Annotated in this window: 108 protein-coding genes; 25 read left to right on the top strand and 83 right to left on the bottom strand. The window is 68.3% G+C overall.

Going from position 1 to position 113,713, the window contains the following annotated elements; translation table 11 throughout:
- On the top strand, positions 1-284 hold a 284-nt coding region (locus AB4Y67_RS08770), incomplete at its 5' end, for a hypothetical protein (protein WP_441405395.1).
- On the opposite strand, the gene tyrS is transcribed toward AB4Y67_RS08770, so the two are convergent.
- The 5 genes from tyrS to AB4Y67_RS08795 form a co-directional block, all read right to left on the bottom strand.
- Positions 281-1,594: a tyrosine--tRNA ligase gene (gene tyrS, locus AB4Y67_RS08775; protein ID WP_441405396.1), complete on the bottom strand. Its 1,314-nt coding sequence runs from the start codon at positions 1,592-1,594 to the stop codon at positions 281-283. The genes AB4Y67_RS08770 and tyrS overlap by 4 nt on opposite strands.
- 159 nt (positions 1,595-1,753) lie before the next feature.
- A complete protein-coding gene (locus AB4Y67_RS08780; protein ID WP_441405397.1) occupies positions 1,754-3,982 on the bottom strand; it encodes a HelD family protein in 2,229 nt (742 codons plus the stop codon).
- A gap of 185 nt (positions 3,983-4,167) precedes the next feature.
- On the bottom strand, positions 4,168-4,740 hold the full coding sequence (locus tag AB4Y67_RS08785) for an adenine phosphoribosyltransferase (protein WP_441405398.1): 573 nt from the start codon (positions 4,738-4,740) through the stop codon (positions 4,168-4,170).
- Between the two features lie 30 nt (positions 4,741-4,770).
- A complete protein-coding gene (locus tag AB4Y67_RS08790) occupies positions 4,771-5,385 on the bottom strand; it encodes a hypothetical protein (RefSeq protein WP_441405399.1) in 615 nt (204 codons plus the stop codon).
- A gap of 59 nt (positions 5,386-5,444) precedes the next feature.
- A complete protein-coding gene (locus tag AB4Y67_RS08795; protein WP_441405400.1) occupies positions 5,445-6,086 on the bottom strand; it encodes a DNA-3-methyladenine glycosylase in 642 nt (213 codons plus the stop codon).
- Between the two features lie 90 nt (positions 6,087-6,176).
- Between AB4Y67_RS08795 and AB4Y67_RS08800 the strand changes: the two genes are divergently transcribed.
- A complete protein-coding gene (locus AB4Y67_RS08800) occupies positions 6,177-7,748 on the top strand; it encodes a DNA-3-methyladenine glycosylase 2 family protein (protein ID WP_441405401.1) in 1,572 nt (523 codons plus the stop codon).
- A complete protein-coding gene (locus AB4Y67_RS08805) occupies positions 7,745-8,266 on the top strand; it encodes a methylated-DNA--[protein]-cysteine S-methyltransferase (RefSeq protein WP_441405402.1) in 522 nt (173 codons plus the stop codon). Before AB4Y67_RS08800 ends, AB4Y67_RS08805 begins: the two co-directional genes overlap by 4 nt.
- Before the next feature lie 106 nt (positions 8,267-8,372).
- Here the strand turns inward: AB4Y67_RS08805 and AB4Y67_RS08810 are convergent, their stop codons facing one another.
- The 10 genes from AB4Y67_RS08810 to argC all read right to left on the bottom strand — a co-directional run bounded on the left by AB4Y67_RS08810 (position 8,373) and on the right by argC (position 18,557).
- The gene (locus AB4Y67_RS08810) at positions 8,373-9,113 is read right to left on the bottom strand and encodes a maleylpyruvate isomerase family mycothiol-dependent enzyme (RefSeq protein WP_441405403.1); all 741 of its coding nucleotides are present in this window, start codon (positions 9,111-9,113) and stop codon (positions 8,373-8,375) included.
- A 38-nt stretch (positions 9,114-9,151) separates the two neighbouring features.
- On the bottom strand, positions 9,152-9,682 hold the full coding sequence (locus AB4Y67_RS08815; RefSeq protein ID WP_441405404.1) for a pyridoxine/pyridoxamine 5'-phosphate oxidase: 531 nt from the start codon (positions 9,680-9,682) through the stop codon (positions 9,152-9,154).
- A 138-nt stretch (positions 9,683-9,820) separates the two neighbouring features.
- On the bottom strand, positions 9,821-11,248 hold the full coding sequence (gene argH / locus AB4Y67_RS08820; protein ID WP_441405405.1) for an argininosuccinate lyase: 1,428 nt from the start codon (positions 11,246-11,248) through the stop codon (positions 9,821-9,823).
- A gap of 5 nt (positions 11,249-11,253) precedes the next feature.
- Entirely contained in the window at positions 11,254-12,459 is a 1,206-nt protein-coding gene (locus AB4Y67_RS08825) for an argininosuccinate synthase (RefSeq protein WP_224049189.1), read from the bottom strand.
- 108 nt (positions 12,460-12,567) lie between these two features.
- Complete coding sequence (locus tag AB4Y67_RS08830) at positions 12,568-13,101, bottom strand: arginine repressor (protein WP_441405406.1); 534 nt, start codon at positions 13,099-13,101, stop codon at positions 12,568-12,570.
- Positions 13,101-14,078: an ornithine carbamoyltransferase gene (gene argF, locus AB4Y67_RS08835; RefSeq protein WP_441405407.1), complete on the bottom strand. Its 978-nt coding sequence runs from the start codon at positions 14,076-14,078 to the stop codon at positions 13,101-13,103. Before argF ends, AB4Y67_RS08830 begins: the two co-directional genes overlap by 1 nt.
- A gap of 20 nt (positions 14,079-14,098) precedes the next feature.
- Positions 14,099-15,385 (bottom strand): acetylornithine transaminase, encoded by a 1,287-nt coding sequence (locus AB4Y67_RS08840; protein ID WP_441405408.1) that lies wholly within the window; start codon positions 15,383-15,385, stop codon positions 14,099-14,101.
- Positions 15,382-16,338 (bottom strand): acetylglutamate kinase, encoded by a 957-nt coding sequence (gene argB / locus AB4Y67_RS08845; RefSeq protein WP_441405409.1) that lies wholly within the window; start codon positions 16,336-16,338, stop codon positions 15,382-15,384. Before argB ends, AB4Y67_RS08840 begins: the two co-directional genes overlap by 4 nt.
- A 24-nt stretch (positions 16,339-16,362) precedes the next feature.
- Complete coding sequence (gene argJ / locus AB4Y67_RS08850) at positions 16,363-17,529, bottom strand: bifunctional glutamate N-acetyltransferase/amino-acid acetyltransferase ArgJ (RefSeq protein WP_441405410.1); 1,167 nt, start codon at positions 17,527-17,529, stop codon at positions 16,363-16,365.
- Positions 17,526-18,557: an N-acetyl-gamma-glutamyl-phosphate reductase gene (gene argC, locus AB4Y67_RS08855; protein ID WP_441405411.1), complete on the bottom strand. Its 1,032-nt coding sequence runs from the start codon at positions 18,555-18,557 to the stop codon at positions 17,526-17,528. Before argC ends, argJ begins: the two co-directional genes overlap by 4 nt.
- 211 nt (positions 18,558-18,768) lie before the next feature.
- On the opposite strand from argC, the gene AB4Y67_RS08860 reads away from it, so the two are divergent.
- From AB4Y67_RS08860 to AB4Y67_RS08880, 5 genes are all read left to right on the top strand, one after another.
- Positions 18,769-19,872, top strand: coding sequence for a fatty acid desaturase family protein (locus tag AB4Y67_RS08860; protein WP_441405412.1), 1,104 nt, complete (start codon positions 18,769-18,771; stop codon positions 19,870-19,872).
- A gap of 216 nt (positions 19,873-20,088) precedes the next feature.
- Positions 20,089-21,054 (top strand): quinone oxidoreductase family protein, encoded by a 966-nt coding sequence (locus AB4Y67_RS08865; protein ID WP_441405413.1) that lies wholly within the window; start codon positions 20,089-20,091, stop codon positions 21,052-21,054.
- A 203-nt stretch (positions 21,055-21,257) separates the two neighbouring features.
- Positions 21,258-25,172 (top strand): Pls/PosA family non-ribosomal peptide synthetase, encoded by a 3,915-nt coding sequence (locus AB4Y67_RS08870; RefSeq protein ID WP_441405600.1) that lies wholly within the window; start codon positions 21,258-21,260, stop codon positions 25,170-25,172.
- A 42-nt stretch (positions 25,173-25,214) separates the two neighbouring features.
- Entirely contained in the window at positions 25,215-26,600 is a 1,386-nt protein-coding gene (locus tag AB4Y67_RS08875) for a M1 family metallopeptidase (protein WP_441405414.1), read from the top strand.
- A 122-nt stretch (positions 26,601-26,722) separates the two neighbouring features.
- Positions 26,723-27,160, top strand: a complete 438-nt coding sequence (locus tag AB4Y67_RS08880) for a VOC family protein (protein ID WP_441405415.1) — start codon at positions 26,723-26,725, stop codon at positions 27,158-27,160.
- Between the two features lie 78 nt (positions 27,161-27,238).
- On the opposite strand, the gene AB4Y67_RS08885 is transcribed toward AB4Y67_RS08880, so the two are convergent.
- The 4 genes from AB4Y67_RS08885 to pheS all read right to left on the bottom strand — a co-directional run bounded on the left by AB4Y67_RS08885 (position 27,239) and on the right by pheS (position 32,705).
- A complete protein-coding gene (locus AB4Y67_RS08885; RefSeq protein ID WP_441405416.1) occupies positions 27,239-28,312 on the bottom strand; it encodes a DNA polymerase IV in 1,074 nt (357 codons plus the stop codon).
- A gap of 93 nt (positions 28,313-28,405) precedes the next feature.
- On the bottom strand, positions 28,406-28,780 hold the full coding sequence (locus AB4Y67_RS08890; RefSeq protein WP_441405417.1) for a 4'-phosphopantetheinyl transferase family protein: 375 nt from the start codon (positions 28,778-28,780) through the stop codon (positions 28,406-28,408).
- A 317-nt stretch (positions 28,781-29,097) separates the two neighbouring features.
- Positions 29,098-31,641 (bottom strand): phenylalanine--tRNA ligase subunit beta, encoded by a 2,544-nt coding sequence (gene pheT / locus AB4Y67_RS08895; protein WP_441405418.1) that lies wholly within the window; start codon positions 31,639-31,641, stop codon positions 29,098-29,100.
- Positions 31,642-31,643: 2 nt separating this feature from the next.
- Positions 31,644-32,705 carry a phenylalanine--tRNA ligase subunit alpha gene (pheS, locus tag AB4Y67_RS08900; protein ID WP_441405419.1) on the bottom strand — a complete coding sequence of 354 codons (1,062 nt, stop codon included), beginning with the start codon at positions 32,703-32,705 and terminating at the stop codon, positions 31,644-31,646.
- Between the two features lie 300 nt (positions 32,706-33,005).
- Between pheS and AB4Y67_RS08905 the strand changes: the two genes are divergently transcribed.
- Both AB4Y67_RS08905 and AB4Y67_RS08910 read left to right on the top strand, forming a co-directional pair.
- Positions 33,006-33,461, top strand: a complete 456-nt coding sequence (locus AB4Y67_RS08905; protein WP_441405420.1) for a hypothetical protein — start codon at positions 33,006-33,008, stop codon at positions 33,459-33,461.
- On the top strand, positions 33,458-34,096 hold the full coding sequence (locus tag AB4Y67_RS08910) for an SIMPL domain-containing protein (protein ID WP_441405421.1): 639 nt from the start codon (positions 33,458-33,460) through the stop codon (positions 34,094-34,096). Before AB4Y67_RS08905 ends, AB4Y67_RS08910 begins: the two co-directional genes overlap by 4 nt.
- A gap of 16 nt (positions 34,097-34,112) precedes the next feature.
- On the opposite strand, the gene pcp is transcribed toward AB4Y67_RS08910, so the two are convergent.
- Positions 34,113-34,754, bottom strand: a complete 642-nt coding sequence (pcp, locus tag AB4Y67_RS08915) for a pyroglutamyl-peptidase I (RefSeq protein ID WP_441405422.1) — start codon at positions 34,752-34,754, stop codon at positions 34,113-34,115.
- 122 nt (positions 34,755-34,876) lie between these two features.
- Here pcp and AB4Y67_RS08920 point away from each other — a divergent pair, with 122 nt between their 5' ends.
- The gene (locus AB4Y67_RS08920) at positions 34,877-36,115 is read left to right on the top strand and encodes an Rv2578c family radical SAM protein (protein WP_441405423.1); all 1,239 of its coding nucleotides are present in this window, start codon (positions 34,877-34,879) and stop codon (positions 36,113-36,115) included.
- Between the two features lie 78 nt (positions 36,116-36,193).
- Here AB4Y67_RS08920 and AB4Y67_RS08925 read toward each other — a convergent pair whose 3' ends face one another.
- The 4 genes from AB4Y67_RS08925 to AB4Y67_RS08940 all read right to left on the bottom strand — a co-directional run bounded on the left by AB4Y67_RS08925 (position 36,194) and on the right by AB4Y67_RS08940 (position 39,573).
- Entirely contained in the window at positions 36,194-37,567 is a 1,374-nt protein-coding gene (locus tag AB4Y67_RS08925) for an NAD(P)(+) transhydrogenase (Re/Si-specific) subunit beta (RefSeq protein WP_441405424.1), read from the bottom strand.
- Positions 37,564-37,881, bottom strand: a complete 318-nt coding sequence (locus AB4Y67_RS08930) for an NAD(P) transhydrogenase subunit alpha (RefSeq protein WP_441405601.1) — start codon at positions 37,879-37,881, stop codon at positions 37,564-37,566. Before AB4Y67_RS08930 ends, AB4Y67_RS08925 begins: the two co-directional genes overlap by 4 nt.
- The gene (locus tag AB4Y67_RS08935; RefSeq protein ID WP_441405425.1) at positions 37,881-39,029 is read right to left on the bottom strand and encodes a Re/Si-specific NAD(P)(+) transhydrogenase subunit alpha; all 1,149 of its coding nucleotides are present in this window, start codon (positions 39,027-39,029) and stop codon (positions 37,881-37,883) included. The genes AB4Y67_RS08930 and AB4Y67_RS08935 overlap by 1 nt, the downstream gene beginning before the upstream one ends.
- A gap of 88 nt (positions 39,030-39,117) precedes the next feature.
- Positions 39,118-39,573, bottom strand: coding sequence for a (deoxy)nucleoside triphosphate pyrophosphohydrolase (locus AB4Y67_RS08940; protein WP_441405426.1), 456 nt, complete (start codon positions 39,571-39,573; stop codon positions 39,118-39,120).
- A 175-nt stretch (positions 39,574-39,748) separates the two neighbouring features.
- Here AB4Y67_RS08940 and AB4Y67_RS08945 point away from each other — a divergent pair, with 175 nt between their 5' ends.
- Positions 39,749-40,957 (top strand): MFS transporter, encoded by a 1,209-nt coding sequence (locus AB4Y67_RS08945; protein WP_441405427.1) that lies wholly within the window; start codon positions 39,749-39,751, stop codon positions 40,955-40,957.
- Positions 40,958-41,027: 70 nt separating this feature from the next.
- On the opposite strand, the gene AB4Y67_RS08950 is transcribed toward AB4Y67_RS08945, so the two are convergent.
- Positions 41,028-41,948 carry a cation diffusion facilitator family transporter gene (locus AB4Y67_RS08950; RefSeq protein ID WP_441405428.1) on the bottom strand — a complete coding sequence of 307 codons (921 nt, stop codon included), beginning with the start codon at positions 41,946-41,948 and terminating at the stop codon, positions 41,028-41,030.
- Between the two features lie 341 nt (positions 41,949-42,289).
- On the opposite strand from AB4Y67_RS08950, the gene AB4Y67_RS08955 reads away from it, so the two are divergent.
- Entirely contained in the window at positions 42,290-42,559 is a 270-nt protein-coding gene (locus AB4Y67_RS08955; protein ID WP_223985465.1) for a GlsB/YeaQ/YmgE family stress response membrane protein, read from the top strand.
- A gap of 170 nt (positions 42,560-42,729) precedes the next feature.
- Here AB4Y67_RS08955 and AB4Y67_RS08960 read toward each other — a convergent pair whose 3' ends face one another.
- The 4 genes from AB4Y67_RS08960 to infC all read right to left on the bottom strand — a co-directional run bounded on the left by AB4Y67_RS08960 (position 42,730) and on the right by infC (position 45,687).
- Positions 42,730-43,641 (bottom strand): TrmH family RNA methyltransferase, encoded by a 912-nt coding sequence (locus tag AB4Y67_RS08960; RefSeq protein WP_441405429.1) that lies wholly within the window; start codon positions 43,639-43,641, stop codon positions 42,730-42,732.
- A 54-nt stretch (positions 43,642-43,695) separates the two neighbouring features.
- Positions 43,696-44,175 carry a 50S ribosomal protein L20 gene (gene rplT, locus AB4Y67_RS08965; RefSeq protein WP_441405430.1) on the bottom strand — a complete coding sequence of 160 codons (480 nt, stop codon included), beginning with the start codon at positions 44,173-44,175 and terminating at the stop codon, positions 43,696-43,698.
- Between the two features lie 119 nt (positions 44,176-44,294).
- Positions 44,295-44,489 carry a 50S ribosomal protein L35 gene (gene rpmI / locus AB4Y67_RS08970; RefSeq protein ID WP_009358635.1) on the bottom strand — a complete coding sequence of 65 codons (195 nt, stop codon included), beginning with the start codon at positions 44,487-44,489 and terminating at the stop codon, positions 44,295-44,297.
- Between the two features lie 115 nt (positions 44,490-44,604).
- On the bottom strand, positions 44,605-45,687 hold the full coding sequence (gene infC / locus AB4Y67_RS08975) for a translation initiation factor IF-3 (protein WP_441405431.1): 1,083 nt from the start codon (positions 45,685-45,687) through the stop codon (positions 44,605-44,607).
- A 450-nt stretch (positions 45,688-46,137) separates the two neighbouring features.
- Here infC and AB4Y67_RS08980 point away from each other — a divergent pair, with 450 nt between their 5' ends.
- Positions 46,138-46,524 carry a DUF1844 domain-containing protein gene (locus AB4Y67_RS08980; protein ID WP_441405432.1) on the top strand — a complete coding sequence of 129 codons (387 nt, stop codon included), beginning with the start codon at positions 46,138-46,140 and terminating at the stop codon, positions 46,522-46,524.
- Between the two features lie 129 nt (positions 46,525-46,653).
- Here AB4Y67_RS08980 and AB4Y67_RS08985 read toward each other — a convergent pair whose 3' ends face one another.
- The 8 genes from AB4Y67_RS08985 to AB4Y67_RS09020 all read right to left on the bottom strand — a co-directional run bounded on the left by AB4Y67_RS08985 (position 46,654) and on the right by AB4Y67_RS09020 (position 53,146).
- Positions 46,654-48,000: an MFS transporter gene (locus tag AB4Y67_RS08985; RefSeq protein ID WP_441405433.1), complete on the bottom strand. Its 1,347-nt coding sequence runs from the start codon at positions 47,998-48,000 to the stop codon at positions 46,654-46,656.
- 62 nt (positions 48,001-48,062) lie between these two features.
- The gene (locus AB4Y67_RS08990; RefSeq protein ID WP_441405434.1) at positions 48,063-48,962 is read right to left on the bottom strand and encodes an SseB family protein; all 900 of its coding nucleotides are present in this window, start codon (positions 48,960-48,962) and stop codon (positions 48,063-48,065) included.
- A 13-nt stretch (positions 48,963-48,975) separates the two neighbouring features.
- Entirely contained in the window at positions 48,976-49,722 is a 747-nt protein-coding gene (gene priA / locus AB4Y67_RS08995; protein ID WP_441405435.1) for a bifunctional 1-(5-phosphoribosyl)-5-((5-phosphoribosylamino)methylideneamino)imidazole-4-carboxamide isomerase/phosphoribosylanthranilate isomerase PriA, read from the bottom strand.
- 52 nt (positions 49,723-49,774) lie between these two features.
- Positions 49,775-49,933 carry a hypothetical protein gene (locus AB4Y67_RS09000; RefSeq protein WP_186329225.1) on the bottom strand — a complete coding sequence of 53 codons (159 nt, stop codon included), beginning with the start codon at positions 49,931-49,933 and terminating at the stop codon, positions 49,775-49,777.
- Entirely contained in the window at positions 49,934-50,746 is an 813-nt protein-coding gene (gene hisH, locus AB4Y67_RS09005; protein ID WP_441405436.1) for an imidazole glycerol phosphate synthase subunit HisH, read from the bottom strand. It abuts the gene before it with no gap.
- Complete coding sequence (gene hisB / locus AB4Y67_RS09010) at positions 50,743-51,369, bottom strand: imidazoleglycerol-phosphate dehydratase HisB (protein WP_441405437.1); 627 nt, start codon at positions 51,367-51,369, stop codon at positions 50,743-50,745. The genes hisH and hisB overlap by 4 nt, the downstream gene beginning before the upstream one ends.
- Positions 51,370-51,434: 65 nt before the next feature.
- Complete coding sequence (locus AB4Y67_RS09015) at positions 51,435-52,553, bottom strand: histidinol-phosphate transaminase (RefSeq protein WP_441405438.1); 1,119 nt, start codon at positions 52,551-52,553, stop codon at positions 51,435-51,437.
- Positions 52,554-52,693: 140 nt separating this feature from the next.
- Positions 52,694-53,146, bottom strand: coding sequence for a LysM peptidoglycan-binding domain-containing protein (locus tag AB4Y67_RS09020; RefSeq protein ID WP_441405439.1), 453 nt, complete (start codon positions 53,144-53,146; stop codon positions 52,694-52,696).
- A gap of 341 nt (positions 53,147-53,487) precedes the next feature.
- Here AB4Y67_RS09020 and lexA point away from each other — a divergent pair, with 341 nt between their 5' ends.
- A complete protein-coding gene (gene lexA / locus AB4Y67_RS09025; RefSeq protein WP_441405440.1) occupies positions 53,488-54,237 on the top strand; it encodes a transcriptional repressor LexA in 750 nt (249 codons plus the stop codon).
- A 208-nt stretch (positions 54,238-54,445) separates the two neighbouring features.
- On the opposite strand, the gene AB4Y67_RS09030 is transcribed toward lexA, so the two are convergent.
- Both AB4Y67_RS09030 and hflX read right to left on the bottom strand, forming a co-directional pair.
- On the bottom strand, positions 54,446-56,617 hold the full coding sequence (locus AB4Y67_RS09030) for an ATP-dependent DNA helicase (protein WP_441405441.1): 2,172 nt from the start codon (positions 56,615-56,617) through the stop codon (positions 54,446-54,448).
- Positions 56,610-58,178: a GTPase HflX gene (hflX, locus tag AB4Y67_RS09035; RefSeq protein ID WP_441405442.1), complete on the bottom strand. Its 1,569-nt coding sequence runs from the start codon at positions 58,176-58,178 to the stop codon at positions 56,610-56,612. Before hflX ends, AB4Y67_RS09030 begins: the two co-directional genes overlap by 8 nt.
- A 475-nt stretch (positions 58,179-58,653) precedes the next feature.
- Between hflX and AB4Y67_RS09040 the strand changes: the two genes are divergently transcribed.
- On the top strand, positions 58,654-59,268 hold the full coding sequence (locus tag AB4Y67_RS09040) for a class I SAM-dependent methyltransferase (protein WP_441405443.1): 615 nt from the start codon (positions 58,654-58,656) through the stop codon (positions 59,266-59,268).
- Here AB4Y67_RS09040 and dapF read toward each other — a convergent pair.
- From dapF to AB4Y67_RS09070, 6 genes are all read right to left on the bottom strand, one after another.
- Complete coding sequence (dapF, locus tag AB4Y67_RS09045) at positions 59,249-60,205, bottom strand: diaminopimelate epimerase (protein ID WP_441405444.1); 957 nt, start codon at positions 60,203-60,205, stop codon at positions 59,249-59,251. The two genes, AB4Y67_RS09040 and dapF, sit on opposite strands and share 20 nt — an antisense overlap.
- A 99-nt stretch (positions 60,206-60,304) precedes the next feature.
- Positions 60,305-61,198 (bottom strand): tRNA (adenosine(37)-N6)-dimethylallyltransferase MiaA, encoded by an 894-nt coding sequence (gene miaA, locus AB4Y67_RS09050; protein ID WP_441405602.1) that lies wholly within the window; start codon positions 61,196-61,198, stop codon positions 60,305-60,307.
- Positions 61,199-61,390: 192 nt separating this feature from the next.
- Positions 61,391-62,965, bottom strand: a complete 1,575-nt coding sequence (miaB, locus tag AB4Y67_RS09055) for a tRNA (N6-isopentenyl adenosine(37)-C2)-methylthiotransferase MiaB (protein ID WP_441405445.1) — start codon at positions 62,963-62,965, stop codon at positions 61,391-61,393.
- A 38-nt stretch (positions 62,966-63,003) separates the two neighbouring features.
- Entirely contained in the window at positions 63,004-63,489 is a 486-nt protein-coding gene (locus AB4Y67_RS09060; RefSeq protein ID WP_441405603.1) for a regulatory protein RecX, read from the bottom strand.
- A gap of 148 nt (positions 63,490-63,637) precedes the next feature.
- Positions 63,638-64,690, bottom strand: a complete 1,053-nt coding sequence (gene recA / locus AB4Y67_RS09065; RefSeq protein ID WP_441405446.1) for a recombinase RecA — start codon at positions 64,688-64,690, stop codon at positions 63,638-63,640.
- A gap of 276 nt (positions 64,691-64,966) precedes the next feature.
- Positions 64,967-65,185 carry a DUF3046 domain-containing protein gene (locus tag AB4Y67_RS09070; RefSeq protein WP_160666697.1) on the bottom strand — a complete coding sequence of 73 codons (219 nt, stop codon included), beginning with the start codon at positions 65,183-65,185 and terminating at the stop codon, positions 64,967-64,969.
- A 44-nt stretch (positions 65,186-65,229) separates the two neighbouring features.
- Between AB4Y67_RS09070 and AB4Y67_RS09075 the strand changes: the two genes are divergently transcribed.
- Positions 65,230-65,739: a MarR family winged helix-turn-helix transcriptional regulator gene (locus tag AB4Y67_RS09075; RefSeq protein ID WP_441405447.1), complete on the top strand. Its 510-nt coding sequence runs from the start codon at positions 65,230-65,232 to the stop codon at positions 65,737-65,739.
- Positions 65,740-65,814: 75 nt separating this feature from the next.
- On the opposite strand, the gene AB4Y67_RS09080 is transcribed toward AB4Y67_RS09075, so the two are convergent.
- From AB4Y67_RS09080 to AB4Y67_RS09115, 8 genes are all read right to left on the bottom strand, one after another.
- Positions 65,815-66,267: a helix-turn-helix domain-containing protein gene (locus tag AB4Y67_RS09080; protein WP_056432397.1), complete on the bottom strand. Its 453-nt coding sequence runs from the start codon at positions 66,265-66,267 to the stop codon at positions 65,815-65,817.
- Between the two features lie 155 nt (positions 66,268-66,422).
- Entirely contained in the window at positions 66,423-66,920 is a 498-nt protein-coding gene (locus tag AB4Y67_RS09085) for a CinA family protein (RefSeq protein WP_441405448.1), read from the bottom strand.
- A complete protein-coding gene (pgsA, locus tag AB4Y67_RS09090) occupies positions 66,917-67,558 on the bottom strand; it encodes a CDP-diacylglycerol--glycerol-3-phosphate 3-phosphatidyltransferase (RefSeq protein ID WP_441405449.1) in 642 nt (213 codons plus the stop codon). Before pgsA ends, AB4Y67_RS09085 begins: the two co-directional genes overlap by 4 nt.
- A 25-nt stretch (positions 67,559-67,583) precedes the next feature.
- Positions 67,584-70,523, bottom strand: coding sequence for a DNA translocase FtsK (locus AB4Y67_RS09095; RefSeq protein WP_441405450.1), 2,940 nt, complete (start codon positions 70,521-70,523; stop codon positions 67,584-67,586).
- Between the two features lie 172 nt (positions 70,524-70,695).
- Complete coding sequence (locus tag AB4Y67_RS09100) at positions 70,696-72,387, bottom strand: ribonuclease J (RefSeq protein WP_441405451.1); 1,692 nt, start codon at positions 72,385-72,387, stop codon at positions 70,696-70,698.
- Between the two features lie 61 nt (positions 72,388-72,448).
- Positions 72,449-73,357 carry a 4-hydroxy-tetrahydrodipicolinate synthase gene (gene dapA, locus AB4Y67_RS09105; RefSeq protein WP_441405452.1) on the bottom strand — a complete coding sequence of 303 codons (909 nt, stop codon included), beginning with the start codon at positions 73,355-73,357 and terminating at the stop codon, positions 72,449-72,451.
- A gap of 78 nt (positions 73,358-73,435) precedes the next feature.
- Positions 73,436-74,236 carry a carbon-nitrogen hydrolase family protein gene (locus AB4Y67_RS09110; protein ID WP_441405453.1) on the bottom strand — a complete coding sequence of 267 codons (801 nt, stop codon included), beginning with the start codon at positions 74,234-74,236 and terminating at the stop codon, positions 73,436-73,438.
- A gap of 20 nt (positions 74,237-74,256) precedes the next feature.
- Positions 74,257-74,616: a hypothetical protein gene (locus AB4Y67_RS09115; protein ID WP_441405454.1), complete on the bottom strand. Its 360-nt coding sequence runs from the start codon at positions 74,614-74,616 to the stop codon at positions 74,257-74,259.
- A gap of 117 nt (positions 74,617-74,733) precedes the next feature.
- Here AB4Y67_RS09115 and AB4Y67_RS09120 point away from each other — a divergent pair, with 117 nt between their 5' ends.
- Positions 74,734-75,969 (top strand): heparan-alpha-glucosaminide N-acetyltransferase domain-containing protein, encoded by a 1,236-nt coding sequence (locus tag AB4Y67_RS09120; RefSeq protein WP_441405455.1) that lies wholly within the window; start codon positions 74,734-74,736, stop codon positions 75,967-75,969.
- Between the two features lie 125 nt (positions 75,970-76,094).
- Here AB4Y67_RS09120 and AB4Y67_RS09125 read toward each other — a convergent pair whose 3' ends face one another.
- The 7 genes from AB4Y67_RS09125 to AB4Y67_RS09155 form a co-directional block, all read right to left on the bottom strand.
- Positions 76,095-76,577, bottom strand: coding sequence for a hypothetical protein (locus tag AB4Y67_RS09125; protein ID WP_441405456.1), 483 nt, complete (start codon positions 76,575-76,577; stop codon positions 76,095-76,097).
- 5 nt (positions 76,578-76,582) lie between these two features.
- Positions 76,583-77,341: a 4-hydroxy-tetrahydrodipicolinate reductase gene (gene dapB / locus AB4Y67_RS09130; RefSeq protein WP_441405457.1), complete on the bottom strand. Its 759-nt coding sequence runs from the start codon at positions 77,339-77,341 to the stop codon at positions 76,583-76,585.
- Positions 77,342-77,461: 120 nt separating this feature from the next.
- A complete protein-coding gene (locus tag AB4Y67_RS09135) occupies positions 77,462-77,992 on the bottom strand; it encodes a molybdenum cofactor biosynthesis protein MoaE (protein ID WP_441405458.1) in 531 nt (176 codons plus the stop codon).
- On the bottom strand, positions 77,982-78,494 hold the full coding sequence (locus AB4Y67_RS09140) for a MogA/MoaB family molybdenum cofactor biosynthesis protein (protein ID WP_441405459.1): 513 nt from the start codon (positions 78,492-78,494) through the stop codon (positions 77,982-77,984). The genes AB4Y67_RS09135 and AB4Y67_RS09140 overlap by 11 nt, the downstream gene beginning before the upstream one ends.
- Complete coding sequence (gene moaC, locus AB4Y67_RS09145) at positions 78,491-79,003, bottom strand: cyclic pyranopterin monophosphate synthase MoaC (protein WP_441405460.1); 513 nt, start codon at positions 79,001-79,003, stop codon at positions 78,491-78,493. Before moaC ends, AB4Y67_RS09140 begins: the two co-directional genes overlap by 4 nt.
- Positions 78,991-80,214, bottom strand: a complete 1,224-nt coding sequence (locus AB4Y67_RS09150) for a molybdopterin molybdotransferase MoeA (protein ID WP_441405461.1) — start codon at positions 80,212-80,214, stop codon at positions 78,991-78,993. The genes moaC and AB4Y67_RS09150 overlap by 13 nt, the downstream gene beginning before the upstream one ends.
- 92 nt (positions 80,215-80,306) lie before the next feature.
- Positions 80,307-81,896, bottom strand: a complete 1,590-nt coding sequence (locus AB4Y67_RS09155; RefSeq protein WP_441405462.1) for a molybdopterin-dependent oxidoreductase — start codon at positions 81,894-81,896, stop codon at positions 80,307-80,309.
- A gap of 132 nt (positions 81,897-82,028) precedes the next feature.
- On the opposite strand from AB4Y67_RS09155, the gene moaA reads away from it, so the two are divergent.
- From moaA to AB4Y67_RS09170, 3 genes are all read left to right on the top strand, one after another.
- Positions 82,029-83,165, top strand: a complete 1,137-nt coding sequence (gene moaA / locus AB4Y67_RS09160; RefSeq protein WP_441405463.1) for a GTP 3',8-cyclase MoaA — start codon at positions 82,029-82,031, stop codon at positions 83,163-83,165.
- Between the two features lie 7 nt (positions 83,166-83,172).
- Complete coding sequence (locus AB4Y67_RS09165) at positions 83,173-83,439, top strand: MoaD/ThiS family protein (protein WP_441405464.1); 267 nt, start codon at positions 83,173-83,175, stop codon at positions 83,437-83,439.
- A 119-nt stretch (positions 83,440-83,558) separates the two neighbouring features.
- The gene (locus AB4Y67_RS09170; RefSeq protein ID WP_441405465.1) at positions 83,559-83,840 is read left to right on the top strand and encodes a hypothetical protein; all 282 of its coding nucleotides are present in this window, start codon (positions 83,559-83,561) and stop codon (positions 83,838-83,840) included.
- Positions 83,841-83,874: 34 nt separating this feature from the next.
- Here the strand turns inward: AB4Y67_RS09170 and AB4Y67_RS09175 are convergent, their stop codons facing one another.
- The 20 genes from AB4Y67_RS09175 to AB4Y67_RS09270 form a co-directional block, all read right to left on the bottom strand.
- Positions 83,875-84,795 (bottom strand): alpha/beta hydrolase, encoded by a 921-nt coding sequence (locus tag AB4Y67_RS09175; protein ID WP_441405466.1) that lies wholly within the window; start codon positions 84,793-84,795, stop codon positions 83,875-83,877.
- Positions 84,796-84,821: 26 nt separating this feature from the next.
- Positions 84,822-85,532, bottom strand: a complete 711-nt coding sequence (locus AB4Y67_RS09180) for a TetR/AcrR family transcriptional regulator (protein WP_441405467.1) — start codon at positions 85,530-85,532, stop codon at positions 84,822-84,824.
- Positions 85,529-87,220, bottom strand: a complete 1,692-nt coding sequence (locus AB4Y67_RS09185; protein ID WP_441405468.1) for a class I adenylate-forming enzyme family protein — start codon at positions 87,218-87,220, stop codon at positions 85,529-85,531. Before AB4Y67_RS09185 ends, AB4Y67_RS09180 begins: the two co-directional genes overlap by 4 nt.
- Positions 87,217-88,314, bottom strand: coding sequence for a branched-chain amino acid ABC transporter permease (locus AB4Y67_RS09190; protein ID WP_441405604.1), 1,098 nt, complete (start codon positions 88,312-88,314; stop codon positions 87,217-87,219). The genes AB4Y67_RS09185 and AB4Y67_RS09190 overlap by 4 nt, the downstream gene beginning before the upstream one ends.
- 182 nt (positions 88,315-88,496) lie before the next feature.
- The gene (locus AB4Y67_RS09195; protein ID WP_441405469.1) at positions 88,497-89,372 is read right to left on the bottom strand and encodes a branched-chain amino acid ABC transporter permease; all 876 of its coding nucleotides are present in this window, start codon (positions 89,370-89,372) and stop codon (positions 88,497-88,499) included.
- Positions 89,369-90,175, bottom strand: a complete 807-nt coding sequence (locus AB4Y67_RS09200; RefSeq protein ID WP_441405470.1) for an ABC transporter ATP-binding protein — start codon at positions 90,173-90,175, stop codon at positions 89,369-89,371. Before AB4Y67_RS09200 ends, AB4Y67_RS09195 begins: the two co-directional genes overlap by 4 nt.
- Complete coding sequence (locus AB4Y67_RS09205) at positions 90,172-90,936, bottom strand: ABC transporter ATP-binding protein (RefSeq protein WP_441405471.1); 765 nt, start codon at positions 90,934-90,936, stop codon at positions 90,172-90,174. Before AB4Y67_RS09205 ends, AB4Y67_RS09200 begins: the two co-directional genes overlap by 4 nt.
- Positions 90,937-91,078: 142 nt before the next feature.
- Positions 91,079-92,275: a substrate-binding domain-containing protein gene (locus AB4Y67_RS09210; RefSeq protein ID WP_441405472.1), complete on the bottom strand. Its 1,197-nt coding sequence runs from the start codon at positions 92,273-92,275 to the stop codon at positions 91,079-91,081.
- 345 nt (positions 92,276-92,620) lie between these two features.
- Positions 92,621-93,304 carry a response regulator gene (locus AB4Y67_RS09215; protein WP_441405473.1) on the bottom strand — a complete coding sequence of 228 codons (684 nt, stop codon included), beginning with the start codon at positions 93,302-93,304 and terminating at the stop codon, positions 92,621-92,623.
- Positions 93,297-94,571: a sensor histidine kinase gene (locus tag AB4Y67_RS09220; protein ID WP_441405474.1), complete on the bottom strand. Its 1,275-nt coding sequence runs from the start codon at positions 94,569-94,571 to the stop codon at positions 93,297-93,299. Before AB4Y67_RS09220 ends, AB4Y67_RS09215 begins: the two co-directional genes overlap by 8 nt.
- 366 nt (positions 94,572-94,937) lie before the next feature.
- Positions 94,938-97,172, bottom strand: coding sequence for an FtsX-like permease family protein (locus AB4Y67_RS09225; RefSeq protein WP_441405475.1), 2,235 nt, complete (start codon positions 97,170-97,172; stop codon positions 94,938-94,940).
- Positions 97,169-97,882 (bottom strand): ABC transporter ATP-binding protein, encoded by a 714-nt coding sequence (locus tag AB4Y67_RS09230; protein ID WP_441405476.1) that lies wholly within the window; start codon positions 97,880-97,882, stop codon positions 97,169-97,171. The genes AB4Y67_RS09225 and AB4Y67_RS09230 overlap by 4 nt, the downstream gene beginning before the upstream one ends.
- Positions 97,879-98,406: a PadR family transcriptional regulator gene (locus AB4Y67_RS09235; RefSeq protein ID WP_441405477.1), complete on the bottom strand. Its 528-nt coding sequence runs from the start codon at positions 98,404-98,406 to the stop codon at positions 97,879-97,881. Before AB4Y67_RS09235 ends, AB4Y67_RS09230 begins: the two co-directional genes overlap by 4 nt.
- 147 nt (positions 98,407-98,553) lie before the next feature.
- Positions 98,554-99,039, bottom strand: coding sequence for a DUF1579 domain-containing protein (locus AB4Y67_RS09240; protein WP_441405478.1), 486 nt, complete (start codon positions 99,037-99,039; stop codon positions 98,554-98,556).
- A gap of 262 nt (positions 99,040-99,301) precedes the next feature.
- Complete coding sequence (locus tag AB4Y67_RS09245; protein WP_441405479.1) at positions 99,302-100,645, bottom strand: M16 family metallopeptidase; 1,344 nt, start codon at positions 100,643-100,645, stop codon at positions 99,302-99,304.
- A gap of 121 nt (positions 100,646-100,766) precedes the next feature.
- Positions 100,767-103,016 carry a polyribonucleotide nucleotidyltransferase gene (locus tag AB4Y67_RS09250; RefSeq protein WP_441405480.1) on the bottom strand — a complete coding sequence of 750 codons (2,250 nt, stop codon included), beginning with the start codon at positions 103,014-103,016 and terminating at the stop codon, positions 100,767-100,769.
- A gap of 246 nt (positions 103,017-103,262) precedes the next feature.
- The gene (rpsO, locus tag AB4Y67_RS09255) at positions 103,263-103,532 is read right to left on the bottom strand and encodes a 30S ribosomal protein S15 (RefSeq protein ID WP_224049119.1); all 270 of its coding nucleotides are present in this window, start codon (positions 103,530-103,532) and stop codon (positions 103,263-103,265) included.
- Between the two features lie 182 nt (positions 103,533-103,714).
- Complete coding sequence (kynU, locus tag AB4Y67_RS09260) at positions 103,715-105,004, bottom strand: kynureninase (protein ID WP_441405605.1); 1,290 nt, start codon at positions 105,002-105,004, stop codon at positions 103,715-103,717.
- 5 nt (positions 105,005-105,009) lie between these two features.
- Positions 105,010-105,864, bottom strand: a complete 855-nt coding sequence (gene kynA / locus AB4Y67_RS09265) for a tryptophan 2,3-dioxygenase (protein ID WP_441405481.1) — start codon at positions 105,862-105,864, stop codon at positions 105,010-105,012.
- Between the two features lie 133 nt (positions 105,865-105,997).
- Positions 105,998-106,993 (bottom strand): bifunctional riboflavin kinase/FAD synthetase, encoded by a 996-nt coding sequence (locus tag AB4Y67_RS09270; RefSeq protein ID WP_441405606.1) that lies wholly within the window; start codon positions 106,991-106,993, stop codon positions 105,998-106,000.
- Between the two features lie 234 nt (positions 106,994-107,227).
- Between AB4Y67_RS09270 and AB4Y67_RS09275 the strand changes: the two genes are divergently transcribed.
- Both AB4Y67_RS09275 and AB4Y67_RS09280 read left to right on the top strand, forming a co-directional pair.
- Positions 107,228-107,920: a DUF937 domain-containing protein gene (locus AB4Y67_RS09275; protein WP_441405482.1), complete on the top strand. Its 693-nt coding sequence runs from the start codon at positions 107,228-107,230 to the stop codon at positions 107,918-107,920.
- Positions 107,921-108,274: 354 nt separating this feature from the next.
- Positions 108,275-108,709 carry a hypothetical protein gene (locus AB4Y67_RS09280; protein WP_441405483.1) on the top strand — a complete coding sequence of 145 codons (435 nt, stop codon included), beginning with the start codon at positions 108,275-108,277 and terminating at the stop codon, positions 108,707-108,709.
- Here the strand turns inward: AB4Y67_RS09280 and AB4Y67_RS09285 are convergent.
- Together AB4Y67_RS09285 and AB4Y67_RS09290 are read right to left on the bottom strand one after the other, a co-directional pair.
- Positions 108,706-109,161: a hypothetical protein gene (locus AB4Y67_RS09285; RefSeq protein ID WP_441405484.1), complete on the bottom strand. Its 456-nt coding sequence runs from the start codon at positions 109,159-109,161 to the stop codon at positions 108,706-108,708. The two genes, AB4Y67_RS09280 and AB4Y67_RS09285, sit on opposite strands and share 4 nt — an antisense overlap.
- A gap of 34 nt (positions 109,162-109,195) precedes the next feature.
- Positions 109,196-110,512: a GNAT family N-acetyltransferase gene (locus tag AB4Y67_RS09290; RefSeq protein WP_441405485.1), complete on the bottom strand. Its 1,317-nt coding sequence runs from the start codon at positions 110,510-110,512 to the stop codon at positions 109,196-109,198.
- A gap of 114 nt (positions 110,513-110,626) precedes the next feature.
- Between AB4Y67_RS09290 and AB4Y67_RS09295 the strand changes: the two genes are divergently transcribed.
- Together AB4Y67_RS09295 and AB4Y67_RS09300 are read left to right on the top strand one after the other, a co-directional pair.
- Positions 110,627-111,052, top strand: a complete 426-nt coding sequence (locus AB4Y67_RS09295; protein WP_441405486.1) for a GNAT family N-acetyltransferase — start codon at positions 110,627-110,629, stop codon at positions 111,050-111,052.
- Between the two features lie 119 nt (positions 111,053-111,171).
- Complete coding sequence (locus AB4Y67_RS09300; RefSeq protein ID WP_441405487.1) at positions 111,172-111,456, top strand: hypothetical protein; 285 nt, start codon at positions 111,172-111,174, stop codon at positions 111,454-111,456.
- Positions 111,457-111,640: 184 nt separating this feature from the next.
- On the opposite strand, the gene AB4Y67_RS09305 is transcribed toward AB4Y67_RS09300, so the two are convergent.
- Positions 111,641-113,350: a DUF222 domain-containing protein gene (locus tag AB4Y67_RS09305; protein WP_441405488.1), complete on the bottom strand. Its 1,710-nt coding sequence runs from the start codon at positions 113,348-113,350 to the stop codon at positions 111,641-111,643.
- Between the last annotated feature and the right edge of the window lie 363 nt (positions 113,351-113,713).

Raw genomic sequence — 113,713 nt, forward strand, 5'->3', positions numbered from 1 at the left:
GCGATATTTCAAGCTTATTTCATTCATATCCACTTTGCAAATCCGGATTTTCATCTGAATTTCACTCGGTGAAGCGAATCCGCCCAGCAGAATTGGAAGCAATTTTTCATGTTTGCACCGTATGCTCCAAGGGAGCCGAAAGCGCTAGAAGAATTGCTTCTCTATTTTTGTTGGGGTTGGCCACCACTCTTCGGTGGCGACTCAGAAAACAATACACGCTCCTCCCCGACCTTGCAACTGGATCGGGAAGGAGCGTGCAGATGACGCAGGGGGTGCAGGACTAGCCGGCTGTGACCTCAACAGTTGCCAGGTTTTTCTTGCCACGGCGCAGCAGCAGGTAGCGTCCGTGCAGCAGCTGCCCGGACTCTATGACCGTCTCCGGATCCGCCACCTTGGCGTTGTTTACGTAGGCTCCACCCTCCCCCACCGTGCGGCGGGCGGCGGACTTGCTCTCCGACAAACCCGTTGCCACCAGCAGTTCGATGATGCCCAGGCCGCCAGCGTCGACGGTGGCTGACGGCAGCTCGGAGGTCGCAGCCTTGAGCGTCGCCTCGTCGAGGACGCTCAAGTCACCATTGCCGAACAGCGCAGCGGAGGCGGCGATGACCTTCTCAGTGGCATCCACGCCGTGGACAAGGGAGGTCACCTCGTAAGCCAGCTTCCGCTGTCCTTCGCGGGCGAAGGGCCGCTCCGCAACCGCGGCCTCCAGAGCCTCGATCTCGGCACGGCTCAGGAACGTGAAAACCTTCAGGCGTGCCGCAACGTCGCTGTCCGCGGTGTTCAGCCAGAACTGGTAGAAGGCGTACGGGCTGCACATCTCCGGATCCAGCCAGATGGCGTTGCCCTCGCTCTTGCCGAACTTGGTGCCGTCGGAGTTGGTGATGAGGGGCGTACCGAGCGCATGGACGTGTTTGCCCTCGACCTTGCGGATAAGGTCGGTGCCGCTGGTGAGGTTGCCCCACTGGTCCGAACCGCCGGTCTGCAGAACACAGCCGTAGTCGCGGAAAAGCTGGAGGTAGTCCATCCCCTGCAGGATCTGGTAGCTGAACTCCGTGTAGCTGATCCCCTCATCGGAGTTCAGGCGGTTGGCAACAATGTCCTTTTTGATCATGGTGCCGACCCGGAAGTGCTTGCCGATACCGCGCAGGAAGTCGATGGCGCTCAGCGGCGCGGTCCAGTCCAGATTGTTGACCATCCGGGCTGCGTTGTCGCCGTCGAAGCTGAGGAAACGCTGCACCTGCTCCTGCAGTTTCCCGACCCATTCGGCGACGGTCTCGGGGGTGTTCAGCACGCGTTCGGCGGTCTGCCGGGGATCGCCGATCAGGCCGGTCGAGCCGCCCACCAGCCCGAGGGGTTTGTGGCCGGCCAGCTGGATCCGGCGCATCAGCAGCAACTGGACCAGGTTTCCCAGGTGCAGGCTCGGCGCAGTGGGATCGAAGCCGCAGTAATAGGTCACGGGATCGCCGGCAAGCAGCTTTTCAAGCTCCGCCTCATCCGTTGAGACGTGGACAAGGCCGCGCCATTTCAGCTCCTGCCAGACATTGGCGAAGCTGGGGTCATTCTGCTGGGAACGGAGATCATTTAGCTGGGACACGGAATCTAAGTTAGCAGGATCCGGGCGCCCTCAGCGCTTGTGACCGTCCTTGGACCCGGAGCCGGCAAAGGCACGACGGCGGGACTCCCGCCGCCGTCGTCCGCTGTCCGGTGCCGGGACGCCCAGACGCCGGCGTGCGCCGGCGCCTGGAGGCAGGACTCAGTCTTCGATGCCGGCCGGCACGCCGGCGGCGGCGATGAGCCGCAGCCGCTGCGTGGGCCGGGTCATGGCCACATACAGGTCACCGACGCGGCCGTGTTCGTGGTTCAGCATCGCCGACGGCTCCAGCACCACGACGCCGTCGAACTCCAGGCCCTTGGCCTCGCGGGGGCTGATCACCACGATGTCCTGTACGTAGCTGCCGGCATCCGTGCCGACGCGCCGGCCATAGACAGCGCGCAGCGCGGCGGTCGCCTCCGGGAGGAGTTCGCCGTCGGCAATGACGGCGAGCAGGCCGCCTTCCAGCGAATCGAGTTCCTCCGGCAGGACCTCCACGAGCTTGTTGATGATCTGGCCGGGCTCGACGCGGTCGATCACCGGAGCCCAGCGGCCCTCGCGGACAGCCTTCGGAGCGGAGACGACCAGTCCTGCCGCGTTGGCCATCCGGGCGGCCGCTTCCGCGATCTGCGAGGGCGTGCGGTAGTTGACGGTGAGTTCCTCAAGCTGCCAGCGGTCCCCAAACATGGGAGCCAGTGCCCCGTGCCAGGAATTGGCACCGGCGACCGAACTCGTCTGGGCAATGTCGCCCACGATCGTGAAGGACTTCAGCGGGCAGCGACGCACCAGCAGCCGCCACTGCATGGGCGAGAGTTCCTGGGCTTCGTCCACCACGATGTGCCCGAAGGCCCAGCTGCGGTCCGTCGTGGCGCGCTCGGCCGCAGTGAGCCGGGCTTCGCGTTCCTGATTCTGGTCCACGAGCTCTTCCGCGGTGACCAGGACGTCCACACCGGCGGTTTCCATGTTGACCAGCGTCTGCTTCGCGTTGGCCAGATCCCGGGCGCGGTCATGTTCCTGCTGGGCCAGTCCCCTGCCGGCGGCGGCGTCGAGTTCGCCGAGCAGTTCGGCGGCCTCGTCCAGCAGCGGAACGTCCGATTCGGTCCACGGGGAATCGGCAGGACGGAGCAGCAGTTCGCGCTCGTCCGGGCTGAGCCCCGGTGTGCAGGCATCCAGGATCGCGGGCCTGCTGAGGAGTTCACCGATGAGCTTCTCCGGAGTCATCGGCATCCAGCACAGGTTCAGGGCGATGCGGACATCCCTGGCAGAGCGTACGTCCTCGGCCAGGTAGGAGCGGTCGGCGTTGTTGCCGAGGCTGCCGGCTTCGACGAGTTCCGTCATCTGCTCGGTCAGTTCGCGCAGCAGCATCTTCACGAACGAGACGCGGGCCTCGTTGTGCGGCTTTCCGGTGGAGCGTGCCCTGTCCCGGGCGCGGCGGACCTGCCGGGGCGTCAGGACAAGTTTGCGCCCGTCCACTTCGAGGATGCGGTTGGCGGCCGGAATGCGCTGCCGGTTGGCCACGGCGTTCGCCACCACCTCGGCCATGTCCAGCCGGCCCTTGATGGCCGCGACGTCGGCTTCAGGCTCGGCAACGGCGTGGATGCCCGGCATCAGCCGGCCGACGCTCGCCATCACGACGCCGGTTTCGCCCAGCGACGGCAGGACGCGCTCGATGTACTTCATGAACGACGACGACGGGCCCACCAGCAGGACACCGGCGGTTTTGAGCCGGTCCCGGTGGGTGTAGAGCAGATAGGCGGCGCGGTGCAGCGCCACCGCGGTTTTTCCGGTGCCGGGACCCCCCTGGACCACGAGGGCGCCGGAGATCGAGGAGCGGATGATCCGGTCCTGTTCGGACTGGATGGTCCCGACGATGTCGGACATCCGTCCGGTCCGCTTGGAATTCAGGGCTGCCAGCAGGGCGCCCTCGCCTTGGAGCGAGTCATTGTCGGCGAGCAGGTCGGCGTCGAGGACGTCATCTTCGATGGCCTTGACTTCGCGGCCCTGCAGGATGAGGTGGCGGCGGCGGCGCACGCCCTGCCGGTCGAACGCTGTGGCCTGGTAGAAGTGGCCGGCTTCGGGGGCGCGCCAGTCCAGCATGAGTCGCTGAAGGTCGTCGGTGGTCAGGCCGATGCGGCCGATGTACTGCGCGTCCCCGGAGTCCAGGTCAAGGCGGCCGAATACGAGCCGGTCGTCGACGGCGTCGAGCTGCGCCAGGCGGTCCTCGTAGAGTGCCGCGAAGGCGTCCCGCTCGGAGACGTTCTGCATGGTGCCCACCGCACCGGCACGCCGGACCTGGGCCAGCTGGGCGCGCTTTTCCGCCCGCAGCTCATCCAGCCGGGCGTAAAGTCCGGCCACATAGTCGCGCTCATGGGCCAAATCAGCGTCGTGCATCGAACGTTCCCCTATCGAAAAAGACGGACCAACCATTCTACAACCATTTCGGTCTGCCCATCCGAACATGTCAGTTTTTTTGCAGGCATTCTACCGGGGCATGCGGCATCGTCCACTGTTTCGGCGCGACTTCCCCGCTGCCGGCACGGCCGGGACGTGCTCGCGGCGCAGAGGACGGGACGGAACTACAGGCGGAGCAGGGAGCTGACCCGGTGGCCGCCCAGGGCCGCCCGGCCACCGAGCTCGTCGAGTTCCAGAACCACACCCACGCCGGCAACCTCCACACCGCAGCGTTCGAACAGCCGCACGGCGGCCCCGAGCGTGCCGCCCGTGGCGAGCACGTCATCGAGGATCAGGACCCTGCTGCCGGGAGCGAGGTCCGTGGTGTGCAGCTCAAGGGTGGCGTTGCCGTATTCGAGGGCGTAGTCCTCGGACACCACCTCCCGCGGCAGCTTGCCGGCCTTGCGGACGGTGATGACGCCGGTGCCGGTCGCGTAGGCCGCGGCCGCAGCCAGCAGGAAGCCACGGGCCTCCACGCCGGCGACGGCGTCGAACTGGCCCTTAAACGGCCCAACCAGTGCGTTCACCACGGCCTTCAGTGCCGCGCCGTCGGCGAAGACGGGGGTCAGGTCCTTGAAGACGATGCCGGGTCTGGGGTAATCGGGGATGGTGGCGCACAGGCTGCTGATCAGCTCGTCCACCGGCGCCGTGGTCTCATTCGGGTGCAAAGTGGTCTGTCGGTGCTCGCTAGGATTCACCCATCTACCCTACTGGCTGGGCACCAAACCCTACGGATCGGGCCCTTCGGGTCCCGCACCGTCAACCGATGAAACCGGTGCGGCCGGTGAGCGCAGGAGGTCATGCGCGAGGCCGTAGCGGACGACGTCGAGCGCCTTTCCGAGCGCGTGCTCCGCGTCGAACCGGCGGGCCGCCGCCGCCCGGAGCCGGTTGTAGTCCTTCGCCCAGTCGGAGCGGTGGAACCGGTCGGCGTCGCCGTGCAGGAGCCGTCCGTAGAGAACGTCCTCGAAAGTGTCGCGCCCGTCATCCGGGGATGGTCCGGGTATGTCGTGCCGGCGGCCCTGCACCATCTCGGCCGTGAAGAGGGCTGTCACTGCATCCGCCCCCTCGGCGAGCCCGCGGTCTGCCGCGAAGTTACAGAGGCGCAGGGCCCGCACCACCAGTTTGAGCGAGACGTGTTCATCGCGGACGATGAACTTGCGCAGCAGGGCCGCCCGGAATAGCTCCACCCACTGCCTGCGCTCCCCCTCGACAGAGTCCGGCGGCACCGGCCCGCCCTCCGGCTGGAACAGCCCGGCCATCCGGAAGTATTCGGCGGCCAGCTGCTCAAAAATCTCGAGCCGTTCGAGCTCGTTGCGCGGCTTCCCGCGCTTGCCCTCACCCATAGGGCCTCATCATCCCCCGCCGATTAGTCGGAGTCACCAGGATCGCCGCGTCCGGACTGCTAGGCCAGGCGCACTTTCGCCGCCTTATAGCGTGAGACGGTCGGGTCGCCGCTCAGCCAGAAGCGCCAGGGGTAGTCGTGGCTGCCCCCGGCGCCCGAGACGCCGACGCGCGGCCCGGAGCTGACGTCCACGGCATGGACGGCCGGAAGTTCCAGCCGGAACGGGGACTGGAGGGCGTCGCGGCCGCTGTCCGCCGTCTTGATGCCGAGCGCCGTGGCGAGCCGCGCCGGGCCGCTTGCCAGGTCCTTGGGGGATTTCGACGTCGGCCGTCGGCTGAGTGCCAGTTCCTCCCCGGCCACAATCTCGCCGGCCCTCAGCAGGACCGCGGAGGCCAGGCCGTCCGGTCCGCACACGATGTTGGCGCAGTGGTGCATGCCGTAGGTGAAGTAGACATACAGGTGGCCGGCCGGGCCGAACATCACCGCGTTGCGGGCGGTGGCGCCGCGGAAGGTGTGCGAGCCGGGATCCGGGTGCAGGGAGTCCTGCGGTCCCAGGTAGGCCTCCACCTCGGTGATCCGCACAGACACCGGGCCGTCGCGCCCCTCATGCGTCAGGACCGCGCCGAGCAGCAGCGGCGCCACCTCGCGGGCGTCCCGGGACAGGAGCTCACGCAGTTCGCTGGCGGGCGGCGTCTGACTCATGCTCCGACTTTAACAAAGAGCCCGCCCCGCCTTCACGGCCGTGTCCGATTTCCGCTAGCGGCAGGTCCGGGCAGCTGGCAGGATGGACACATGGACTTCTGGCAGCGCTACCGGGCAATCGACGCCCGGGACACCCGGTTCGACGGGCAGTTCTACACGGCTGTCCGCACCACGGGCATTTATTGCCGCCCTTCCTGTCCGGCCCGGACCCCCAAAGCGGGGAATGTCACCTTCTACGAAACGTCCGCCGCCGCACACGACGCCGGCTACCGGGCCTGCAAGCGCTGCCTGCCCGAGGCGGTCCCCGGCACACCGGCCTGGAATCTGCGCTCGGACGTCGCGGGACGGGCGATGCGGCTCATCAACGACGGGGTGATCAACCGCGACGGCGTGGAAGGGCTCGCTGCCCGGCTGGGCTACTCCTCGCGGCAGCTCAACCGGATCCTGAGCCACGAACTCGGTGCGGGACCGCTGTCGCTGGCGAGGGCAAGCCGGGCCCAGACCGCGCGCACCCTGCTGGTCTCCACCACCATGAAAGTCGCCGACATCGCGTTCGCGGCCGGTTTCAGCAGCGTGCGCCAGTTCAACGAGACCATTGGCGAGGTCTTCGCGATGACGCCCTCGGCACTGCGGGGCACGGCCCGGCACCATAGGGCGCCGTCGTCGGCCGCCGTGACGTCAACGGCCCTGACGCTCAACCTTCCGTACCGTGAACCGTTCGACCCGGGGGTCTTCGATTTCCTCGCGGTCCGGGCCGTCCCCGGCATCGAGGAGGGCTCCTCCGGTTCTTACGCCCGGACGCTGCGGCTGGCCCACGGCGATGCGCGCTTCCGGGTGGACTACGACGCCGGGGCCCCCGGCCGGCCGCTGGTGCTGACCATCGGCGCCGTCGACCTGCGGGACCTGCCATCCCTGCTCAGCCGGGTCCGCCGGCTGCTGGACCTCGACGCCGATCCCGTCGCCATCGACGGCGCGCTGGGGTCCGATCCGCGGCTGGCCGCCAGCGTTGCTGCCACCCCGGGCATCCGGATGCCGGGCGCCGTCGACCCGCAGGAGCTGCTGGTCCGCGCGATGATCGGGCAGCAGATCACTGTCGCCGCGGCCCGGACCGCCCTTATCCAGCTGTCCGCGGCCGGGAGTGAGTGCCTGGTTCCGGCCGACGGGCTGCACCGGCTGTTCCCCACGGCGGCGCAGATCGCGGAGTCCGGTTTCGAATTCCTCCGCGGCCCGCAGCGCCGCATCGACTCGGTCCGGGGTGCTGCCGCGGCGATGGCGTCGGGCGGCCTCGATTTCGGCTACGGCGATGACCTGCCGGGGCTGGAGACGAAACTACTGCCCCTCGCCGGCGTCGGTCCGTGGACTGTGGGTTATGTGGCGATGCGCGTGATCGGCGCTCCGGATGTCTTCCTCGCGAACGACGCCGCCGTGCGCAACGGCATCCGCTCGCTCGCGGCCGCCCCGGCCAGCGCCGGTCCAGCCAGCGCCGGTCCTGCCGGCGCTGCCCTGGCCCCCGAAACGCCGCTGAGCCCTGACTTCCGTGAACTCAGCCCCTGGCGCTCGTATGCCACCATGCACCTCTGGCGCGCTGCCGCGGCAGCACAGTCCGCGGCCCGGTCCACCCGGCTCACGAAGATTGCAACCCCGAAGAAAGCGACATCATGAAAGCCCAACTGTTGACCATGTCCACCCCGGACGGTCCGTTCACCATCATTGCCCGGGACGGGGCCGTGCTTGCCTCCGGGTGGACCGCAGTTCCCGGCGAACTGACCGGGCAGATCCACGCGGACCTGTTGCCGGGCGAGTTCGAGACCGTAACCGGACTCGGTGCCATCTCTGAGGCCGTGGACGGGTTCTACGCCGGGGATCCGGGTCCGGCCATGGAGGTGCCGGTGCTGCAGAAGTCCGGTCCGTTCCGCGGCCACGCCTGGGACATGCTCCGGACTGTCGCGCCGGGACACCCCGTGACTTACACCGAGTACGCTGCCCTGTCCGGAAACGTGAAGGCCGTACGCGCGGCAGCGAGTGCCTGTGCCTTCAACGCGGCGGCCCTGTTTGTTCCGTGCCACCGCGTCATCCGCACCGACGGGACCCTGGGCGGCTTCCGCTGGGGGCTGGTCATCAAGGAAAGCCTCCTGGCCCGGGAGCGCGAGACGGCGCTGCTCGAAACCGCGCCGAGGTAGCGCCAGCCCTAAAACCAGCCTGGCCATTGTGCCGAGGTGAGACTTTGCGCCCACCCGTTGACTTTGCCGGCGGATCATGGGCGCGAAGTCTCACCTCGGTGCATCCTCAGCGGGTGACGGGCACCCCGGCGGGCCACGGCAGCAGCTCCGGAAGGTCCACGCCGTCGGCCGCCGCGGTGGCGCGCAGGCTGCCGAGGGTCGGAGTGCGTCCCGCGAGCCAGGCCGCGATATCGGTCAGCATCCCGTTGATCGCCGTCGCGCGGCCGCCGGGAGTTCCGATGGCCATGCCGGGCAGGCCGAGCGGCTGGAGCACGAAGCGCTGCCCCTCCGGCACGCGGGCAGCCAGGAAATCGAACAGGTGCTCGCAGAATGGCCGGCTCCAGGTTTCCGGCCCCCGGCCCGTCCCGAGGTCGGTGGCATGGATGGTGAGCTCACGCCAGAGCGCCAGGCCGCCGTCCAGGACGACTCCCCCGCGGTAGCTGATCGGCACTTGCCAGCCGGCGGCGTCCAGCGTTTCGAAGGCGTGCAGGGCCCGGCCCAGGGCCGCGTCCACATCTTCCCGGTGTTCGGCGAGGGTGTGCCCGGCGGCCATTTCGATCGCCCGGGTCCGCCCCTCGAAGCCGCCGTCGTAGAGCTCGATGCTGTCTCCTCGGGCCGCGAATTCCACCTGGCGGGCCATCGCGTTGGCGATGCCGCAGATGTGGGCCAGCACGTGGCCGCGGGTCCAGCCCGGCAATTCCGAGGGTGCTCTGACGTCTGCCTCGCGCAGTTTGGCGGTGATTCCGGTCACGACACCGGCGGCGCGGCGGAGTTCTTCCAGGAGGTTGTCCGGGGTGATTGCGGTCATGGCGATCATCCTAGCCGAGGGCACTGGATAAATCAGGATTAACTGAAGGACTCCAGGCCGTACCGGTGGCGGGTGTGCCGGCGATCGTGCCGGGCCTGCCAGAATTCGATTTCGCGGGGCCGGACGGCGTACAGCTGCCAGGTGGGGTTGTCGGTGCCGTCCGCGCCGGGCCGGGCATGCCAGTCTGATGCGGACGCTTCGCGGGAAAGTTCAACGACGCTGCCGGCGACGCGGACCTGCCGGCCCTGCTGCTGCCAGAAGAAGTTCAGGGCCGCGTGCGGGTTGGCCGTGAGCTCCTGCCCTTTGCGGGACTCCCTGGACGTGGCGAAGTGCCAGCCTTCGTCGTCGATGTCCTTCAGGATCAGCATCCGGGAGGAGGGCCGGCCGAGCACGTCCGCTGTGGCCAGGCTGCAGGCGTTGGGCTGTGGCACACCGGCCGCCAGCGCCTCGTCGAGCCACTGCCGGAACAGTTCGGCAGGGTCTGCGGGGGCTGTGTCCGGGTCGAAGTCCGGGAGCGTTTCGGGGAAATCGGGCAGGGCACGCAGCAACTGCCGGAAGGTCTGGCTCATGCCGTAATGCTACCGAGGACTGTTCGGTGGCCAACGCACAACGCTCCCTCACCATTTGCAGGAAATCCGCCGACGCTCCTGCAACGGGTGCAGGAGCGTCGGCGGAATCGGTGCCAGAACTGAGGGAGCGTCTGGGTGCTAGCCGGCGTACCCGCGGACGCCGGCGAGCTCGCCCTCGAGGGCCAGCAGCTGGCGTTCGACGGCGGCCGGTGCGGTGCCGCCCTGGGAGTTCCGGCTGTTGAGCGAACCCTCGGTGGAGAGGACCGTGCGGACCTCCGGCGTCAGGTGCTCCGAGATGGCGGCGTATTCCTCGTCCGTCAGGTCCCAGAGCTCGACGCCGCGGCTTTCGGCCTGTTTGACCGCGGCACCGGAGAGTTCGTGCGCCTCGCGGAACGGGACACCCTGGCGGACCAGCCATTCGGCGATGTCCGTGGCCAGCGCGAAGCCTTGGGGTGCCAGCGATTCCATCCGTTCGGTGTTGAACGTCAGCGTCGCGATCATGCCGGAGACGGCCGGGAGCAGGACCTCCAGGGTATCGGCGGCGTCGAAGACCGGCTCCTTGTCCTCCTGCAGGTCGCGGTTGTACGCGAGCGGCAGGCCCTTAAGGGTGGCCAGCAGCCCGGTCAGGTTGCCGATCAGCCGGCCGGCCTTTCCACGCGCCAGTTCCGCCACATCCGGGTTCTTCTTCTGCGGCATGATCGAGGAGCCGGTGGAGTAGGAATCGTGCAGGGTGACGAAGGAGAACTCCTTAGTGGCCCACAGGATGACCTCCTCCGACACCCGGGACAGGTCCACGCCGATCATGGCCGTGATCCAGGCGAACTCGGCGAAGACGTCGCGGGAGGCGGTGCCGTCGATCGAGTTGTGGGTGGCCGAGAAGAAGCCCAGGTCCGCGGCGACGGCCTCCGGGTCCAGGCCCAGCGAGGAGCCCGCGAGGGCGCCCGAGCCGTAGGGCGAAACGCCCGCGCGCTTGTCCCAGTCGGCCAGCCGCTGCACGTCGCGCAGCAGCGCCCAGGCGTGGGCCAGCAGGTGGTGGCTGAGCAGGACGGGCTGGGCGTGCTGGAGGTGGGTGCGGCCGGGCATGGCCACGCCCTGGTGCGCCTTGCCCTGGTCCACCAGCGCGTCGATCGTGGCGAGCACGCCGCGGGCGATGATCCGGGCGTGGTCGCGCAGGAACATCCGTCCCAGCGTGGCCACCTGGTCGTTGCGGGACCGGCCGGCGCGGAGCTTGCCGCCGAGCTGGGTGCCGGCGCGCTCGATCAGGCCGCGTTCCAGGGAACCGTGCACGTCCTCATCCGACTCCGCCGGCAGGTAGGCGCCGGAGGCGACGTCCTCGTCCAGCCGGGTCAGGGCGGCAAGCATCCCCTCGAGTTCGGCGTCGTCCAGCAGCCCGGCCTTGTGCAGCACGCGGGCGTGCGCCTTGGACCCGGCGATGTCGTAGCGGGCCAGCCGCCAGTCGAAGTGCGTGGACTTGCTCAGCGCGGCGAGGGCGTCCGCGGGGCCGCCGGCGAACCGGCCGCCCCATAGCGCACCCGTGTTTGTAGCCTCGGACTTGTGCTCAGCCACAGGGGCTACTTTCCGGCGACGCGGATGTCGCGGCCGGAGGCAACCTTGGCGGACATGCCCCACAGCTCGATGAAGCCGCGCGCCATCGACTGGTCGAACGTGTCGCCGGTGTCGTAGGTGGCGAGGTCGAAGTCGTAGAGCGAGGTCTCGGAGCGGCGTCCGTTGACGATCGCCTGGCCGCCGTGCAGCACCATGCGGATGTCGCCGGTGACGTAGCGCTGGGTGTCCAGGATGAAGGCGTCGAGGGAGCGCTTCAGCGGGGAGAACCACTGGCCGTCGTAGACCAGCTCGGCCCAGCGCTGGCCGACGGTCGCCTTGAAGCGGGCCTGCTCGCGTTCGATCGTGATGTCCTCGAGGTGCTTGTGCGCGGTGATCAGCGCCATGGCACCGGGGGCCTCGTAGATTTCGCGGGACTTGATGCCGACGAGGCGGTCCTCGACGACGTCGATCCGGCCGACGCCCTGGGCGCCGGCGCGGCGGTTGAGTTCCTTGATGGCCTGCAGCGGGGTGACCTTGACGCCGTCGATCGCCACCGGGATGCCGGCCTCGAAGGAGATGGTGACTTCATCCGGCGCCGGCGGGAACTCCGGGGTGGCGGTGTAGTCGTAGATGTCCTTGGTGGGGGCGTTCCAGATGTCCTCGAGGTAGCCGGTCTCGACGGCGCGGCCCCAGACGTTCTGGTCGATCGAGTACGGGTTCTTTTTGGTGGTCTCGATCGGCAGTCCCTTTTCCTCGGCGAAGGCGATGGCCTTGTCGCGGGTCAGGGCGAGGTCGCGGACCGGGGCGATGCACTTCAGGTCCGGGCCGAGGGTCTGGATGCCGACCTCGAAGCGGACCTGGTCGTTGCCCTTGCCGGTGCAGCCGTGGGCGACGGTGGTGGCGCCAAATTCGCGGGCGGCCTTGACGAGGTGCTTGACGATCACCGGGCGGGAGATCGCGGAAACCAGCGGGTAGTGGCCCTGGTAGAGGGCGTTGGCCTGCAGCGTGGGCATGCAGTACTCGTTGGCGAACTCGTCGGACGCGTCGGCCACGTAGGCTTCGACGGCGCCGCAGCCCAGGGCACGCTGGCGGATCGTCTCCAGCGACTCGCCGCCCTGTCCGACGTCGACCGCCACGGCGATGACCTCGGCGCCGGTTGCTTCACCGATCCAGCCGATGGCTACGGAAGTATCCAGGCCACCGGAGTAGGCCAGCACAATACGCTCAGTCACTTGAAATGCTCCTTAGTTGTTTGGGAAAAATATCGGGGAAAAGCTTGTCTACTGAAAGCCTGTCACATCCGTGTGGCAGGCCCAATCTTCAATGAATCCTGCGGCTTCTCAGCCGGTGCCGGCTTCCTCGGCGAGCTGCAGGAAGCGGGCGGCCAGGGCCGCGCCGCCGAGCGGGTCGCGGGTGACCAGCAGCACGGTGTCGTCCCCCGCGATGGTGCCCAGGATGGACGGCATCACCGAGTGGTCGATCGCGAGGGCCAGGAAGTTGGCCGCGCCGGGAGGGGTCCGGAGCACCACGATGTTCGCGGACGCTTCGGCGGTGACCAGCAGTTCGCCGCAGAGCCGGGCCAGCCGCGCGTCGAGGATCTCCTGCGTGACGCCGCTCTTGGCCGCACGCTCGCCGCCCTCCCCCGGCACCGCGTAGACCAGGACGCCTTCCTTGCCGCGGACCCGGACTGCGCCGAGTTCCACGAGGTCCCGGGACAGCGTGGCCTGGGTGACCTGGACGCCGTCGTCCGCCAGCAGCGCCGCCAGTTCCGCCTGTGAGCGGACCGATTCACCGGTGAGGATCGCGGTGATCCGCGCTTGCCGGGCCGTTTTGGTGGCCGGGCTGGCTCCCGGGGCGGCGGGCTGGACGGACACTAGCCGAGCCCTTCGACGACGGCGAGGCCGGACCGGTGCATCAGCCAGGCCATGAGGGCCTTCTGGGCGTGCAGCCGGTTCTCGGCTTCGTCCCAGACGATGGACTGCGGGCCGTCGATCACGGCCGCGGCGATCTCGTAGCCGCGGTAGGCGGGCAGGCAGTGGAGCACGACGGCGTCCGGCGCGGCAAGCTTCATCGCCGCTTCGTCCACGGCGTAGTCGCGGAACAGCTGCAGCCGGGCTTCCTTCTCGTCCTCCTGTCCCATGGACACCCAGGTGTCGGTGGCGACGACGTCGGCTCCGAGCAGCGCCTCGGCGGCGTCCACGGTGACGAGCACTGAGCCGCCGGTCTCCGCCGCGCGGTCTTCGGCCGCGGCGATGATCGCCCGGGACGGCAGGTACCCCTCGGGGCCGGCGATCCGGACGTGCATGCCCGCGGTGACACCGGCCAGCAGGTAGGAGTTGGCCATGTTGTTGGCGGAGTCGCCGAGGTAGCTCATGGTGAGGCCCGCCAGGTCGCCCTTGTGTTCCTTGACGGTSAGCAGGTCGGCGAGSAGCTGGCAGGGGTGGTAGTCGTCGSWCAGSGCGTTGAYCACCGGCACGCGCGAGTTTTTGGCCATGGCGACGAGTCCGGAGTGGGCGCCGGTGCGCCAGACGATAGTCGACACCATGCGCTCCAGGACCTTGGCGGTGTCCTCGACGGATTCCTTGTGGCCGATCTGCGCCTCGCCCGGGTTGATGATGAGCGCGTTGCCGCCCATGTCCGCCACGCCCGTGGCAAAAGAGACCCTGGTCCGGGTGGAGGTCTTGTCGAAGATCACGGCGACGGTCTGGCGTCCGCTGCCGTCGGCGGCGAACGGCTGCACGCTGTACGGGGCGGCCTTCATCCGGACGGCGAGCTCCAGGACCTCGGCCTGCTCGGCCGGGGTGAGGTCCGTGTCCTTGAGGAAGTGGCGGGTCTGGCTCTTCGCAGTCATGGTCGAAGTTCCTGTCGCGTTCACTGGGCGTCCTTTGCGGTCTGGAGGAGGGCGGGCAGCGCCGCGAGGAAGCGGTCGGCCTGTTCGGTGGTGAGGATCAGCGGCGGCGCGAGGCGGATGGTGTGCGGGCCGGGGCTGTTGACAATGAAACCCGCCTCGAGCCCGGCCGTCACAACGGCCGGGGCGATGTCGGCGTCGAGGTCGAAGCCGATGAGGAGCCCTTCGCCGCGGACCTCGGTGACGCCGTCGATCCCGGCGAGACCCGCACGCAGGTGCTCCCCCGTGTCGCGGACGTGGTCCAGGACGTGCTGGTTTTCCAGGACGTGCAGGGTGGCCAGTGCGGCGGCGGTGGCCACCGGGTTGCCGCCGAACGTGGTCCCGTGCTGGCCGGCGGAGAGCAACGAGGAAACCTCGGGTCCGAAGGTGACGAGGGCGCCGATCGGGAAGCCGCCGCCGAGGCCCTTGGCCAGGGTCACGGCGTCGGGCACGATCCCTGCGTCCTCGCTCGCGAGCCATTTGCCGGTGCGGCCGATGCCGGTCTGGACCTCGTCGAGGATCAGCAAGGCACCGGCGGCGCTGGTGGCCTCCCGCGCCGCCTGCAGGTAGCCGGCGGGCAGCGGGCGGACGCCCGCTTCGCCCTGGATCGGTTCGAGGAAGACCGCGGCGGTGGTGTCGTCAATTTCGGCGCGGAGCGCTTCGATGTCACCGAACGGGACGTGCACGACGCCGGCGGGCAGCGGTGCGAACGGCGCCCGGTATGCTTCCTTCGCGGTGAGCGCGAGGGCGCCCATGGTCCGGCCGTGGAAGGCGCCTTCTAGGGCGATGATCTTGGTGCGCGGTTTGTCCGCTGACTCGTGGCCGGCGCCACTGTTTCGCCGGGCCAGCTTGAACGCGGCCTCAACGGCTTCGGTGCCGGAGTTGGCGAAGAACACCCTGGAACCCGCCGGAGCCTTGGAAACTTCCAGCAGCTTCTCCGCCAGGGCGATCTGGGTGGGGCTCGTGAAGAAGTTGGAGACGTGGCCAAGGGTGGCGAGCTGGCTGGAGATCACCGAGGTGACGAAGGGGTGAGCGTGGCCCAGGGCGTTGACGGCGATGCCGCCGAGCAGGTCCAGGTATTCCTTGCCGTCGGCGTCCCAGACGAGGCAGCCGGCGCCGCGGACCAGGACCCGCTGCGGGGTGCCGAAGACGCCCAGCAGGGAGGACGAGTAGCGGGACAGCCACTGCGCGCCGGTGGCGTGCGAGTGGACGAGCTCCCCCACCGGGGAGTGCTCGAGATCGGCGGAAGCAGCAGATTCGGTCTGGTTCATTTGTTGTCCTCGTCCGGGACGACCTGCGTGCCGATGCCCGCCGTCGTGAAGGTTTCCAGCAGCATCGAGTGCGGCAGCCGGCCGTCCACGATGTGCGCGCGTTCGACGCCGCCCTCGACGGCTTTGAGGCAGGCTTCCATCTTCGGGATCATGCCCGACTCCAGGCGCGGGAGCAGCTCGCGCAGTTCCGACGCCGTCAGCGAGGAAATCAGCGAGGAGCGGTCCGGCCAGTTGGCGAAGAGCCCCTCGACGTCGGTCAGGATCACGAGTTTGGAGGCGCCGAGGGCTTCCGCGAGGGCGGCGGCGGCGGTGTCCGCGTTGACGTTCAGGACCTGGCCGGTGGTCTGGGCCTGTTTTGTCGCGGCGTCCAGGCTGCCGTCGTCGAAGATTTCGGGGGCAACAGTGGAGATCACCGGGATCCGGCCGGCTGCGATGATGTCCAGGATTCCCTCGGGGTTCACGCCGGTCACTTCGCCCACCAGGCCCAGGTCGACCTCCTCGCCGTCGACGACGGTGCCGGTGCGGACGGCGCGGAGCAGTCCGCCGTCTTCACCGGACATGCCGACGGCGTACGGGCCGTGGGAGTTGATCAGGCCGACGAGTTCGCGGCCGACCTGGCCGGTGAGGACCATCCGGACAACGTCCATGGCCTCGGGGGTGGTGACCCGCAGGCCGCCCTTGAATTCTGATTCGATGCCGAGCCGGCTGAGCATCGCGTTGATCTGCGGGCCGCCGCCGTGCACCACCACGGGGTGGATGCCGACGTGGTGCAGGAAGACCACGTCCTCGGCGAAGGCGCGGCGGAGCTCGTCGTTGACCATGGCGTTGCCGCCGTATTTGATCACCATGGTGGTGCCGGCGAAGCGCTGGATCCAGGGCAGGGCCTCGATCAGGGTGCCGGCCTTGCTTTGGGCGTCGGACATGGAGGTGGTTTCGCGGGTCTGGGTGTTCATAGTGGTCGTCCCTCCGGGAACTGCCTAGCTGGAGTAGGCGCTGTTTTCGTGGACGTAGTCGTGGGTGAGGTCGTTGGTCCAGATGGTGGCCTCCGCCGCGCCGGCCTGCAGGTCGATCTCGACGAGGACCTCGCGCGGCTCTAGGTCCACGAGGCCGCGGTCATCTCCGATGCTGCCGTTGCGGCAGATCTGCACGCCGTTCATGGACACGTTGAGCCGGTCGGGCTCGAAGGCSGCGTCGGTGGTGCCSACGGCGGAGAGCACGCGGCCCCAGTTGGGGTCCTTGCCGAAGATCGCGGCTTTGAAGAGGTTGGAGCGGGCGACGGAGCGGCTGACCACTTCGGCGTCCCGCTCACTCGCGGCGTTGAAGGTGCGGATCGCGATGTCGTGGCTGGCGCCCTCGGCGTCGCCGATCAGCTTGCGGGCCAGTTCCGCACAGACCTGGGTCAGGCCCTTGCCGAATTCGACGGCGGACGGGACGGCGCCGGAGGCACCGGAGGCGAGCAGCACCACCGTGTCGTTGGTGGACATGCAGCCATCCGAGTCCGCCCGGTCAAAGGTGACCCGGGTGGCGTCGCGGAGCACGACGTCGAGCATGTCCGGCAGGACCTCCGCGTCGGTGGTGATGACCACCAGCATCGTGGCGAGGCCCGGGGCGAGCATGCCGGCGCCCTTGGCCATGCCGCCGATGGTGAATTCGTTGCCGTCGGCGTCGGTGCCGGTGAAGACCGCCTGCTTCGACACGGAATCCGTGGTCATGATCGCGGTGGCGGCGTCGGACCCGCCGTCGCTGCTGAGCCCCGCCGTGGCGGTGCCGATCCCGGCGAGGATCTTCTCCATCGGAAGCTGCTCGCCGATCAGGCCCGTGGAGCAGACAAAGACGTCGGTGGCCGAAACGCCCAGCGCCTCGGCGGTCTTCTCGGCGGTGGTGTGCGCGTTCTGGAAGCCCTGCGGGCCGGTGCAGGCGTTGGCTCCGCCGGAGTTGAGGATGACGGCGTCAACGCGGCCGTCCTTGACCACCTCGCGGGACCAGTGCACGGGGGCTGCGGCCACCCGGTTGGACGTGAACACGGCCGCGGCAGCCTTGGCGGGGCCGTCGTTGACCACGAGGGCGAGGTCCGGGTTGCCGGAGGCCTTCAGGCCGGCCGTGACGCCGGCGGCGCGGAATCCCTGGGGGGCGGTGATGCTCACGGTGCGACTCCCTGCAGTTCGAGGCCGGCGGTTTCCGCCAGGCCGAGGGCGATGTTCATGGCCTGCACGGCCCCGCCGGCGGTCCCCTTGGTCAGGTTGTCGATGGCACAGGTGACGATCACGCGGCCGGTGTGGCTGTCGAGCGCCAGCTGCATGACGGCGTGGTTGGATCCCTGCACGGACTTGGTGGAAGGCCAGCGGCCCTCCGGCAACAGGTGCACGAAGGGCTCGTCGTCGTAGGCCTCGGACCAGGCACGGCGCAGCTCCTCCACGGTCACACCGGGCCGGACCTTGGCCGTCGCGGTGGTGAGGATGCCCCGGCTCATGGGGGCCAGGGTGGGGGTGAAGGAGACGGTGACCGGAGCGTTCAGGGCCTTGGACAGTCCCTGTTCGATTTCGGGTGTGTGCCGGTGTCCGCCGCCGACGCCGTAGGGGCTCATCGAACCCATGACCTCGGCGCCGATCAGGTTGACCTTCGCGGCCTTGCCCGCTCCGGATGTGCCGGAGGCGGAGACGATGACGACGTCGTCCGCCTCCAGCAGGTGGTTGCTGAAGCCCGGGGTGAGGGCGAGCAGGGCCGACGTCGGATAGCAGCCGGGCACGGCGATCCGCTTGGCGCCGCGGAGCGCCTCGCGCTGGCCGGGAAGCTCCGGCAGGCCGTAGGGCCAGGTGCCGGCGTGCGGCGAGCCGTAGAACTTCTCCCACGCCGCCGGGTCCTCCAGCCGGTGGTCGGCGCCGGCGTCGATCACCACGGTGCCGGCGGGCAGCTGCGCCGCGATGTCCGCGGAGGCGCCGTGCGGCAGGGCCAGGAACACGACGTCGTGTCCGGCCAGGTTCTCCACTGTGGTGTCTTCGAGGATACGGCTGGCCAGGCCGTGGAGATGGGGTTGCAATTCCCCTAGTCTGGAACCGGCGTTGCTGTGGGCCGTGATGGCGCCGATGGTGACGTCGGGGTGGCCGGCGAGGAGCCGCAGCACCTCGCCGCCGGCATAACCGCTTGCGCCGGAGACGGCAACAGAAATAGTCATAGCAAGGACTATACAGCAAGAGTATGCATAGATGCCGATATTTATGCATGGACTGCCACGCGCCCCGGCCCCTGGTGCCGCAGCTGTTCCGCTCGAATCCGGGAGGGCCGCGTCCTGCTGCCAGCGTATGCTTGGTAGAGGGTGATCCAGACCGTGCAGTCCGAGTGTCGGATGCAGCGTTGCCCGTTACAGCATCGAGGCGCGCTTTCCCATGACCTCCACCCTCTCCGCCCCTGCCGCGAAACCCGGCGGCCCCAAATCCCGGATCCGGCAGCCGAACGCCGTCGTCCTGAGCTACTCGGAACTCCTCAAAACCGTCAAGGCCGCAGGCCTGCTGGAACGCCGCGTCGGCTTCTACATCACCGTGTTTTCCGTGCTCGTGCTCCTGATGACCGCCACCTGGTTCGGCTTCGCCCTGATCGGCGACAGCTGGTTCCAGCTCCTCATCGCCGCGGCCGTCGGCATCCTCTGCACCCAGCTGAGCTTCCTGGCCCACGAGGCCGGGCACCGGCAGATCTTCGCCTCGCGCCGCGCCAATGACTGGGCCGCACGGCTGCTGGCTACCTCGGTCGCCGGGATCAGCTACTCCTGGTGGGAGCAGAAGCACGGCGCGCACCACAACCACCCGAACGTCATTTCCAAGGACCCGGACATCGCGACCGGCGCAATCGCGTTCTACCCCGAAGCCGCGGCGACCCGGCAGGGACGCTTTTCCTACCTGACCCGCAAACAGGGCTGGCTCTTCTTCCCGCTGCTGTTCCTCGTCGGCCTGGGCCTGCAGATCGATTCGATCAAGTTCATCTTCCAGCGCGCCAAGGTCACACACCGCTGGGTCGAAATCCCGATCCTCCTTGCCCGCCTCAGCGTGCTGCCGGTACTCGCTTTCACCTTCCTGCCGTGGGGCATGGCGCTTGCATTCATCGCGGTCCAGCTCGCCGTCTTCGGTTTCTACATGGGCGCTTCCTTCGCGCCGAACCACAAGGGCATGCCGGTCCTGCCGGCCGACAGCCGGGTGGACTTCTTCAGCCGCCAGGTCCTGACGTCCCGGAACATCTCCGGCGGCCGCTTCATGGACATCCTGCTCGGCGGCCTCAACCGCCAGGCCGAGCACCACCTTTTCCCGGACATGGCCCGCCCGCAGCTCGACAAGGCCGCCGTGATCGTCCGCGAGTTCTGCGCGAAGCACCAGGTCCCCTACACGGAAACCACGCTGCTGCAGTCCTACGGCATCATCGTCCGCTACCTCAACGACGTCGGACTCTCCGCCGGACGCCACTTCGAGTGCCCGATGGCCACGGTCACCCGCCGCTACTAAGCGGCGGGGCTCCGCAGCCGCGCAGGCGCCCTGGTGGCCCTGCCGCCCCCTCGAGGGCACCGACTTTACTGTTTGACCTGAAGTGGCGGCCGGATACCGGCCGTCACTTCGTCGTTGGCGCCGGTGTCCCTAGGATGGGTGCAGGATCAGATCAGGTCCAGGAACGCCAGCTCCTGGAATATCAGCCCTGGAAATTCAGCCCAGCCAAGGAGTTCCATGATGCATGCAATCGTCGCCAGCGAGGCCGGGGGCCCCGAGGTCCTCACATTGACCGAGGTGGACCGCCCGGTTCCGGGCCCCGGCCAGTTGCTGGTCAAGGTCGCCGCCGTCGGCGTGAACTTCATCGACACCTACAAGCGCAGCGGAACGTACAAGGTTCCGTATCCGTTCACTCCCGGCTCCGAGGCCTCGGGCACCGTGGAGGAACTCGGCGACGGCGTCACCGGGTTCTCCACCGGCGACCGTGTGGCCACCGCGGAAGGCATCAACTGCTACGCCGGCTACGCCCTGATCGATGAAGACAAGGCGCTGCCGGTCCCCTCCGGCGTGGACGACTTCACGGCCGCTGCCCTACCGCTGCAGGGCATCACCGCGCACTACCTGATCAATTCCTCCTTCAAGGTGGAGCCGGGCCATACCGTCCTGCTGCACGCCGGAGCGGGCGGCGTCGGCCTCCTGCTGATCCAGCTGCTCAAGGCCCGGGGCGCGCGCGTGATCACCACCGTTTCCACGGACGACAAGGAGCAGCTGGCCCGCGACGCAGAAGCCGACCATGTGCTGCGCTATGACGGCTTCGCCGCCAAGGTCCGCGAACTCACGGACGGGACCGGCGCGGACGTCGTGTATGACGGCGTCGGCAAGGACACCTTCGACGGGTCCCTCGAGGCTCTGCGTATCCGCGGCACCCTGGTGCTCTTCGGCGCCGCTTCCGGCCCTGTTCCGCCCTTCGATCCGCAACGGCTCAACTCCGGGGGCTCCCTGTACCTCACCCGGCCGACGATCGCGCATTTCCTGCGCAATGCCGAGGAACGCCGCTGGCGCTCCAACGAGCTCTTCGCTGCGGTGGCCGATGGAAGCCTCAAGGTGCGGGTCGGCGGCCGCTACGACCTGGCAGAGGCCGCCCAGGCCCACGATGACCTCGAGCAGCGGCGCACCACCGGCAAAGTGATCCTGGTTCCCTAGGGATCGGTCCGCAGAACTTGTTCCTGTGCCCCGCACCCAGGGCTCAGGAACTGATCAGGGAAACAACGTGCCATCGCAGGAACAGTGGCGGAGTATTAACATAAAGCGAACCCGGACACCTTCCGTTCACCTAGGCCGGAGACGATCCCCCTGTGACTGATCAGCAAGCGCAACACAGCGGCCCTCCGCAGGCCCTCGCCACCGTGAGCCCGGCGTTCCGGCCGCAGCTTCCGGGGTCCCTGGCGGCACCGCCGGAGCGGACCCTGGTCGACATTCTGCAGGACACCGCCGCGCGCTTCCCGGAGGCCTCCGCCCTCGACGACGGCCACGAATCGCTCAGTTACGCCCAGCTTCTGGACGCGGTCCGGGCCAGGGCGAAGGAGCTGCACCTCGCCGGCCTCGGTGCCGGCGACAAAATCGGGGTCCGGATTCCCTCCGGCACCAACCTTCTCTACGTCTCGATCCTGGCGATCCTGATGGTCGGGGCCGCGTACGTCCCGGTGGACGCGGACGACCCCGAGGAACGGGCCAGGCTCGTGTTCGGCGAGGCCCGGGTTGCCGGGATATTACGCGGAGCCGGGGAGATTGTGACGGAGGGGCAGCGGCCCCGCCCGTTCCCGGGACCGCGGCTTCCCGGCCCGGACGACGACGCCTGGGTCATCTTCACCTCTGGTTCCACCGGGACCCCCAAAGGCGTGGCGGTGCAGCACCGTTCGGCGGCGGCCTTCGTCGACGCCGAAGCCCGCATCTTCCAGCAGGACGATCCGGTCGGGACGCAGGACCGCGTCCTGGCAGGCCTCTCGGTCGCCTTCGACGCCTCCTGCGAGGAGATGTGGCTCGCGTGGCGGCACGGCGCCTGCCTTGTCCCGGCTCCCCGGGCTTTGGTCCGGACCGGCATGGACCTTGGCCCGTGGCTGATCAGCCACGGCATCACGGTGGTTTCCACGGTGCCCACCCTCGCCGCGCTGTGGCCGGTGGAGTCCCTCGAAAGCGTCCGCCTGCTGATCTTCGGCGGCGAAGCGTGCCCGCCGGACCTCGCCGAGCGGCTCGCCGTCGAAGGCCGCGAGGTCTGGAACACCTACGGGCCCACCGAGGCCACCGTCGTCGCCTGCGCGGCACCGCTGGGCGGTCCCGGTCCGGTACGGATCGGCCTGCCGCTGGACGGCTGGGACCTCGCCGTCGTGGACGCCAATTCCCTGCCGGTCGGGGAGGGTGAAGTCGGCGAACTGATCATCGGCGGCGTCGGCCTGGCCCGGTACCTGGACCCCGCGAAGGACGCCGAGAAGTACGCCCCGATGCCGTCATTGGGCTGGGCGCGCGCCTACCGCTCGGGCGACCTGGTCCGCTACGAGGCCGCAGGGCTGATCTTCCAGGGCCGCGCCGACGAACAGGTCAAGCTCGGCGGGCGCCGGATCGAACTCGGCGAAATCGACGCAGCCCTGCAGTCGCTGCCGGATGTGGCGGGTGCGGCGGCCGCGGTGCAGACGACGGCGGCCGGCAACCAGATCCTCGTCGGTTACCTAGCCCCGGCCGGGGGCCGGGATCTCGATCTGGCCGCCGCCCGGGAGCTGCTCGGCGACAGCCTGCCGGCCCCGCTGATCCCGCTGCTGACCGTGGTTGATTCGCTGCCCACCAAGACCAGCGGCAAGGTGGACCGGCACGCGCTGCCGTGGCCCCTGGCGGGCGCCGGAGCCGCCGACACCGCAGCGGCCCCGCTGAACCTGCCGGGCGACGCAACCTGGATCGTGGAGCAGTGGGGTGCCGTGCTGGGCAGCGCCGTGTCCAACCTCGACGCCGATTTCTTCGCCTACGGAGGCGGCTCCCTCGCCGCTGCGCAGCTGGTCTCCGCCCTTCGCGTCCGCTACCCCACCATCACGGTGGCAGACATCTACGCCACTCCCCGGATCGGGGCGCTTATCGACGTCGCGCGCCAGTCCCTGCCCGACGGCGGCGCCGGCCCGGCGCCGGAGCGCACGGTCCGGCCGACGGCCCGCAAGTCGCAGGCCTTCCAGACCCTGATGGGCGTTCCGCTGCACATCCTCGTAGGCATGCGCTGGCTGACGTACCTGATGGCGGCGAACAATCTGCTCGCCTCCTTCGCCGGTTTCACGGCGGCCCCCACGGTGTCCTGGTGGTGGGTGGGCGCGTCGTGGCTCATCTTCGTTAGCCCGGCGGGCCGGATGCTGATCTCCGTCGCTGCGGCCCGCCTGCTGCTCCGCAAGGTGGTGCCGGGGACGTACCCGCGCTCCGGCCGGGTCCACCTGCGCCTCTGGCTGGCCGAACAGATCCAGGACCTGGCCAGCGCCATCAGCCTGGCCAGCGCACCCTGGGTGCCGTACTACGCCCGGGCGCTCGGAGCGAAAATCGGCAACAATGTCCAGCTGCACTCGTTGCCGCCCGTCACCGGACTGCTCTCGCTCGGCAACGGCTGCAACGTCGAACCCGAGGTCGACCTGTCCGGCTGGTGGATCGACGGCGACGTCGTCCACATCGGGGCCATCCGCATCGGCCCCGGCGCCACGGTCGGGGCACGCAGTACCCTGATGCCGGGCGCCACGATCGGAGCCGGCGCGAAGGTGGAGCCCGGTTCGGCCGTCCTGGGCAAGGTGAAATCCGGGCAACTCGTCGCCGGGTCCCCGGCCGAGCGCCGCGGCAAGGCCAAGCCCTCCTGGCCGGACACTCCCCCGCACCGCCCGCTGATCGGCAGGCTCTGGTTCGCCGGCTTCGCGGCCGCCTCGGCCGTCCTGGCCCTGATTCCCTACGTCTCCGCTGCCGCCGCGGCGCTGGTGGTCTATGGCTTCATTCGCGGCAACGAATCGCTGGGCGCCGCACTGCCGCAGCTCCTGCTGTCGCTGCCGCCGGCGGCCCTGGTCTGGTTCCTGTCCAACCTTGTGCTGATCCTCCTGACCACCCGGCTCCTCGGCGTCGGCCTGGCCGAAGGGTACTACCGGGTCCGGAGCAGGATCGGCTGGCAGGTCTGGGCCACGGAGCGGGTCCTGGACCTGGCCCGCGACCTGCTCTTCCCGATTTACGCCAGCCTGTTCACCCCGGCCTGGCTGCGCCTGCTCGGCGCCAGGATCGGCAAAAACGTGGAGGCCTCCACTGTCCTGCTGATCCCCAAAATGACCACGGTCGGCGAAGGCGCCTTCCTGGCCGACGACACGATGGTGGCGTCCTACGAGCTCGACGGCGGCTGGCTGCGGATCGCGCCGGCCAAAATCGGCAAACGCTCCTTCCTTGGCAACTCCGGCATGACCGCCGCAGGCCGCAACGTGCCCAAGAACTCCCTCGTGGCCGTGCTCTCGGCGACTCCGGCCAAGGCGAAATCCGGGACCTCCTGGCTGGGCAGCCCGCCGGTCCGGCTCCGGCGCACTGCCATCGCTTCCGACGACACAAGGACCTACCAGCCGCCGCTGAAGCTCAAGGTTGCCCGGGCGTTGTGGGAGCTGTGCCGTTTTGTCCCCGTGGTGGCCACGGTCGCGATCGCTGCCGGGGTCTTCCTCGCCTTCGACTGGCTCGCAACAGTTTTCAACTACGGCGTCGCTGCCCTGCTGGGCGGCGTCGTAATCCTCCTCTCCGGCGCCGTGGCGGCGGGCAGCGCCGTCGTGGCGAAGTGGCTGCTGGTCGGGCGCATCAAGCCCGGCGAGCATCCGCTGTGGAGCTCCTTCATCTGGCGCAACGAGGTGGTGGACACCTTCATCGAAATGGTCAGCGCCCCCTGGTTCGCCCGCTCTGCCAGCGGCACCCCGGCCCTGGTCTGGTGGCTCCGGGCCCTGGGAGCCAAGATCGGCGCGGGCACCTGGTGCGAAAGCTACTGGCTGCCCGAAGCTGACCTCGTCACGCTGGGCCGGAACTCCACGGTGAACCGCGGCTGCGTGGTCCAGACCCATCTCTTCCACGATCGGGTCATGAGCATCGACACTGTTACGCTCGATGACGGGGCAACCATGGGACCGCATGGAGTCATCCTCCCGCAGGCCCGGATTGGCACAGGCGGCACGGTGGGCCCTGCGTCCCTCGTGATGCGGGGTGAAACGGTGCCCGCCGGGACGTACTGGATGGGCAATCCGGTGAGCCCCTGGGGCGGGCCGGCCGCGCCCGTCCCCAAACTGAAGTAGCCCCGCCCCGTCCTCCCGCCCTGCAATCCCGAAAGACGGTTGATGAGTTCCACGCCACCGAGTTCCGCTGTCGCACCAGGCAGCGGAAGCGGCCTGCCCTCGGGCGATACTGCCGGCTCCCCCGATCCGTACCTGCCGGGCCACGGCACGGATGCCTACCGTGTCACCCGCTACGAACTCGATCTGGACTACAAGCTCAGCAGCAACCGCCTGAACGGGCGCGCGGTGGTGCACGCAGTGACGCAGCGCCCGACGTCGGCCATCGTGCTGGATCTGACCGGGCTCCGTGCCACCAAGGTCCAGCTCTCCGGGCGGAGGGTCCGGAGGTTCAGCCACCGCGCCGACCAGCTCGTCGTCGTCCCCGAAGCCGCCCTGCTGCCCGGTGAGGAATTTACGCTGGACATCCGTTACGTGGGCAATCCCTCTCCTCGCCGCGGGCTGTGGGGCGAGGTCGGCTGGGAGGAGCTCACCGACGGGGTGCTGGTGGCCGGCCAGCCGAACGGCGCACCGTCCTGGTTCCCCTGCAACGATCATCCGAAGGACAAGGCGAGCTACCGGATCTCGGTGACAACGGACGCGAACTACCGGGCTGTGTGCAACGGGATCCTGGTCTCGCGCACCACCAGGTCCAGCCGCGAGACCTGGGTCTACGAGCAGTCGGAGCCGATGGCCACGTACCTTGCCACGGTCCAGATCGGCCGCTACGAACTCCTGGCGCTCAACCCCGTCCGCCCGGCGGTTCAGGTGCCCCAGTATGCGGCTGTTCCGGCGGAGCTGGCAGAGGCGGCCCGCAGGGGCCTGGCAAGGCAGCCCGAGATGATGCGCACCTTCATCGATTGTTTCGGCCCGTATCCGTTCGCCGAGTACACCGTCGTGGTGGCCGGGGATGAACTGGAGATCCCGCTGGAGGCGCAGAGCCTGTCGATCTTCGGCCCCAACCATCTGGGGCAGGACTGGGAGTCGCAGCGGCTCATCGCGCACGAGCTGTCCCACCAGTGGTTCGGGAACTCACTGACGGCCGCCTCGTGGAAGGACATCTGGCTGCACGAGGGATTTGCCTGCTACGCCGAGTGGATCTGGTCCGAAGAAGCCGGTGTCCTGACGGTGGCCCGGCGGGCAGCCGCTGCCTGGCGGAAGCTCGCCGCCGGCAAACAGGACCTGCTCGTGGGCGACCCCGGCCCCGAGCTGATGTTCGACGACCGGGTCTACAAGCGCGGCGCCCTGGCGCTGCACGCCCTGCGCCTGCGCTGCGGCGACCTGGCGTTCTTCTCGCTGCTGCACGACTGGGCAAGCCAGAACCGTCACGGCTCCGTCTCAACACAGCAGTTCATTCTCACCGCGGACCACGCGACCGGGCTCGATACCGAGTCGCTGCTGCACCCGTGGCTGTACCAGGAGGCCCTGCCGCCGCTGCCGGCCGCCGGCTGAACTGCAGCCACGCTTGGCCGGCCACCTGATGAGGAGCAGGAGGCCTTCGAGGAACCCACCGACGAGGGGCGCCAGCCTTGCCGCCTCTGGAGCTAACCGGTCCGCCTTGGTAGGTTCAACGCATGGCCATCAAACTTGAGAACGTCGGTATCGCGGTTCGCGACCTCGAAGCAACGATTTCCTTTTTCACCGACCTCGGGCTCACGGTCGTTGGCCGTGACACGGTCAGCGGCGAGTGGACCGACACTGCCGTCGGCCTTGACGGAAACCACGCCAACATAGCGATGCTCCAGACGCCGGACGGTCACGGTCAGCTTGAACTCTTCGAGTACATCCACCCCGAAGCGATCGAATCGGAACCCACCCGTCCCAACGAGATTGGCATGCACCGTGTGGCTTTCTCGGTCGACGACATAGACAAAGCCCTTGAGGTAGCTGCGAAGCACGGCTGCTATCCGCTACGCGGCGTGGCGACCTATAAGGACGTCTACAAGCTCACCTACCTCCGCGGCCCCAGCGGCATCATCGTGATGCTCGCCGAGGAACTGAAGAAGAACTGACACCCGCACGGCTACTCGAAGCAGGGTCGGATGGCTGATCTGCCCTGACGGAGGCGGCTTTGCAGACGAACGACGCCGTCACCAGCCGCCGCGGGTCGGCGTATGTCCCTGTCGGGCATCGTCGGGCATTGTCATCTCGGCCCGCAGGCCCAGGAGCCGGATGGGACGGCCCGCTTCGATTCCGGCTGCGAGGTCCAGGGCCCGCGTGAGGATTTCGTTCCGGTCGAAGGTCTCGGGGATCTTCCGCGCGTGGGTCTTGGTGAGGAACGGCGCGTAGCGGACCTTCAGGGTCAGTCCAATCACGGGCCGTCCTTCGGCCACCACATCTTCGAGGACATGCGCCGTCAGCTCCCGCACGGCGTCGTCCACCTGGGCCGGGTCGGTCAGGTCCCGCTGGAAGGTGGTCTCCCGGCTGTGCCCGCGGGCAACCCACGGGGTGTCGTCCACGACGCTGGTGCCGTCACCGCGGCCCAGCTCCGCGTACCACGGACCCATTCTGGGGCCGAATTCTGGGACCAGGTCCCGGGGGTCGGAGGCGGCCAGTTCGGCGACGGTGTTGATGCCGAGTTTGGCCAGCCGGCCCGACACTTTGGTTCCGACGCCCCACAGGTCCTTGGTGGGCCGGCTTCCCATGACGTCGATCCAGTTCCCGGCAGTGAGTCGGAAGACGCCGGCCGGCTTGCCGAAACCGGTGGCGACCTTGGCCCGGACCAGGGTGTCGCCGATGCCCACGCTGCAATGCAGCTGAGTTTGCTCCAGGACCGCGGCCTGCACCTGCCGGGCGTAAGCTTCCGGGTCCTCTGTCTCAATGCCAACGAAGGCTTCATCCCAACCCAGCACCTGCACGGTGGCGCCGGGCTGCGCGCGCAAGGTAGCCATCACCGTTTCCGACGCCGCGAGGTAGGCCTCGTGGTCGACGGGCAGGATCACGGCGTCCGGCACTTTCCGCGCCGCGATGCGTAACGGCATGCCGGAGCCCACGCCAAACGCCCTGGCCTCGTAGGATGCGGTCGACACCACAGCGCGTTCCGTGGGGTCGCCCCGACCGCCGACAATGATCGGCTTGCCCGCAAGCTCCGGGCGCCGGAGCACTTCGACCGCCGCGATGAACTGGTCGAGATCGACGTGCAGTACCCACCGGATTCCGCTCACGCCACCAGTGTGCCCTAAAACATCCCCGGCAGGCACCGCCTCTCCACCGGGAAAAAGCGCTAACCGGAGGGGCTACCAGCCTGCTTGCCGCTGTTAGACACTTCCCACGACGGCCAGCGCGGCGGCAAAGCCGGCCGGCAAGCCCAGAGCAACCGTGTCCAGATCAACGAGGACAGTGCCCTCGGCGGGCTCCGCGAAGGCCTCAACCGTGGCCGGATCGACCCGCAGCCCGGTGCCGCGTGCCTTCAGCAGGGCTTCCTTGCGCGCCCAGGCGGCTGCCCGCCACGGCATCGCCTCCTCCGGCGCCAGCGCCGCGAGCAGCTGCCGTTCCGCCGGGGTGAGGGCGACGTCGTCGAACCCCTGGAACACGACCCCGGAGCTGTGCTCCAGATCGACGCCGATCGCACCGGCCGCGCCGCTGTGACCCGCGGCCAGCAGGGCCCAGCCCCGGCTGCGGGAATGGCTCAAAAGCAGGCCGGCGGGGGCAGCACCAAGCAGGTAGCCGGGCCGGCCGTGGTCAAGCTCCGGCCCCGTCCCGCACTCCGGGCAGGTGTAGGCCGCAGTCAGTTCCCCGGGGCGGACTTCCAGGATTCCGGCGGCGAATTCCCTTAGCGCGATCCTGCCAGCCAGGAAGTCCCGCCGGGCGCCCGGGTCCTTGATGCCTGCGGCGCGTGCGCGTTCGGCGGCACCGAGAAAGACCTCACCGTCCGGTCCGACGTCGGCAAGACGAACGGACCGGACGGTGATTCCGGCGACGGCGAGGGTTCCCCTGTGCCMCGGCTGCTTTAGCGTTGGACTGCTCCGAAGCGCTCGTGGGCCACGGCAACGGCGCCCTCGCGGGCCGCGGACGCCTCGTCCGCGGTCAGCGTGCGGTCCATGGCACGGAAGCGCAGGCTGAAGGCCAGCGACTTCTTGCCGTCCTCGATGCCCTTGCCCGCGTACACGTCGAAGAGTGCGACGTCTTCGAGCAGTTCGCCGGCGCCTTCGCGCAGGGCCGCGAGCACCTCTTCCGCCGGGACCTCCTGCGGCACCACGAGGGCGACGTCCTGGGTGGCTACCGGGTACGTGGAGATGTGCCGGGCGACGATCACGTCGGCGGCCGCCTCAAAGAGGGCGTCCGCGTTGAATTCGATCGCCACCGACCGCTCGGGCATGTCGTGCGCGGCCAGCAGCTTCGGGTGCAGCTCGCCGGCGAAGCCCAGGACCTCGCCGGTGCGGAGCGCCAGCTGGGCGGTCCGTCCGGGGTGGAAGGCCTGGTGCTGCCCCTGGCTGATCACGATCTCGACGCCGAGCACGTCGCCGGCGGTCCTGGCGATGTCCAGCGCGTCGGCCCAGTCCCACGCCCGGGGCGTGTGGGCTGCGGCGGCCGGTGAGTCGTGTCCGGTGAGCACGGCGGCGACGTACAGCGGCTGGTCCGGGACGCCGTCGTACAGGCCGTCCAGGACCTCATCGCCGGGCTTGACGCCAAGCGGCGGGATCGACGCGGTGCCGAGCGTGTCGCCGGGCAGGAACACGAGGCCGGCCTCAAACAGCGCCAGGTCGCGGAAGCCGCGCGAGTGGTTGCGCTTGGCGGCGTCGATCAGGCCGGGCAGGATCGAGGTGCGCAGGTAGCCGTGCTCCTCGCTGATCGGGTTGGCCAGCTTGAGGGCCTTGCGCGGCGATCCTTCCGTGGACACGCCGAAGGTTTCATTGGCGGCCTTGGACACGAACGGGTAGGCCAGGACCTCGGTGAGTCCGGAAGCGGCCAGGGCCTGGACCAGGCGCCGGCGCTGCTGCTGGACCCGGGTCAGGCCGCGGCCGGGAGGCGCCACGGGAAGGCTCGCCGGGATCTGGTCGTAGCCGACCAGCCGGGCGATCTCCTCGGAGAGGTCCTCCTTGGTTTCCAGGTCATTGCGCCAGCTCGGGGCCGTCACGGTGTAGCCGCCGTCGTTCTTGACCACGACGGCGCCCAGGTCCTCAAGCGAGGTGACGATCTGTTCCTCGGTGAAGTCGATGCCGATCCGTTCCGCGGCGAAGGCTGCGGGCAGCTCGACGGTGACGGTGTCCGGCGCGGTCCCGACGTCGGTCCCTGCCTCATCCGCGGTGCCGCCGGCGAGTTCGACCAGAAGGTCAACGACGCGCTGCGCGGCGGTGCCAGCCACGTGCCAGTCCACTCCGCGTTCGAACCGCTTGGAGGCTTCGGACGGCAGCTTGTGGCGGCGGCGGGAGCGTCCGATGGACACCTCGTCGAAGTGCGCCGCCTCAACGAGGACGTTCGACGTCGAATCGCTGACCTCGGTCGCGGCGCCGCCCATCACGCCGGCGATGCCGATCGCGCCGGAGCCGTCGGTGATCAGCAGGTCCTCGACGTCGAGCGCCCGGACCTTCTCGTCCAGGGTGGTGATCTTTTCGCCGGCCACGGCCCGGCGGACCACGATGTCGCCCGTGAGCTTGGCCAGGTCGTAGCAGTGCGTGGGCTGCCCGAGTTCGAGCATGACGTAGTTGGAGATATCCACCGGCAGGGAGATGGAGCGGATGCCGGCGAGCCGCAGCCGGGAAGACATCCACGGCGGCGTCGGCTTGGTGGCGTCGACGCCGCGGACGGTGCGGGCCACAAAGCGGTCACAGCCGGGCTTGCCGTAGATCGGGGCGTCGTCGTTGAGTTTGACGCCGTAGCCGCCGGCCAGTGCCGCGGGAGCCTGGACCTTCGACGCCGGATCGGTGAAGGAGGTGCCGGTGGCGTGGGCGTACTCGCGGGCCACACCGCGGATCGAGAACGCGTAGCCGCGGTCCGGGGTGACGTTGATTTCGGCGGCCTGGTCGTAGAGATCCAGCAGTTCCATGGCGTCGGCGCCGATTTCCGGGTCCAGCCCGATCCGGGAGAGCACCAGGATGCCGTCGTGGTCCTCGCCGATGCCGAGCTCGCGCACGGACGCGATCATGCCGGCGGAAAGGTGCCCGTAGGTCTTCCGCGCGGAGATGTGGAAGTCGCCCGGCAGCACGGCACCGGGGAGGGTGACCACCACCTTGTCGCCTTCCACGAAGTTGTGGGCGCCGCAGATGATCCCCTGGACACCGGAGGGGTCGATGCCCTCGCCGGTGAGGCTCTGCTGCTGTCCTTCGGGGACCACGCGGACCTGGCACCAGTTAATGGTCTTGCCGTTGGTCTGGGGTTCCTTGACGATGCTCAGGACCTGGCCCACCACCACGGGGCCCTGCAGGGCGTCCGTGGGCCGGTGGACCGCTTCTTCTTCAAAGCCGACCTTGACCAGGTCCGCCATGACGTCTTCGGCCGTTGCGCCGGCCGGTACCTGCGCGAATTCACGCAGCCAGGAAAGGGGGATACGCACTGTTAGATCTCCATCCCGAAGTGCTCGCTGAAACGTACGTCGCCTTCGATCATGTCGCGCATGTCGCCGACCTCGTTGCGGAACATAAGGGTCCGCTCGATGCCCATGCCGAAGGCAAAACCTGAATAGATGTCCGGATCGATGCCGGCGGCGCGGAGCACGTTGGGGTTGACCATGCCGCAGCCGCCCCATTCGATCCAGCTGGGGCCGCCCTTGGCGCCGGGGTGCCAGATGTCCAGCTCGGCGGAAGGCTCCGTGAACGGGAAGTAGTTGGGGCGCAGCCGGATCTGGGCCTCGTCGCCGAACATCTGGCGCGCGAAGTGCTCCAGGGTGCCGCGGAGGTCCGCCATGCTGAGCTTCTTGTCGATGGCGAGGCCCTCGAACTGGTGGAACACCGGGGTATGCGTGGCGTCGAGTTCGTCGGTGCGGAACACCTTGCCGGGGCACAGCACGTAGATGGGCAGATCGCGTTCCAGCATGGAGCGGACCTGCACCGGCGAGGTGTGGGTGCGCATCAGCAGGTGCGCCTCGGGCGGCTCCACGAAGAAGGTGTCCTGCATTTCGCGGGCCGGGTGGTCCGGCTTGAAGTTCAGCGCGTCGAAGTTGAACCACTCCGACTCGACCTCGGGGCCTTCGGCGATCTCCCAGCCCATGCCGACGAAGATGTCCGCGACGCGCTCCTGCAGGGTGGACAGCGGGTGTCGGGCACCGGCACGACGGCGCCGCGGGGCCGCCGTGACGTCGACGGTCTCCTCGACCAGGATGCGGGCGTCGTTCTCGGCTTCGAGCTCGGCCGTGCGGTCCGCGAGCGCCTTGTTGACGCGTCCGCGGGAGGAGCCCATGAGCTTGCCGGCCGCGGCTTTCTGGTCCTTCGGCAGCCTGCCGATTTCACGGTTGGCCAGGCTCAGCGCGGACTTCTCGCCGGTGTGCGCGAGGCGCACGGCCTTGAGTTCGTCGAGCGTGGAGGCGGCGGCGATGGCGGCAACGGCCTGGTCTACGGCGGCGGTGATGGCGGCTTCATCCAGGGGATTCGGGACGCCGGCGCCCGGCAAAGTTTCAGTCATCTACTGTTCTTAGCTACGAGTCGGTTCATGCCAACGGCACAGGACCCTCGAAATGGTTCAGGGACCAGCGCGTTGACAAAGGACAGGGCACGCCAAAAATCGCTCCGGCGGGCACTCCCTTTCAGTCTAGTTGAACGGGCTCAGGTGCCCGAACGTGACGGTACCCCGTAGCTCACCCCCCGTTCACCCCTCCACTCCCCCGGCTTTCGGCCCTGCCCGCACGCAGGGCTGCGGTGCTGTCCAGCTATCCAGCACTGTTTCCCATCCCGCAGGGCGGGCGTGCCCGGCTAGCATGGCCTCATGACGCCGGGACAACGGCTGCGGCAGCTGGCCAATGTACTGAATGCAACAACCCCGCTGGGGTTGCTGCTGGCCGGCTGCGCCCGCTCCCCCGTCCGCCGCGGACCCCGGGGACTGCTGATTGCCACCGGTTACCGCTGGCGGCTGCCCTTCGCCGCCGCCTTCACGGTGGGCAATGTGGTGCTCTTCCGCGCCGGGCCGGAGGAAGTCCTGGCCAACCCTGTGCTGCTCGGGCACGAGGAGCGCCACAGCACCCAGTACGCCTGGTGCCTGGGCCTTCCCTTCCTGCCGTTGTATTTCCTCGCCGCCGGCTGGTCCCTGCTCCGGACGGGCAACCCGGGCTCGCGTAATTTCTTCGAACGCCGGGCCGGACTGCAGGCCGGCGGCTACCCGGAGCCGGGCACGGGATCCCGGCACACGATCCGAACATCCCCAACGGAACGAGGCATGACATGACCGACAGCCCCAGGACAATCTCAGTCACCGGATCCGGCAGCGCGGAAGCCGCCCCGGACCTGTTGACCCTCTCGATCGGCGTCGAGTGCCGCCGGGAGGACGTCGGCGCGGCGTACGGCGAGGCGGGCCGCGTCTCCGCGGCAATCACCGCGGCACTGCGCGGGTTCGGCGTCGCCAATCCGGACATCACGACGTCGGGCCTGAATGTCCGCGCCGAGGTGAACTGGCAGGAGGGCCGGGGGCAGGTCGTCTCCGGCTATCTGGCGTCCAGCGCGCTGAGTGTCCGGCTCCGGGACCTGCGAACGTCGTCGGAGGTCATCGCCGCCGCGGTCGCAGCCGGCGGCAACGACGTCCGGCTCAACGGGCTGGAGCTCGGCTTCGCCGATCCTGCCGCCGTCGCCGCCCGGGCCCGCGAAGCCGCCTGGCAGGACGCCCTCACCACGGCCGGGCACTTCGCGTCACTCGCCGGCGCTTCCCTGGGCAACGTGGTCTCGCTCGAGCAGCAGTCCGGCCACGCGGCGCCCATCCCGGTCGCGAAGATGCAGCGGGCCGCCGCAGTGGACTCGCTTACGGTGGAGGCCGGCGAGTCCAGCATCAGCGCCACGGTCGGCGTCGTGTGGGAACTGCTCGGCTGAGACGGCGCCTGGGCCCCTAGTGCGTGGCGCCGGCGGCGATCTTGAGGTCTGCCCCGGTCGCCAGGGAACTGCGGACGACGACGGCGAGCGCCTCCGCCAGCTGCTCCAGCGGAAGTGACGGGCTGGTGCTCCCAAGCGGCAGCTGGGCCGGTTCGTAAGGAACGTGGACAAAGCCTCCCCGGGTCCCGGGCCGAAGCCGCAGGGCGTGCATCAGCCCGTAGAACAGGTGGTTGCAGACGTAGGTGCCGGCGGTCTGGGATACCTCGGCGGGGATCCCTGCCGCCAGCAGGGCCGCGAGCGCCGCCTTGATCGGGAGGGTGCTGAAGTAGGCAGCGGGTCCGCCGTCAACCACGGGCCGGTCCACGGGCGAGTTGCCGGCATTGTCCGGGATCCGCGCGTCGTCGCAGTTGATCGCGATCCGCTCCAGCGAGATGCGGGGCCGTCCGCCGGCCTGCCCCGCGCAGACCACCAGCTCAGGGCGGTACCGCTCCAGCGCAGCTTCCAGAACACGGATGGCGTCGCCAAAGACGCAGGGCAGCTCCACGGCCTGCGCGTCGAGCCCCTCGGCCCGGAGCCGGACCGCGGCCTCCCGCGCGGCTGACCACGACGGGTTGGTGCCCTCGCCGCCGAACGGTTCGAACCCTGTCAGGAGAATCATCGCCCCAGCCTAACAATGCGGCCCGCCCGTGGAACCGAAGGGCAATCCGCAGTCCCGAAACGTGCGGTTCCGATGCGGCGCGGGCCCTTGACTTAAACTAGAACATATATTCGAATGGAACCATGAGATGGGACGCACAAGCACTCAATCCGGCTCCCGGAGACAGGGGCCCAAGCAAGGGTCCACGAACCGGGGACCCGGGTGCGGGGGAACCCGGAGTAACGAGCGGGCGCGGCCAGTCCCCTGCCACGGATGCCCTGCTGCCCCTGATCGGGCTGGTGCGCTCCGTCACCACCCCCGAGTTCGCCGGGGTCACTTTCCATGAGGTCACTGCCAAATCGGTGCTCAACAAAGTGGTCGCCGGTTCCCGGATGCCGTTCGAGTGGACCATCAACCCCTACCGCGGCTGCAGCCACGCCTGCGTCTACTGCTTCGCCCGGAAGAGCCACACGTACCTCGACTTCGACGCCGGGCTGGACTTTGACAGCCAGGTGGTCGTGAAGATCAATGCCGCAGAGGTCCTGCGCCGGGAATTGGCCAAACCCTCCTGGGGCCGGCAGCACGTGGCCCTGGGCACCAACACGGATCCCTACCAGCGGGCCGAGGGCCGCTACCGGCTGATGCCGGGCATCATCGGGGCGCTGGCCGATTCCGGCACTCCCCTGTCGATCCTGACCAAGGGCACGCTGCTGGCCCGGGACATTCCTTTGCTGAAGCACGCCGCAGCCCAGGTGCCTGTCGGCGTGGGCATCTCGCTGGCGATGACGGACGAGCGCCTCTCCGAAGCCGTGGAGCCCGGCACGCCCGGTCCGCGTGCGCGCTTGAAGCTGATCACGCGGCTCCGGGAGGCGGGGCTGCCCTGCGGGGTGATGGCCATGCCCATCCTGCCGTGGCTCTCTGACAGCGACGAGGCCCTCGATTCCCTGTTCGCCTCCCTGGCGGCGGCGGGCGCCACCGGCGTCACCGCAGGAGCCCTCTACCTCAAGCCCGGAACCCGGGAGTGGTTCATGCAGTGGATTGCCAGGGAGCATCCCCAGCTCGCCGGAAAGTACCGCCGGCTGTACGGCACGGGTTCCTACGCCTCCAAGGAGTACCGGGCCTGGCTGTCCGGCCGCATCCGGTACTTCAAGGCTTTGCACGGCTTCTCCGGCTCGCAGGGCTTCAGCCACAGCGACCTGAACGGCGATCCAGGCAGCAACGATCCCAACAGCACTGGCACCGTCAGCTACGATCCCAACAGCATCGATCCCAGGGACGAGGAAGCGCAGTACCCCGCCGGCAGCATCCCCGAGCCGGCCGCCCTCGCCGGAGCCCGGCACGGGAGCCACACCGCGGAGGCGGCGCAGCCCACCCTGTTCTGAACGGAAGGGTCTGAACGCGAGATCTAAATGCAAGTTTCTGAACGCAAGACACATGCAGTTGCCCAAGCAACAGTGCTGCTAGAGGGCTTTCACGGCGCCCAGGACCCGGGTGAGGGAATCCTTGGCGTCACCAAACAGGAGTGTGGTCTTGGGATCAAACAGCAGCTCGTTCTCGATCCCGGCGAAGCCCGGCCGCATGGAGCGCTTGAGGAACACCACCTGACCGGCCTGCGCAACCTCCAGGATCGGCATCCCGTAGATCGGCGCCCCTGGCGTGGACTTGGCCGCTGGATTGACCACGTCGTTTGCACCCACAATCAGCGCCACGTCGGTGTTCGGGAACTCCGGGTTGGCTTCGTCGAGCTCCTTCAGCGCCTCATAGGGAACGTTCGCCTCTGCGAGGAGCACGTTCATGTGACCCGGCATCCGCCCGGCCACCGGGTGGATGGCAAAGGCCACCTCAACGCCGCGGGCCGCCAGGGCAAGGGCGAGCTCGGCGATCGTGTGCTGGCCCTGGGCCACGGCAAGCCCGTAGCCGGGGACGATCACCACCCGCTGCGCATAGCCGAGCTGTACGGCCACGTCCTCGGGCGAGGAGGAGCGCACCGGCCGGTCGCTCTGCACGGTTGATCCCGCCGTCGAGCCGCCCCGGAAGGCGCCGAACATGATGCCGGCGACACCGCGGCCCATGGCGGACGCCATGACCTTGGTCAGGATGGTACCGCTGGCCCCGACCAGCGTGCCGGCGACGAGCAGCAGCACGTTGCCCAGCACAATGCCGGAGGCCGCGACCGCAAGGCCGGTGAATGCGTTGAGGAGGGAGATCACAATCGGCACGTCGGCCCCGCCGACGGGCAGCACCAGCAGGAGCCCCGCCGCGAGGCCCAGCACCATCAGCGCCACAGCCCAGCCGGTGGAACCCGTCGCCACGACGAAGCCCCCGGCGGCGACCGCCCCCAGCACCACAGCACCCATCACCACCGGCATGCCGGGGAACAGCAGGGGCCGGGTGCTGATCAGCTCCTGCAACTTGCCCACCGTGACAGCCGAGCCGGCGAAGGACACGGCGCCGACCAGCATCGTAAACACCACGGCCAGCCGCACCCAGGGGTCCTCGCTGTGGCCGAGTTCCAGTACCGCCACCAGTGCGGCGGCCCCGCCGCCGACCCCGTTGAAGAGTGCGACCAGTTGCGGCATCTGGGTCATCTGCACGCGTCTGGCCACCGGGACGGCCACGGCGGAGCCGACCGCGATCGCGGCAATGATCATCGGGATGTTCTCCAGTTTGGCGGAGAGGAACACGGTGACGACTGCCACCAGCGCGCCGGCCGCTCCGATGGCGTTGCCCCGCCGGGCTGTCCGGGGAGAACTCAGGCCCTTGAGCGCGAGGATGAAGCAGACCGCCGCCACGAGGTAGAACAGGGCAGTCCAGCCGGGGCCGAGGATGTTCATTTTCCGTCCTCCCCCGCCCCGGCAGCGGGCCGGGCGGGCTTCCGCCCGCCGAACATCTCCAGCATCCTGTCCGTGACGACGAAGCCGCCGACCAGGTTGGCGGTCGCGAGAATCACGGCAATGAGGGCGATGGTCAACAACCATGGGTCGCCGGCCTGGCCGGCCACGATGATGGCGCCCACCAGGATGATGCCGTGGATGGCGTTGGCACCGGACATGAGCGGAGTATGCAGCTTGCTGGTCACCTTGGAGACGACTTCGAAGCCCACGAATACCGCGAGCACCACCACCGTCAGCAGCGTGATCGGATCCATCATTTGAGGGCCTCCAATGCTTCGGCAGTGGCGGCATGCAGGACGCAGCCGCCGTGGGTGAGGCAGGCGCCCGCGACTACCTCGTCGTCGAAGTCCGGAACTACCGTGCCGTCGGCTGTCATCAGGGCCAGCAGGTTCGCGACATTCTTGGCGAACAGCCGGGACGCGTCCGCAGGCATCGCCGAGGCGGCGTCCTGCAGGCCTACCAGGGTCACGGACCCGCCCTCCACCGGGATCTGGAGGTCCCGGCCCGCGATAACGCCCTCCACGTTCCCGCCCGACTCTGCCGCAAGGTCGACGACGACTGAACCGGCCCGCATTCCCGCCACCATCTCCGTCGTCACGAGTAAGGGGGCTGCGCGGCCGGGGATCGCCGCCGTCGTGATGAGGACATCCGCCGCCGCGACGTGCGGGGCCAGCAGGGCGCGCTGGCGTTGCGCCCGGTCCTGGCCGAGCTCACGGGCGTAGCCGCCGCTGCCTTCCGCGGCAGCCGCCGCGTCAAGGTCCAGGTGGATGAAGGTTCCCCCCATGGAAGCGACCTCGTCGGCGGAGGCCGCCCGGATGTCATTGGCGGAGACACGCGCCCCCAGGCGCTTCGCGGTACCAATCGCCTGCAACCCGGCGACGCCGGCGCCCAGGACGAGCACCCGGGCGGGAGGAATGGTTCCGGCGGCCGTCATGTAGAGCGGGAAGAACCTCGGATAGCGCAGGGCCGCTTCCAGCACAGCGCGGTAGCCGGAGACCAGCGACTGGGAACTCAGCGCGTCCATCGACTGGGCCCTGGAGATGCGCGGGACCAGCTCGAGCGCGAACGAGGTCACCCCCGCAGCGGCGAGGGCGTCCACAGTTGGCAGTTCCGACCCCGGGGAGCCGAATCCGATGGTGATGGTGCCGGGCTTAAGGCCTGCGGCAGTTTCTGGTTCCAGCGGCCGGACGTGCAGCAGGACATCCAGGGAACCGGGACTCAGATCCGGAACGACCGATGCTCCGGCCGCGGCGAAGGCGGCGTCGCCATAACCGGCCCCGGCGCCCGCGCTGGTTTCCACCGCCACGTCCAAACCAAGTTTGGTGAGCTGCTGCACCGTCTCCGGTGTGGCCGCAACCCGCCGTTCGCCTGCACGCTGTTCCCGCCTGACACCAACCTGCACGGGCTGCTCCTCTCGATTCGCTTCAGCGTAGTTCCATGCTTCACGCTTTGGCGAGAGGTGGGGCCGCGGCGGCCCGCAAGCTATCCGTTCAGTGCGCGGACACGGCCGTGGAGTCGGCCACGGAAAGCCTGTCCAGCAACGCCTCGACGATTGGCAGGTCAGCCGGGATCCAGGGCAGGCCCAGCACCTCGTTGCGGTTCCGGAGGTTGACCCAGCGCAGCTCATCGTGGTCCTGCAGCGGGTGCGGATCGCCGTCACGGAGTTCGGCGAACCACACACGCATGGCGGCGCGCTCGTTCAGCGGCCAGCCGTCGGCGGACCCGCTTTCCAGTTCGGCGCCGAGCCGGACGCTCACGCCAAGCTCTTCGAGCAGCTCGCGGTGCAGGGCCTGTTCGGCCGTCTCCCCGGTCTCGACCTTGCCGCCGGGGAACTCCCACATTCCGGCAAAGTGAGGGGGCGCCGTCCGCCGCGCCACGAGCAGCCGGCCGGGTTCGGCCAAAGAGTCCAGTACTGCTCCGCCGACAACGCCAATGAGTCCAGTCACGCCTCCAAGTCTAGGGGCGGCCCAGGGTTAGGGGACAATGGAAGGGGCCGACGCCGTCCTGAGTACGCGGAATATCGAGTGCGTCCGCCCCGTTACACGAATCAACCCCACACATCAGATTTAATTTGCCGCATCCCCCTGGCCCGCGCCGGGAACGTTCCCGAAAAGCAGACGAATGACAACCACCACACAAGCCCCGGCCACGCCCAAGACCGGCACCCGCCATCTTGCCCTCGCCATCCTCGCCCTCGCCATGGGCGGATTCGGCATCGGCACCACGGAGTTCACCATGATGGGCCTGCTCAAGGAGGTGGAGCAGGGGCTCAACATCAGCACCCCGGAAGCGGGACACCTGATCTCCGCCTATGCGCTCGGCGTCGTGATCGGGGCCCCGCTGCTGGCCGCCGTCGGCGCCAAAATGCCGCGCAAGTACCTTGCCCTGGGGCTCATGCTGTTCTTCAGCATCGCAAACCTGACGTCGTTCATCGCCCCGGACTACGGCACCATGCTGGTGTCCCGCTTCGCCGCGGGCCTGCCGCACGGGGCGTTCTTCGGCGTCGCGGCCGTGATCGCGGCATCATTGGTCGCTCCGACCAAACGCGGCTGGGCGATCTCGATGGTCATGGCCGGCCTGACCGTCTCCAACGTCATCGGCGTCCCGTTCGGCACCTGGCTGGGCCAGACGTACGGTTGGCGGCTCCTCTTCCTGCTGGTGGGCGTGATCGGCCTCCTCACCCTGGTGATGCTCTGGAAGTTCGTCCCGTTCCAGAAGCCCCACGCCGATGCCAGCTTCCGCCGCGAGCTGGGCGCCCTCAAGCGGCTGCAGGTCTGGCTGGCAATCCTGATCGGCATCGTCGGCTTCGGCGGTTTCTTCGCCACGTACACGTACATTGCGCACACGATGACCTCCGTCGCGGGCATTCCCGCGGCCTGGCTCCCGCTCGTCGTCGCGCTGTACGGGCTGGGCATGGTGGCCGGCAACATCGTCGGCGGCCGGATCGCTGACAAGTCCGTCATGGGCACCATCTACTGGGTGCTCCCCGGCATCGCCGTGGCACTCGTGGTCTACGCCGTGGCCGTGCACTGGCCGTGGTCCGCCTATGTCATGGTCTTCGTCGTCGGCGGCGCCGGTTCCCTGCTGGTCCCGGCCCTGCAGACCCGGCTGCTGGATGCCTCCCCGGATGCGCCCTCACTGGCCTCCTCGCTCAACCACGCCGCCCTCAACGTGGCCAACGCCCTGGGCGCCTTCCTCGGCGGCCTCGTCATCGCGTGGGGCTGGGGCTACGTCGCGCCCGCCCTTGTCGGGGCCGTATTGGCCCTCCTGGGCCTCGGCGTCGCCGTCATCAGCGGCCTCGTGGAACGTAGGAGGCCGCTGGTCCGATAGCCGCGTGGCGGCTGCCGGACCGGCGGCCCCTTCAGAATTGTGGTCGCCCTGACTGCGGGCCCAGCCTCGGTTACGGCGCGCTGACGCGCTGAACATCCGGTTCCAGGTAGATGACCCGGGCGATCGGCACAGCCGCGCGGATCCGGGTCTCGGCGTCGTCGATCGCCTTGGCGATTTCCTGGCCCGTCTCCGAGCGGCCGATGCTGATCTTGGCAGCAACCAGCAGTTCTTCCGGGCCCAGGTGCAGGGTCTTGAGGTGGATGATCGACGTGCCATCGGACTCGATGGCCGCCCGGATCTTGACGACGTCGTCCTTCGTTGCGGATTCGCCGAGCAGCAGGGACTTCGTTTCCACGGCCAGCACGGCTGCGATAGCCACGAGCAGGAACCCGATCATCGCCGTGCCCAGGGCGTCCCAGACGCCGTTCCCGGTGATGAGCGTCAGGCTCACGCCGAAAAGGGCGAAGACCAGGCCCACGAGGGCGCCGAAATCCTCGAGGAGGATGACCGGCAGCTCCGGCTGTTTGGCACTGCGGACGAACTTGACCCAGCTCTGCTTGCCGCGGATGGGGTTGGATTCGGTGATCGCGGTCCGGAATGAGAAGGACTCGGCGATGATGGCGCCGATGAGTACGGCGAGCGGGACCCACCAGAACGCCCCCTCGATGGCGTGGGGGTCTTGGAGCTTTCCCCACGCTTCATACAGGGCGAAGAGGCCGCCGACGCTGAACAGCACGATCGAGACGATAAAGGCGTAGATGTAGCGCTCGCGTCCGTAGCCGAAGGGATGCTCCGGGCTCGCCGCCCGCTTCGCCCGTTTGCCGCCCACCAGCAGCAGGAGCTGGTTGCCGGAGTCCGCGAGTGAGTGGATCGCTTCGGCCAGCATCGATGAGGAAAGCGTCAGGAAGTAGGCGACGAATTTCAGCGCGGCAATCGTCAGGTTCGCGGCCAGCGCCGCAACAATCGCCTTAGTACCGCCGTTTGCAGCCAAGGGAGCTTCTCCTTAGGGGTTCGAGCCGGTGGTGGGCTCCGGCCCGTGCCTGTGCCCACAAGAGACACGGTACCCGTTATCGCCCCGGCACAGCAGTGCGCATCTCATCACCGGCGGCACAGCAGAGAGGACCGAAAAAACAGCACCGCACCAGCGCCGCACCAGACGCCGGCGGCGCCCGGCAGCGCCCGGCGTGGACCCGGCTTCCACCCGCAACGGCGCAGGTCACCGGGCAAGTAACGATTGGGTGTGATCCTGCTGACAAGCAAACCGGCCTATGTTAGCTTGAAGCCATAATCGGAATCCACTATTTGGATGCCGACGAATATGTAGGAGGAGCAATGGGCTTTCTAGGCTGGATCATTCTCGGACTCATAGTAGGTGCAATAGTAAAGGCAGTCATGCCTGGCAGGGTCGGAGGCGGCTGGGTGACCAGCCTCGTGCTCGGTGTTGTCGGCGCAGTTGTCGGCGGCTGGATCGGCGACCTGCTGTTCGGCGGCGGCAAGATGGAATTCTGGAACCTCGGTTCCTGGCTCCTTGCCATTGTCGGCGGCCTCGTGGTTGCCCTTGTCTACGGCGCCATCACAGGACGCAACAAGACCACGACCTGACCGCCGGGATACGACGGCGGGAGCCCACCTTTCGGTGGACCCCCGCCGTATTTTTTTGCGCGTTTCCGCCTCTGCCTGCCGGTCCGCCCGTCCGCACAGGCCCGCCCGTCCGCACAGGCCCGCCCGTCCGCACAGGTCCGCCCGTCCGCACAGATCCGGCCCGCGCGGATCTAGCCTCGCGGGGTTCCGCCGTCCTGCTGTGAGCGGGCGCTGGCGTAGAGGCAGACTGTGGCTGCCGTGCCCAGGTTGAGGCTCTCAGCTGCCCCGTAGACGGGCACAGCCACCCGGTGGTCCGCCAGGGCGAGCTCTTCCTCGGAGAGGCCCTGGGCCTCGTTGCCGAAGAGCCACGCCGTGGGGCTCTCCAGGGCGTACTCCGACCCCGTCGAGGCTGCGCCTAGCCGGCGCGCAGCGTTCTGGTCCTGCAAAGTATCGAGGTTCAGCTGGCCCTGGCCGTCCGCGGCGAGGACTCCGATTCCGCGTCCCTTGCACCGGGCCGCCAGTTCATCGACGTCGACGCCGAGCACCACGGGCAGGTGGAAGAGGGATCCCGCCGTCGAGCGGACGGCCTTGGGGTTGTAGATGTCGACGCTGGATGCGGTGAGGATAACGGCGTCCGCTCCGGCCGCGTCGGCCGCGCGGAGGACGGTGCCGGCGTTGCCGGGGTCACGGACCTGGCAGAGCACGGCAATCAGCCGCGGACCGGCGTCGAGCACCTGTTCGAGGCTCACGTCCAGGAAGCCGCAGACGGCGAGAATGCCCTGCGGGGTGACCGTGTCCGCCATCGCGGCGAGCACCTCGTCGGTGGCGAGGTAGGCGGTGGTGCCCTCCGCGAGAGCCTCCAGGTCCGGGTGCCGGTCGAGGCACGACTCGCTCGCGTAGACCTCATAGACGATGCCGGGCTCCCCCGCTGCAACCCTCTTCTGGTGCAGCACAAGGGCTTCCCGGACCGCCTGCGGCCCCTCGGCCAGGAACTCGCGGCGCTTTAAACGCGCCGGGCGCCCGGCAAGCTGTGCCACCTTCCTCACCCGATCAGCTCGAGGATTGGAAAGTACAAAGTCTTGCGGGCGCCCGGTTTCGTTCATATAAGAACCTTAGTAGCTTTCGCGGCCGGTTCTTGAACGACGTGGTTCGGGGTATTACTTGGCAGCCTCGTCAGCGGCGGCCTTCTTGGCGGCCGGCTTCTTGGCGGGAGCCTTCTTGGCAGCCGGCTTCTTCGCGGCCGGTGCAGCCTCAGCCTGGACGGCCGGAGCGGACGTGTCGGCGGGCAGCGAGTCCTTGGCGATCTTGACCAGCGCGGCGAAGGCGTTGGCGTCGGAGACGGCCAGCTCGGCCAGCATACGGCGGTCAACCTCGACCTCAGCGGCCTTGAGGCCCTGGATCAGACGGTTGTAGGTCAGGCCGTTGGCGCGGGATGCAGCGTTGATGCGCTGGATCCAGAGGCGACGGAAGTCGCCCTTCTTCTTCTTGCGGTCGCCGTAGCTGTACACAAACGAGTGCAGCAGCTGCTCTTTGGCCTTGCGGTACAGGCGTGAACGCTGTCCACGGTAGCCCTTTGCGCGCTCAAGAATAACCCGGCGCTTCTTGTGGGCGTTGACCGCCCTCTTCACACGTGCCACGTGCGTACTCCTTCGAAAATCTGATCCCAAGCATCTACTGCCGGATCAACCGGCTGGCCTGAGAAGCCTTTTTGGTAGTTGACTGCCGCCAGGTGGCAGACAGTCAGAGAACTTGGAACTTAGATGCCGAGCATCTTCCGGATGACCTTGGCGTCGCCCTTGAAGACGATCTTGTCGCCGGCGAGGCGGCGGGTCAGCCTGGAGGACTTGTGCTCGAGGTAGTGGCGGCGGTTGGCCTGCTGGCGGCGCAGCTTGCCGCTGCCGGTCAGCTTGAAGCGCTTCTTAGCACCACTGTGGGTCTTCATCTTCGGCATGGGAACCGATCTCCTTACGTATCCGCAGACAAGGCCTGCAGTCTTTCGTGCAGCCGCCCCTGCGGGCGGCATGCTGGTTGCTTGCTGCCGGACATTGCTGTCCGCCAGCCCTGAACTAGTTGGTCTTCTTGGCTGCCGGCTTGGCGGCGGCCTTCGGGGCAGCCGGCCGTGCAGCAGGTTTCGGCGCCGCGGGACGCGGTACCGGCTTCGGAGCAGCAACCGGCTTCGGTGCTGCCGCCGGAGCGGCCTTTTCAGCTTCGGGAGCCTTCGCGGCTTCCGGAGCCTTGGCGGCGGCCTTGGGCGCTGCGGGCGCCTTGGCTGCTGCCGGCCTGGCGGCGGCCTTCGGAGCCTCGGCCTTGGGGGCTTCGCGCTTCGGAGCGGCCTTCGGAGCCTTGGCGGCCTCCTGCTTCGGCGCTGCCTCGACGGGAGCCTTCTGTGCCGGGGCTTCCTCGACCTTGGCCTCCGCGGCTTCAGCCTTATCGGCCTCAACCTTTTCGGCCGGGGCCTCGACGGCGGTTTCCGCGGCGGGAGCTTCAGTTGCGGTTACCTCAGCCTCGGGTGCCTCAGTCCGGACCTGGTAGCCCTCCGGCAGCAGGTCGGCCAGCGACTGCGTTAGGGGCGCCTCGGGGCCGGACGTGTCAACGCGGCCTCCACCGGAAGCCTTGGCTTCGTTCTCGGCCTTGGCTTCCGCACGCTGCGATGCGCGGCGGGCCTCTGCCTTGGCTTCGGCCTTGTTCTTCAGGGGGCCGACCACCATGACCATGTTGCGGCCATCGATGCGCGGGCTGGACTCCACGACGCCGACTTCGGAGACGTCCTCGGCGAAGCGCTGGAGCAAGCGGATGCCCATCTCGGGGCGCTGCTGCTCACGGCCGCGGAACTGGATCATGGCCTTGACCTTGTCACCGGCACCGAGGAAGCGGAGCGCGTGGCCGCGCTTCGTCTCGTAGTCGTGGGTGTCGATCTTCAGGCGGAAGCGGATTTCCTTCAGAACCGTGTTGGTCTGGTTCTTCCGGGCTTCGCGTGCCTTGACCGCGGCTTCGTACTTGTACTTGCCGAAGTCCATCAGCTTGCACACCGGAGGCTTGGCCTGCGGTGCAACTTCAACGAGATCAAGATCGGACTCGGCAGCCAAACGCAGGGCATCCTCAATACGGACAACGCCTACTTGCTCGCCTGCAGGGCCGACCAGCCGCACCTCGGGGACGCGGATACGCTCATTGATTCTTGGCTCGCTAATGTTAAAGCTCCTGTGTTCGTGAGGGGTACTCCACCGGCAAAAAGAGAAGGCCCCCAATTGCCGGAGCAATCGAAGGCCTCGAAGATCGGAACTGCCTGCCTCGCGTGAGGCGGCATGCATCAAACCAGGGCTGGCGCCCGGGAAGAATGCCCGACCAGGTACCCGGCAACCTTGCTTCTTCCGAAGCTTCCCGAAGGAGAGCGGCTGACGCGGGTGGGAGAGAACTCCGCTTGCAAACTGAAAGTCGATTCTACAGAAGAAATCCCGTCCGGCGCACCTGCATGACTAGCATGTTGGCTGCAGACGGGTTCCGGCTGTCAGAACGCTCCGGTCAATCTAAATCAAGATCTAGATTTGAATCCGGAACGAAATAACGACAATCAGTCGGTCTGTGACAAGCTTACCAGCATGAGCACTTCAGACAGTAATTCACACGTTTACGAGCCCGCCAGCACCCAGGGCGACGTTTCACAGCAGATCCGGGACATCTCCGAGGTGCCCGCGATCGAGGTCATCACCACCGCTGCCGTGCACCTCATGAGCGCCGCCGCCGTGAAGCTTGGCCTCGCCGCCGAGGAGAACGCCGAGGAGCTCAAGGACCTGGACGAGGCCCGCAAGCTGATCACGGCCCTTGCCGGCTTGGTCACTGCCGCGGCTCCCGAGATCGGTTCCCAGCACGCCGGACCGTTGCGCGACGGACTGCGGTCCCTCCAGTTGGCCTTCCGCGAGGAGTCCACCCTTCCGGACGCTCCCGGCAAGGGCCCGGGCGAGAAGTACACCGGCCCGGTCAACTAGACCCCAACCCCAGTTACAACGCGGCACAAGCTACAACGCGGCGGCGGACGGACCACTTCGGTCAGTCCGCCGCCGCCGTCGTTAACGCCCGTGGCGTTACGGGTGCCGGCGGCGAGGCCCCCGGTTGCCTCAGGCTGCGGCGAGCCGCCGCCGGCGTAGGTGCTGCAGCGCGAGCCCCACGAGGCACAGCACGACGCCGCCCAGCCCCACGGCCACGAATCCGGCCCAGGGGCCCACGCCGTCGATGAAGACCCCGGCGAGTGGCGCCCCGAGGGCCACACCCCCGGTGAGGGCCGAGCCGTACCAGCCCATCGCTTCGCCGCGGCGCCGCTCATCGACGAGTTCGGCGACCTTTTCGGAGGCTGCCGACAGCACGGGCGCGCACAGCAGGCCCGGCAGGAGCGAGAGCAGGCACAGGGTCCAGGTGTCCTGCGCAAACGCCATCGGAATGGTCAGCGCAGACATGCCCAGCAGCAGCAGGATCGGTGAGATGGGCCGGTGCATGGCGCCGTAGATGAGGCCGCCGACCACCGAGGCCGCGCACCAGAAGAGGAACACCAGCCCGATCTCGGCCTGGTGCCCGCCGGATTCGAGGGCGGCCACAATTCCGACGTCGGTGCCGCTGAGGACCATGCCGGCCCCGGCCGCGACGGCGAAGACGGCGGCCACGGCTGACGTGAACCAGGCGAAGTTGTGGACGACCTTCTGCCGCAGCCCGGCGCGTTGCTGGCGCCTTTCCCCGGCGGCGGCCAGCGGGGCGAGCTCGGCGGCGGCTTCCTGCAGGTGGGCCGGGGCAGCGGCGACGACGGCGACTTCGGCGCCCTCCTGCTGGCCTGCCTCAAACGCCGCATCGGACTCGGCGTCGGACGCTGGTTCAGACCCAGGGACAGGCTCGGCGCTGCGGGTCGGCGGGTTGAACCACATCAGGAAGAGTCCGGACACCGAGGTGGCGATGCCAATGATGGTCAGTCCCAGGACCGAGAACCCGGCCGTGGCGACGAGCGCGCCGGCCGCGGGGCCGATCATAAAGACCAGTTCGGTGGAGATGGCGTCGAGGGCGAACGCCGTGCGCCGCTGCTCACCTGTGGCGAGGACGCCGAGGGACTGGCGCACCACGCTGAAGATGGGCAGCGTCAGCAGGCCGCCCACGAAGACCAGCGGCAGCAGGACCTCGTAGGACACGTGCGGCACAACGGACCAGATGACGGCTTCGGAGATGACGGACGGGATGAGCGCCCGCCGCAGGCCGACGGTGTCAACGCGCCGGCCGCGCCAGGGTGCGCCAACGGCGATGCCGATGGTCATCACGGCGGCGGCGGCGCCGGCGGCGGCGTAGCCCTGGCCGAGGGTCAGGACAATGTGCAGGGTCAGGAGGACCCCGGCCGCGGAGTGCGGTATGCGGGCAACCATCCCGACCAGCAGGAGCCGCCTGATGGGCCGGACGGCCAGCAGATCCCGGTAAAGCGCGAAGTTCACGAAACTATTTCCTTCTGGTACTGCCCCCGGCAGCACCCAGGATGTCCCCGGCCGACCGTCAGCTACTGTGCTGCGCGCTGCAATTTGACCTCGATCGAGTCAACCCGCTCAGCAAATATTTCATTCCGTGCCCAGGCGTTGTTGAGGCCGGACACGATGGACTGGACGCCGGCGGCGTCGAGTCCGTCTTCAAGGTAGAGCACCACGCGGAGCTCCGGGCCGGAGCCTCCGCCCGGGAGCTGCCTTCCCTCGGCCGTAACCGCGGCAACTCCCCCGCCCCGATGAATTTCAACACGGCGGACCGCGGGAAAGCCAACTGCGGCCTCGCCGAGGTTCCGGGCGAGCTCGGGATCAGCGTACGACGGCGTCCAGTCCCGCTGCTGGGCAAGGGCCCACACCGCGGGCCGGCGCACCACAAAGGTGATAGCGGACCCGGGGTCGAGCACGAGCAGTTCCGCCCCCTCGGCGACCGCGGAGAGTGCAGCGCGGGCCGCGTATACGGCTACCGGGCGCGCCTCGGGATGCCAGGCCTCGAGTGAAGCCGCAGAGGTGAAGACGGGCATCGCTGTCCGGCCGTCGGGGGCCTTGAGGGTTACGAGCGCCATGTCCGCCTGCTTGTCGGAGTGCAGGCCGCCGGCACCTTCGCCTTCTTCGGCGAGTGTGGCGATGATCGGCACAAACACCCGCGCCGTAGCGAGCGATGCCACCACCGCAGCCTCATCGCCGTCGCCCGCTTCGAGGGCAGCCAGCGCGGCGAGGTAGCCGGCCTCGGGGGTGCCGTCGTCGTCCTCGAAGTTGTGGATCGTAGCGTCCTCGCCGGACAGACTGCGCCCCGCCCACGGTTGGCCCGCAGAGTCGGTCGCTCCCCCGGCGCCCGCCAGGGCTGCGGCGATGTGTCCGGGCAACTGGCGTGTTGGGACGTGGTTGTCAGCTGCGTTGCCGCCCGTGGGCCGGTGCTCCATGCTGCGGGCTTTCCTAGCGGCGGCCGGCGACGTCGAGGGCCTCGGGCAGCGTGAAGTTGCCGTTGTAGAGGGCCTTGCCGACGATGGCGCCTTCGACGCCGAGCGGCACGAGGGAACGCAGGACCTTGAGGTCCTCGAGGCTGGAGATCCCGCCTGAGGCGACGACGGGTTTGCCGGTCTTTTCCACCATCTGGCGCAGCAGTTCGACGTTAGGGCCCTGGAGGGTGCCGTCCTTGGTGACGTCGGTGACGACGTAGCGGGAGCAACCGGCCTCCTCGAGGCGTCCGAGGACCTCCCAGAGGTCGCCGCCTTCCTTGGTCCAGCCGCGGCCGGCCAGCGTGGTGCCGCGGACGTCCAGCCCGACGGCGATCTTGTCGCCGAAGCGCTCGATCACCCGGGCGGTCCACTCTGGGTTCTCCAGTGCCGCGGTGCCCAGGTTCACGCGGGCCACGCCCAGGTCCAGTGCCTTCTCGAGGGACTCGTCGTCGCGCAGGCCGCCGGACAGTTCCACCTTGATGTCCAGCCGGCCGACCACTTCGCGCAGCAGTTCGGCGTTGGAGCCCCTGCCGAAGGCGGCGTCGAGGTCCACGAGGTGGACCCATTCGGCGCCCTGCTGCTGCCAGTTGAGTGCAGCCTCCAGCGGCGTGCCGTAGCTCGTCTCGCTGCCGGCCTCGCCCTGGACGAGGCGCACGGCCTGGCCGTTGACGACGTCGACGGCGGGCAGCAGCTCGAGCACGGGCAGCGGGGTTTCGGTGGTCATCGTGGATCCTCAGCTCTTCAGGGACGGCAGGTGGTCGGGGCGCTGCGGGTGGTCAGGCGGCAGGCAGGGTCAGGAGGTAGGCGGCCAGCAGCGCCATCCCGGCCAGGACGTAAAACACGATCTGGACCCAGCGCGGGCTCTTCTGCTGGCGGAAGGACAGCGCTCCGCCGACGAGCAGCCCGGCGAGGCCCATCAGCACGATGGACCACATCTAGGCGGTCCCGGCTTCCGGGGCGGCGTCGGACAGAGTGGCGTCGGACGGCACGGCTTCTGCGCGCACTGAGTCCGGGGCCGCTGATTCCGCGGCCCGGGAGCGGTCCCGCAGGCTCTCAACCCAGTTGCGCAGCAGGTGCGCCCCGGCGTCGCCGGACTTTTCGGGGTGGAACTGTGTGGCGCACAGCGGGCCGTTTTCCACGGCCGCGATGAACGGGGCACCGTGCTCGGACCAGGTGACCAGGGGCGCCGCCATCCGCGGCTGGATGACGTCGAAGTCCCACTGCTGGACCCCGTAGGAGTGCACAAAGTAGAAGCGTTCGTCTTCGACGCCGGCGAACAGCTTGGAGCCTTCCGGGACGGATACGGTGTTCCAGCCCATGTGCGGCACGACATCGGCGGGAAGGAGTTCGACCTTCCCGGGCCACTCCCCCATTCCTTCGGCTTCGGTGCCGTGCTCGACGCCGGCCTCGAACAGGACCTGGAGGCCGACGCAGATGGCCAGGACCGGCCGGCCGCCGGCCACGCGGCGGCCGATCATGCGGATCCCGTCGACGGCTTTGAGCTCGCGCATCACCGTTTCGAACGCACCGACGCCGGGCACCACGAGGCCGTCGGCGTTGAGCACGTCCTGCGGCTTGGAACTGAGGATCACTTCGGCACCGGCACGCTCGAGGGCGCGGACGGCGGAGCGGACGTTGCCGGAGCCGTAGTCGAGGACCGTGACGGTCGGCTTGCCCTCGGGCGACGCCGGCTTCGCGCCGGCGTCGGGGTCGATGATGGCGCCGTCCTTCAGCACTTTGCCGGTCACAGCGCACCCTTGGTGGAGGGAATGCCCTCGACGCGCGGGTCCGGTTCGACGGCGGCGCGCAGGGCGCGGGCGAAGGCCTTGAACTGGGCCTCGACGATGTGGTGCGGGTCCCGGCCGGCGGTGACGTTCATGTGCAGGCAGATGCCGGCGTGCAGGGTGATCGCCTCGAAGACGTGGCGGGTGAGGGAACCGGTGAAGTGTCCGCCGATCAGGTGGTACTCCTGGCCTGCCGGTTCTCCGCCGTGCACGAGGTACGGGCGGCCGGAGACATCGACGACGGCGTGCGCGAGGGCTTCGTCGAGGGGCACTGTGGCTTCGCCGAAGCGGCGGATCCCGGCCTTGTTTCCGAGGGCGGTGCGCAGGACCTCGCCGAAGGTGATCGCAACGTCCTCGACCGTGTGGTGGACGTCGATGTGTGTGTCGCCGGTGGCCTTGACCGTCATGTCGATCAGGGAGTGCTTGCTCAGCGCCGTCAGCATGTGGTCGTAGAACGGGACCGAGGTGCTGATGTCCGAGACGCCGGTGCCGTCCAGGTTGATCTCGACCAGCACCGATGACTCGCTGGTGGTCCGTTCCATGCGTGCGGTCCGGCCCTCGGCAGCGGTTGTTCCGGTGGTGCTCATGTGGGTGTCCTTTGGATGACGACGGTGCCCGGCGAACAGGGCAGGGTGGATGTCCTGGGTTAAGTCTAGGCGCGCTGCACTGCGCGGCCGGCCAGGATCCGCTCGAGGGCTTCGAGGAAGGCTGTGGTTTCCGTCTCAGTCCCGGCGGTGACACGAAGGTGCCCGGGAATGCCGACGTCGCGGATGAGCACCCCGGCATCCAGCAGTTCCTGCCAGACCTCGTGCGGGTTGTCCAGACCGCCGAAGAAGACATAGTTCGAGTCGGAGGCGGCAGGCTTGAGGCCCATCCGCTGCAGTTCGGCCACGATCCTGTCGCGCTGCCGCTTGATGTCCTCGACGTCGGCCATCAGCGCGACCCGGTGGTGCAGGGCGGCCAGGGCTGTCGCCTGGGTGATGGCCGAGAGGTGGTACGGGAGCCGGACCAGGCGCAGGGCGTCGGTGACCTCCGGGGCTGCCGCCATGTAGCCGACACGGGCTCCGGCCAGGGCGAAGGCCTTGCTCATGGTGCGCGAAACGATCAGCCGTTCCCGGCCGGGCAGCAGCGTCAGCGCGCTGGGCGTGCCGTTGTGGGCGAACTCGTGGTAGGCCTCATCGACGATAACGATGGTCTGGCTGGCCTCGCCGGCCTCGTAGACAGCCTCGACGACGTCCAGGCCAAGCCCGGTGCCGGTGGGGTTGTTCGGGGAGCAGAGGAACACGATGTTCGGCTGGAGTTCGCGGACCTGCCGGGCGGCCGACTCGGCACTGAGCCCGTAGTCATCGGCGCGGATCCCGGCGATGTACCCGGTGTCCGTGCCGGAAGCCAGCAGCGGGTACATGGAGTATGTGGGAGGGAAACCAAGGGCGGTGCGGCCGGGACCGCCGAAGGCCTGGAGGATCTGCTGGAGAACCTCGTTGGAGCCGTTCGCGGCCCAGATGTTGTCCGCGGCCAGTCCGTGCCCGAGGTATTCGGCCAGCGCCTCCCGCAGTTCCGTGAATTCGCGGTCCGGATAGCGGTTCAGTCCGGCGGCGGCAATGGTGACGGCGTCGGAGATGGCCGCGAGGACGTCGGCCGGGACGCCGTGGGTGTTCTCGTTGACGTTGAGCAGGATGGGGACGTCCAGCTGCGGTGCCCCGTAGGGGGTCAGGCCCCGCAGGTTGGTCCGGAGGGGAAGTCGGTTCAGGCGCTCTAACTGGTCAGTCACTTGTCCAGTTTAAGTGAGTTCGCGGCGGGCCCGGAAACTGTGACGCTTTGCGGGGCTGTCGGCGCCCTGCGGAACGCCTCGAGACCCTCAAGCGACGGGACCCCTGAGCTATCTGGATGGAGCTGCCTGGCCGGAACGAACTAGTTGGACGGAATGAAGAGCGCCTGGCCCGGCACGACGCGGGCGGCCTCGAGGTTGTTCAGCTGGATGATGTCGGCGACGACGTCGCGGGGATCGCGCTCGGGCGCCACTGCCTCGGCGATGGCCCACAAGGATTCGCCGGGCTGCACCGTTACCGAGACTGTGGGTGTCAACGACAGCTCGGCGGCAGAGTCCGCCGCCTTTGCCGGGGCGTTGAGGAATCCGCTGAAGGAGAGAACCAGTGCGGCCAGCAGGATGAGCGGCACCCCAATGAAGACGAAGCGCCCCCGCCGGGTGAGCTTAAGCGGCGCCTGCTTTGCCTGTTCGGCACGACCGCTGGGGCCGGACTGGCCGGGCTGACCTGTGCCGCTGCCGGTGCCGGTGCCGGGCCGGCCATAGTCGCCGAATGAGTCGCGGCCGAAAGTGTCGTGAAACGCGCTTGATGCTGACATGAACTGAGCCCTCCTGGACCATACTGTGCCGCCCGGCGTACTCCACGTACCCGCCGCCAACCGGCCTGACCTTCGAACAAAGAGACGAATAACCTGTTCCAACCGAACTGCGCCAAACTAGAACACATATTCGAATCTTGCTAGTTCTGTTTTAGCACTTATTGACGAACATTGTCGAGACTCGCTAGAACAAATGTTTGAAAAAGCTGTGTGGCTGGCCTACGTTTGAGTCAAAGAACAACCACTTCTGCAGTTGATCAGCAGGGTCTGACATTTCAGGCCGGAAGTTCCCGGCAGCTGCAGCCACAGCGGCCGGGCGGAACGGAAAGGCGTTGGCGAACATGGCAGCACAAGCCACTGGCGGCAGGGCCACCCAGCGGAGCCCGCAGGCAGCCCGGCCACCCAAGAGCCTTACCGTCCGGCAAAAGAAGATTCTGGAGACCATCCAGCGCTCCGTGACGGACAACGGGTACCCGCCGTCCATGCGCGAAATCGGCGACACGGTGGGCCTCGCGAGCCTTTCCAGCGTGACCCACCAGCTTTCGCAGCTCGAGAAGCTCGGCTACTTGCGGCGTGATCCCAAGCGCCCTCGGGCCATGGAAGTGCTGATGCCGTTGACCCTCGATGAGGGAACCGCGAAAATTTCAGGCGTCGAGAAGTCCAGCGGCCTGCGCAGTGTCGGCGGCTTGTCTGTTTCGGAGCTGGCCAGTGCCACGGATACCGCCATGGTGCCGTTGGTGGGCCGGATCGCCGCGGGCGGACCGATCCTGGCCGACCAGGTGGTTGAGGACGTTATGCCCCTGCCCCGCCAGCTGGTGGGCCACGGCGAGCTCTTTATGCTCAAGGTCGCCGGTGACTCGATGATCGATGCGGCCATCTGCGACGGTGACTGGGTGGTGGTGCGCAGGCAGGGCGATGCTGTCAATGGTGACATTGTGGCCGCCCTGCTGGATGACGAGGCAACAGTGAAGACCTTCCGCCAGCGTGACGGCCACACCTGGCTGCTGCCGCAGAATACCCAGTACGAGCCCATCCTCGGCGATCATGCCGTCATTATGGGCAAAGTCGTCTCGGTGCTGCGCTCCCTCTAGGACTGAACCTCCCGGCAGCTCAGAGCTGCCCAGTCCCTGCGAACACGGCCCCGCCGGCGTTGACCAGTTCACGCCGGACGGGGCCTTTCGCGTTCCTCCCGGTTACTGGCACCCCGGCGGCGGCAGGGTCCCGGAAAATCCGCGGACGCCGCGGGGACCCGCATCCCGGCCCGGTCACATGTCCCGGCAGGGTCCCAACCCGGCGGGGCTACGTGGCGGGCTGCCCTGATTCCTTCGCGAGCCGCTCCAGAGCCGCGACGGCGATGGCGGGGTCCGTGGTGGGCCAGAACGGCGGCAGGGCGGCGCGGAGGAATCCCCCGTAGCGTTCGGTGGACAGCCGCGAGTCCAGCACAGCCACCACACCCTTGTCCGTCGTCGTGCGGATCAGTCGGCCCGCGCCCTGGGCCAGACGGATGGCAGCGTGGGTCGCGGAAACACTCATGAAGCCGTTGCCGCCGGCCTGGGCCACGGCCCGGGACCGCGCCGTCATCAGGGGATCGTCGGGCCGCGGGAACGGGATCCGGTCGATCACTACGAGGCGGCAGGAGGTCCCCGGCACGTCGACGCCCTGCCACAGGGACATGGTGCCGAAGAGGCAGGTGTCCGGCTCGTCGGCGAACTGCTTCACCAGCGCCGTCATGGTGGAATCCCCCTGGCAGAGGATGCTCATGTCCAGCCGTGGCCGCAAGGCCTCGGCAGCGTCCTCGGCGGCGCGCCGCGACGAGAAAAGGCACAGCGCCCCGCCGCCGGAGGCCCGGATCAGCTTCTCGAGTTCGTCGAGCGCTTCCGGGGACGTGCCGCGGCCGGGCTTGGGCAGATGCTTGGCAACGTACAGGATGCCCTGCTTGGGGTATTCGAACGGAGAGCCGACGTCGACGCCGGTCCAGCTCGGGGCGCCTGGACCCACCAGGCCCAGGCCGCCGGCAGCAGGTTCGAAAGCGGACCCGATCGCCAGGGTGGCCGAGGTGAGGATGACCGTGTGGTCCGCGAACAGGCCCTCGCGGAGCCGCCCGGCAACGCTGAGCGGGGCGATATTGACCAGCGCCGGGGCGGACTCGTCGGGCTGGGAGTAGCCCTGCTGCGGGTCGAAGGTGCTGTTGCGGGAAAACCAGACCACTTCGCGGTTCTCGCGTGCTGCCAGCAGCCGTTCACAGAGTTCCAGGATCACCATGAGCCGGGAGCGCGCGAGCTGGCGGCCGCCGTCGGCCGTGTTCGCGCTGTCCCCCTTGGAATCCGAGAGCGCGGCGCGGCAGGCGTCCCGCAACTGGTCCACGCAGTCCAGCTGTTCGCTGTTGAGGCCGTTGGGCATAAGCCCGCTGGGGACGCCCTCAATGGCAAGTTCGAGGTTGGATGCGGCGTTGTTCAGCGCGTCCACGGTGATGCCGGCGTGCTTCCGTGCCCCGGACGCGGCGGCGTGCACCATGGCCACAGAAAGCTGGCCGGACACGGCGCCGGTCACGCGGTCCTGGAGCTCGTGGGCTTCATCGACCACCACGACGTCGTATTCCGGCAGCACGGCGAGGCCTTCGAAGGCGCTGACGGCCAGCATCGCGTGGTTGGTGACCACGACGTCGGCGTCCGCGGCGTTTTGCCGGGCCAGTTCGCTGAAGCATTCGGCTGCCAGGGGGCATTTCTGCGCGCCGAGGCACTCCATGGAGGTGACGGAGACCTGCCGCCAGGCGCGGTCCGTGACGCCGGGCAGGAGTTCGTCGCGGTCCCCTGTCACGGTGTCCTCGGCCCACTCGCGCAGCCGGACGACCTCCTTGCCGAGCTGGGAGGACGGACCGCCCATGGCCGCGGCGAAGTGCGGCACGGAGGTGTCCTCGCCGAGCGAGAAGAGCTGGCCCTCCGACGGTTCTTCGGAGGGGAAGCCGCCTTCGAGCTTGTGGCGGCACACGTAGTTGGACCGGCCCTTGACGAGGGCGACTTTGACGGGCCGGTCGAGCGCCGGGGTGATGGTCTTCAGCAGCCGGGGCAGGTCACGGCCCACGATCTGGGTCTGCAGTGCCAGCGTGGCCGTGGAGACCAGCGTGGGCTTGTCGCTGACGAGCGAATGGGCGATCAGGGGGATCAGGTAGGCGAGTGACTTGCCGGTGCCGGTGCCGGCCTGGACCAGCAGGTGGTCGCCGCTGTCAATCGCCTGCGCCACCTGCCGGGCCATTTCGTGCTGGCCGTCGCGGCTCTGGCCGCCCATCCCGGACACGGCCCGGTCGAGGAGTTCGATAACGAACTCCCCGCCGGTCCTGCCGCCCGAACGTGCCGGACGTTCTCCGGCGTCCGTTCCTGCAGCCCCGGTTCCTGCAGCCCCGGTTCCTGCGTCGTCCTCCCCCGCCGGGTCGCCCGTGCCTGTGTCCGCCCCGGTCACCGCTGCCTCAGTCATTGCTGATGAACGAATCCAGTTCAGCGGCCAGTCCCTCGCGCACCATTACGACGGCGCGGGTTCCCGCTTCCTCGTGGTCGAGGCTGAGGATCTCGGCGTCGGCTTCGTGCAGCTTGCTGATCAGGTCCCCGCGGTTGTAGGGGATGAGCAGCTCCAGCTTCACGCTGGGCCGCGGAATGCCTTCACTGATGGCCTTGAGTAGCTCCGGGATGCCTTCGCCGGTGCGCGCCGACACCACCACGTGGCGCGGTTCGCGCTGCTTCAGCCGCTCGATCACGAAGGGATCCGCGGCGTCGGCCTTGTTCAGGACGATGATTTCGGGCACCTTGCGGGCGTCGACTTCGCTGAACACCTTGCGGACGGCAGCGATCTGGCCTTCCGGATCCGGGTGCGAGACGTCCACGACGTGCAGGATCAGGTCCGAATCGGCAACCTCCTCCAGGGTGGAGCGGAACGCCTCCACAAGCTGGGTCGGCAGCGACCGGACGAACCCCACGGTGTCGGCAAGGGTGTAGCCCAGCCCGTCTGAGGTTTCGGCCTTGCGGACCGTCGGGTCCAGGGTGGCGAACAGGGCGTTCTCCACCAGGACACCGGCGTCGGTCAGCCGGTTCAGGAGCGAGGACTTACCGGCGTTGGTGTACCCGGCGATCGCCACGGACGGCACGGAATTACGACGGCGGTTGGCGCGCTTGGTCTCCCGGGCCGGCTTCATTGCGGCGATTTCACGCCGAAGCTTGGCCATCCGGGTGCGGATCCGGCGGCGGTCCAGTTCGATCTTGGTTTCACCCGGACCGCGCGAACCCATACCCGCACCGGCACCGCCCACCTGGCCACCGGCCTGGCGGGACATCGAGTCACCCCAGCCGCGCAGGCGCGGGAGCAGGTATTCGAGCTGGGCCAGTTCCACCTGGGCCTTGCCCTCGCGGCTCTTGGCGTGCTGGGCAAAGATGTCCAGGATCAGGGCCGTGCGGTCGATGACCTTGACCTTGACGATGTCTTCCAGGCTGCGGCGCTGGGACGGCGCCAGTTCGGCGTCGACGACGACGGTGTCCGCGCCCGTGGACATCACGATGTCCTTGAGTTCCTGCGCCTTGCCGGAGCCGAGGAAGGTGCCCGGATCGGGCTTCTGGCGGCGCTGGACGATACCGTCCAGGACCTCCGAACCGGCGGTCTCGGCCAGCGCGGCGAGTTCCCGGAGGGAGTTCTCGGCGTCGGCAAGGGTCCCTTCCGTCCAAAGGCCGGCCAGCACGACGCGCTCGAGCCGCAGCTGCCGGTATTCGACTTCGGTGACGTCTTCGAGCTCGGTGGACAACCCGGCGGTGCGGCGCAGGGCGTGCCGTTCCGCGAGGTCCTGCTGGTCGCCGTCGTAGGTGCTGTGCTCCTCGTCCAGCCGGGAGATCGCCTGCGCTTTGCCGAGCACCGAAGCGGGATCACCGGCGGCCGGGGCTGCCTTCCGGGCAGGAGTGTCCTTGGCGAGGATCCGGTCGATGACAGCCTGGATTTCCGCAGGACTCATGTCTTGGGATGCTGAATCGGGTCCGGTGTTGGGCTGGCTGGTCATGGTCTCCTTTAGAGGTTCGGCAGTTTCAGAATAGTGCCGATCGGTGCTGTGCGGGGCGGTATTCGCGCTGGGCTGACGACTATTGGTCATTCATGGCCTCCTGGGATGCCTGCGGCAGCGGTGCCGGGGGCAGGGTGGGCTCCGGGCCGGAGCGGTGGAAACGGGGAGGGAACAGGCATGGGTTCTGCCTTGAGGAGGGAGTTGTTCCGCCCGGGCCGGGCTCCAGTGAGCGCTGCCAAACTCCAAGTTCGGGCGCCAGCGGCGAATCCATTTCAGGACAATCACGGGTGGCGCACTGAGCGGAAGGTAACTACCTGCGTCGCTGCGGGGACGGGACTCCGGTGAAGAACGGAAGGCCCGTGCCGGCTACTTGAAGATCAAGAACATGTTTTTAACACTAGCAGACGGCCCGGCTGGCTCCGGCCGGCCGCCGCGGTTTCCTCTAGGGGCCGACGGCCAACTAATCTAGCCAGTTATGGAGTCTGCACACTATTTCAGCGCCCAGCCCTCTGGGCCGTTCACCCGCAAGCCACTGACCGTGGAGCTTGCCGGTGCCACGCGGCAACTGCAGACGTCCTCCGGTATCTTCAGCCCGGACGGCATCGACAAAGGCACGGCTGTGCTGCTGGCCGAGGCCCCATCCCCCGCGCCGCAGGGGAACTTGCTGGACATTGGTTGCGGCTGGGGTCCGATCGCGCTGACCATGGCCCTGCGGGCACCGCATTCCCGGGTCTACGCCGTGGACGTCAACGAGCGCTGCGTGACCCTAACCAACGAAAACGCCACACTGCTGGGCTTGGGCAACGTCACGGCCAGCACGCCCGACGCCGTCGACCCCGAGCTTCGCTTCGACACCATCTGGTCCAACCCGCCCATCCGGATCGGCAAGGACGAGCTCCACGCCCTGCTGCTCCTGTGGCTTCCCCGGCTGGCGCCGGGCGGCTCCGCATGGCTGGTGGTGCAGAAGAACCTGGGGTCGGATTCGCTGCAGCGCTGGCTCGCAGCAGAGCTGGACAGCAGCTTCGCGGTGACGCGCGAGAGCACCTCGAAGTCGTTCCGGATCCTTCGGGTCAGGAAAGCGTCCCACTAGCGACGATCACCGCGGGGCCGCTGAGCTCGACGTGCTCGTGGCCCGCGGCGCCGAGGAAGAACTTCACGCCGACGACTCCGCCTGGGACATGGACATTCCACGCATCCGGGGCACCCTGGCCGGCCCAGTGGCGGATCGCGACGGCGGCCGCGCAGGCGCCAGTGCCGCAGGACTGCGTTTCTCCGACTCCGCGCTCATGAACGCGCATGGTGATGGTTCCTACGCCTTCGTGGACCAGCGGCTCGGACGGCACCACGAACTCAACATTGGTTCCGTGCGGCGGGGTGGGGTCCACGTGGGGTGCGGTGAACAGCTGCGTGGCCTCCAGCTCGGCGAGTTCTGCCAGTGCCACAACGGTATGCGGGTTGCCCATGCTGACGGACAGGGCGGGCCGGGCGACCTCCAGCCCCGCCGCGCTGACCAGTGAATCCATGGCCCGGGCGGTGGCCTCGCCCGGGAAGATGAATTCCCAAGGGCCCATGTCGACGGCGTAGCCGGAGGCGGTGCGGACGATGGTCTTGGCGCCGCCGCGGGTGCCGATGGTCAGTGATTCGCCGGCAGGCAGTTCGACGAGGCCTTCGGCAATCAGGAAGTGCACAAAGACGCGGACGCCGTTGCCGCACATCTCGGAGAGTGAGCCGTCGCCGTTGCGGTAGTCCATGAACCATTCGGCGTCCGGGTGCCGGGTCAGCAGCTCCTGGCCCTCGGCGAGCAACCGGGACGGGACGGCGCGGATCAGTCCGTCGCCGCCGATTCCGCGGTGGCGGTCGCACAGGGCTGCGACCTGCTCCGGCGTCACCGACAGCGTGCCGTTGGGGTCGGCCAGGAGCACAAAGTCGTTGCCCGTGCCGTGGCCCTTGGAAAACGTCAGTCCGCTCAGGGCAGCAGGGTCAGCGGCGGTGTTGCGATCGGCGGCCGCGGCCAGGGGTTCGTCCATGCTCCAAGGTTACCGTTTCGACCCGGGGCCGCCCGTCAACCTCCCCGGGAATCCACCCTGGCGATCCACTCGCCGACAGGGAACTGCCGGCCCGGAACGTCAGCCGGGGACGCAGAGGGCAGCCGCCTTGGCCACCAGTTCCGGATCCTGCCAGTCAAGCCAGTGGATGCGGGGGTCGGCGCGGAACCAGGTGAGCTGGCGGCGCGCGAACTGCCGGGTCGCAACGATCGTTTCCTCGGCGGCCTGCGCCGGGTCGGATCCGCCGTCGAGGACGTTCAGGAATTGGGCGTACCCGAGGGCGCGCGGCGCGGTCTTGCCGAGCCGGAGTCCGGCGGCGTCGAGCCTCCGGACCTCATCGAGGAGCCCGCTGTCCACCATGGTGTGGACCCGGCGGGCGAGCCGTTCCCGGAGCTGTCCCCGGTCTACCTCGAGCCCGATTTGCACGGCGGGCTGGAAGTACTCGCGGGTGGGCATGAACGAGCTGAACGGCCGTCCTGTCAGTTCGAATACTTCCAGCGCGCGGATGATCCGGCGGGCGTCCCCGAGCCGGCCGGCCGAGACCGGGTCCACGGCTTCCAGCCGTGCCCGCAGCGGCGCCGGTCCGGCGGTTTCCAGTTCCGCTTCGAGCCGGCCCCGGATGGCGGGGTCGGTGCCCGGGAAATCCAGCACGTCGAGGGCGGCTCGGACGTAGAGGCCGGAGCCGCCGGCCAGGATGGCGCGTTTGCCGCGGGCGTGGATGCCGGCGATGAGTTCGCGGGCCTGCTGCTGGAAGTCCGAGACGCTGGCTTCCTCGGTCACATCCAGGATGTCCAGGAGATGGTGCGGCACTCCCCTGCGTTCGGCCATGGTGATCTTGGCGGTGCCGATGTCCATGCCGCGGTAGAACTGCATGGAATCGGCGTTGATGACTTCGCCGTCGAGCTCCCGTGCCAGCGAGACGGCGAGGTCGGACTTGCCGGAGCCGGTGGGCCCGACGACGGCGATCACCGGCAGAGCGCCGTCCGCCGCTGTCCCCGCAGCCGCGCCGTCAGCTACGGCACCCTTCGGTGCGGCGGCGTCCGGTGCTGTGCCGGCCGGCGCTGCGCCTTCCGGTGCTGTGCCTGCGGGGGCGCTCACTGCGGGTGGTGTTCCTGCTGCGGCGTCGTGTGCGCTGCCGGCAGCGGGGCCCTGCTGAGCTGTCACGGACTAGCGGCCGCGGACGGGAAGGGTGGGCATTCCCAGCGACACCCCGGTGGCACCGGACGCGGATCCCGGAGCGGGTGCGCCGCAGGAGTCCGCCTGGGACCTGTCCCAGGCGTCGCCCGCGCGCGAGCGTCGGAGGCTGTAGTCGGCCGACGTCGCCGGGTCGGCGACGAGGTGGAACGACGCGGCCTCGGTGATGGTCACGGTGACCAGGTCGCCGGGGCGGGGCGTCTGCGCACCGGCCGGCACGGAGAAGTGGACCAGGCGCTGGTCCTGGGACCGGCCCGAGAGCCGGTGGGTCTCTCCGGATTTGCGTCCGGACTGGGCCGTGACCATGACCTCGACGCGCCGGCCGAGCTGGCGGGCGTTCTCCTCGGCGGCGATGCGGTCCTGCAGGGCGGTGAGGCGTTCGAAGCGTTCCTGCACGACGGCCTTGGGGAGCTGGTCCGGGAGCTCCGCGGCGGGTGTGCCGGGTCGCTTGGAGTACTGGAAGGTGAAGGCGGTGGCGAAGCGGGACTTCTCGACGACGTCGAGCGTGGCCTGGAAGTCCTCCTCGGTCTCGCCGGGGAAGCCGACGATGATGTCCGTGGAGATGGCGGCGTGCGGGATCTTCTCGCGCACCTTGTCCAGGATGCCGAGGAACTTGGTGGAGCGGTAGGACCGCTTCATGTCCTTGAGGACTTTGTCGGAGCCGGACTGCAGGGGCATGTGCAGCTGCGGCATCACGTTCGGGGTCTCGGCCATGGCGTCGATGACGTCGTCGGTGAAGGCGGCGGGGTGCGGGCTCGTGAACCGGACGCGTTCGAGGCCGGGGATGTCGCCGCAGGCGCGCAGGAGCTTCGAGAACGCCTGCCGGTCGCCGAATTCGACGCCGTAGGAGTTTACGTTCTGGCCCAGCAGGGTTACTTCGATCGCGCCGTCGTCGACGAGGGCCTGGATCTCGGCCAGGATGTCGCCGGGTCGTCGGTCCTTTTCCTTGCCGCGCAGGGCCGGGACGATGCAGAACGTGCAGGTGTTGTTGCAGCCGACGGAGATCGACACCCAGCCGGAATAGACCGAGTCCCGCTTGGTGGGCAGCGTTGACGGGAAGACGTCGAGGGACTCGAGGATCTCGAGCTGCGCTTCGTTGTTGTGCCGGGCGCGTTCCAGCAGGGCCGGCAGGGCGCCGACGTTGTGGGTGCCGAAGACGGCGTCTACCCAGGGGGCCTTCTTCAGGATGGTGTCGCGGTCCTTCTGCGCGAGGCAGCCTCCGACGGCGATCTGCATTCCGGGGTTGGCGGCCTTGACCGGCGCCAGGATGCCCAGGTTGCCGTAGAGCTTGTTGTCGGCGTTTTCCCGAACCGCGCAGGTGTTGAACACCACGACGTCGGCCAGTTCTCCGGCGGAGGGGACGTAGCCGGCGGCCTCGAGCATCCCGGACATCCGCTCGGAGTCGTGCACGTTCATCTGGCAGCCGAATGTCCGCACCTGGTAGGTACGGGGCTGCGGTGTGGCGGACGTGGACCCGGCGCCAGGTGTTGACGAGGCGTCCGTGGGAGGGGTGGGGCCGGCTGCTGGGGAGGGAATGGTCAAACTCACCTGTTAAGGGTACCGGGTCGGCGCGCTGCCGGGCTTCCCTAGAACTCCGGTCCGGACCCCGCGCCGGCCCCGGACACGGCGTCATCGAGGACTTCGCCGACGATCCGGAACGCCTGTGAGGGCTGGTATCCCTTGCGGGCAAGCATGGACGCCAGCCGCCGCGTGGTCTTGTCCCGCTCCGCGCGGTCCTCGAACGCAGTCACGCCGCGGAGCTTGCGCTGGACGAGTTCGCGGGCCGCCGCTTCCTCGTCCTCGTCGCTGAGCTGTTCCAGGGCGCCGGTCGCGGTGTCCTCGTCGATGCCCTTCTCGGCGAGTTCGCGGCGGAGGGCGCCCTTGGCGAGTTTGCGGCTCTGGGACCGGGACCGGACCCACATGTCGGCAAAATCCGCGTCGTCCACGAGCTTCACCTCTTCGAAGCGGTCCAGGACCGCCTCGGCGACGTCGTCCGGGATGTTGCGCTCTGCCAGCTTGCGGGCGAGCTGCAACCGGCTTTTGGGCGAGTTCGTCAGCTGCCGCAGGACAATGTTGCGTGCGACTGCGGCCGGATCCGCGTCACGGTCCCGTTCGGCAGGAGCATCCGCGCCCGAAGGCCCTTCCCGGGGCCCGTCTCCGCCGGCAAAGCCTGGGGCAGAATTCCGTGCTGGGAATCCTGCCCCTTTGCGTCGCCGGCCGTTAGAAACCGTCAACGGCCTTCAGCTTCGGTGAATCTTCGGTCTCGGCGGGGGCCTTTACGCCGACGCCAAGCTTCTCCTTGATGAGCCGCTCCAGCTCCGCAGCCAGCTCCGGATTGTCGCGCAGGAAGCGCCGGGAGTTCTCCATGCCCTGGCCCAGCTGGTCGCCATCGTAGGTGAACCAGGAGCCGGACTTCTTGATCAGGCCGTGCTCGACACCCATGTCGATGATGCCGCCTTCACGGGAAATGCCCTGACCGTAGATGATGTCGAACTCGGCGATCTTGAAGGGCGGGGCCATCTTGTTCTTGACGATTTTGGCCTTGGTGCGGTTGCCGACCGAGTCCGCGCCCTCCTTGAGGGTCTGGATCCGGCGGACGTCGATGCGGATGGAGGCGTAGAACTTCAGCGCCTTACCACCGGTGGTGGTTTCCGGGGAGCCGAAGAAGACGCCGATCTTTTCGCGCAGCTGGTTGATGAAGATGGCAGTGGTTTTGGTCTGGCTCAGCCGGCCGGTGATCTTACGGAGGGCCTGGCTCATCAGGCGGGCCTGCAGGCCCACGTGGCTGTCGCCCATGTCGCCTTCGATTTCCGCACGGGGAACGAGGGCCGCAACGGAGTCGATGACGATGACGTCAAGGGAGCCGGAACCAATCAGCATGTCCATGATTTCCAGGGCCTGCTCGCCGGTGTCCGGCTGGGAGACCAGGAGCGCGTCGGTGTCCACGCCCAGCTTGGCCGCATACTCCGGGTCCAGGGCGTGCTCGGCGTCGATGAAGGCAGCGATGCCGCCCAGGCGCTGGGCATTGGCGACGGCATGCAATGCCACGGTGGTCTTACCGGAGGATTCCGGACCGTAGATTTCCACAACACGGCCGCGGGGCAGTCCGCCAATTCCCAGGGCGACGTCCAGCGCGATGGAGCCGGTCGGGATGACCTCGATGGGCGCACGGACTTCGTCGCCGAGGCGCATGACCGAGCCCTTGCCGAACTGCTTGTCAATCTGGGCAAGCGCTGCGTCGAGCGCTTTCTGGCGATCCGGGGCTGCGGCCATGGTTCACACCTCTGATACTTTCTCGCTGTGGAGGGGCCGTTGCGGACCCTGTGTAGTGTTCGTGATCAGTGCTGCCTGATCTGTGTTCGTGATCAGTGCTGCTTGATCAGTTTTCTGTCATTACTGAAGCTACTGGCACCCACTGACAGAGTTGCCTGTTCGCCCCGCGTATGTGGAAAACACTCTGAAAAAAGCATAGTCCCATCCGAACAGATATTCGAACAATCGTGCGGCGTGTCAGGCGCAGGCTGTCAGGATGACACTGCGGCACCCGGGTCAGCGCGGTTTGACGTCGCGGCCCAGCCGCCGCTCGGGCGGCACATCCTGGACCTCGCACAACGCCAGCCACACCTGCCGTGGCGGTACGCCGGCACCCAAGGCCTGGTCGGCAGTCCGGCCGCCGACTCCCGCCAGGACCAGCGAGCTGCTGAGGACGCGGGAGTACCCCGCCCCGAATTCGTCATCCATAAGCCGCCAAAAGTCACTGATTCGCACTCTTCGAGTCTCTCACGCTGCGGGAGGACTCTAGAATGGTTGCCATGAGCAATCCCGCCGAAGGCCCTGGGATCCCGGGCGGCGCTGACGATTCCACCGAAGCGGCACTGACCGCCGTCGAGCACCAGTTGAGCATGCTCTGGCGCCGCGCCCGCTCCATCTCCCATCACCTCTCCCGCCAGGTCCACCCGGACATGGAACCCGCGGCCTACGGCCTGCTGGCCGTGATCCGGCGCCAGGGTGCCATCCGGCTGACCGAACTGGCGTCCAGCATCGGCGTCGGGAAGCCCTCGGTGAGCCGGCAGATCGCTTTCCTGGAACGCCTTGGCCTGGTGGCCAAGGAAGCCGACCCGCTGGACGGCCGTGCCCAGATAATCCGATTGACGCCGGTGGGCGAGGAGAAGATGCACGAGGTGCAGGACGCCCGGCGGGAAGTGTTCCGCGAACGGCTGGGTGAGTGGCCGACGGAGGAACTGCAGACCCTTGCCCGCTACATCGCCAAGCTCAACGCCACCTATGAGCGTGACGGTTTCCCCCGCGACGAACCGCAGTAACCCGCGGTCCGGGCCGGAAACGCAAGAAACCCCGGCACACCGCCGGGGTTTCTTGTCGAGTAGTGGGTGCCGGGGCTAGCGCGCCCCGGAAAGAAGGCCCTTGGCCAACTCTTCGTTGAGGTCCGTGTTGAGCTCACGGTCCAGGTCACGGCCGTACCGCTGTGCAAACTCCTGCGGGACGGTGTCCGGAACGGCAACACCCTCGGCGACGGCGACACGGTCGCTGACTTCGCGGAGCATGCTGGAGAGCGGAACATCGAGGGCCGAGCAGATCGAGGACAGCAGCTCCGAAGAGGCTTCCTTCTGGCCGCGTTCCACTTCACTCAAGTAGCCCAGCGAAACGCGGGCGCTGTGCGAGACTTCGCGGAGGGTACGGCCTTGGCGTTGGCGGACATCGCGCAGAACATCACCGATTTCGTGACGAAGTACAACCATCTTGCGCTCCTTCTGTTCGCTCTTAGCCTGATCGGCGAGGCCCACATCCTTCCAGCGGACAACGCCGTTAACGGATACGGGCTGCTTTACCATCTGTATCGCCTTGCTCCCTCTTTATGTCGAGCCCGCCGGTCAAAGCGGACACTGATGATGCTTTCATCCTAGGCGCCTCCCGTATTCGGAAGCGACACAATGTAACAACTATTAGGAATCGAGTTTTGTTCCCGGCAACTTTACGCCCGGTAGCCTTAGGGCGCCAGAGTTTCCAGCAGGCGTTCCAGGGCCGCGGCGCAGGCCTGGCCGCGGATTTCCGGCCGGTTGCCCTCGAAGCTGTACCCGAACGACGTCGCGCCCCCCGCCGTCGCGACACCGATGTAGACGGAGCCCACGTCCTTGCCGCCGTGCGGCTCGGGGCCGGCGACGCCGGTGGTGGAGACGCCGATGTCGGCGCCGCAGATCCTGCGGGCCCCCTCGGCCATGGCTTCGGCGACCTTCCCGTCGACGGCTCCGACGCTGTCCAGCAGTTCCCGGGGCACTCCCAGCACATCGGCCTTGACGGAGTTCTGGTAGGACACAACGCCGCCCTGCAGCATCCCGGACGCTCCGGGCGTGTCGGCCAGCACGGCGGCGACCATGCCGGCGGTCAGGGATTCGGCAGTCGCGACGGTCAGGCCGCGCCCGATCGCGCCGGTGACGGCCTCTTCAGCCAGGTGGTGCAGGTTGATCGTGTGGTGGGGGTTGGTCATGGCTTGCCCTCCTGGATCTTCTGTTGCTGTGCCCGGATGCCGCTGGCGCGCAGCTTGAGGGCCTCAATGACATATTCGACGCCGGTCCAGACCGTAATGGCCAGGGCCACCATCATGACGGCGAAGGCTACGAACCCGAGCCACGGCGCGATCGAGGCCAGCGGAAGGATGTACAGGAAGATGGCCACCGTCTGGATGACGGTCTTCAGTTTCCCGCCGCGCGACGCCGGGATCACCCCGTAGCGGATGACGAAGAAGCGCAGGGCGGTGACGCCCCATTCGCGGACCAGGATTAGGATGGTGACCCACCACGGCAGCTCGCCCAGCAGCGAGAGCATCACGAGGGCCGAGCCGATCAGCAGCTTGTCGGCGATCGGGTCGGCGATCTTGCCGAAGTCGGTGATGAGGCCGCGGCTGCGGGCGATGTCGCCGTCGAGCTTGTCCGTGTAGATGGCAAGGGCGAAAGTCGCCGCGGCAACCCAGCGCCAGACGCCGTTCTGGGCGACCAGCCCGGGTGCGTCGAGCAGCAGGAACCAGATGAAGAACGGCACCATCGCAATCCGCAGCATCGTCAGGATGTTGGGCAGGTTCCAGATCCGTGGGGCGGATCCGGCACTGTTTGCTTCTGGGCTATTCACCTTCCTAGGCTACCGTCTTCGCCTGCTACCGGCCGGTGAGCGACCAGGCGTCCTCGGAGCCATCCTCATCATCCCCGGAGCCGCCGTCGGCGCCGTCGTGGTACTCGATCGCCTGGGTGCGGTTGTCCAGGTCCGCCGCGACGAGGTCCTCCGCGTAGCCGCCCTGGGCGATGTTCGCGTTGGCGTTGTCGCTCAGCGCCGCGGTCTGCGAGTCGGCGGTGGCGGGCACGTCCATGCCCTTCATCGCGGCGAGGACCGCGGCCAGGTCGTCCGGCTTCACCAGGACGTCGCGGGCCTTCGAACCTTCCGAGGGACCCACCACTCCCCTGGACTCGAGCAGGTCCATCAGGCGGCCGGCCTTCGCGAACCCGACGCGCAGCTTGCGCTGCAGCATTGAAGTGGAGCCGAACTGGGTGGTCACCACCAGCTCGGTGGCCTGCAGCAGCACCTCGAGATCGTCCCCGATGTCGTCGTCGATCTGCTTCTTCTGCGCCTCGGGAGCGACGTCGTCGCGGTACACGGCCTTGAGCTGGCCCTTGACGTGTTCGACCACCTTGTGGATTTCGGACTCGGTGACCCAGGCGCCCTGGACACGCATGGCCTTGGAGGCGCCCATCGGCAGGAACAGCGCGTCGCCCTGGCCGATCAGCTTCTCGGCGCCCGGCTGGTCCAGGACCACGCGGGAGTCAGTGACCGAGGAGGTCGCGAACGCCATCCGGGACGGCACATTGGCCTTGATCAGGCCGGTGACGACGTCGACGGAGGGCCGCTGCGTGGCGAGCACGAGGTGAATGCCGGCCGCGCGGGCCAGCTGGGTAATGCGGACGATCGAGTCTTCGACGTCGCGCGGGGCGACCATCATGAGGTCGGCGAGTTCGTCCACGATCACCAGCAGGTAGGGGTACGGCCGGATGACCCGCTTGGAACCCTCGGGCGGGTGGACCTTGCCGGCACGGACGGCCTTGTTGAAGTCGTCGATGTGCTTGAAACCGTAGTTGGCGAGGTCGTCGTAGCGGGCGTCCATTTCGCGGACCACCCACTGCAGGGCCTCGGCGGCCTTCTTGGGGTTGGTGATGATCGGGGTGATGAGGTGCGGTACGCCCTCGTAGGCGGTGAGTTCCACCCGCTTGGGGTCCACCATGACCATGCGGACCTCGTCGGGCGTGGCGCGCATCAGGATGGAGGTGATCATCGAGTTCACGAACGAGGACTTGCCGGCGCCGGTGGCGCCTGCGACCAGCAGGTGCGGCATCTTGGCGAGGTTGGCGACGACGTAGCCGCCCTCGACGTCCTTGCCGACGCCCATGACCATCGGGTGGTCGGTGCGCCGGGCGTTCTGGCTGCGGAGCACGTCGCCCAGGGACACCGTCTCGCGGTCCGAGTTGGGGATCTCGATGCCGATGGCGGACTTGCCCGGGATGGGGCTCAGGATGCGCACGTCGGAGCTGGCGACGGCGTAGGAGATGTTCTTGGACAGTGCCGTGACGCGTTCCACCTTGGTGCCCGGGGACAGTTCGATCTCGTACCGGGTGACGGTGGGGCCGCGGCTGAAGCCGGTGACCTGCGCTTCCACGTTGAACTGGTTGAGGGTTTCGGTCAGCGACGCGACGATCGCGTCGTTGGCCTCGGTGCGTTCCTTGGGGATGGAGCCCGGGGTCAGGACGTCCGACGCCGGCAGCGTGTACGTCACGTCGCCGGCGAGCGAGAGCTGCTCGGTGCGCTGCGGGATCGGCGTGGGAAGCGGCGCCGGGGCCACGGGGTTGGAGGGGACCTTCGCGGCGGCTGCGACCGCCGCGGTGCCGGGTGCGGGGGCGTCCGGGTTCAATGACCCGGCGGCGATCATCCCCGGGGTGACCAGCGGAATCGCCTCGGTGGCGTTCTCCCCCGCCGCGGCACTTCCGAGGCCCTGGGCGGCCTTGATCTTCTCGACGGCGATCTCGGCCTGGGTGGGGCGGCGCACCCCGGGCGCGACGGACTTGGCGCCCGCTTTCGCGCCGCCCGCGGCCCGGGCGGCCTCGGCTTCCTCGTCGGCGATGAGTGCCCGCTCGAACGCCTCGTCGCCGACGTAGCCTTCGAGCCCGGATTCGTCCTCGGGGTCCTTGCCGAAGAGGCGGCGGCGCTTCTTCTTCGCCGGGGCCGGGGTGTCGTTTTCGTAGAGGTAGCTGCGGTCGTGGCCGTCGCCGCCGTCGGCGTCGTGATCCTGCAGGTCTATTCCCATGAGGTGTTCATAGGCGCCGCGCAGCCGGGCGGGGATGGCGCCGAATGGCGTGGCGGTGATGATCAGCAGGGACGTGAAGGCGAGCAGGCCGTAGACGGCCAGCGGGACGGCGGAGTGGATGGCGGCCAGTGGGGCCGCGGCAAGGTAACCGAGCATGCCGCCGGCGTGGCGCAGACCGTCGAAACCGTCGGCGACGGTCGGTTCCCCGCCAATGACGTGGGCAAGGCCGGAACCGGCGAAGGTCATGATCAGGAAGCCGATCCCGATCCGGTTGTTGCCGCGGCCGTCGACGGGCTGGCGGAACAGGCGGAAGGCGCAGACAAAGAGCATCAGCGGCAGGAGCAGCGCCATCCAGCCGAAGGTGCCGTTGACGATCCCGTAGACCATGTCCGGGAACCAGCCCTGGAAACCCCACCAGGCGAAAGTGGCGACGAAGACCCCGAGTGCGAGGTTGAACAGGGCTGCGCCGTCGCGGCGGTCCTCTGGCGCGAGATCGCTGACGTCGTAGCCGATCCGGCGGATGCCCGCCCCGACCACATGCGCAACACCCAGCCAGGCGCCGGCCACAACCCGGACCAGCCAGGGCTGCCTGGGTTCGACGGCGGCCATCTGGCGGGTGCGCGCGGTGCCGGTCGATCTGCCGGTCCTGCTGGATTTGGACGCAGCCGGGCCGGAGCCCCGGGTCGAAGAGCTGCCTGATTTACCGCTGGAGTTTCCTCTTGGCGCGGAGGAAGTACGTGTCGCCATACCCGCAACGGTACCCGACGCGGGCTTGAAAACCGCGGATTTCCGGGGTTCCGCGGGGATCATGTTGCCGTCCGAACACGCAAAAACGGCCCTCCCGGTCCGCCGCAAGCGGGAGCCTGCGGCAGGCCGGGAAGGCCGTCGTGGTGCGGAGCGCTGACGCTACCGCCGGCGCTTAGGCCTCCAGGACCACCGGGATGATCAGGGGCTTGCGGCGGAGCTTGCGGTTGACCCAGGTGCCGACGACGCGGCGGACAACCTGCTGCAACTGGTGCGTGGTGTGGTCCGAGCGGTTGAGCACGGCTTCTTCCAGGGCGGCGTTGATCTTGGGGATGATCTCGTCGAAGACGGAATCGTCTTCGGCCACGCCGCGGGCGTGGATCTCAGGCCCGGAGACGACCTTGCCGGTGGCGCGGTGAATCACGGTGATGATGGAGATGAAGCCTTCATCGCCGAGGGTCTGGCGGTCCTTGAGGTCAGCTTCGGTGACTTCGCCGACACTGGAGCCGTCGACATAGACGAAGCCGACTTCGACCTGGCCGACGATGTCGGCCTGGTGGTCGCGGAGGTCGACGACGGTGCCGTTGTCCGCGAGAAGGATGCTCTCTTCGGGGACACCGGAGTCGAGGGCGATCTTGCCGTTAGCGATCAGGTGGCGGGTTTCGCCGTGAACCGGCATTGCGTTCAGCGGCTCGAGGATGTTGTAGCAGTAGAGCAGCTCGCCGGCGGCGGCGTGGCCGGAGACGTGCACCTTGGCGTTGCCCTTGTGGATGACGTCGGCGCCGAGCTTGAGCAGGCCGTTGATGATGCGGAAGACGGCGTTCTCGTTGCCCGGGATCAGGCTGGAGGCGAGGATGACAGTGTCGCCCTTGCCGACGACGACGCGGTGGTCACCGTTGGCCATGCGGGACAGTGCTGCCATCGGTTCGCCCTGGGAACCGGTGGACATCAGCACCACGCGGTTGTCCGGCAGGTTGTCGATGTTCTTGATGTCGACCAGGATGCCCGGGGGCACGTCGAGGTAGCCGAGCTTCTCCGCGATGGTCATGTTGCGGACCATCGAGCGGCCGACGAAGGCCACCTTGCGGTTGTGGTTGGCGGCGGCGTCGAGCACCTGCTGGACGCGGTGCATGTGCGAGGAGAAGGACGCGACGATCAGGCGCTTGGAGGCCTGGCCGAAGAGCCGGTCCAGGACGGGTCCGATTTCCTTTTCGGCGGTGGTGAAGCCCGGCACGTCGGCGTTCGTGGAGTCGGACATGAACAGGTCCACGCCTTCTTCGCCGAGCTTGGCGAAGTGGCGGAGGTCGGTAATGCGGCCGTCGAGCGGCAGCTGGTCCATCTTGAAGTCACCGGTGTGCAGCACGGTGCCGCCGGCGGTGCGGAGGAACACGGCAAGGGCGTCCGGGATGGAGTGGTTGACGGCCACGAATTCGCATTCGAACGGGCCGAACTTCTGGACCTGGCCCTCGGTGACGGTCTGGATGATCGGCTTGATCCGGTGTTCCTGCAGCTTCGCCTCGATGAGGGCCAGGGTCAGCCGGGAACCCACCAGGGGAATGTCGGCGCGCAGGCGCAGCAGGTACGGGACGGCGCCGATGTGGTCCTCGTGGCCGTGGGTCAGGACGACGGCGACGATGTCATCGAGGCGGTTCTCGATGTAGGAGAAATCGGGCAGGATCAGGTCGACGCCGGGCTGGGTTTCCTCCGGGAAGAGGACGCCGCAGTCGACGATGAGCAGCTTGCCGTCGATCTCGAAGACGGTCATGTTGCGGCCGATCTCCCCCAGGCCGCCGAGCGGGACGATCCGCAGGGTGTCCTTGAGCAGTTTCGGCGGCGTGACAAGGCCGGGAAGGGCGGTTTGGGTCATAATGCACTACTTTCCAGGCGGGTACCGGCCCGGTCATTCCTGAACAGGATCAAGCACCTGATCAGGAAAAGACCATTCCGGCTTCCGCCAAGTCCTCGCGGATGGATTCGATCTCAGCTTTGTCCGGCTCCACGAGGGGCAAACGGACAACCGAGTTGGGCAGGACTCCCTGCCACTTAAGAACTTGCTTCGCAGCAACAGCACCCTGGATATGGGTCATCACTGCACGGACCACGGGGTCCAGTTCGAAATGTATGGTGCGGGCGGTGGCGAAATCGCCCGCAAGTGCGGCATCGATCATGGCGCGGAACTGCCGCGTCGCGACGTGCGCGGAGACGCTCACGAGTCCGGCGGCCCCGGCTGCCATCCACGGCAGGGTCAGCCCGTCATCGCCGGAGTAGACGTTAAGGTCGGTGTTTGCGAGGACCCGGGTAACGGCCGCGAAGTCGGCTTTGGCGTCCTTGAGCGCAACAATGTTCCGGTGATCAGCGAGCCGGATCATGGTTTCGGGCAGGATCGGCACGCAGGCACGGCCGGGGATGTCGTAGACCATCACGGGAAGGTCGGCGGCGTCGGCGACGGCTTCAATGTGGGCCTGGATTCCGGCCTGGCTCGGCTTGTTGTAGTACGGCGTGACAATCAGCTGGCCGTGGGCTCCGGCTTTGGCGGCGCGCTTGGCCATCTCGATCGAGTGGGACGTGTGGTTGGTGCCGGTTCCGGCGATCACCTTGGCACGGTCCCCCACGGCTTCCACGACCACGCGGAAGAGCTTTTCTTTCTCATCGTCCTCCAGAGTGGAGGTTTCGCCCGTGGTGCCGGAAATGACGAGGGCATCGTGGCCGTCGTCGACGAGCTTGATGGCCAGCTCCGCGTTCTGCTGGTAATCGACTTCACCGTCGGAAGTGAAAGGCGTGACCATGGCGGTTACGAGGGATCCGAACGTGGAAGAGCGAGTGAGAGAGTCAGCCATATGAAAAACGTTACCCTGTCCCCGGTGTGATCGGACAATGACGGCGACGTGATGAAGATCAAATCCGGGCCGGGAGCCTCACCCGCGGTCCGGCCGGGGGGCCGGCTCCCGGCGCCTTCCGGCCCCGCGTTCGTAGGCRTAGTGGTCCAGGGTCCCGTACTGCAGGGTCGCGGTCACCACCTCGGACCCCGTCCCGGCGGCCTGCCGGATGACGAGCCCGTCCGGCCCCCAGAAACCGCTGCCGCCGGCCGAGGGGCCGAACTCCGTGGTGCCGCCGAGGTTCGCCAGCACGCTGAACATCCTGTGGTCCATGGCGCGGGCGCCGAGGTGCAGGGCAAGCCGGTGGTCCTCGCCGGCGGAGTAGAGGGCCGAGACGGCATAGATGTCGGCGCCCGCCTCCGCGGCCTCGCGCGCATGAACCGGGCGGGCGGCATCGAGGCAAACGGCCAGGGCAATTTTCCAGCCGTCGAGGTCCAGGACGGCGGGGCGGTCCCCGGGCTTGAAGAACTGCTGCTCCGGGCCGTGGAGCCAGACCTTGAATGACGCTTCCACGTCACCGCCGGGCTGCAGGGCGAGGGACGCCAGCCGGGACGTGCCGTCCGCTTCCCGGAACGGGGCCCCGACAACCGCGGTAATGCCGGTCCGCCGGCAAATTTCGCGCACGCCGTCCAGCCGCGGGTCCGCGGCAGTAACCCACCGCTCCGGGTCCGCCAGTCCTCCCAGGTCGTAGCCGGTCAGGGAGAGTTCGGGGAAAACCACCAGCCGGGCACCGTGGTCGGCCGCGTCTTCGATGAGGCGGATGTGCTCCGGAACGTTGGCGGCAAGGCCTCCGTCGAGGGCTGTGTACTGGATGGCGGAAAGCGTCAGCGCGGTGGTCACAGTGCCATCCTAGGCGGGGCCTACCCGGCGGGGGCAGTCCCGCCGGAAGGTGCGGCGCAGTAGCGGCTGACGGCGTCCTCCCGCAGCCCCTCCGCCCACGCCGCGAGCCGCTGGGCCGCCCGGACGTAGTCGAAGAGTTCGCCGGGCGTGAGCGCAACGAGCTCGGTTTCGGCGAGCCGGCGGGCCAGTTCGGCGCCGGGCGCCTGCGCCGACAGGACGGTCCCCTCCTTGTGCCACTGGACGTCCTCTGCCGGTTCCCCGGCGACGAGCTGCCGGAAGAGGAAGTCCACGACGCCGGGACTCATCGCTTTCAGCACGCCTGCTGTTGCATCCGACGGGACAGCGTCCGGCGGGAAGGCGGGTTCTGGTCGGTTGTTCATGACGACATCTTATTCGAACATATATTCGAACACAAGGGGCTGTGCAGCTCCTGTGAACATCCCCCAATCCTTCCCCTGGCCGAAGTTCACCGGCCCTGATCGTGAGACGATCAAAAGATGACGTCGCGCGGAACAGCCTCCACTTCCCGGTCCGCAGCAGGCAAGATCGCGGGTCCGCGGCTGTCAGGCATCGACGCCGCCCGCGGAGTGGCCCTCCTGGGCATGATGGCCACGCACATCTTCCCGACCTTCGAGTCAAACGCCCAGCTCACGCCCACCTGGGTGGGGCTGGTGTTTTCCGGGCGCGCCTCGGCCCTGTTCGCCGTCCTCGCCGGAATCGGGCTGGCACTCTCAACCGGCAAGGAACAGCCGCTGCACGGTCCCCCGCTGTGGGCAGCCCGCCGGGGAGTCGCGCTCCGGGCCCTGGTGATCGGCGCCGTAGGGCTTTCGCTCGGCGGGCTCGAAGTGAACATCGCCATCATCCTGGTCCACTACGCCGTGTTGTTCCTTTGTGTGCTGCCGTTCCTTGGGCTCGACGTCAAGCACCTGCTGGTGCTGGCTGCCGGCTGGGTGCTTGTCAGCCCGGCGGTGGCCTTCCTGCTGCGGCCGTGGCTCCTCACCGCCGAACCTCCCCTGCAGCTGGGCCACAACCCGCTGTGGGAGGACCTGTCCACGCCGTCCGTGCTGCTCGGGGACCTCTTCCTGACCGGCTACTACCCCGTCCTGCAATGGATTGCCTACCTGCTGATCGGCCTCGCGATCGGCCGGCTGGCCCTCACCTCGGCGGCGGTCCCGGTCCTGCTGCTGGCCGTGGGATCCGCAGTGGCGGTTCTGGCCAAGTGGCTCAGCATCGTGATGATGGAGGACTGGGGTGGCAGGGCTGCGCTGCAGGCTTCGCTGCTCAATCCCTCGTATCCGCTGGAGAGCCTCCTGCAGGTCAACCTGGCCGGCGTGGACCAGACCGGTTCCGCCTGGTGGCTCGCCTCCAGCGCCCCGCATTCGGGCACCACGCTGGATCTGCTGCACACCTCGGGCGTGGCGGCCGCCGTCGTTGGCCTCTTCCTGATCCTGGGCCGGCTGGTCCAGGGTGCCCGGCTGGACGCGTTGCTCCCGCTGCGGGGGGCCGGCGCCATGACCCTGAGCCTCTACACGGCACACCTGTGCGTGATGGCCTCGCTGTACGGCCAGCCGCTGCCGGCAGGATGGACGGTCGAGGGCGTCTATTGGGTGCAGGTGGCGGCGATCCTCGCCCTGGGCGGAATCTTCGCAGCTTTGGCGTGGCGGGGGCCGCTGGAGTGGGTGGCGCATGCCGCCAACCAGCTCGGCCGGTACCAGCCGGCCCGCATCCGCTAGCTCTCCCGGAGCTGTGCCCGCGGCCGGGGGTGCCGGGCTTGGGGCCGCACGGGGCCGCACGGCAGTCGCCGCGGCCCTCCCTCCAGGGCGAGCTGCCCGGCCGCGGAATTCCCGACGGCGGCGGATCAGGCCTGGCGGGATCCCGTGCGGTACAGCCGGACGGCGTCACGCATTGCGGCGCGCGCCCGCTTGCGGTCTCCCGCGGCGTCATAGGCGCAGCTGAGCCGGAACCAGGAGCGCCAGTCGTCCGGCGCGGCTTCCGTCTCGGCGCGGTATTTCTCAAATTCACGGTCCGCGGCCTCACGGATGATCCGCCCCGCGGGGGTGCGCGGCAGATTGTCTTCCGGCAGCCCGCCCTCGGCTTCGAGGATTTTCGCCAGCCGTTCGGTCCGGGCGCCGAAGAGCAGTTCGCGGACCAGGGCCCAGGCGCCGATCACCGGCAGGAGCAGATACGCAACGCCGATGGCCTTGGCCACCGGGTTGGGGTCCGTCATCAGCAACACCGCGCGCTGGAAGGACACCACTAGGTAGAAGACCAGCAGGAGCGTGACGGCCCCGACCCAGATCTTGGTGCGGTTGGCTTTGAAAGCGGTCAGGACGTTGGCCACGGCGTTCAGAGCCCCAGGTCCAGGTAGCCGTCCAGGCCGACAGTGAGGCCAGGGTTGGCCGCGACGTTGCGCACGCCCAGCAGCACTCCGGGCATAAACGAGGCACGGTCGAAGGAGTCGTGCCGGATGGTCAGCTGCTCCCCCGGCCCGCCCAGCAGGACCTCCTGGTGCGCCACCAGGCCGCGGAGCCGGACGCTGTGGACGCGGACGCCGTCGACGTCGCAGCCGCGCGCGCCGGGGCGCTCGCTGGTGGTGGCGTCCGGGCTGGCGGGGAGGCCGGCGGCTGCACGCTCGGCGGAGATCAGCTGCGCGGTCCGCTCGGCGGTGCCGGACGGGGCGTCCACTTTGTCCGGGTGGTGCAGTTCGACGATTTCGACCGATTCGAAGTACCGCGAAGCCTTGGCCGCGAAGGCGGAGGCAAGGACCGATCCGAGCGCGAAGTTCGGCGCGATCAGGACTCCCACGCGGGGCTGGCCGGCGAGGAGTTCCTCGAGCCGGCCCAGCCGCTCCGGATCCCAGCCGGTGGTGCCCACAACGGCGTGCATGCCGTGTTCGACGGCGAAGCGGACGTTCGCTTCGGTGCTCTCGGGGACGGTCAGGTCCACCACGATCCGGGCTCCGGCGTCGACGAGGGTGTCCAGGGAATCGTTCCGGCCCAGCGCGGCGACAAGCTTCAGGTCCGCGGCGGCCTCGACGGCGGTCACCGCTTCGGCGCCCATGCGCCCGTTCGCGCCCAGCACGGCGACTGCGAGTTGTTCGGTCATGCCATCAACCCTACCGCCGGGGCGGGTGCCGCCTTGAACCGGGGACCGCGCGTTACAGGCCCGCCAAGTTCCGCAGACCATGCGCACATCCGGTGCACCTCCGGTGCGGCGCGGGCGGCCCTACGCCCCCGCGCCGACCCACTCGACCGTGCCGTCGGTGAAGAACTGTTCCTTCCAGATCGGAACCTGGGCCTTGACCCGGTCCACCAGTTCCGAGCAGACTGCGAAGGCTTGGCCACGGTGCGCGGCGGACACGGCGCAGACCAGGGCGGGATCACCGATTTCCAGCATCCCGATCCGGTGCGCCACCCAGATCCGCACCGGCTGGGCCGCGCCGCTGCCCGTCTCCGCGCCGGAGCCGGAGCCTGCCGCAGTGCCTGCCCCGGCGGGTTCTCCCGCGGCCGCCTGCTCGGCGACGAGCTGCGCGACGACGTCGGCCATCACCTGGTGCGCGGTCGGGTGCGCGCTGTAGCTGAGCCGCTGGACCGGTTTGCCGCCGTCGTGGTTCCGGACGACGCCGCTGAAGCTGACTACCGCGCCCGCCGTGTCCGATTCCACGGCGGCGATGGCCTGGTCCACGGAGATGGGCTCGGCGCTCAGCACAGCGTTCAGCACTTCAAAGGCTGGTTCAAGGGCTGGTTCAGTGGCCATGGCTGCCCTCCAGCTGGTCGCAGAGGTGTCCGAGGACGGGATCCAGCACGCTGAGGCCGTCCATGACGCCCTTCGGGGAGCCGGGGAGATTGACGATGAACGTCTGGCCGGCCGCACCGGCGTGGCCCCGGCTGAGCATCGCCAGCGGGGTTTTGGCGATGCCTGCGCCTCGGATGCCTTCCATGATGCCGGGGATCTCCCGGTCCAGCAGGGGCAGGGTCTGTTCCGGGGTGGCGTCGGTGGGGCTGAGGCCCGTGCCGCCGCTGGTGATGATGACGGCGGGCGCCTGGGTCAGGAGCGCGCGCAGGGCTGCGCCGACGGCTTCGCCGTCCGGGACCACCATGGCCGGGTAGGTCTCGAAGCCGTGTTCGGTGAGCCAGTCGATGATGACGGGGCCGGTGAGGTCCTCATAGATTCCGGCCGCGGCCCGGGTGGAGGCGATCACGACGCCGGCCTTCCGCCCGGTGGCTTCGCCGTGCCGGTGTGGTTCGGGCATGCTCATATTGTCCAGTCCCCGCTCTTGCCGCCGCTTTTGGCCAGCACTTTGATGTCGGTCAGTACCGCGTGCTTGTCCACGGCCTTGATCATGTCGTACACGCTGAGGGCGGCCACGGAGGCTGCGGTCAGCGCTTCCATCTCGACGCCGGTGATGCCGCGGGTCTTGACGGTGGCGAAGACGGTGACGGTGTCGGTGTCGAGTTCGAAGTCGACGGTGACTTTGGCGATCGGCAGCGGGTGGCACAGCGGGATCAGGTCCGCGGTCTTCTTGGCGGCCATGATCCCGGCGACTCTGGCCACGGCGAGGGCGTCGCCCTTGGGCAGATCTCCGGCGCCGAGGAGGGCCAGGACCTCGGCGGTGCTTCGGACCGTGGCGGTGGCCGTGGCCTCGCGGGTGCTCTCCGCTTTGTTGGACACGTCCACCATCTGGGCCGTGCCGTCCTGCCGGAGGTGGGTTAGGCCTGTGGTTCCCGTTAGCCGGATTTCTTCGTTCTCTTCGTTCACAGCATCCATACTTCCACCTCGGCGCCCTCGGCGAGCGCGGCAATTCCTTCCGGCACCTGGATCAGGGCGTTGGAGTGCGCCAGGGCACTGACGAGGTGCGAGCCGGCGCCGCCTTCCAGCCGGACGGTGCCGTCCGGGAGGGCCGTGCCGCGCCGCACCTGGTGCTTGCCCGGCGGGGACGTCAGCGCCCCGGCGAGCCGTGCCTTGACCACCGGACGCGGTGCGGGAGAGCCGAAGAGTTCTCCAAGCGCCGGGCGGAGGAACATCTCGAAGGAGACTAGGCAACTCACGGGGTTCCCCGGGAACCCGAGGACCGGAACGCCGTCGAAAGTTCCGATTCCCTGCGGGCCGCCGGGCTGCATCGCGACGCCGAAGAAGTCGACGTCGTGGCCCTCCATCGCCTGCCGGACCACCTCGTAGGCGCCCTTGCTGACGCCGCCGGTGGTGACAATCAGGTCCACGTCCGCGGCATGCCGGCGCAGCAGGGCGGCGAGTTCCTCCGGGCGGTCGGTGGAGATCCCGGTCCGGGTGACGTCGAGGCCGGCCTGGCGCATGGAGGATTCCAGCAGGGTGGAGTTGGAGTCGTAGATCTTGCCGGCGCCCAGGGGGCCGCCCGGCTCCACTACCTCGTCCCCGGTGGTGACCAGCAGGATCCGCAGCGTCCGGTAGACGGGCACCTCGGTGAATCCCAGGGCGGCCAGGAGCCCCAGCTGGCCGGGCCCGAGGAAGGTGCCGGCGCCGAGGGCCTGCTCCCCGGCCCTGATGTCGCTGCCCGCGTCGCGGACGAAGTTCCGTGCCGGGACGGCGGGCAACCGGACCGTGGCGGGGACGCCGGGCGCGGGGTACAACGAAGGCACGGCCTGTTCGATTGGGACGACGGCGTCCGCCCCGGGCGGCATCATGGCGCCGGTCATGATCGGGGCGGCGGTCCCGGCGGCCAGCTCGGGCGGCGCAGCACCGGCCGGAACGGGAGCGACCACGCGCAGTTCGCCGCCGCCATCGGGCACGTCGGCGCTGCGGATGGCGAAGCCGTCCATCTGTGAATTCTCGAAGGGGGGCAGGTCCAGCGGAGCCACGATGTCCGCCGCGAGTCCCCGGCCAAGCGCCGCGAGGATCGGGAGCCGTTCAATCCGGTCCGGGGTGCGGAGCGGGGACAGGAGCCGGCGGACCGATTCGCGGTGCTCTTCCACGGTGACGTGCCGTGCCTGGGTGCGGTGCATGCGTTGGTGACCCCTCGTCTTGAGCCTGTGGCTGGGTTCTCCGGTCCGGCTCCCTGGCCCGGCTCCCTGGCCCGGCGTGGTGGCCCGGCCCGTTAGGACTTCACGTCAACTCTAACCGTGTGGAAGCCGGTGGCCCCGCTGGGCGCAGCGGGCGCGCGGTCCTCTACCTGTGCGGCGCCGTTAAGGTCCGTGGCGCGGACCTGGACCTCGTACTGGCCGGGGGTGAGCGGCAGGGCCARCTTCCACTGGTACCAGGTGTCCTTGGAGATCCCAGGGGCCAGCTCAGCCTGCTGCCACGCGCCGCGGTTGACCCTGAGCTCCACGCGGCCGATCCCGGTGTGCTGGGCCCAGGCGACCCCGCCGAAGGCGACCATGCCGGCGTTCACGGAGTGGCCGTCCCGGGGCACGTCGATGCGGGAGGAGGTCTTGACGGGTCCCTGCTCGCTCCACCCGCGGGGTGTCCAGTATCCGACGTCGTCCGCGAAGCGCGTCACCTTGAGCTCAGTGACCCACTTGGTGGCCGAGACGTAGCCGTAGAGGCCGGGAACGATGAGCCGGACCGGGAAGCCGTGTTCCAGCGGCAGCGGTTCTCCGTTCATCCCGACGGCGAGGAGCGCGTCCCGGCTGTCCGTCAGCACCTCCAGCGGAGTGCCCGCGGTCCAGCCGTCCGCGCTGCGGGACAGGACCATGTCCGCGCCGTCCTTCGGACCGGCGAGTGCCAGCAGATCCCGGACCGGCCAGCCCAGCCAGCGCGCATTGCCGATCAGGTCCCCGCCAACCTCGTTGGAGACGCAGGCGATGGTGACGTGCCGTTCGACCAGGGGCTTGGCAAGCAGCGTGGCGAAGTCCAGCGAGACTTCCCGCTCCACGAGCCCGGTGACCTTCAGGGTCCACTGGCCCGGGTCCAGCACCGGGACGCGAAGTGCGGTGTCGATCCGGTAGAAATCCTTGTTGGGGGTCACCAGCGGACCCACCCCGTCCAGCCGGACCTCGGCGCCGGCCGGGATGGGCGGAGCCGGCGACGCCGGTACGGGGAGCGCCAGCTTGCTGCGCAGTTCACTGACGACGGCGGCGGCCCCCCGGAACGTCGCGGCGAGGACCCCGGCGAGGACGGCAACGGCGGCTGTACCGCCCAGCACCTGGAAAAAGCGGCGGCGGGAAGCGGGCCGGCTGGGCGTGGCGCTTTCTGGAGCACCGGCTCCGGGACCGGGACCCGCCGGCACTGCCGCCTCTTCGGTTTGCCACTCCTCCAGCCGCCGGATCAGCCACCTCAGCAGGATCATGCCCACGACGGCGGCGAGCAGCGGGACAGGAACCGCGTTGGGCGTCAGCTCGCTCCGGCCCAGCACGGCCGCCAGCCCGGCCACGCCGAAGACCGCGATGATGGCGACCCCGGCGAAGCGGCGCCGCAGCTCCACGACTCCGGCCAGGGCGGCCAGCGCCGCGATGACGAGTCCCATGCCGCCCAGCAGGGCGACCTTGTCCGCCGTACCGAAGAGCGCAACGGCCCAGTCCTTCACACCGGGCGGGACCACATCGATCACGGCGCCCCCGACGGCGGTCACCGGCGAGAGCGACGGGCTCACGAGACCGGCCGCGAGCTCGCCCAGGGCGAGCCCCGTTCCGACGGCCACGACTCCGGCCGCCGCTGCCAATGCCGTCGCCCGCTGGGAGGTGTTCACCCCTCCAGCATAGGTTCGCGCCGGCGCGGCGGCACCGGCTGCCGGGCAATGCGCCAGACCGGGCGCACTACCGGGCGCAATATGGGGCTCAACAGCAGTGATGCCGGGGCCGAGGTGGCGTAGCCTGACATTATGAGTGTTCAGCTTGGTATGCCCCAGCCCCGCGCGGAGGACGGTTCCGGCGCGGGCACTTCCGGCCTGCAGCTCCCCGGGCGCCCGGCCGGGATGCCCGCCGGCCTCGTGGACCGCTACGGCCGCCGCGCCACCGACATGCGGCTCTCGCTGACGGACAAATGCAATCTGCGCTGCACCTACTGCATGCCCGCCGAGGGCCTGGAGTGGCTGTCCAAGCAGGCCGTGATGTCCGCGGAGGAAATTGTCCGGATCGTGCGGATCGGCGTCGACATGCTCGGCGTGCGGGAACTGCGGCTCACCGGCGGTGAACCGCTGGTCCGGGCCGATCTGATGGACATCATTTCTGCGCTCCGCCACGCCCACCCCGACCTCCCGATCTCCATGACCACCAACGCCGTCGGGCTGGACAAGAAAGCCGCGGGGCTCAAGGCCGCCGGGCTGTCCCGGATCAACGTTTCGCTGGATTCGCTCCATGAGGAAACGTTCACCCAGCTGACCCGCCGCCCCTTCCTGAACAAAGTGCTGGCCGGCGTCGACGCCGCCTGGGCCGCCGGGCTGGGCCCCGTGAAGCTCAACGCCGTGCTGATGCGCGGCATCAACGACGCCGAGTCCCCCGCCCTCCTGGCCTGGGCGCTGGACCGCGGCTACGAACTGCGCTTCATCGAGCAGATGCCGCTCGACGCCGACCACGGCTGGACCCGCCGGAACATGATCACCGCGGCGGAAATCCGCGAGCTGCTCTCCGTCGACTACGTGCTCAGCAGCGATCCGAGGGACCGCGACGGCGCCCCGGCAGAACGCTTCGAGGTCCGGGCCCGCGTGCCCGGCACGGCCGAGGCGACCGGGCCGGCGCTCGGAACCGTGGGGATCATCGCCTCCGTGACCGAGCCGTTCTGCTCCGATTGCCGCCGCACCCGAATCACGGCCGAGGGCAAGATCATGAGCTGCCTGTTCTCCCGCGAGGAAGTCGATCTGCTGGGGCTGCTCCGCGAGGGCGCCAGCGACGAACAACTCGCCGAACGCTGGCAGGATGCCATGTGGATCAAGCCCAAGGCCCACGGCATGGACCACGTCGGACTGGACGCCCCGGACTTCGTCCAGCCGGACCGCAGCATGAGCGCCATCGGAGGCTGAAATACCTGTGAATGTACGTTACTTCGCTGCCGCGCGCGCTGCTGCCGGCGTCGACGAGGAGCTCTTCGATCTCCCCGCAGACGCCACCGTCAGCTCACTGCTGGAGGCGATCCTCGCCGTCGAGCGCCCGGAACCTCCGGCCGGGACCCCGCCGCTGGCGCGGCTGCTGTCCCGAAGCAGCTTCCTGCTCAACGAGGTGGCGGTGCGGAACCGGGCAGCCACACTGCGGCCGGACGACGTCGTCGACGTGCTGCCGCCGTTCGCCGGCGGCTAAGACCTGCCGGATCCCGGCCGCTCCCCGACCGGATTTTTGGGTACCGCACACTCCCCGCCGCGCGTAGCTTGGAAGCATCCCAGCAATCCCGGGATCACCAGCCGGAAGGACAGGAAGCGATGTACACCTTGCAGATAGAACACGCAATCACAGACTTTGACGTGTGGAAGGCCGCGTTCGACCGCGACCCCGTGAACCGTGCCGCGTCCGGGGTCACCGCACACCGGGTCAGCCGCCCGGTGGACGATCCGCACTCCGTGGTGGTCGAACTCGATTTTGAGCAGCGCGCCCAGGCGGAGGCGCTGCTTGCGAACCTGCAGACCAAGGTCTGGAACTCCTCCGACTTGGCCCCCGCGCTCAAGGGTGCCCCGAAGACCCGGATTCTCGAGTCCGCTCTCTAAAAAGCGCCGGTGGTCCAGCGTCAGAGCCCGGCCCCTACGCGACGGCCAGCGCCTCCCGCACCGTGTCCGCGACGGCGGCGGCACCCGCCGCGCCCATGACGATGGTGTAGTGATTGACGTCCGGTATCTCGCGGACCGTCAGGGCGGGCAGCTTCTCCGCCCAAGCGTCCAGATAGCCGGGCGCGTACAGGCCGCCGGGTTCGTTGAGCAGGCCGCGCGGCGCCCGCAGCACCAGGGTCTCCACAGCAAGCTCCTCCAAGGCCTTCAGGAGTGAGGCACCGCGGTGCAACTCGGCGGTATCGTCCGCCATCGCCTGGTAGCGGGTGGCCGGCCGGAGCACCGGTTCCTCACCGGTGAGGTCGTAGTCCACGTACTCCTCCACAAGCGGGCTCCAGTCGGCGCTAAAGGCCGGATGCTGCCTCCAAAAGCTGCGGTAGACCTCACGGCTGGGAAAAGTGGCGTTCAGCCGCTCGGCCGCGGGACCCAGCACGGCGGCGACGATCTGCTCGTCGCTGAGGCCCGCCGGAACCTGCAGCGGCAGACCGCCGTCGACCAGTACGAGGGACCGCACCCGCTCCGGGAACAGGTTCGCCAGCACCACGGCGGCGAAGGCCCCCATCGAATGGCCGACGACGACCACGGGCCCGGTGCTGAGTGCGGCCAGCACGGCCGCGAGATCCTCGGCGTGGGCGGGCATACCGTACGGCGCCGGGAGCGCGTTGCTGCGGCCCCGTCCGCRCAGGTCGGGGGCGATGATCCGGACGTCCGGCAGGGCTTCGGCCAGTTCCGGCCAGGCCTTGTGCGACGCGGTCACCCCGTGCACCGCCAGGATGGTCGGGGAAGCGGGGTCCTCGGGGCCCCAGATGGCGGTGTGCAGGGTGCCGCCGCGGACCTCAACCTCGGTGGTCCGGTAGCTCGAGGTGCTGGCTGCCTGGTTTGTGGCTGGAGTGCTCACTGCTTGATGGCTCACTGCTGGAGTGCTCACTGGGCGGTCCCTTCCTGGGCCTGAATGGTTCTGGGGGCGGCGCCGGGTGCTGCACTGGGGGCGGCCCCGGTGGCGCCGGGGGCGGCCCCGGGCGCGGGGGCGAGGGCGCGTTCGATGAACTGCATCATTTCCTCGAAGACTTCCTCCGGGACATCCGGGCGGGCGCCCTGGGCGGGTTCGGCGCCTTCTTCGTCCCACAGCACCCAGCGCATTCCGATCAGCTCACCGATGCCCATCAGGGCCCAGGCGGCTACCGTGGGGTCCATCTCCCGGACTTCGCCGCTGAGTTGCGCGGCCTTGAGCCCTTCGATGTAGCCGTTGACGATCCGGGTGTAGTGCAGCCGCAGCGCCCCGGGCGAGACGAACTCGGCCTGCCGGATGATCCGGTACAGCGCGGGGTGGTCCGCGGTGAACTTGAAGAAGGCCCGGAACCCTGCGCGTTCGGCCGCGAGCCTGGTCCCGGCGGAGCGGGCGGCGTCCGTCATGGCGTGCCGGACCCGCCGGTTCAGGTCCTCGACCACCTCGTCGAAGATGGCCTGTTTGCCCTCGAAGTACAGGTAGAAGGTGCCGAGGCCGACGCCGGCCTCCTCGGTGATCTTGACGATCGAGGCCTCGTGGTAGCCCACCGACGCGAACACCGTCTCGGCGGCCTGCAGCAGCTTGGCCCGCGTGCGGGTGCCCCGCGCCGTGCGGGGTACGGCGCTCATCGCCGGCCCCAGTCCGCGGAAACCGCATCCGCGGCAACCGCGTTTGGCAGGGCGGCCGCGGGAAGGGCGGCCGCCCCGCGTCCGTGGCGTCCCGCCGGCCGTTGCTCGTCCAGTTGCTGCCGCAGCCGAGCCCGCAGCACCTTGTTCAAAGCCGTCCGCGGCAGGGCACCCACCGTCTCGATCCGCGAGGGAACCTTGAAATGCGCCAGCTGTGCTGCGCAGTGGTCCAGGAGTTCCTGCTCGTCCGTGGCGAGGCCGGGACGGACCACCACAAAGGCGACGCCCGTTTCGCCCCAGCGCTGGTCCTCCACCCCGACGACGGCGGCCTGCGCCACCGCCGGATGGGCCAGCAGCGCCGCCTCGACCTCGGCCGGGGCCACGTTCTCGCCGCCGGAAATGTAGATGTCCTTGAGCCGGTCCACCACTTTGATGTAGCCCTCGGCGTCGCGCTCCACCAGATCACCGGTGCGCAGCCACCCGCCGGCCAGGACGGACGCGGTGGCGGCGGGATCGCGGAAGTAGCCGGCGAAGACCCCCGGGCCGCCCACCAGCAGCTCCCCGGACGCGGCGCCGTCGAGGACCTCCCCGGTGACCGGATCGGCCACCGCGACGGCGACATGCGGATACGGTTTGCCCGAGTAGCCGACCATCCGGGCGGCATCCTCGTTGGCCAGGCAGAGCACATTGGGCGACGCCTCGGTCAGCCCGTAGCCCTGGCTCAGCGCCACTCCCCTGCGGTGCCAGATCCGCAGCAGCGGCGCAGGCATGGGGGCCCCGCCCACCACGGCGTGCCGGAGGCTACCGAGCTCGGCGGAGGCGAAGTCGGGGTGTTCGGCGAGCATCAGGTACTGGGTGGGGACGCCCATGAGCATGGTGACCCGGCGTTCCGCGATCAGCTGCAGGACACGGCCGGGTTCGAAGCCGCGTTCCAGCACCACGGTGGCGCCCGTCCACCAGGCCAGCAGGGGCTGGATGTTCCAGCCGCCGACGTGGAACTGCGGGAGCACGGCCAGCACAACGTCGGTGCTGCCCAGGTCGAGGGTCCGGGACAGCGAGAGGTTGGTCCAGAAGCAGTTTGCGTGGGTCAGCACGGCAGCCTTGCTGGCCCCCTCGGTGCCGGATGTGAAGATCATCAGGAGGGGGTCGTCGTCGCGCACCTCCCTGGCGAGTTCAAGCCCGCGGACGTCCGGCCGGCCGCCGCCCGCAGCGGGCGCCGGCTGGATCCGGGACGGCGGCGGCACGGACTTTTCGACGCCGCCCGGGCCCAGCGCAGCCGTCCGGGGCCGGTGCGGCAGCAGCGTGCACGCCCCCGCGGCGAGCGAATCGAGTTCGTCCTCGACAAGCAGGAGCTGGGGGTCGGCGAGTTCCAGCTGGGCTGCCAGTTCCCGGGGTGACAGCCGCCAGGACAGCGGCACCAGGACCAGCCCGGCCTTGGCGCAGGCAAAGAACACCACCACGTGGTCCGAGCTGTTCCCGGTCAGGGTCGCTATCCGGTCCCCCGTGACGTAGCCGGCACTTTTCAGTCCGGCGGCGAGGCCCGCCGCCCGGCGTTCCAGTTCGCCGTAGCTCAGGGTGCAGCCGCGGTCGTCGACGGCGATCCGGTGCGGGGTGGCGAGGCTCCGGTCCGTGGTCCAGCGGCCCAAGGTGTGCAGTCCGTCAACCCGGCCCGGACCTGTTGTGCTGCTCATGCCGATTCCTCCAGGATCTCGCGGGACGTCGCCGTCCTGTCCTTGCCGGCACCGTCGTTTCCGGCGCCGCCGTTTCCGGCGCTGTCGTTTCCGGTGTCCCGGACCCGCCGGTTGCGGCGCTGGGCCAGCCGCTGCGCGGTGCCCGTCAGGCCTCCGGGCAGGAAGAGCACCACGAGGATGAACAGGGTGCCCAGGATGAACAAGGGCTCAGACAACGGTACCCGCAGGATGTCCGGCAGCGCATCGATGGCGTCCGAGTTCGCGAGGGTCGTGAGGCGCTGGTCCAGGATCGTGTAGAACACGCCGCCGATCACGGCGCCCCAGCGGGAGCCGACGCCGCCCAGGACCACCATGACCAGCAGGGTGATGGTGAGGTCGGCGGACATGGCACGCGGGACGGCGCCGCTCTGCAGGAGCAGGAACACCATGCCGATGATGCTGACCAGGACGGCGGAGACCACGAAGATCAGCAGCTTCACGAGGTACGGCTGCAGGCCCAGGACGCGGACGCGCAGTTCGTTCTCGCGGACCGCTGCCGCAACGTGTCCGGCCCGGGAGGACTGCACCCAGGTGACCACGACGAACACCGCCACGAGCACAGCCAGCGCCAGCCAGTAGAGGTTACGGGTATTTACCACGCCGACAAGGAAATCGGGCAGGTTGTCGGTGCGCAGGGTCAGGCCCTCGTCGCCGCCGGTGGTGCCGTCCGGGTTGCGGCCCACGATCACCGAGCCGGCCTGGGCGAAAGCGAGCGTGACCATGGCGAAGGGGATGCCGCTGACCCGCAGGCTGATGCTGCCCACCACATGGGCCAGCACGATCACCACCAGCAGGGTCAGGCCCATCGCGGGCAGCAGCGGGATATCCAGGTTCTGCAGGATGATCGCCAGCCCGTAGACGCCGGCGCCGAAGTACAGGGCATGGCCGAAGGAAAGCAGTCCGGCGACGCCGAGCAGCAGGTGGTAGGTCAGGGCGGCGGCGGCCATCAGCATGCACATGGCCAGCAGCTGCAGGGAACCCGGCGTGTACGTCGGCCCGGGCAGCACGCCGGGCAGGGACAGGTTGAGCAGCGGCAGCAGGACCAGCAGCACCATCCCGGCGAGTCCGGCGGCCCCGCCGGCGATCTTCCGGCGGGTCGGGCGGGGACGGCCGTGCGGGTTGGGACGGCCGGCGGTTCCTGTCCCCCGCGGCACCTCGGGGCCGCCGGCGGTGCCCTTGGTCGCCGTGCTGGCGGTGCTGGCATTGCCGGCGGTGCCGGCGGCGTCGGTATCGGTGGTCATGAGGTTCTCCCGAGCAGGCCGGAGGGACGGAACAGCAGCACGAGCGCCAGGGCCAGCACCACGACGAAGTCGCCGGTGCCGCCGAGGTAGAAGTTGGCGAACTGCTGGAGGACGGCGACGGCGACGGCGGCGATGGCCGCGCCGGTCAGCGAGCCCAGTCCGCCGATCACGGTGACGATGAACGCGAAGATCAGCAGCGAGCCGCCCAGCATCGGTGAGACGTAGCCGAAGTAGTGCGAGGCCAGGACCCCGCCCAGGCCGGCGGCGGCGCCGCCGATCGTAAAGACGAGGGTGAAGGCCTTCCGGACGTCGATGCCGAGGGCCGTCACCATGGAGCGGTTCTCGACGCCGGCCCGGATGATCATGCCGTAGCGGGTGTTCTTCAGGAAGAACACCATGGCCAGCAGCACCAGGACGGCGGCGATGATGCAGACAAACCGGTCGTTGGGGACGCGGGCGCCGAGGATCTCGGTGGTGTCCTTGAACCAGGCCGGCCCCTGGATGAACACCGGGTCGGTGCCCCAGATGCCGTCGAAGAGTGCCACGGCGGCAAGCGAGAGGCCCACCGTGATGAGGACCTGTTCGATGTGCCGCTGGTAGAGCCGGCGGATCAGGACGAACTCGGTGAAGGCGGCGAAGGCGGCCCCGGCCGCGGCACCGACCAGCAGGGAGAGCAGGAAGGTCCACCAGTTGTCCGAGCCGGTCCGGCGGGCGATTTCCCAGCCGGTGAAGGCGCCGAGCGTCAGGAATGCGCCGTGCGCGAAGTTCAGCACACCCATCAGCCCGTAGATCAGGGACAGCCCGGCGGCCACAAGGAAGTACAGGGCACCCAGGCCCAGGCCGGTGAAGAGCAGGAGGACAACGGTACTCACAGGGCGGCGCCTTTCCCGGCTGGTTCCACGGCTGGTTCTCCGCCTGTTTTTCCGCCTGTTTTTCCGGCTGTTTCCCCGGACGGGCCGTGGTCGGTGGACACACCCAGGTGCCGCTGGATCAGCCCGGCGTCGTCGAGGAATTCCAGGGCGCCGCCCGTGTGCACCACCCGGCCGCCGGAGAGGACAATGGCGTCCTGGGCGAGCTGGCGGACGACGTGCAGGTTCTGCTCGACCAGGAGGATCGGGACCGTCCTGGCGGCTTCGGCAAGGGTCTCGGCGACTTCGGCGACGATTTTCGGGGCCAGCCCCTTGGTGGGTTCGTCGACGAGCAGGATCTTGTTGGTGTTCAGGAGTGCGCGGGCCAGCGAGACCATCTGCTGCTGGCCGCCGGACAGCGTGCCGGCCATCTGGGCGGACCGGGCCAGCAGGTCCGGGAACAGCTCCTCGACGAGCTGGCGCCGGGGTGCGGCGTCGCGTTCGGCGAGCCGGAGGTTCTCCGCCACCGTGAGCTTGGAGAACACTTCGCGGTCCTCCGGCACGTAACCCACCCCGCTGCGGATGATCTTGAACGTGGGATCTTTCTCGATCCGCACGCCGTCGAGCTCCACCGCCCCGGTCCGGTCGATGAGGCCGATGATGGCCTTGATAGTGCTGGTCTTTCCGACGCCGTTGCGGCCCAGCAGCGCGGTGATGCCGGTGGCGGGGACGGTGAAGGAGACATCCTCAACGACCTGCTGTCCGGCGATGTGGGCATTGAGTCCAGTCAGCCGGAGGATCGGGCGGGTTTCCGCTGCGGCGCTCATACGGGTTCTCCCAGGTAGGCACTTTGTACGGTCGGGTCCGACATCACGGCTTCCGGGCTGTCCAGGGCGAGCAGGCTGCCGTGGTGCATCACGGCCACCCGGTCCACGAGGCCCAGGACCACGTCCATGTGGTGCTCCACCATCATCACGGTGCAGCCGCGGTCCCGGTGCATTCCCCGGATGATCGCGGTGAGGGACGGGACGTCCCCCGACGCCACCCCGGCCATCGGCTCGTCCAGGAGCACGACGGCGGGGTCCGTCGCCAGCAGGACGGCGATTTCCACCTTGCGCTTCTCTCCGTGGGAGAGGTCCCCCGCCGCCGTCGAAAGCTGGGACGTGAGCCCTACCTCGCCGATGGTGCCGCGGGCAATCCGGGTGGCCTCATCGGAGGCCGCGGGAAAACGYAGGAGGCTGAAGCTGCCCCCGAGTTTCGCCTGCGCGGCCAGCCGGACGTTTTCCAGCACGCTCAGCCGGGGAAACAGGTTGGAGGTCTGGAAGGTCCGGCCCAGCCCTGCCTTGGCCCGGCGGTGGACCGGCGCGGCCGTGATCTCCCTGCCGTTCAGCGTCACACTGCCCGCGGTGGGGCGCATGACGCCGGAGATCAGGTTGAACAGGGTGGTCTTGCCGGCGCCGTTGGGGCCGATGACGCCGACCATTTCGCCGGTGCCGACGGAGAAGCTCACATCCTCGAGGATGCGGGCACCGCCGATCTGCAGACCGAGGCCGTCCACCGCAAGGGCGGGCAGGGCTGGGGAATTCATTCGGATCCTTCGTGTCTCGCTTGGGCCGTAGGGGTGGTGTGCGGCGCTGTGCCGTGTCACTGCAGTGATCTCTGCAGTGATGCTGCACTGGCTATGCCGGGAGGTCCGGCACAGCGCCGCGGGCAGCTTCCGTCGTGCCGGGTTACTTCTTTTCCGGCGGGGCGACGGTATCGCCCGGAACCACCTTGACGAGCTCGGGAGCCCAGGTGCCGCCCGTCTGGACGAGCTTGACCTGGTACATGTCCTGGACCAGGGCGTGGTCCGAGGCACGGACGGTTTCCTTGCCCTTGGGCCCGTCGAAGCTGAAGCCCTCGAGTGCCTTGACCATGGCGTCGGCGTCGGAGCCGCCCTCCTTGATGGCCTGGACAATCAACTGGCCGGCCACGAAGCCGTCGGGGGTGAAGAGGTCGGCCTTCTTGCCGGCCTTCTCGACGGCGGCAATCATCTTCTTCTCCACCTCGTTGCCTGCGGCACCCGGGAAGTAGTGGTTCAGGAAGCTGATCTTGGACGTCGCCTCGCCGTAGGCGCCGAAGGTGGCGGCGTCGCCGAGTCCGGTGACGATCGGGGCGGCGTCGAAGGCGCCCTGCTGGCTGAGGGTCTGCCACATGGTGCCCGACGTTGCCCCGGCCCAGGCCACGAAGACCATGTCCGGCTTCGCGTCGATGAGCTGGCGGGCGAAGGGGGTGAGCTCCTGTCCGTCCGGGACCAGGACGGCCTCCACGGTGGCACCCTTGGCTCCTAGGACGGCCTTGACGGCGGCGACGTTGCCCTGGCCGAACGCGTTGTCCTGCGCGAAGACGACGACCTTCTTGCCGTTGGTGTCAATGAAGGAACCGGCCGTGGCCACGTCCTGCAGGCTCTGGCGGCCCGAGCGGAAGGTGTACTTGTTGATGCCCTGGATGGCGTCGGTGGCGGCCGGTCCGGAGATGTAGAGGACCTTGTTCTGCGCGGCCTGTTCCGCCAGCTTGAGCGCGATGCCGGAGACGACCGTGCCGCCGATGATCTTGTAGCCCTTGCCGATCAGGTCCTTGGCGGCCGTGACCGCCTTGTCCGGGTCGCCGCCGTCGTCGGCGTAGGTCAGGTTGATCTTGGCGCCGTTGACGGCGCCGGTCCCGCCGGTGGCGTGGTCGATGCCCGCCTGCAGGCCTTCGTAGTAGGTGGCGCCGTAGGCGGCCAGGGGGCCGGTCTTGGAGTAGATGATGCCGACGTTGACCGGCTCGGCGGCCTTGGTGCTGCCCGACTCGGCCGGCGCTGCGGTGCCGGCAGAGGGGGCACAGGCGCTGAGGGCGAGCCCGGTGGCCATCACGGCGGCCATCAGGAACTTCTTTGTATCCTTCACGGGATGCCTTTCGTTGAAACTCCCGCGGTAGCTGAGCAGGAGATCTGAGCAGGAGAACTGACAGGAAATGCGCTGAATCTGAAAGGTGATTCAGATTACGGCAAATCTATGGTGCAGCTCACAGCGTGTCAACGGATTTCAAGGGCGGCTTTGCAACGTTATGGCAACGGTTTGAGAGATCGGGCCCGCGCTCGGCCGCAACAGGTGTGCGTGCTCATCCACGGTTTTCCCGCAAAGCAGCGAAATGGTGCGCCGCCCGCCCGCGACGGCTAATGCCGCCCACGGGCAGGTCCTGTGGCTCCGGGGCCAGCGCACTGCGCGGCTGCCACACGTGACAGTGCTTGCTCAGCTGCCCAGCAGCCGGCGTTCGTGGGCGAATGCGACCAGCTGGAGCCGGGTGCGGAGTTCCAGTTTGTCCAAGACGCTGCGCAGGTGAGTTTTGATGGTGGCTTCAGAGACGAACAGGCTCTCCGCCATTTCACCATTGCTGAGGCCTTTGGCCGCGAGCAGGAATACGTCCCGCTCCCGCACGGACAGGACGTTCAGGACGGACAGGTCCGGACCGGTCGCGGGTCCATTGCGGGCAGCATGTTCAAAGAGGGAGTGGATGGATCCTGGGGCGATGACGGAGTAACCCGAGTGGACAGTGCGGATCGCTGCCAGCAGGAATTCCGGTTCCGCGCTCTTGAGCAGGTACCCGCTCGCTCCGGCTTGGACGGCCTGGACCACAGCCTGATCCCTGTTGAAGGTAGTCAGTGCAATGATCTTTGGCTTATCGGTTCCGGCCGCCGCGGCCTGCTGCACGATCCGCCGGGTGGCCTCGACACCATCAAGGACGGGCATGCGAAGGTCCATCAGCATTACATCCGGACGCCCTTCGATTGCCAGGGTCACCGCCTGCTCCCCGTCGCCGGCCTCGCCCGAGAGTTCCAAGTCCGTTTGGCTCTCTATCAGCATGCGGATACCCGCCCGGAACAAGGGCTGGTCATCCACCCGGGCCACGGTGATGCGATCCGCGGTGTCAGCCACGGTCGCCGACTTCCTGTGCGGCCCCTGCCGGCCGGGGAAGGCTCCCTGCTGCAGCCAGTGCAGGCTGGGCTTCCGCGCGCGAACTTTCACCGAAAATGCCCCCGGCTTCGGCGCCGGCTGTATCGTCCGGTGACGTCACTTCCCGGGTTCCGTAGGGGATGAAGACCGTCACCCGGAATTGTTCGCCGTCCGGTCCCGCCGTCAGCCAGCCGCCGGCCAGATGGGCGCGTTCGCGCATGCCGGGAAGTCCCCGCCCGATCCGGTGCGTGGCCGGACTCGCAGCGTCTTCTTGGCCGGTCGGGGCTATGGTCGAGGCCACATGCAGAGCCAGGCCGGGCCCGCTCCAGTCAAAGTGGAGCCGCACATCCGTGCCGCGCCCACCATGTTTGAGGGCATTGGTCAGGCACTCCTGAACGATCCGGAAGACGGCCATCTCCTGTCCCGTGGAGAGTTCCACGGGAGTCCCGGACTCGCTGGGGTGGATCTTCAAACTGCCGCGCTGCATGCCTTCGATCAGAGCCGGGATGTCGGTCAGCCGCGGCTGTGGCGTCACCATGCCGTCATCACGGACTCCTTCGATGACGCGTTGGGCATCCACGAGGGCGCTGCGGGCTGACCGGGCGATGGTGTCCAGGGCGTTGAGGACGGCCTTGGGCTGATCCTTGCTCAGGTACCGGGTTCCGTCGGCCTGCGCGGCGATGACCGCGAGCGAATGCGCCAGGTCGTCGTGCAGATCCCGGGCGATGCGTGTCCGTTCCTGCTCGACAATCAGGTCGACCTCGGTTTCCTTGAGGCTGCTCTGCGCCAGTTCCCGAGCCCGGAACAGACTGCCCCGTTCCTGATACAGCGCCAGCAGAAGTCCGACGGCGGCGCAGGCTCCCGCGATCAGCAGGAGGAGTGCGAATAGCTGCCAGCCGTAAATCATAAACATGGGCCTGTCACCGTAGTACATGGGCATGAACCAGCCGACGCCGTTGCCGTATCGCCAGGAGAGCATGAGGACGGTCATCAGGGCCACGAACACCAGGTTGGCGCCCGAGGCGATGAATCGTATCCGCCGCGGGGCGGTCCACAAGATGAAGCCAAGAGCGAAAAAGGAGCCGAGGTAGATGGGCCAGTGATTGGAATACATCGGTGGCAGGGCATGGCTTAGCTGTCCGGCGAGGAGTGCCGCCGTGAACCCGAGGGAGACAAGCGGTTTCCAGGAGGCAGTGGCAATCGCCAGGGTCATCAGAGCCAGTGCCCAGGTCCCCGACCAGGTCGTCAAGGATAGCGACCAAGTCCCTGGCCATTCCAGCCAGGGCCCTCCCATCCTTCCGGCCTCGGCCACACACCACAGTGAGAAGAAGATGACGGCCGCCACGGGGCGCCCCAACGCCGTGCAAGGTTCAGAACTGGTTTCATGCCAGTCACCATATCCACGGCAATCACGCGCTTCTCTCCATATCGCTGCAATCTCAACCTAAAAGCCAGATGATTCATTCTTTGAGCCAGCTTTTCGACCGACTCACCGCACCAGCGGACCCTCCAACCTGTGGGCTTCCCTCGCCGCCGCATTTTGGACGGACTCTTGAACGGCTCCTTGTCGCCCTCACTGTTCGCGGAAACTCAATGCTTCCTGTCTGTGGCGCAACTACTCGAAACGGGTAACCGTCAATCCTGTATTGCCCCGGATGAGGCCGAATGTCGCGGTGACTGCTCCGAGGGCCAGGAGCAGGCTGACACCCAGTGCAACGAAGTAATCAGGCGCCGGCCAGGTCACCCTATAAGTGTCGTCAACGAAGGTCACCATGAGCCAGGCCACGAGGAATCCGAGGCCGACCGAGAGCAGCAGCACGGTCAGGAGCGGGACGGCTGCTTCACGGGTGATGACCCGGCGCAGGGCGGACACTGGCATCCCCATGAGCCGCATGAGGCCCAGAACTCTTTTCCGGTCCAGGATGGCGGAGGCTGTGGCGACGGCCAGGGACAGGCCTGCGATTGCTATCGCGACAAACATGCCGAGGTAGGCGAGCACGGCCAGGCCCTGAATCAGGCGCCCGGTGGACTGCAGTTTGAAGTCCAACGGGGACGAGGCCGGGATGGCCGTGATGCCTGAACCGTTCAATGCAGTCCGGGCGCGGTCCATGGCCGCGGGGGTCCCGTCGGTGCCGAGCACCATCACGACCGGGACCATTGCATCCAGGCTGGTGGCGGGCGCCGGGGTCAGAGCCAGTGGCTGCGTCGTCCAGAAGTAGAGGAACGAGGTATCCACAGTGACCACCTCTGTTGCCGGGATGTCCTCGAACCCGAGGCCGCCAGCGTCAGCGGCGCGAAGGTAGATTTCGGGGCCGGCATCGGGTCCGGAGAGGACGTCCGGCCCGTAGCCGACCGTGGCGCCCCGGATTCCGGGCAGTTCGCTGGCCCGGCGGGCGGCCTCCGCGGCCTGGGCCGGGGTGTGTCCGGCACTCACGGTGGCGTGGAGGCTCGTGGGCTGAAGCAGACCGGGCCCGGCCGGAGGCGCCTCGGTGGATTCGATGATGCTTGATCCTCCGGCGAAGACGGAGACGACAAACACGGCGATCACGAGTCCTGACACGGATCGGAAGGTCGCCACCGGCGTCTTTTGGATCCGGCTGGCGGCAATGACTCCGGCCGCGCTCCGCGCCCGGCGCAGTCCCACCCGGCTCACCATGCGGGTCAGCCAGGGACCGATAACCACGATGCCCACAAGGATCAGCGCAAAGCCGACGATAAGCAGCGGTGATTCCAGCCACGGCAGCCCCACCTCCACTACCCGGATCATTATTACAGCCGTGATCATGGCTGCCAGACCCGCGAGCAAGGGCACAGTCCGCCATAGGGTGGGTGGCTTTTCGTGCACGGCCCGCGTCACGCCCAGGGGGCCAATGCCTGCGCGGGCGGTCCGGTGCGCGGCCACGAGGGCCGACGCCGCGACCACCCCGGCGACGACCGCGGCGGCCGCCACCCAGCCGGTGGTCAGATCGGCGGCGAACGTCCTGGTGCCGTTGACCGGTATCTGCGCGACCGCCGGCCTCAGCACAAGGGCCAGCACGACGCCCAGCATTGCACCGATCAGGCTGGGGACGGCGGTTTCGACGGCAGCGATCCGGGAGACAACCTGCGGGGATGCGCCGATGAGGCGCAGTGTCGCGAAGCGCTCCCGGCGCTGGGCAGCCCCCAGTCCGGTGACAATGCTGATCAGGAGCAGCACGGGGAAGAACACCGCAATGGCCCCGATGGACAGCACCGTGTTGTAGGCGGCAGCGCTGCCACCATACGGGTTGGTCGTGAAGTCTGACACCAGGAAGGCCCTGCCGTTCTGGCGGAGTTCGGCTTCCGTGGCTCCCGCGACGACGATCAGCGAATCCGGTCCGGGTAAGGCGGCATCGTCAATCGTGCCGGCAAACGTCCCGAAGCGGTCGCCAAGCTCGTTCCGCGGCGTTGCCTCGATCAGCCGCTGCAGCGCCGGGGACGCGTAGTAGCTGCCAGGAGCCGGAGGTTTGCCGATCCCGGGGATCCTGAAATTAGTGGAACCGAGGGCGGCAACGTCGCGGCGGCTAATGAGTTGGTCGCGGAAGACCTCCCCCGGGTTCGCCTCTATGAGCACCGTGTCGGCGGTCAGCGGCACCGGTGTCCCCGGCCCTGAAGTGACCGGACCGTCCGTCGCCAAGGGGGCTGCCACGGAGGGGCGTCCGGACTCCCGCAGCCAGGCACCGCGGTCATCACGTGCGCTCAGGCCGTTGGCGCCGCCCCACAGCAACAACAACAGGCAGACTCCGACGGCGACCCCACCAGCGATGCTGGCAAGCCTGCCGTAGGCGGACCGGCTGCCGACGACTGCCAGTTTGAGCAGGCCGGGATTCACGCGGAGACCCGATAGCCGGCGCCGATGGCGCCGTCCCGCACGATGACTTCCCGGTCCGCATAGGCGGCGGTACGGGCATCGTGGGTGATCATCACGACGGTGGTGCCCGCCTCGCGGACCAGCTCGAGCATAAGCGTCAGCACGTTCTCTGATGCGAGGGAATCCAGCGAACCGGTGGGCTCGTCGGCGAACAGCACGGCTGGCGACGTCACCATCGCCCGCGCGACGGCGACGCGCTGGGCCTGTCCTCCGGACAGTTCGCCGGGCAGCTTGGCGCCCAGCCCGTCCAGACCGAGGCGGTCCAGGAGCTCCCTGGACCGGCGCAGCGCCTCCGGCCGCCGTGTCCCGGCCAGCAGCAGCGGGATGCTGACGTTATCCGCCGCCGTGAGCTCAGGCAGCAGCTGGCCGAACTGAAAGACGAACCCGAAGTCGGTCAGCCGCAGCCGGGCCCGTTGTGGCTCCCCGAGGCTACTGGTCTCCACTGCGGGCCGCCCGGGCGGACGGTAGGTCACCGATCCGCCGTCGGGAACCAGAACACCGGCCAGGCAGTGCAGCAGCGTGGACTTGCCGGATCCGGACGGGCCCATGACGGCAAGCACCTCCCCTGCGCGGACGTCGAGGTCGACGCCCCGCAATGCCTCGGTCTGCCCGAAGGAGTGGTGCAGGCCGCGGGCACTGAGGACGGGTGCAGCGGTGTCAGTTGTACTCATGGGCTCTGGAGCTCCTTCTTGAGTTGGGTCAGGCGGGCGCTGGTGAGGTCGATCCAGCGCAGGTCGGCTTCGATGTGGAACAGGCCGTGGTCGCACATCAGGACCCGCAGCAGGTCCGCGTCCTTCTTCAGCCGGGTCAGTTCACGCATCCGGGCCATGTGTTCACCGCGCTGCACATCGAGCAGCCGGTCGGCGTCGTCATTGAGCAGCAGGGCGACCACCGTCTTGGCAAACAGCTCACTTTGCAGGGACTCCGACGGGACGTCGGGGGTGAACAGCCACTCGCGCACCCTGGCCTGGCCGGCCAGGGTGATCTCGTATTTCTTGCGGTCCGGACCGCCGCCGGATTCTTCGCCCAGGGCTTGGATCAGTTCGTCACGGACCATTCGGGCCAGCGTGGAATACACCTGCCCGAAGGCCAAGGCTTTTCCGGCTCCGAAGTAGCGGTCATAGGAGTGCTTGAGGTCGTAGCCGTAGCTCGGCTCGCGGCTCAGTAGGCCCAGCAGGGTGAGGGAATTGTTCACAGTTCAATCTATACACTGAGTGCATAGTGGACACCAGACTCACGCCCGGTGGATTTGTCCGTGTCGCGTCCCCCACGCTTCGAGGCGGAAGGGACCCGCTAGTTCCCCGTGTTCTAACGAGTCGGGCCACGGCGCGTGTTGGGAACCTCAGGCGGGGACGGTTGCCTCCGCGGCTGCGCGCCGGCAGACCGAGGTCATGAAGGGTGTGAATTCGCTCGCGGCCCCCAGCCGGAGCCCGGCGCTGTGCGTCAGCACGCCGTCGTCCACCCGGAAGGTATGCCGGGACGTGCCGCGGTCGCTGCGGCGTTCCATGGTGAGGGTGCCCTCCAGCCAGCTCGCGCGCGCCGGCGCTTCCGGGGGCAGGCCCATGCTGTTGACGTGGTACCAGAGCGTGTCGGGGTGGTCCGGGTCCATGGTGAACACCCCGTGGCCCTCTGACCGGGCGCCGTCAGCCTCCGTATGCCGGTAGCTGTGGGTGACGGCCAGCCCCGCGGCGGCACGGGCGAAAGTCAGTTCGACGTCGGCGGCCCGCGCCGGCCCCCAGGCCGTGGCCTGCCACTGCGTGGTTCCAGTCCAGCGCCCCAGGAACGCCTCGAGCGCCTCGTGTGCACTGCCTGGCAGCGGCCGGTCCATGTCTTCCTTCCAGGGTCCTCCCCAGTGGAGATCCTCCCGAGTGAGCCCGTCCCCATCATCACGCGGCGCCGCCTGCCGTGTCTAGGTGCGGGCCCGTCACCCCGGGCCTGGCCGGGCGCGCGGGCTAGGTGCGGGCTGGCCCACCTGCGCCCGGCCGGGCGCCCGGGCCGGTGCGGGCCTGACAGCCGGAGCGGGCCTGGCAACCGGGCCGGTGCGGGGGCTTGGCCACCGGGCCGGTACGGGCCTGCGGGGGGGCCGGGCGTCAGAGGCCGAACGTCTCGGTTTCCTCGAAGGGGCCCACCACGGTGACGGTCCGCGGTGCAGCCGCGAGCTCGCGGGCGAGCTCCTGGACCTCCGCTGCGGTCACGGCCTTGATCTGGCGCAGGGTCTCGTCGATGTCCTGGTATTCGCCGGAGACCAGTTCGGCGCGGCCCAGCCGGGACATCCGGGAGCCGGTGTCCTCCAGCGCCAGCACGATTCCGCCGCACAGCTGCCCGACGGCTTTGCGCAGTTCCTCGTCGGAGATGCCGCCTTCAGCCAGCTTGTCGAGTTCGGCGCCAAGCAGCTCAAGGACCTGGCGGACCTTGGTCGGGGTGCAGCCGGCGTACATACCGAAGTAGCCGGCATCGGCGTAGGAGGAAGCGAAGGAGTAGGTCGAGTACACCAGGCCGCGCTTCTCGCGGACTTCCTGGAACAGCCGGGAGGACATGCCGCCGCCGAGCACGGCGTTGAGCACGCTCATGACAAAGCGGCGGTCATCGGTGGCGACGATCGTGGGGCAGCCCATGATGATGTTGGCCTGTTCCACCGGGCGCTTGACCACGTGCAGGCCGGCGGTGCCGGTGATGGCGGCCCGGTCCGTGGAGCGGCGCTGTACCGGGGCGGCGTCGGGCTCCAGGCTCCAGCCCGCGGAGTGCAGGGCGTCCACCACAAGTCCGCAGACGACGTCGTGGTCCAGTCCCCCGGCGGCGGTGATAACGAGCTCGTCCGGGCGGTAGTAGCGGCGGTAGTGGTCCCAGACCGAGTCCCGCGCGACGGCGCGGATAGCGTCCGGGGTGCCGCCGATCGGGCGGCCCAGCGGGTGGGTGCCCAGCACCGCGGCCACGAAGTGTTCGTGGGCGACGTCGGTGGGGTCGTCGCTGTCCATCGCGATTTCCTCGAGGATGACGTCGCGTTCCTGCTCCATCTCCTGCGGGTCCAGCACGGCGCCGGTGATCATGTCCGCGATGACGTCGATCGCCATGGGAAGGTCGGTGTCCAGCACGCGGGCGAAGTAGCAGGTGCTCTCCTTCGCCGTGGCGGCGTTGGATTCCCCGCCCACCTCGTCAAAGGCCGAGGCGATCTCGAGTGCCGTGCGCCGCTGCGTGCCCTTGAACAGGAGGTGCTCCAGGAAGTGGGTGGAGCCGTGCTGCCCGGGCGCCTCGTCGCGGGAGCCTACGGCCACCCAGAAGCCGATGGTGGCCGAGCGCTGGCCGGGCATCGCCTCGGTCAGCACACGGACGCCGCCGGGCAGGACCGAACGGCGTACCTCGGAACCGCCGTCGGCTCCGTGGATCAGGGTGTCAGCGTGCTGGTTCTGCTCAAGCGGCAGGGGGACGACAGTCATCAAGGCCTTTCAATAAATCCGTTCCGGGAAACGTGCCAAATCTGCCTGCAATCCTACCTGCCTTTAACGGCAGCGGGGCCGGTGGATGATCCACCGGCCCCGCTGCTTGGGTCAGGAAAGACTACTCTGCGGACTCCAGGGAGACCTCAGCGTCGTCAGCACTTTCAGAACCCGCCTCGTCAGCCACAACGGGCGACAGGGAGAGCTTGCCGCGGTCGTCGATCTTGGTGATTTCCACCTGGATCTTCTGTCCGACGGAGACGACGTCATCGACGTTGTCCACGCGCTTGCCGCCGGCGATCTTGCGCAGCTCGGAGATGTGCAGGAGGCCGTCCTTGCCCGGGGTCAGGGAAACGAAGGCGCCGAAGGTCGTGGTCTTGACGACCGTGCCTAGGTAGCGCTCGCCGATTTCCGGGATCTGCGGGTTGGCGATGGCGTTGATCGCGGACCGTGCTGCGTCGGCAGACGGGCCGTTGGTGGCGCCAATGTAGACAGTTCCGTCGTCCTCGATCGAGATGTCGGCTCCGGTGTCTTCCTGGATCTGGTTGATCATCTTGCCCTTCGGGCCGATGACCTCGCCGATCTTGTCTACCGGGATCTTGACCGCGATGACGCGCGGCGCGAACTCGGAGAGCTCGTCCGGGGTGTCGATCGCGGAGTTCAGGACGTCCAGGATGTGCAGGCGGGCTTCGCGGGCCTGCTTCAGGGCGGCCGCCAGGACGGAGGCCGGGATGCCGTCGAGCTTGGTGTCCAGCTGTATGGCCGTGACGAACTCGGAGGTACCGGCAACCTTGAAGTCCATGTCACCGAAGGCATCTTCGGCGCCGAGGATATCGGTCAGGGCGGCGTAACGGGTCTGGCCGTCAACCTGGTCGGAGACCAGGCCCATGGCGATACCGGCAACAGCGGCCTTCAGCGGCACACCTGCGTTGAGCAGGGACAGCGTGGAGGCGCAGACGGAACCCATCGACGTCGAACCGTTGGAGCTGAGAGCCTCAGACACCTGGCGGATGGCGTAGGGGAATTCCTCGCGGCTCGGCAGCACCGGCATGATGGCGCGCTCTGCGAGGGCACCGTGGCCGATTTCGCGGCGCTTCGGGGAACCGACGCGGCCGGTCTCGCCGGTGGAGTACGGCGGGAAGTTGTAGTTGTGCATGTAGCGCTTGCGCGTCACGGGAGACAGCGAGTCGATCTGCTGTTCCATCTTGAGCATGTTCAGCGTGGTGACACCCATGATCTGGGTCTCGCCGCGCTCGAAGATGGCCGAGCCGTGGACGCGGGGCAGAACCTCAACCTCGGCGGTGAGCTGGCGGATGTCCGTCAGGCCACGGCCGTCGATGCGGATCTGGTCCTTGAGGATGCGCTGGCGCACAACCTGCTTGGTGACGGAGCGGAACGCTGCGGACAGCTCCTTCTCGCGGCCTTCGAACTGGCCGGCCAGGGAAGAGGTGACCTCGTCCTTGAGCTCGTCGGAGGCGGTGTCGCGCTCCTGCTTGTCGGCGATCTGGAAGACAGCGGCCAGTTTGTCGGCGGCAGCGGACTCCACGGCGGCGTAGACGTCGTCCTGGTAGTCCAGGAAGACCGGGAACTCGACGGTCGGCTTGGCGGCGCGGGCTGCCAGGTCGGACTGTGCTTCGCAGAGTGCCTTGATGAACGGCTTGGCAGCCTCGAGGCCCTCGGAGACAACCTCTTCGGTCGGGGCGGTGGCGCCCTGTTCCTTGATGAGGTTCCAGGAGTTGTCGGTGGCTTCGGCTTCAACCATCATGATGGCGACGTCGTCACCTGCAACACGGCCGGCAACAACCATGTTGAAGACGGCGTTCTCAAGCTGGGAGTGCTTCGGGAACGCAACCCACTGCGAGCCGTTCTCGTCAGCGACGAGGGCAACGCGGACGCCGCCGATCGGGCCGGAGAAGGGCAGGCCGGAGAGCTGGGTGGACATCGAGGAAGCGTTGATCGCGACCACGTCGTAGAGCTCGTCCGGGTTGATGGACAGCACGGTGACGACGATCTGGACCTCGTTGCGCAGGCCCTTGACGAACGCGGGGCGCAGCGGGCGGTCCATGAGGCGGCAGGCCAGGATGGCTTCCGTGGAGGGACGGCCTTCGCGGCGGAAGAACGAGCCCGGGATGCGGCCGGCGGCGTACATGCGCTCTTCGACGTCGACGGTCAGCGGGAAGAAGTCGAAACCTTCACGCGGGTGCTTGCCGGCGGTGGTTGCGGACAGCAGCGCGGTCTCTTCGTCGATGTAGACCATCGCTGCGCCGGCTGCCTGCTTGGCAAGGCGGCCGGTTTCAAAGCGGATTACACGCTTGCCGAAGCGGCCATTGTCAATGACTGCTTCTGAGAACTGGATTTCGGGACCCTCCATAGAGAGTCACCTCCGTTTCATGGTTCACGGAGCCCAGCCGCATCAACCCAGCCCAGCATCTGTCTACTGGCCTGCACTGCACCCGGTCATCGATCGAGACCCACGGGCCAAGGCTTCGTTCCTTGAAGCCGTTCCCGGGGATCACTACCGAGGACCGCGAATGCGTGATGCGGTTGATCCTCCTGTTGAGTTTTATTTGAAGGAGGCGGCCCTTCCGGTCCGGAAGGGGCCGCCCCTTAGAGCTGACTAGCGGCGCAGGCCGAGGCGCTCGATGAGCTTACGGTAGCGGGTGATGTCAGTGTTCTTGAGGTAGGTCAGCATGCGCTTGCGACGACCAACCATGGCCAGCAGACCGCGCTGGGTGTGGTAATCGTGCTTGTGCACCTTCATGTGCTCAGTGAGATCCTTGATCCGCTGAGTCAGGACTGCAACCTGGACCTCCGGCGAACCGGTGTCGCCCTCGGACGTTGCGAAATCCTGAATGATGGACTGCTTTACAGCGGCTTCAAGTGCCACGATAACTCCTAGAGATGTGCCGTGAGGCCCGAATCAGTAACTCACTGCCGGGGGTGCCGCGCCGGGTCCGCCCTCCAAGGAGAACCTTTCCCGTGCACAACAAGAGCCAGCCGCCACGGACTGCAGCCGGATCCAACCTTTAGTTTACCGGCACGCCGCTGAACTTGTCGAAACGGCGGGCCTTACGGCTGCCCGGACGCGCCGTCCGCCAGCCGTTCGCGGATGGCGGCCACGCCGCGGTACAGCTCGGCGAAGGACGTGCTCAGCGGGGACAGCCCGATCCGGATGCCTTGCGGCGCCCGGAAATCCGGAATGACATCCTGTTCCCACAGCGCCGCGGTCATCTCCCGGAACGCCGGGTGGTCCACCGTGATGTGGCTGCCGCGCAGTTCTGGATCCCGCGGCGTTGAGAGTTCAACGCCCGCCGGCGCGAGCCAGGCGTCGTGGAGTTCGACGGCGAACGCGGTCAGCAACCGCGATTTCTCCCGGACTGCGGCCATGCCCACTTCCTCCAGCAGGTCCAGGGTGCCGCGCATGGCGAGCATCCCGAAGATCGCCGGGGTCCCGCTGAGGAAGCCGCGGATTCCGGCAGCGGCCTCATAGCCGGGCCCCATCTCGAAGGCGTCCTTGCGGCCCATCCAGCCCCAGATCGGCTGCTGCAGGCCCGGCAGGTGCCGGGCGTTCACGTAGGCGAAGGCGGGCGAGCCCGGTCCCCCRTTGAGGTACTTGTAGGTGCAGCCGGCGGCAAAGTCGACGTCGGCAGYGTCCAGGGCGATTTCCACCGAACCGGCGGAATGGCACAGGTCCCACACCACCAGGGCGCCGGCGTCGTGGATGGCGGCGGTGATCGCGGGAAGGTCCGCGAGGAACCCTGACCGGTAGGCGATCTGGCTGAGGACGACGACGGCGGTGGCCGGGCCGGTGGCGGCCCGGACCTGCTCGACGGTGACGCCGGAGGCGGGGTCGGCGTCGATCCAGCGCAGCGTGAGGCCCTCTTCGCGGGCGATGCCCTCGACGAGGTAGCGGTCGGTGGGGAAATTGTCCGTGTCCAGGACGATTTCGGTGCGGGCCGGGTCCGTCACCGCGGCGAGGGCGGCGCGGATCAGTTTGTAGAGCACCACGGTGGTGGAGTCGGCGATGATGGTCTGCCCCGGAGCGGCGCCGAGGACGGCCCTGCCGAGCTGGTCACCGATGGCCTGCGGGAGTTCCAGCCATTCCTCGTCCCAGCCGCGGATCAGCCTCCCGCCCCAGCTGTCCTGGATGAAGGTGCCGACATCGGTGACGGTGCGCTTGAGCGGCCGCCCGAGGGAGTTTCCGTCCAGATAGGACAGCTCCGTGTCCGAGCCGATGAAGTGGTCCCGGTAGGCGGCCAGCGGATCGGCGGCGTCGAGTTCCCGGGCGCGCTGCAGCAGGGCGTCGGTGTTGTTGTTGTTGTTGTTGTTTTCGGCGGTGCCTGCCGTCTGCGGGGTCAGCGCGCTCACTGGCCGATCTCCGTCCGGACTGCGAAAAGCTCGGGGAAGAAGGTCAGCTCGAGTGCCTTCTGCAGGAAGGCAGCGCCGTTGGAGCCGCCGGTGCCGGACTTCATGCCGATGGTGCGTTGCACCGTGCGCAGGTGCCGGAAGCGCCAGAGCTGGAAGTTGTCCTCGAGGTCCACGAGTTCCTCGCAGGCTTCGTAGGCGCCCCAGTTGTCGGCCGCGTTCTCATAAATGTACTTGAACACCGGCACCAGTTCGGCGCAGAACTCGTGCGCCTGGGTGACGTCCCGCTCCAGCAGCGACGCGGGAACGTCGAAGCCCTGGCGTTTGAGGTAGGCGAGGAAGTCGTCGTAGATGCTCGGGGATTCGAGGAGCTCCAACAGCATGGCGTGGGCCTCGGGGTCGGATTCGAACACCGGCAGCATCTTGCGGTTCTTGTTGCCGAGCAGGAACTCGACCGCGCGGTACTGGCTGGACTGGAAGCCCGACGAATTGCCCAGGAAGCCACGGAACTGTGAGTACTCGGTGGGTGTGAGGGTGGCCAGCACGGACCACTGCTCGGTGAGGGTCTTCTGGATGTGCTTGACCCGCGCGATGGCCTTCAGGGCGGACCCGAGGTCGTCGGAGCGGAGCCAGGCGGCGGCGCTGCGGAGCTCGTGCAGGACCAGCTTGAGCCACAGTTCCGTGGTCTGGTGCTGGATGATGAACAGCATCTCGTCGTGGTGCTCCGGGGTGCTGACCGGCTGCTGGGCGCTCAGCAGGGTCGGCAGCTGCAGGTAGGACGCGTAGCTCATCCGGGAACTGAAGTCGCGGACAATTTCCTTGTCCAGCTCCCTTGTATTCTTCTCAATGGTCACAGTCTTGCCTTCCTTGCCAAATGGCTGTGAATCTCTGCGCGGACCGGCCTGCGAACCCGGCCGTTGAATCATCTCAGCGGTGACGCCCAACGGTTTGGTACAGCGGTCCAGCTATGGGGCCCGGCCCCGCGGTTTAGCGCGCGAACAGGATGTTGTGGGCCTGGACCACGTCCAGGCGCATCTGGTCCACCAACGCCTCAGGGCCACGGTACGCCACCATCCCCCGCAGCCGGGCGACGAATTCCACGACTACTGTCTGGCCGTACAGATCGAAGTCCTCGACCGCCTCTTCCGGGCGGTCGATCACGTGGGCTTCCACCTGCCGGCTGACGCCGTAGAACGTGGGGTTGGAGCCGACGGAGATGGCGGCGGGCCATCGCGTGCCAGCCGCGTCCACGAGCCAGCCGGCATAGATGCCGTCCGCCGGGATGTAGCCGCTGGCGTCGGCGGCGAGGTTGGCGGTCGGGAAGCCGAGGTCGCGGCCGCGCGCGGCGCCGTGGACCACCTCTCCGCGCATCCGGTGGGCCCGGCCCAGGACGGCGGCGGCAGTGGCGACGTCGCCCTCCCGCAGTGCCTCGCGCACCCACGTGGAGGAACAGCGGCGGTCCTTGCCGCCGTCGTCGTGCAGTTCACCGTGGATGGGAAAGCCTTCGGAGCCGAACTCGCTGATCACCAGCACTTCGAAGCCGAGCTTCTTGCCGAGTTCCTGCATGGTCTCCAGGTCGCCGGAGTTGCCCCGGCCGAACCGGGCGTCGTGGCCGATCACCACGTGGCTTGCCTTGAGGCTGCCGACCAGGACGTCGGCGACGAATTCTTCGGGAGTGAGGCTGGCCAGTTCAAGGGAGTACTTCATTACGAGCACGGCGTCGAGGCCCAGCTCGCCGAGAGCCGCCAGTTTGTCTTCCAGGCCCATGATCAGTTCGGGGGCGGATTCGGGGCGGTGGACCTGCGCGGGGTGCGGGTCGAAGGTGATGGCGACGGCCCGGGCGTGGTTCAGGCGGGCGACCCGGATGAGCTGCGAGAGCACCTGCTGGTGTCCCCGGTGCACACCGTCGAAGTTGCCAAAGGTAACGACGGAGGGACCAAAGTCCGCTGGGACTTCGGACGGATCGTTCCAGATGTGGACCATCAACCTCGCCTTTTTGCTTCCTGCCATGTGCTCTTCCGGCGAACCCAGTCGGCCCCGGAACTCTCCTAGATTACCCGCAATCGCGGCCTGCCCCCGACGGGCGCTGCCCGGCCCCGGCAGCGTCCTTTCGCGTCGGGGACAGCCGGACTACGATGCAAGGGCAACCGTCCGACGGCGTCTGTGCAGGCGCCGCTTCCAGCGAGGCCGCACTGAGCTGCGGCTGAAGGAGTACCCATGAGCGAGCTCCAAGACATCCTGCGGCAGATTCCGATGGACCAGATTGCCGGACTGCTCGGCACCGACCGGCAGACCGCCCAGACCGCTGTGGAGGCAGCCGTGCCCACGCTGCTGGCCGGTATGCAGAACAACGCGCAGGCCTCCGACGGCGCCGCCTCGCTGGAGTCAGCGCTCAGCCAGCACCAGGACGGGCTGTTGGAGGGCGGGGTGGATGTCTCTCAAGTGGATACAGCGGACGGCGAGAAGATCGTGAGCCACGTCTTCGGCGGGCAGCAGGACCAGGTGGCAAGCCAACTGGCCGGGACGTCCCAGTTGGGCGGCGTGGGCGGCGGCGTGGGTGGCGACCTGATCAAGAAGCTGCTGCCGATCCTGGCCCCGATCGTGATGTCCTACCTCGCCAACAAGGTCCTCGGCGGCCGTGGGCAGTCGTCCGGGGCTGGGGCTGGGGGCGCCGGTGAGGCCGGGGCGGGTGGCATTGACCTCGGCGGAATTCTGGGCGGGATCCTGGGCGGCGGCGCTGCTGCCGGCGGCGCCGGCGGGATGGGCGGGCTCGGAGACCTGCTGGGCGGGCTGTTCGGCGGGGGCCAGCCGTCCTCGCAGGCGGCCGTTCCGGACGCCGGACAGGATTCGCCGCTGGAGCCTCCGGCCTACCCGCAGGGCCAGCCGACTGGCGACGCGCCGCCCCGGTGAGGTGATCGACGTCGACCTCCCCGAGAGCCAGCCGGCGGAGCGTAAGAATGAGGACGAGGGCCCTGACGGATTCGGCGGGATCCTGGGCGGTCTGTTCGGCAAGAAGTAGGGCGGGCACTGGGCGTCAGTCGCCGAGCAGTCACGGCGGCGTCGGTCGCGGTCGCCGGGCGGTCGCCTGGCGGTCACGGCGGCGCCGGTCGCGGGCAGCCGCCGGCCGATCGCGGGCGGTCGCCGGGCTGATACCTGGCCCGGGCCACGGTTCCTGTGCACGCTCCGTGAGGTGACAGGGCTGGTAGGGTCGTCCCCATCCGCGCCGGGGATCTCCGGCGGCGAACGATGTTGGGGGACATCATTTTGGGATACAAAGCTGGAGCACGGCGCCTTGGCGCCGTTGGTGTGATTCTTGCGGCCGGGGTGTCGCTGAGCGCCTGCGGCGGCTCGGCTAAAGCAGCCGGAACTCTGCCGGAGTCCACACCCACGTCCACGACGGCGTCGTCGGAATCGGCCGTGGGCGGCTATGAAGGCTGGTGGAACGCAACGCCGGCCAGCGGCAACACTGCGGGCCTCCCCCAGGAAACAGTGTCCATCAACACCCGGACCAACAAGGTAGTGGATGCCTTCAGCCGGAAGATCAACGACACCGGGCGGGCGACCCTGATTCCGGATGTTCCTTACACCGTCGTTCCCGACCCGTCCTGGCCTGCAGACTCCGTGATCATCATCGATACGGCCACAAACAAGGTGATCGAGGACTTCCGCGTCGATCTCAACGGTAACCCTCTGCTCTAGCTGTACCCGGCCGCTTCGGGCGCACCGCCGGGGCTGACGCGTGCGGCGCCGGGGACCTTCCTCGCAGTGGCGCCGCTGCCCGCCCGGTAGTTGCGCCAGTGCAGCAGCACGGCTGCCAGAATCAGTGGAACGTGGATGCCCGGGAGGTTCTTGGCAAGCCACCGCGGCAGGTAGATATCGGTGACAGAGCCCGTCTCGTCGCCCAGGTCCTTGGCCACGGCGGTCAGCGGGCAGTGAAAACCGTTGGCGGCAAAGACGAGGGTCTCGGCGGTCACGACGCCGGCTGCCAGACCCACTCTCCGGTCGGTGCGGCCGCGGGCACCGGCATACAGGACGTAGACCATGCAGGCCTCAATGGTGAACCACGCAAAGGTGTGGAATGCTTTCACGGCCCTTAGCAGGGAAGCTCGTTCATCCTCCGGCAGGCCGCGTGGAGCCTTGAGTCCAGCCATGAATCCAGCGTAGCCACCCTCCGCCGTCGTGCGGTCAGAGGCTTTCGGCCCGCCCGGCACCCGCAGACTCGGCGGGCCACTGCTCCGGCAACTGCGCGAGCCACGCGTCAAGCTGCCGGGGATGGCGGAAGAGGATCGCCGGCGGCATATCGGCGTTGACCTCGAGGCCCCGCATGACCTGCCGCTTCCTAGCGAACGACCGGAAATGCCAGCGGATAATCGAGTCTTCGGCGAAGAGCCGGGCCACGGTTTCGGAATTGCCGTTGCAGACGGGTTCGCGGGTCCAAGCCCGCCGGAGCGAGCGGCGGACCAGCCTGGTCAGCGAGAGCCAACGCGGATAATCCAGGCCGACGACGAGCTCCGCCCGCGGCAGCACAACGTCCCGCCAGACCCCGTAGGCGCTGTCCAGCACCCAGCGGTCCTTGGACGCAATCGCGGCGGCGATGTCCCTCTGCTCCTCGACAGTGCGCTGCTGCCACCCGGGCAGCCAGCCGATGTCATCGTCCGCCGAGAATTCAGGCAGTCCCGTGGCCTGCGCGTAGGCGCGGGCGGCGGACGACTTGCCGCTGCCCGTCACGCCGTAGAAGAGGACCCGGGAAGGTGCGGCCTGGGTTGGTTTGGAGGCAGTGGGAGCGCCAACGGCCGCGGGAGCACCAACTTCCTCAGGGGCGTCAACGGCCGCGAGAGCGTCAGCTTCCCCGGGAGCGTCAAACGCCGCGGGAGCGTCAGCAGCCACCGGGGCATCAAACGCCGCGGGAACGTTAGCTTCCCCGGGAACGTCAGCTTCCCCGGGAGCGTCAGCAGCCACCGGGGCGTCAAACGCCGCGGGAGCGTCAGCTTCCCCGGGAGCGGCAGCTTCCCTGGGGGTTGCCAGTGGTTTGAGATACATTTCAGCCGTTTCCGTGGCGACATTTCGGTAGCCTGCCGAATCCAGATATTCATACGAATGAGTCGAGACGTCGCCGGTGGCCCGGTAGCCAAGGTCCTCGTAGAGATTCCGGGCTGCTGTATTGCCGGGCTCGACACCGAGGATGACGCCGCTGCGTCCTGCCAGCCTCGCCTGTTCCTCGAGCCAGAGGCAAAGCGCCCGGCCGATCCCCGCTCTCCTGCTCCCGGAATACACGAAGAGATTCTTGAGCTCAGGGACTGGTCCGGCACAAAAATCCAGCACCGCCCCGCCGTGCGGGGTCTCTCCGGTCCACGCCGTGGCATAGATCAGATCCCCGGCAGTCTGACGGTCCAGGAAGCCTGCGGCGATCCTCGCGTTCGGAGGTTCGTGCAGGTCCAGCGCCGCAAGATCGGCCGCCGTGCACCGGCGGATACTCACGGCGGCGTTCACGGATGTGTTCATGGTTCGTCCCCCTGGATTTGGCGCCACGCAGGCCCGGCCCCGTCTAGCGCATCGGCGATACGCTAGCACCTTCCGCCCGGGTTGTCGGGAATGCCTGTGTGCGACACTGATCCGATGCCAGAGTTCACGGTCCTTGCCGGTCCACCTGATTCCGATTCCGAGGTGCTGTCGCTGTACGAGTCCGTGGGCTGGACCGCCTACACCCGGGAACCCGATGTGCTCGTCAGCGCAATCCGGGGATCTTCCTTCGTTGTCACGGTCCGGGCTCCCGACGGCGGGCTGGTTGGGCTGGCCCGTGCGGTCTCGGACGACGCGACGATCTGTTACGTGCAGGACATCCTGGTGGATCCGGCATTCCAGAAATCCGGTGCCGGCCGCGCGCTGCTGGAAGCTGTGCGGGCGCGTTACGGGCACGTCCGGCAAATGGTGCTGCTCACGGACAACGAGCCCGGACAGCGCGCCTTCTATGAGGCCCTCGGCTTCATCGAGGGCTCCGATTTCCGCCCCGAACCGATAAGAGTCTTTGCGCAGTTCCGCTAGTCCAGGTTGAGCCCGCCGCCCGCGTTCGTCCTCCCCGTGCACGAATCAGCTCTCCCGTAGACCGCGGTTGCCACGACGGATATGTTCTGGGCATGCGAAGACCTTGGCAAGCGGCGAGCGTGGGACTTCTGACGTGCGGCCTGGTGGGTGGTTGCGCTCTGCTGCCCACAACGTCCGAGACTTGCGTCGATTGGATCCACTTCGGGACGCCTCAGGCGCAGGTCGATCAGGCTGCCCTCGTCCTGATCGGCAAGCCCGTTCGGGTGGACGGCGAGACACTCATCTACGGCTACAAGGCGAACGACCATGTCCTGGAGGTCGAGACCGTCCTCAAAGGTGATCCCGGTCCAGCACCGGTCCGCATCGCATCCACGCCGGTGACGTGCTCCGCAGGAGTTTCCTAACCGGACGGCGATCGGCTTCGGCGGAGCCAGCGGATGCTGATTTACGCCGGCAAGCACGAGAACGGCTGGCTGACCCAAAGTCCGGCGCAGGGTGCGGTTCCATTCGGCGTCGGCGAGCCGCTCCCCTTCAGAGCCTCCACCCCAACTGGCTGACACCGCCCGACTGTTTCTCGCACCGACGGCCTCACTCAAGCCGGAAGAACCGGTTCCGCCGCGGCACCTGGCTCGGATCAACGTGCGGTGGCGGGACAACCCATGGAACGCCGCTTCGCAGCTGAATGGTCCACTGCTCTTTGTGTATCAAGTGGTGGTGATGCGAGCAGAGCAGCGCTCCGTTGCCGGTCCCGGTGCTCCCGCCGCGGGACCAATAGTCGATGTGGTGGGCCTCGCACCAGGGCGCCGGGATGGTGCACTGGGGAAAGACGCAGCCCCGGTCACGCGCCGTGATGGCCTTACGGATGTGCGGCGGGAAGACCCGCGACGTGCGGCCGATGTCGAGGATCCGGCCTTGTCCGCCCAGCACAATAGGGATGAGGTCGGCGTCGCAGGCGATCTTGCGCACTGTCGAGGCGGTGACAGGGCCGGTGAACATCAGCGTTCCTACGTTGGAGCCCGGACCGCGGGCTTCCGCCTCGGTTCCTCCGACCCGTTCCAGCAGGTCGCGGTAGTCAATGGTGACCATTACCTGCGGACGCAAGCCTCCCGCGGCCGGCAGGTCTCCGGCTGCGAGGGCTGCCTTGCAGGCTCCGACAAGGCCGTCAAGGAGCCGCTGGGGCCGGGTGCGCTGATCCAGACGTTCGGCTGGGGCGGCCTCAGCAGCGCTGTCGACGGCGGCATCAGCTTCGGCATCGTACCGGGCATCGGTCCCGGTTGCGGCGGCGGCGTCCGCGTATCCGGCATCGGTCCCGGTTGCGGCGGCGGCGTCCGTATCGGCGGCGGCATCGGACCCGGTTGAGGCAGCGGCCGCCGCGTCCGAGCCCGCGTCGGAACGGGATAGGGCGCCGGTCCGCGGGTTGGTGGCTACGTTCATGACCGTGACCAACTGTTCGAGCTGGTCTGTTGTGGCGAAGATTTCCACGTGGTGCAGTCCACGACGTGCCCGTCGGATGAAGGCGCCCTGGCGCTGGCGCAACTCCTGCTCGCTGGGTTCCGCGCCGTCCTGGTCTAAGGCGTCCGTCCAGCGCTGGGACATCCTGGTCAGGAAGTCCTGGTCGTTCTCTACCGCTGTCCGGGTTATGGCATGCTCCATGCTGGCTATTGCTTCGGGTGGGCACACATGCCGGACCCGTTCCAGGGACAGGCAGATGATCGACGCTGCACGTGAGGCGATGTCCCCGGCGGCAACACCCGCGGCGAGTTCTTCCCTCGCGGCAGGCAGGGGCTGGCCTGACATGCCGGTGCGCGGCAGAACATCCGCGGCAAGGGCGAGGCGGCGCCTGGCTTCCACGGAGCTGATCCGCAGCCGCGCCCGCAGGAATTCTGCGGTGTTCCGGTATCCGTCGTCCACCCATCCCGGCGAAGGATCCATGACTTCCTGCTCGTTCCAGGTCGAGTCCGGCGCGACTCCCGCAGGCTTGCCCGGTGCGGTGTTCCAGCCCGTCAACCAGCCGGCGGGCGCGTCCGTACCAAACGTCGCAGCGGCGGTCCTCGCTCCGGCAGCTGCCTGGCTCCGGGTCCGGTCGACCGCCCCAGCGGCCACAAGCTGCAGGAAGTCGGCCACGCGCGACAGCTCCTCCACGCGGCCGGCAAAGTCCGCGGCTTCGGTCACCCCGAACAGCGCTGCATCCGGCAGGGCCGTCGCGGTGCAAGAGCGCAGCAGGGCAAGGGCAGTCTCCAGAGCGCGGTCCACGGCAACCGCCTCGCGTGGAAGGATCACATCTTCACTGGCTGTCACGGCCGAGTCCTTCCTTGAGGCTGCAACGTTCCGGGAGGCCGGAACTGGCAGTTATTCCAATAGATATTCGCGTGATCAGAAGCTGCCATCACCGGGCTCCGGTGCGTGATCCGCTGCCCTGGCTCGTGGGGCTACTCCCAATGATTCCCGGTTCCAGCGCTGGTGACTGCAGTTAATTCCCCTATGTGGATAACTCAATGGATGGACCTGGATTTTCCGCTGCGAACCCCGACCGGAGCGGCGGCGCAGATGTCGATAGGCCTGGATTCGGCAAGCAATGCGGGCTGAGCGACCAGCGCCGACCCCGGAACGCCGGACTGCCATCCATCCCTCTCAACCGGGAGGGCACCGGAGGTCCCGGGA

Origin of the sequence: Arthrobacter sp. YAF17 (assembly GCF_052113365.1) — a bacterium.
GTDB lineage: Bacteria > Actinomycetota > Actinomycetes > Actinomycetales > Micrococcaceae > Arthrobacter.

Bases quoted from the DNA above. Each gene is read 5' to 3' on its own strand.
- AB4Y67_RS09190 (WP_441405604.1), bottom strand. From the start codon at position 88,314: ATGGTGCTGCTGGTCCTGCTGCCGCTGCTCAACCTGTCCCTGCCCGGC.
- AB4Y67_RS09000 (WP_186329225.1), bottom strand. From the start codon at position 49,933: ATGTGGTCCATCGTGCTGATGGGCCTCGCCGGGCTGCTCGTCGGCGGA.
- AB4Y67_RS09040 (WP_441405443.1), top strand. From the start codon at position 58,654: ATGGAGTCTGCACACTATTTCAGCGCCCAGCCCTCTGGGCCGTTCACC.
- pcp (WP_441405422.1), bottom strand. From the start codon at position 34,754: ATGATTCTCCTGACAGGGTTCGAACCGTTCGGCGGCGAGGGCACCAAC.
- AB4Y67_RS08780 (WP_441405397.1), bottom strand. From the start codon at position 3,982: ATGCACGACGCTGATTTGGCCCATGAGCGCGACTATGTGGCCGGACTT.
- AB4Y67_RS09240 (WP_441405478.1), bottom strand. From the start codon at position 99,039: ATGGACCGGCCGCTGCCAGGCAGTGCACACGAGGCGCTCGAGGCGTTC.
- AB4Y67_RS09115 (WP_441405454.1), bottom strand. From the start codon at position 74,616: ATGAACAACCGACCAGAACCCGCCTTCCCGCCGGACGCTGTCCCGTCG.
- AB4Y67_RS09170 (WP_441405465.1), top strand. From the start codon at position 83,559: ATGTACACCTTGCAGATAGAACACGCAATCACAGACTTTGACGTGTGG.
- AB4Y67_RS09075 (WP_441405447.1), top strand. From the start codon at position 65,230: ATGAGCAATCCCGCCGAAGGCCCTGGGATCCCGGGCGGCGCTGACGAT.
- AB4Y67_RS09275 (WP_441405482.1), top strand. From the start codon at position 107,228: ATGAGCGAGCTCCAAGACATCCTGCGGCAGATTCCGATGGACCAGATT.
- AB4Y67_RS08805 (WP_441405402.1), top strand. From the start codon at position 7,745: ATGAAAGCCCAACTGTTGACCATGTCCACCCCGGACGGTCCGTTCACC.
- AB4Y67_RS09245 (WP_441405479.1), bottom strand. From the start codon at position 100,645: ATGACTGTCGTCCCCCTGCCGCTTGAGCAGAACCAGCACGCTGACACC.
- AB4Y67_RS09135 (WP_441405458.1), bottom strand. From the start codon at position 77,992: ATGGCCACTGAACCAGCCCTTGAACCAGCCTTTGAAGTGCTGAACGCT.
- AB4Y67_RS08865 (WP_441405413.1), top strand. From the start codon at position 20,089: ATGATGCATGCAATCGTCGCCAGCGAGGCCGGGGGCCCCGAGGTCCTC.
- AB4Y67_RS09180 (WP_441405467.1), bottom strand. From the start codon at position 85,532: ATGAGCGCCGTACCCCGCACGGCGCGGGGCACCCGCACGCGGGCCAAG.
- AB4Y67_RS08960 (WP_441405429.1), bottom strand. From the start codon at position 43,641: ATGAACGAAACCGGGCGCCCGCAAGACTTTGTACTTTCCAATCCTCGA.
- AB4Y67_RS08955 (WP_223985465.1), top strand. From the start codon at position 42,290: ATGGGCTTTCTAGGCTGGATCATTCTCGGACTCATAGTAGGTGCAATA.
- recA (WP_441405446.1), bottom strand. From the start codon at position 64,690: ATGGCCGCAGCCCCGGATCGCCAGAAAGCGCTCGACGCAGCGCTTGCC.
- AB4Y67_RS09100 (WP_441405451.1), bottom strand. From the start codon at position 72,387: ATGACCCAAACCGCCCTTCCCGGCCTTGTCACGCCGCCGAAACTGCTC.
- AB4Y67_RS09080 (WP_056432397.1), bottom strand. From the start codon at position 66,267: ATGGTAAAGCAGCCCGTATCCGTTAACGGCGTTGTCCGCTGGAAGGAT.
- AB4Y67_RS08815 (WP_441405404.1), bottom strand. From the start codon at position 9,682: ATGAGCCAGACCTTCCGGCAGTTGCTGCGTGCCCTGCCCGATTTCCCC.
- AB4Y67_RS09095 (WP_441405450.1), bottom strand. From the start codon at position 70,523: ATGGCGACACGTACTTCCTCCGCGCCAAGAGGAAACTCCAGCGGTAAA.
- AB4Y67_RS08905 (WP_441405420.1), top strand. From the start codon at position 33,006: ATGACGCCGGGACAACGGCTGCGGCAGCTGGCCAATGTACTGAATGCA.
- moaA (WP_441405463.1), top strand. From the start codon at position 82,029: ATGAGTGTTCAGCTTGGTATGCCCCAGCCCCGCGCGGAGGACGGTTCC.
- AB4Y67_RS09250 (WP_441405480.1), bottom strand. From the start codon at position 103,016: ATGGAGGGTCCCGAAATCCAGTTCTCAGAAGCAGTCATTGACAATGGC.
- AB4Y67_RS09020 (WP_441405439.1), bottom strand. From the start codon at position 53,146: ATGTCAGCATCAAGCGCGTTTCACGACACTTTCGGCCGCGACTCATTC.
- hflX (WP_441405442.1), bottom strand. From the start codon at position 58,178: ATGACCAGCCAGCCCAACACCGGACCCGATTCAGCATCCCAAGACATG.
- moaC (WP_441405460.1), bottom strand. From the start codon at position 79,003: ATGGATGCTGTGAACGAAGAGAACGAAGAAATCCGGCTAACGGGAACC.
- AB4Y67_RS09085 (WP_441405448.1), bottom strand. From the start codon at position 66,920: ATGACCAACCCCCACCACACGATCAACCTGCACCACCTGGCTGAAGAG.
- AB4Y67_RS09295 (WP_441405486.1), top strand. From the start codon at position 110,627: ATGCCAGAGTTCACGGTCCTTGCCGGTCCACCTGATTCCGATTCCGAG.
- lexA (WP_441405440.1), top strand. From the start codon at position 53,488: ATGGCAGCACAAGCCACTGGCGGCAGGGCCACCCAGCGGAGCCCGCAG.
- dapA (WP_441405452.1), bottom strand. From the start codon at position 73,357: ATGGCTGACTCTCTCACTCGCTCTTCCACGTTCGGATCCCTCGTAACC.
- AB4Y67_RS08790 (WP_441405399.1), bottom strand. From the start codon at position 5,385: ATGGGTGAGGGCAAGCGCGGGAAGCCGCGCAACGAGCTCGAACGGCTC.
- dapB (WP_441405457.1), bottom strand. From the start codon at position 77,341: ATGACCGAACAACTCGCAGTCGCCGTGCTGGGCGCGAACGGGCGCATG.
- AB4Y67_RS08910 (WP_441405421.1), top strand. From the start codon at position 33,458: ATGACCGACAGCCCCAGGACAATCTCAGTCACCGGATCCGGCAGCGCG.
- AB4Y67_RS08800 (WP_441405401.1), top strand. From the start codon at position 6,177: ATGGACTTCTGGCAGCGCTACCGGGCAATCGACGCCCGGGACACCCGG.
- AB4Y67_RS08930 (WP_441405601.1), bottom strand. From the start codon at position 37,881: ATGGATCCGATCACGCTGCTGACGGTGGTGGTGCTCGCGGTATTCGTG.
- AB4Y67_RS08945 (WP_441405427.1), top strand. From the start codon at position 39,749: ATGACAACCACCACACAAGCCCCGGCCACGCCCAAGACCGGCACCCGC.
- argC (WP_441405411.1), bottom strand. From the start codon at position 18,557: ATGACTATTTCTGTTGCCGTCTCCGGCGCAAGCGGTTATGCCGGCGGC.
- argB (WP_441405409.1), bottom strand. From the start codon at position 16,338: ATGAACACCCAGACCCGCGAAACCACCTCCATGTCCGACGCCCAAAGC.
- AB4Y67_RS09285 (WP_441405484.1), bottom strand. From the start codon at position 109,161: ATGGCTGGACTCAAGGCTCCACGCGGCCTGCCGGAGGATGAACGAGCT.
- pheS (WP_441405419.1), bottom strand. From the start codon at position 32,705: ATGACTGAAACTTTGCCGGGCGCCGGCGTCCCGAATCCCCTGGATGAA.
- AB4Y67_RS09030 (WP_441405441.1), bottom strand. From the start codon at position 56,617: ATGACTGAGGCAGCGGTGACCGGGGCGGACACAGGCACGGGCGACCCG.
- AB4Y67_RS08795 (WP_441405400.1), bottom strand. From the start codon at position 6,086: ATGAGTCAGACGCCGCCCGCCAGCGAACTGCGTGAGCTCCTGTCCCGG.
- AB4Y67_RS09150 (WP_441405461.1), bottom strand. From the start codon at position 80,214: ATGCACCGCACCCAGGCACGGCACGTCACCGTGGAAGAGCACCGCGAA.
- AB4Y67_RS08980 (WP_441405432.1), top strand. From the start codon at position 46,138: ATGAGCACTTCAGACAGTAATTCACACGTTTACGAGCCCGCCAGCACC.
- AB4Y67_RS09120 (WP_441405455.1), top strand. From the start codon at position 74,734: ATGACGTCGCGCGGAACAGCCTCCACTTCCCGGTCCGCAGCAGGCAAG.
- AB4Y67_RS08860 (WP_441405412.1), top strand. From the start codon at position 18,769: ATGACCTCCACCCTCTCCGCCCCTGCCGCGAAACCCGGCGGCCCCAAA.
- AB4Y67_RS09200 (WP_441405470.1), bottom strand. From the start codon at position 90,175: ATGAGCGCCGCAGCGGAAACCCGCCCGATCCTCCGGCTGACTGGACTC.
- rpmI (WP_009358635.1), bottom strand. From the start codon at position 44,489: ATGCCGAAGATGAAGACCCACAGTGGTGCTAAGAAGCGCTTCAAGCTG.
- AB4Y67_RS08880 (WP_441405415.1), top strand. From the start codon at position 26,723: ATGGCCATCAAACTTGAGAACGTCGGTATCGCGGTTCGCGACCTCGAA.
- dapF (WP_441405444.1), bottom strand. From the start codon at position 60,205: ATGGACGAACCCCTGGCCGCGGCCGCCGATCGCAACACCGCCGCTGAC.
- AB4Y67_RS08920 (WP_441405423.1), top strand. From the start codon at position 34,877: ATGAGATGGGACGCACAAGCACTCAATCCGGCTCCCGGAGACAGGGGC.
- AB4Y67_RS08925 (WP_441405424.1), bottom strand. From the start codon at position 37,567: ATGAACATCCTCGGCCCCGGCTGGACTGCCCTGTTCTACCTCGTGGCG.
- AB4Y67_RS09185 (WP_441405468.1), bottom strand. From the start codon at position 87,220: ATGAGCAGCACAACAGGTCCGGGCCGGGTTGACGGACTGCACACCTTG.
- priA (WP_441405435.1), bottom strand. From the start codon at position 49,722: ATGACCACCGAAACCCCGCTGCCCGTGCTCGAGCTGCTGCCCGCCGTC.
- hisB (WP_441405437.1), bottom strand. From the start codon at position 51,369: ATGAGCACCACCGGAACAACCGCTGCCGAGGGCCGGACCGCACGCATG.
- AB4Y67_RS08810 (WP_441405403.1), bottom strand. From the start codon at position 9,113: ATGACCGCAATCACCCCGGACAACCTCCTGGAAGAACTCCGCCGCGCC.
- AB4Y67_RS09290 (WP_441405485.1), bottom strand. From the start codon at position 110,512: ATGAACACATCCGTGAACGCCGCCGTGAGTATCCGCCGGTGCACGGCG.
- AB4Y67_RS08875 (WP_441405414.1), top strand. From the start codon at position 25,215: ATGAGTTCCACGCCACCGAGTTCCGCTGTCGCACCAGGCAGCGGAAGC.
- AB4Y67_RS09270 (WP_441405606.1), bottom strand. From the start codon at position 106,993: ATGGTCCACATCTGGAACGATCCGTCCGAAGTCCCAGCGGACTTTGGT.
- AB4Y67_RS08990 (WP_441405434.1), bottom strand. From the start codon at position 48,962: ATGGAGCACCGGCCCACGGGCGGCAACGCAGCTGACAACCACGTCCCA.
- AB4Y67_RS09230 (WP_441405476.1), bottom strand. From the start codon at position 97,882: ATGAGTACAACTGACACCGCTGCACCCGTCCTCAGTGCCCGCGGCCTG.
- AB4Y67_RS08840 (WP_441405408.1), bottom strand. From the start codon at position 15,385: ATGAACCAGACCGAATCTGCTGCTTCCGCCGATCTCGAGCACTCCCCG.
- AB4Y67_RS09140 (WP_441405459.1), bottom strand. From the start codon at position 78,494: ATGAGCATGCCCGAACCACACCGGCACGGCGAAGCCACCGGGCGGAAG.